This is a genomic window from Cytobacillus solani, from assembly GCF_006704205.1.
Classification (GTDB): domain Bacteria; phylum Bacillota; class Bacilli; order Bacillales; family Cytobacillaceae; genus Cytobacillus; species Cytobacillus solani.
Genome location: NZ_CP041305.1, coordinates 5074398 through 5189740 on the forward strand (window position 1 = coordinate 5074398; position 115343 = coordinate 5189740).

119 protein-coding genes, 1 tRNA gene, 1 pseudogene and 1 other annotated feature (1 of these 122 only partly in view) are annotated in these 115343 nt (G+C 36.0%); of the genes and pseudogenes, 44 read left to right on the plus strand and 77 right to left on the minus strand.

The genetic code is table 11. From position 1 onward, the window contains the following. The 5 genes from ctaF to cyoE all read right to left on the minus strand — a co-directional run. On the minus strand, positions 1-171 hold the 5' portion of the coding sequence (gene ctaF / locus FI644_RS25490; protein WP_053475468.1) for a cytochrome c oxidase subunit IVB. The gene continues 165 nt to the left of window position 1, outside the view; 171 of the gene's 336 nt are visible here — the first part of the coding sequence; the start codon lies at positions 169-171; the stop codon falls past the left edge of the window. 3 nt (positions 172-174) lie between these two features. Then, a complete protein-coding gene (locus tag FI644_RS25495; RefSeq protein ID WP_053475467.1) occupies positions 175-804 on the minus strand; it encodes a cytochrome (ubi)quinol oxidase subunit III in 630 nt (209 codons plus the stop codon). After that, a complete protein-coding gene (ctaD, locus tag FI644_RS25500) occupies positions 804-2678 on the minus strand; it encodes a cytochrome c oxidase subunit I (RefSeq protein WP_053475466.1) in 1875 nt (624 codons plus the stop codon). Before ctaD ends, FI644_RS25495 begins: the two co-directional genes overlap by 1 nt. A gap of 27 nt (positions 2679-2705) precedes the next feature. Next, positions 2706-3779, minus strand: a complete 1074-nt coding sequence (gene coxB, locus FI644_RS25505) for a cytochrome c oxidase subunit II (protein WP_053475465.1) — start codon at positions 3777-3779, stop codon at positions 2706-2708. A 255-nt stretch (positions 3780-4034) separates the two neighbouring features. Then, positions 4035-4973: a heme o synthase gene (cyoE, locus tag FI644_RS25510; protein WP_053475464.1), complete on the minus strand. Its 939-nt coding sequence runs from the start codon at positions 4971-4973 to the stop codon at positions 4035-4037. A gap of 638 nt (positions 4974-5611) precedes the next feature. Here cyoE and FI644_RS25515 point away from each other — a divergent pair. Continuing rightward, a complete protein-coding gene (locus FI644_RS25515; RefSeq protein ID WP_053475463.1) occupies positions 5612-6580 on the plus strand; it encodes a COX15/CtaA family protein in 969 nt (322 codons plus the stop codon). A gap of 36 nt (positions 6581-6616) precedes the next feature. Here the strand turns inward: FI644_RS25515 and pyc are convergent, their stop codons facing one another. From pyc to glsA, 4 genes are all read right to left on the minus strand, one after another. Further along, the gene (gene pyc, locus FI644_RS25520; RefSeq protein WP_053475462.1) at positions 6617-10057 is read right to left on the minus strand and encodes a pyruvate carboxylase; all 3441 of its coding nucleotides are present in this window, start codon (positions 10055-10057) and stop codon (positions 6617-6619) included. A 153-nt stretch (positions 10058-10210) separates the two neighbouring features. Then, on the minus strand, positions 10211-11413 hold the full coding sequence (locus tag FI644_RS25525) for an FtsW/RodA/SpoVE family cell cycle protein (RefSeq protein ID WP_053475461.1): 1203 nt from the start codon (positions 11411-11413) through the stop codon (positions 10211-10213). 233 nt (positions 11414-11646) lie between these two features. Further along, positions 11647-11928 (minus strand): Fpa/YlaN family protein, encoded by a 282-nt coding sequence (locus FI644_RS25530; RefSeq protein WP_053475460.1) that lies wholly within the window; start codon positions 11926-11928, stop codon positions 11647-11649. Between the two features lie 121 nt (positions 11929-12049). Then, entirely contained in the window at positions 12050-12979 is a 930-nt protein-coding gene (glsA, locus tag FI644_RS25535; protein ID WP_053475459.1) for a glutaminase A, read from the minus strand. 161 nt (positions 12980-13140) lie between these two features. On the opposite strand from glsA, the gene FI644_RS25540 reads away from it, so the two are divergent. Beyond that, positions 13141-13638: a hypothetical protein gene (locus tag FI644_RS25540; RefSeq protein WP_053475458.1), complete on the plus strand. Its 498-nt coding sequence runs from the start codon at positions 13141-13143 to the stop codon at positions 13636-13638. Between the two features lie 87 nt (positions 13639-13725). Here FI644_RS25540 and FI644_RS25545 read toward each other — a convergent pair whose 3' ends face one another. Continuing rightward, positions 13726-15051: a PhoH family protein gene (locus FI644_RS25545; protein WP_053475457.1), complete on the minus strand. Its 1326-nt coding sequence runs from the start codon at positions 15049-15051 to the stop codon at positions 13726-13728. A gap of 161 nt (positions 15052-15212) precedes the next feature. Here FI644_RS25545 and FI644_RS25550 point away from each other — a divergent pair, with 161 nt between their 5' ends. Then, on the plus strand, positions 15213-15803 hold the full coding sequence (locus FI644_RS25550; protein WP_053475456.1) for a YhcN/YlaJ family sporulation lipoprotein: 591 nt from the start codon (positions 15213-15215) through the stop codon (positions 15801-15803). A 110-nt stretch (positions 15804-15913) separates the two neighbouring features. On the opposite strand, the gene FI644_RS25555 is transcribed toward FI644_RS25550, so the two are convergent. Beyond that, the gene (locus FI644_RS25555) at positions 15914-16369 is read right to left on the minus strand and encodes a pyridoxamine 5'-phosphate oxidase family protein (protein ID WP_053475455.1); all 456 of its coding nucleotides are present in this window, start codon (positions 16367-16369) and stop codon (positions 15914-15916) included. 132 nt (positions 16370-16501) lie between these two features. Between FI644_RS25555 and FI644_RS25560 the strand changes: the two genes are divergently transcribed. Continuing rightward, entirely contained in the window at positions 16502-16702 is a 201-nt protein-coding gene (locus tag FI644_RS25560) for a YlaI family protein (protein WP_053477498.1), read from the plus strand. 162 nt (positions 16703-16864) lie between these two features. On the opposite strand, the gene FI644_RS25565 is transcribed toward FI644_RS25560, so the two are convergent. Genes FI644_RS25565 through typA form a run of 3 tightly spaced genes read right to left on the minus strand, consistent with a single transcriptional unit; the run spans position 16865 to position 19347 of the window. Next, the gene (locus FI644_RS25565) at positions 16865-17152 is read right to left on the minus strand and encodes a hypothetical protein (RefSeq protein ID WP_056683994.1); all 288 of its coding nucleotides are present in this window, start codon (positions 17150-17152) and stop codon (positions 16865-16867) included. A 15-nt stretch (positions 17153-17167) separates the two neighbouring features. Continuing rightward, positions 17168-17485: a YlaH-like family protein gene (locus FI644_RS25570; protein WP_056683993.1), complete on the minus strand. Its 318-nt coding sequence runs from the start codon at positions 17483-17485 to the stop codon at positions 17168-17170. A 23-nt stretch (positions 17486-17508) separates the two neighbouring features. Then, a complete protein-coding gene (typA, locus tag FI644_RS25575) occupies positions 17509-19347 on the minus strand; it encodes a translational GTPase TypA (protein WP_053475452.1) in 1839 nt (612 codons plus the stop codon). Positions 19348-19552: 205 nt separating this feature from the next. On the opposite strand from typA, the gene FI644_RS25580 reads away from it, so the two are divergent. Then, positions 19553-19738, plus strand: coding sequence for a YlaF family protein (locus FI644_RS25580; protein WP_053475451.1), 186 nt, complete (start codon positions 19553-19555; stop codon positions 19736-19738). A 180-nt stretch (positions 19739-19918) separates the two neighbouring features. Here FI644_RS25580 and FI644_RS25585 read toward each other — a convergent pair whose 3' ends face one another. Next, a complete protein-coding gene (locus FI644_RS25585; protein WP_053475450.1) occupies positions 19919-20719 on the minus strand; it encodes an inositol monophosphatase family protein in 801 nt (266 codons plus the stop codon). A gap of 248 nt (positions 20720-20967) precedes the next feature. After that, positions 20968-21162, minus strand: a complete 195-nt coding sequence (locus tag FI644_RS25590) for a YkzI domain-containing protein (protein WP_053475449.1) — start codon at positions 21160-21162, stop codon at positions 20968-20970. A gap of 202 nt (positions 21163-21364) precedes the next feature. Between FI644_RS25590 and FI644_RS25595 the strand changes: the two genes are divergently transcribed. Beyond that, positions 21365-21985, plus strand: a complete 621-nt coding sequence (locus FI644_RS25595) for a YktB family protein (protein WP_053475448.1) — start codon at positions 21365-21367, stop codon at positions 21983-21985. 55 nt (positions 21986-22040) lie between these two features. On the opposite strand, the gene FI644_RS25600 is transcribed toward FI644_RS25595, so the two are convergent. Together FI644_RS25600 and FI644_RS25605 are read right to left on the minus strand one after the other, a co-directional pair. Continuing rightward, positions 22041-22313 (minus strand): UPF0223 family protein, encoded by a 273-nt coding sequence (locus tag FI644_RS25600; protein ID WP_053475447.1) that lies wholly within the window; start codon positions 22311-22313, stop codon positions 22041-22043. A 50-nt stretch (positions 22314-22363) separates the two neighbouring features. Next, positions 22364-23323, minus strand: a complete 960-nt coding sequence (locus FI644_RS25605) for an NAD(P)H-dependent flavin oxidoreductase (RefSeq protein ID WP_056683990.1) — start codon at positions 23321-23323, stop codon at positions 22364-22366. Positions 23324-23517: 194 nt separating this feature from the next. On the opposite strand from FI644_RS25605, the gene FI644_RS25610 reads away from it, so the two are divergent. Further along, on the plus strand, positions 23518-24987 hold the full coding sequence (locus FI644_RS25610) for an aminotransferase class I/II-fold pyridoxal phosphate-dependent enzyme (protein WP_142108957.1): 1470 nt from the start codon (positions 23518-23520) through the stop codon (positions 24985-24987). 200 nt (positions 24988-25187) lie between these two features. Here the strand turns inward: FI644_RS25610 and FI644_RS25615 are convergent, their stop codons facing one another. Both FI644_RS25615 and FI644_RS25620 read right to left on the minus strand, forming a co-directional pair. Further along, on the minus strand, positions 25188-25307 hold the full coding sequence (locus FI644_RS25615) for a GapA-binding peptide SR1P (protein ID WP_075209127.1): 120 nt from the start codon (positions 25305-25307) through the stop codon (positions 25188-25190). Positions 25308-25520: 213 nt separating this feature from the next. Continuing rightward, positions 25521-25820, minus strand: coding sequence for a DUF3055 domain-containing protein (locus FI644_RS25620; RefSeq protein ID WP_053475444.1), 300 nt, complete (start codon positions 25818-25820; stop codon positions 25521-25523). A 143-nt stretch (positions 25821-25963) separates the two neighbouring features. On the opposite strand from FI644_RS25620, the gene FI644_RS25625 reads away from it, so the two are divergent. Further along, positions 25964-26413 (plus strand): DUF1885 family protein, encoded by a 450-nt coding sequence (locus FI644_RS25625; protein ID WP_246066980.1) that lies wholly within the window; start codon positions 25964-25966, stop codon positions 26411-26413. 76 nt (positions 26414-26489) lie between these two features. After that, complete coding sequence (locus FI644_RS25630; RefSeq protein ID WP_053475443.1) at positions 26490-26831, plus strand: hypothetical protein; 342 nt, start codon at positions 26490-26492, stop codon at positions 26829-26831. Positions 26832-26857: 26 nt separating this feature from the next. Here the strand turns inward: FI644_RS25630 and FI644_RS25635 are convergent, their stop codons facing one another. Continuing rightward, positions 26858-27100, minus strand: a complete 243-nt coding sequence (locus FI644_RS25635; protein WP_053475442.1) for a hypothetical protein — start codon at positions 27098-27100, stop codon at positions 26858-26860. 214 nt (positions 27101-27314) lie between these two features. On the opposite strand from FI644_RS25635, the gene FI644_RS25640 reads away from it, so the two are divergent. Further along, entirely contained in the window at positions 27315-27692 is a 378-nt protein-coding gene (locus FI644_RS25640) for a hypothetical protein (protein ID WP_053475441.1), read from the plus strand. 40 nt (positions 27693-27732) lie between these two features. Here the strand turns inward: FI644_RS25640 and lpdA are convergent, their stop codons facing one another. The 5 genes from lpdA to FI644_RS25665 all read right to left on the minus strand — a co-directional run bounded on the left by lpdA (position 27733) and on the right by FI644_RS25665 (position 33838). Continuing rightward, the gene (gene lpdA / locus FI644_RS25645) at positions 27733-29142 is read right to left on the minus strand and encodes a dihydrolipoyl dehydrogenase (RefSeq protein WP_142108958.1); all 1410 of its coding nucleotides are present in this window, start codon (positions 29140-29142) and stop codon (positions 27733-27735) included. A gap of 3 nt (positions 29143-29145) precedes the next feature. After that, the gene (locus tag FI644_RS25650) at positions 29146-30468 is read right to left on the minus strand and encodes a dihydrolipoamide acetyltransferase family protein (protein ID WP_053475439.1); all 1323 of its coding nucleotides are present in this window, start codon (positions 30466-30468) and stop codon (positions 29146-29148) included. Between the two features lie 81 nt (positions 30469-30549). Next, a complete protein-coding gene (locus tag FI644_RS25655) occupies positions 30550-31527 on the minus strand; it encodes an alpha-ketoacid dehydrogenase subunit beta (protein ID WP_053475438.1) in 978 nt (325 codons plus the stop codon). A 3-nt stretch (positions 31528-31530) separates the two neighbouring features. Next, positions 31531-32646, minus strand: a complete 1116-nt coding sequence (pdhA, locus tag FI644_RS25660; RefSeq protein ID WP_053475437.1) for a pyruvate dehydrogenase (acetyl-transferring) E1 component subunit alpha — start codon at positions 32644-32646, stop codon at positions 31531-31533. Positions 32647-33169: 523 nt separating this feature from the next. Beyond that, a complete protein-coding gene (locus tag FI644_RS25665; protein WP_231690048.1) occupies positions 33170-33838 on the minus strand; it encodes a YkyA family protein in 669 nt (222 codons plus the stop codon). Between the two features lie 444 nt (positions 33839-34282). On the opposite strand from FI644_RS25665, the gene FI644_RS25670 reads away from it, so the two are divergent. Next, complete coding sequence (locus FI644_RS25670; RefSeq protein WP_075209126.1) at positions 34283-34423, plus strand: YjcZ family sporulation protein; 141 nt, start codon at positions 34283-34285, stop codon at positions 34421-34423. Between the two features lie 424 nt (positions 34424-34847). Then, entirely contained in the window at positions 34848-35402 is a 555-nt protein-coding gene (gene def, locus FI644_RS25675) for a peptide deformylase (protein WP_053475435.1), read from the plus strand. Positions 35403-35447: 45 nt separating this feature from the next. Here def and FI644_RS25680 read toward each other — a convergent pair whose 3' ends face one another. Then, positions 35448-36218 carry a Cof-type HAD-IIB family hydrolase gene (locus FI644_RS25680; protein WP_056683981.1) on the minus strand — a complete coding sequence of 257 codons (771 nt, stop codon included), beginning with the start codon at positions 36216-36218 and terminating at the stop codon, positions 35448-35450. 602 nt (positions 36219-36820) lie between these two features. Here FI644_RS25680 and FI644_RS25685 point away from each other — a divergent pair. Both FI644_RS25685 and rnjA read left to right on the plus strand, forming a co-directional pair. Next, a complete protein-coding gene (locus FI644_RS25685; RefSeq protein WP_053475433.1) occupies positions 36821-37033 on the plus strand; it encodes a DNA-dependent RNA polymerase subunit epsilon in 213 nt (70 codons plus the stop codon). Positions 37034-37036: 3 nt separating this feature from the next. After that, positions 37037-38704 (plus strand): ribonuclease J1, encoded by a 1668-nt coding sequence (rnjA, locus tag FI644_RS25690; protein WP_053475432.1) that lies wholly within the window; start codon positions 37037-37039, stop codon positions 38702-38704. A 55-nt stretch (positions 38705-38759) separates the two neighbouring features. Here the strand turns inward: rnjA and FI644_RS25695 are convergent, their stop codons facing one another. From FI644_RS25695 to FI644_RS25730, 8 genes are all read right to left on the minus strand, one after another. Continuing rightward, entirely contained in the window at positions 38760-39419 is a 660-nt protein-coding gene (locus FI644_RS25695; RefSeq protein ID WP_053475431.1) for a potassium channel family protein, read from the minus strand. 104 nt (positions 39420-39523) lie between these two features. After that, on the minus strand, positions 39524-41344 hold the full coding sequence (locus FI644_RS25700; RefSeq protein ID WP_082620648.1) for an ABC transporter ATP-binding protein: 1821 nt from the start codon (positions 41342-41344) through the stop codon (positions 39524-39526). 8 nt (positions 41345-41352) lie between these two features. After that, entirely contained in the window at positions 41353-43107 is a 1755-nt protein-coding gene (locus tag FI644_RS25705) for an ABC transporter ATP-binding protein (protein ID WP_053475429.1), read from the minus strand. Between the two features lie 169 nt (positions 43108-43276). Further along, the gene (locus FI644_RS25710) at positions 43277-43732 is read right to left on the minus strand and encodes a TlpA family protein disulfide reductase (protein ID WP_053475428.1); all 456 of its coding nucleotides are present in this window, start codon (positions 43730-43732) and stop codon (positions 43277-43279) included. 94 nt (positions 43733-43826) lie between these two features. Next, a complete protein-coding gene (locus FI644_RS25715) occupies positions 43827-44369 on the minus strand; it encodes a peroxiredoxin (RefSeq protein WP_053475427.1) in 543 nt (180 codons plus the stop codon). A 280-nt stretch (positions 44370-44649) separates the two neighbouring features. Then, entirely contained in the window at positions 44650-45537 is an 888-nt protein-coding gene (gene ccpC, locus FI644_RS25720; RefSeq protein ID WP_053475426.1) for a transcriptional regulator CcpC, read from the minus strand. Between the two features lie 111 nt (positions 45538-45648). Next, on the minus strand, positions 45649-46095 hold the full coding sequence (gene cbpB / locus FI644_RS25725; protein ID WP_053475425.1) for a cyclic-di-AMP-binding protein CbpB: 447 nt from the start codon (positions 46093-46095) through the stop codon (positions 45649-45651). Positions 46096-46247: 152 nt separating this feature from the next. Beyond that, positions 46248-46484: a YkuJ family protein gene (locus FI644_RS25730; RefSeq protein WP_053475424.1), complete on the minus strand. Its 237-nt coding sequence runs from the start codon at positions 46482-46484 to the stop codon at positions 46248-46250. Positions 46485-46754: 270 nt separating this feature from the next. Here FI644_RS25730 and FI644_RS25735 point away from each other — a divergent pair, with 270 nt between their 5' ends. Then, on the plus strand, positions 46755-47012 hold the full coding sequence (locus tag FI644_RS25735) for a glutaredoxin family protein (protein ID WP_053475423.1): 258 nt from the start codon (positions 46755-46757) through the stop codon (positions 47010-47012). A 23-nt stretch (positions 47013-47035) separates the two neighbouring features. Here FI644_RS25735 and FI644_RS25740 read toward each other — a convergent pair whose 3' ends face one another. From FI644_RS25740 to fadH, 4 genes are all read right to left on the minus strand, one after another. Then, positions 47036-47680 carry a DUF3993 domain-containing protein gene (locus FI644_RS25740; RefSeq protein WP_142108959.1) on the minus strand — a complete coding sequence of 215 codons (645 nt, stop codon included), beginning with the start codon at positions 47678-47680 and terminating at the stop codon, positions 47036-47038. Between the two features lie 205 nt (positions 47681-47885). Then, entirely contained in the window at positions 47886-49109 is a 1224-nt protein-coding gene (locus FI644_RS25745; RefSeq protein ID WP_053475421.1) for an EAL domain-containing protein, read from the minus strand. Between the two features lie 149 nt (positions 49110-49258). Further along, positions 49259-50674, minus strand: coding sequence for an aspartate ammonia-lyase (aspA, locus tag FI644_RS25750; RefSeq protein ID WP_246066981.1), 1416 nt, complete (start codon positions 50672-50674; stop codon positions 49259-49261). A 161-nt stretch (positions 50675-50835) separates the two neighbouring features. Continuing rightward, a complete protein-coding gene (gene fadH / locus FI644_RS25755) occupies positions 50836-51558 on the minus strand; it encodes a 2,4-dienoyl-CoA reductase (RefSeq protein WP_231690119.1) in 723 nt (240 codons plus the stop codon). A gap of 227 nt (positions 51559-51785) precedes the next feature. Here fadH and FI644_RS25760 point away from each other — a divergent pair, with 227 nt between their 5' ends. Continuing rightward, the gene (locus FI644_RS25760) at positions 51786-52652 is read left to right on the plus strand and encodes a metallophosphoesterase (RefSeq protein WP_053475418.1); all 867 of its coding nucleotides are present in this window, start codon (positions 51786-51788) and stop codon (positions 52650-52652) included. A 165-nt stretch (positions 52653-52817) separates the two neighbouring features. Here the strand turns inward: FI644_RS25760 and FI644_RS25765 are convergent, their stop codons facing one another. Then, complete coding sequence (locus FI644_RS25765) at positions 52818-54926, minus strand: sensor domain-containing protein (protein WP_181758153.1); 2109 nt, start codon at positions 54924-54926, stop codon at positions 52818-52820. Positions 54927-55227: 301 nt separating this feature from the next. On the opposite strand from FI644_RS25765, the gene FI644_RS25770 reads away from it, so the two are divergent. From FI644_RS25770 to FI644_RS25780, 3 genes are all read left to right on the plus strand, one after another. After that, on the plus strand, positions 55228-55836 hold the full coding sequence (locus FI644_RS25770; RefSeq protein ID WP_053475417.1) for a PadR family transcriptional regulator: 609 nt from the start codon (positions 55228-55230) through the stop codon (positions 55834-55836). A 3-nt stretch (positions 55837-55839) separates the two neighbouring features. Continuing rightward, positions 55840-57117 (plus strand): MFS transporter, encoded by a 1278-nt coding sequence (locus tag FI644_RS25775; protein WP_053475416.1) that lies wholly within the window; start codon positions 55840-55842, stop codon positions 57115-57117. Between the two features lie 84 nt (positions 57118-57201). Continuing rightward, positions 57202-57669: a YkyB family protein gene (locus FI644_RS25780; RefSeq protein ID WP_053475415.1), complete on the plus strand. Its 468-nt coding sequence runs from the start codon at positions 57202-57204 to the stop codon at positions 57667-57669. Between the two features lie 63 nt (positions 57670-57732). Here the strand turns inward: FI644_RS25780 and FI644_RS25785 are convergent, their stop codons facing one another. The 11 genes from FI644_RS25785 to ykzS form a co-directional block, all read right to left on the minus strand. Then, the gene (locus tag FI644_RS25785) at positions 57733-58638 is read right to left on the minus strand and encodes a chemotaxis protein (protein WP_053475414.1); all 906 of its coding nucleotides are present in this window, start codon (positions 58636-58638) and stop codon (positions 57733-57735) included. A 186-nt stretch (positions 58639-58824) separates the two neighbouring features. Continuing rightward, complete coding sequence (locus tag FI644_RS25790) at positions 58825-59352, minus strand: RDD family protein (RefSeq protein WP_053475413.1); 528 nt, start codon at positions 59350-59352, stop codon at positions 58825-58827. Positions 59353-59580: 228 nt separating this feature from the next. Then, complete coding sequence (locus FI644_RS25795; protein WP_053475412.1) at positions 59581-59760, minus strand: hypothetical protein; 180 nt, start codon at positions 59758-59760, stop codon at positions 59581-59583. Between the two features lie 61 nt (positions 59761-59821). Continuing rightward, positions 59822-60772 carry an NAD(P)-dependent oxidoreductase gene (locus FI644_RS25800; RefSeq protein ID WP_142108961.1) on the minus strand — a complete coding sequence of 317 codons (951 nt, stop codon included), beginning with the start codon at positions 60770-60772 and terminating at the stop codon, positions 59822-59824. 115 nt (positions 60773-60887) lie between these two features. Next, positions 60888-61352 (minus strand): hypothetical protein, encoded by a 465-nt coding sequence (locus FI644_RS25805; RefSeq protein WP_053475410.1) that lies wholly within the window; start codon positions 61350-61352, stop codon positions 60888-60890. 194 nt (positions 61353-61546) lie between these two features. Beyond that, positions 61547-63253 carry a phosphoenolpyruvate--protein phosphotransferase gene (gene ptsP / locus FI644_RS25810; RefSeq protein WP_142108962.1) on the minus strand — a complete coding sequence of 569 codons (1707 nt, stop codon included), beginning with the start codon at positions 63251-63253 and terminating at the stop codon, positions 61547-61549. Next, the gene (locus FI644_RS25815) at positions 63253-63519 is read right to left on the minus strand and encodes a phosphocarrier protein HPr (protein WP_053475408.1); all 267 of its coding nucleotides are present in this window, start codon (positions 63517-63519) and stop codon (positions 63253-63255) included. The genes ptsP and FI644_RS25815 overlap by 1 nt, the downstream gene beginning before the upstream one ends. Positions 63520-63649: 130 nt before the next feature. Further along, positions 63650-64879 (minus strand): hypothetical protein, encoded by a 1230-nt coding sequence (locus tag FI644_RS26580; RefSeq protein ID WP_053475407.1) that lies wholly within the window; start codon positions 64877-64879, stop codon positions 63650-63652. Beyond that, a complete protein-coding gene (locus FI644_RS25825; protein ID WP_053475406.1) occupies positions 64876-66072 on the minus strand; it encodes a DUF58 domain-containing protein in 1197 nt (398 codons plus the stop codon). Before FI644_RS25825 ends, FI644_RS26580 begins: the two co-directional genes overlap by 4 nt. A 1-nt stretch (position 66073) precedes the next feature. Further along, the gene (locus FI644_RS25830) at positions 66074-67009 is read right to left on the minus strand and encodes an AAA family ATPase (RefSeq protein WP_056683958.1); all 936 of its coding nucleotides are present in this window, start codon (positions 67007-67009) and stop codon (positions 66074-66076) included. A gap of 311 nt (positions 67010-67320) precedes the next feature. Beyond that, positions 67321-67515: a protein YkzS gene (ykzS, locus tag FI644_RS25835; protein WP_053475404.1), complete on the minus strand. Its 195-nt coding sequence runs from the start codon at positions 67513-67515 to the stop codon at positions 67321-67323. A 220-nt stretch (positions 67516-67735) separates the two neighbouring features. On the opposite strand from ykzS, the gene FI644_RS25840 reads away from it, so the two are divergent. Next, positions 67736-67924, plus strand: a complete 189-nt coding sequence (locus FI644_RS25840) for a YkvS family protein (RefSeq protein ID WP_053475403.1) — start codon at positions 67736-67738, stop codon at positions 67922-67924. 80 nt (positions 67925-68004) lie between these two features. Here FI644_RS25840 and FI644_RS27055 read toward each other — a convergent pair whose 3' ends face one another. Further along, positions 68005-68115, minus strand: coding sequence for a DUF6254 family protein (locus FI644_RS27055; protein WP_231690046.1), 111 nt, complete (start codon positions 68113-68115; stop codon positions 68005-68007). Positions 68116-68298: 183 nt separating this feature from the next. Between FI644_RS27055 and FI644_RS25845 the strand changes: the two genes are divergently transcribed. Together FI644_RS25845 and FI644_RS25850 are read left to right on the plus strand one after the other, a co-directional pair. Then, positions 68299-68910: a CPBP family intramembrane glutamic endopeptidase gene (locus FI644_RS25845; RefSeq protein ID WP_053475402.1), complete on the plus strand. Its 612-nt coding sequence runs from the start codon at positions 68299-68301 to the stop codon at positions 68908-68910. Between the two features lie 143 nt (positions 68911-69053). Further along, a complete protein-coding gene (locus FI644_RS25850) occupies positions 69054-69749 on the plus strand; it encodes a DUF8580 domain-containing lipoprotein (protein ID WP_053475401.1) in 696 nt (231 codons plus the stop codon). 79 nt (positions 69750-69828) lie between these two features. On the opposite strand, the gene FI644_RS25855 is transcribed toward FI644_RS25850, so the two are convergent. Continuing rightward, entirely contained in the window at positions 69829-70881 is a 1053-nt protein-coding gene (locus FI644_RS25855; RefSeq protein WP_142108963.1) for a YkvI family membrane protein, read from the minus strand. 172 nt (positions 70882-71053) lie between these two features. On the opposite strand from FI644_RS25855, the gene FI644_RS25860 reads away from it, so the two are divergent. Next, positions 71054-73210 carry an ATP-dependent Clp protease ATP-binding subunit gene (locus FI644_RS25860; RefSeq protein WP_056683952.1) on the plus strand — a complete coding sequence of 719 codons (2157 nt, stop codon included), beginning with the start codon at positions 71054-71056 and terminating at the stop codon, positions 73208-73210. A 46-nt stretch (positions 73211-73256) separates the two neighbouring features. Here the strand turns inward: FI644_RS25860 and FI644_RS25865 are convergent, their stop codons facing one another. Together FI644_RS25865 and FI644_RS25870 are read right to left on the minus strand one after the other, a co-directional pair. Then, positions 73257-74951, minus strand: coding sequence for a M3 family oligoendopeptidase (locus FI644_RS25865; RefSeq protein ID WP_053475398.1), 1695 nt, complete (start codon positions 74949-74951; stop codon positions 73257-73259). A gap of 136 nt (positions 74952-75087) precedes the next feature. Next, positions 75088-75531: a MarR family winged helix-turn-helix transcriptional regulator gene (locus tag FI644_RS25870; RefSeq protein WP_053475397.1), complete on the minus strand. Its 444-nt coding sequence runs from the start codon at positions 75529-75531 to the stop codon at positions 75088-75090. A 205-nt stretch (positions 75532-75736) separates the two neighbouring features. Here FI644_RS25870 and FI644_RS25875 point away from each other — a divergent pair, with 205 nt between their 5' ends. The 4 genes from FI644_RS25875 to FI644_RS26585 all read left to right on the plus strand — a co-directional run bounded on the left by FI644_RS25875 (position 75737) and on the right by FI644_RS26585 (position 79456). Next, a complete protein-coding gene (locus tag FI644_RS25875) occupies positions 75737-77233 on the plus strand; it encodes an ATP-binding protein (RefSeq protein ID WP_053475396.1) in 1497 nt (498 codons plus the stop codon). Positions 77234-77410: 177 nt separating this feature from the next. After that, the gene (locus tag FI644_RS25880; RefSeq protein WP_053475395.1) at positions 77411-78646 is read left to right on the plus strand and encodes an MFS transporter; all 1236 of its coding nucleotides are present in this window, start codon (positions 77411-77413) and stop codon (positions 78644-78646) included. Positions 78647-78792: 146 nt separating this feature from the next. Further along, on the plus strand, positions 78793-79137 hold the full coding sequence (locus tag FI644_RS25885; RefSeq protein WP_053475394.1) for a hypothetical protein: 345 nt from the start codon (positions 78793-78795) through the stop codon (positions 79135-79137). 178 nt (positions 79138-79315) lie between these two features. Further along, complete coding sequence (locus FI644_RS26585; RefSeq protein ID WP_156319098.1) at positions 79316-79456, plus strand: hypothetical protein; 141 nt, start codon at positions 79316-79318, stop codon at positions 79454-79456. 55 nt (positions 79457-79511) lie between these two features. Here the strand turns inward: FI644_RS26585 and FI644_RS25890 are convergent, their stop codons facing one another. Genes FI644_RS25890 through FI644_RS25905 form a run of 4 tightly spaced genes read right to left on the minus strand, consistent with a single transcriptional unit; the run spans position 79512 to position 82964 of the window. Then, a complete protein-coding gene (locus FI644_RS25890; RefSeq protein ID WP_053475393.1) occupies positions 79512-79796 on the minus strand; it encodes a ferredoxin family protein in 285 nt (94 codons plus the stop codon). Then, positions 79796-81091 carry an FAD-dependent oxidoreductase gene (locus FI644_RS25895; RefSeq protein WP_053475392.1) on the minus strand — a complete coding sequence of 432 codons (1296 nt, stop codon included), beginning with the start codon at positions 81089-81091 and terminating at the stop codon, positions 79796-79798. Before FI644_RS25895 ends, FI644_RS25890 begins: the two co-directional genes overlap by 1 nt. After that, positions 81084-82112 carry an electron transfer flavoprotein subunit alpha/FixB family protein gene (locus FI644_RS25900; RefSeq protein WP_053475391.1) on the minus strand — a complete coding sequence of 343 codons (1029 nt, stop codon included), beginning with the start codon at positions 82110-82112 and terminating at the stop codon, positions 81084-81086. The genes FI644_RS25895 and FI644_RS25900 overlap by 8 nt, the downstream gene beginning before the upstream one ends. A gap of 30 nt (positions 82113-82142) precedes the next feature. Then, positions 82143-82964: an electron transfer flavoprotein subunit beta/FixA family protein gene (locus FI644_RS25905; protein WP_053475390.1), complete on the minus strand. Its 822-nt coding sequence runs from the start codon at positions 82962-82964 to the stop codon at positions 82143-82145. Positions 82965-83552: 588 nt separating this feature from the next. On the opposite strand from FI644_RS25905, the gene FI644_RS25910 reads away from it, so the two are divergent. After that, positions 83553-84284 (plus strand): ZIP family metal transporter, encoded by a 732-nt coding sequence (locus FI644_RS25910; protein ID WP_053475389.1) that lies wholly within the window; start codon positions 83553-83555, stop codon positions 84282-84284. Between the two features lie 95 nt (positions 84285-84379). On the opposite strand, the gene FI644_RS25915 is transcribed toward FI644_RS25910, so the two are convergent. The 5 genes from FI644_RS25915 to FI644_RS25935 form a co-directional block, all read right to left on the minus strand. Continuing rightward, positions 84380-84637, minus strand: a complete 258-nt coding sequence (locus FI644_RS25915) for an aspartyl-phosphate phosphatase Spo0E family protein (protein WP_053475388.1) — start codon at positions 84635-84637, stop codon at positions 84380-84382. 212 nt (positions 84638-84849) lie between these two features. Next, entirely contained in the window at positions 84850-86310 is a 1461-nt protein-coding gene (locus tag FI644_RS25920) for a PAS domain-containing sensor histidine kinase (protein ID WP_231690045.1), read from the minus strand. Between the two features lie 140 nt (positions 86311-86450). Next, a complete protein-coding gene (locus tag FI644_RS25925) occupies positions 86451-88238 on the minus strand; it encodes a methyl-accepting chemotaxis protein (RefSeq protein ID WP_181758154.1) in 1788 nt (595 codons plus the stop codon). A gap of 190 nt (positions 88239-88428) precedes the next feature. Further along, positions 88429-90723 carry a thiamine pyrophosphate-dependent enzyme gene (locus tag FI644_RS25930; RefSeq protein ID WP_142108965.1) on the minus strand — a complete coding sequence of 765 codons (2295 nt, stop codon included), beginning with the start codon at positions 90721-90723 and terminating at the stop codon, positions 88429-88431. Then, on the minus strand, positions 90723-91736 hold the full coding sequence (locus FI644_RS25935; protein ID WP_053475384.1) for a 2-oxoacid:acceptor oxidoreductase family protein: 1014 nt from the start codon (positions 91734-91736) through the stop codon (positions 90723-90725). The genes FI644_RS25930 and FI644_RS25935 overlap by 1 nt, the downstream gene beginning before the upstream one ends. A 448-nt stretch (positions 91737-92184) precedes the next feature. On the opposite strand from FI644_RS25935, the gene FI644_RS25940 reads away from it, so the two are divergent. From FI644_RS25940 to FI644_RS27525, 3 genes and pseudogenes are all read left to right on the plus strand, one after another. After that, positions 92185-93225 carry an acyltransferase family protein gene (locus FI644_RS25940; RefSeq protein ID WP_053475383.1) on the plus strand — a complete coding sequence of 347 codons (1041 nt, stop codon included), beginning with the start codon at positions 92185-92187 and terminating at the stop codon, positions 93223-93225. Positions 93226-93339: 114 nt separating this feature from the next. Continuing rightward, positions 93340-93413 (plus strand) — tRNA-Arg (locus FI644_RS25945). Between the two features lie 136 nt (positions 93414-93549). Beyond that, positions 93550-93815: pseudogene (locus FI644_RS27525) on the plus strand (DUF771 domain-containing protein). Positions 93816-94841: 1026 nt separating this feature from the next. Here the strand turns inward: FI644_RS27525 and FI644_RS25955 are convergent. After that, positions 94842-95468, minus strand: a complete 627-nt coding sequence (locus FI644_RS25955; RefSeq protein ID WP_181758155.1) for a hypothetical protein — start codon at positions 95466-95468, stop codon at positions 94842-94844. A 207-nt stretch (positions 95469-95675) separates the two neighbouring features. Here FI644_RS25955 and FI644_RS26595 point away from each other — a divergent pair, with 207 nt between their 5' ends. From FI644_RS26595 to FI644_RS27065, 5 genes are all read left to right on the plus strand, one after another. Further along, positions 95676-95813, plus strand: a complete 138-nt coding sequence (locus FI644_RS26595; RefSeq protein WP_181758156.1) for a hypothetical protein — start codon at positions 95676-95678, stop codon at positions 95811-95813. A 239-nt stretch (positions 95814-96052) separates the two neighbouring features. Further along, positions 96053-96349, plus strand: coding sequence for a hypothetical protein (locus FI644_RS25960; RefSeq protein ID WP_053475381.1), 297 nt, complete (start codon positions 96053-96055; stop codon positions 96347-96349). Between the two features lie 157 nt (positions 96350-96506). Beyond that, on the plus strand, positions 96507-96893 hold the full coding sequence (locus FI644_RS25965; protein WP_053475380.1) for a YvaD family protein: 387 nt from the start codon (positions 96507-96509) through the stop codon (positions 96891-96893). Positions 96894-97104: 211 nt separating this feature from the next. Beyond that, on the plus strand, positions 97105-97317 hold the full coding sequence (locus tag FI644_RS25970) for a hypothetical protein (protein ID WP_056683689.1): 213 nt from the start codon (positions 97105-97107) through the stop codon (positions 97315-97317). 749 nt (positions 97318-98066) lie between these two features. Next, positions 98067-98291, plus strand: a complete 225-nt coding sequence (locus FI644_RS27065; protein ID WP_142108967.1) for a hypothetical protein — start codon at positions 98067-98069, stop codon at positions 98289-98291. Here FI644_RS27065 and FI644_RS26600 read toward each other — a convergent pair. Further along, on the minus strand, positions 98248-98397 hold the full coding sequence (locus tag FI644_RS26600) for a hypothetical protein (protein ID WP_181758157.1): 150 nt from the start codon (positions 98395-98397) through the stop codon (positions 98248-98250). The two genes, FI644_RS27065 and FI644_RS26600, sit on opposite strands and share 44 nt — an antisense overlap. A gap of 1709 nt (positions 98398-100106) precedes the next feature. Here FI644_RS26600 and FI644_RS25980 point away from each other — a divergent pair. The 5 genes from FI644_RS25980 (at position 100107) to FI644_RS26000 (ending at position 103182) form a co-directional block, all read left to right on the plus strand. Beyond that, positions 100107-100634 (plus strand): CBO0543 family protein, encoded by a 528-nt coding sequence (locus FI644_RS25980; protein WP_056683680.1) that lies wholly within the window; start codon positions 100107-100109, stop codon positions 100632-100634. A gap of 158 nt (positions 100635-100792) precedes the next feature. After that, positions 100793-100972: a hypothetical protein gene (locus FI644_RS25985; RefSeq protein ID WP_142108968.1), complete on the plus strand. Its 180-nt coding sequence runs from the start codon at positions 100793-100795 to the stop codon at positions 100970-100972. 401 nt (positions 100973-101373) lie between these two features. After that, positions 101374-101718 carry a hypothetical protein gene (locus FI644_RS25990; protein ID WP_142108969.1) on the plus strand — a complete coding sequence of 115 codons (345 nt, stop codon included), beginning with the start codon at positions 101374-101376 and terminating at the stop codon, positions 101716-101718. A gap of 75 nt (positions 101719-101793) precedes the next feature. After that, a complete protein-coding gene (locus FI644_RS25995; protein ID WP_053475374.1) occupies positions 101794-102309 on the plus strand; it encodes a DUF3189 family protein in 516 nt (171 codons plus the stop codon). Positions 102310-102324: 15 nt separating this feature from the next. After that, entirely contained in the window at positions 102325-103182 is an 858-nt protein-coding gene (locus FI644_RS26000; RefSeq protein ID WP_053475373.1) for a manganese catalase family protein, read from the plus strand. A 46-nt stretch (positions 103183-103228) separates the two neighbouring features. Here the strand turns inward: FI644_RS26000 and FI644_RS26005 are convergent, their stop codons facing one another. The 5 genes from FI644_RS26005 to FI644_RS26605 form a co-directional block, all read right to left on the minus strand. Then, complete coding sequence (locus FI644_RS26005; protein WP_053475372.1) at positions 103229-104170, minus strand: alpha/beta hydrolase family protein; 942 nt, start codon at positions 104168-104170, stop codon at positions 103229-103231. Then, a complete protein-coding gene (locus FI644_RS26010) occupies positions 104163-104708 on the minus strand; it encodes a helix-turn-helix domain-containing protein (protein ID WP_053475371.1) in 546 nt (181 codons plus the stop codon). Before FI644_RS26010 ends, FI644_RS26005 begins: the two co-directional genes overlap by 8 nt. A 230-nt stretch (positions 104709-104938) precedes the next feature. Further along, positions 104939-105595 (minus strand): GAP family protein, encoded by a 657-nt coding sequence (locus FI644_RS26015; RefSeq protein WP_053475370.1) that lies wholly within the window; start codon positions 105593-105595, stop codon positions 104939-104941. A gap of 13 nt (positions 105596-105608) precedes the next feature. Then, positions 105609-106364 (minus strand): MerR family transcriptional regulator, encoded by a 756-nt coding sequence (locus FI644_RS26020; RefSeq protein ID WP_053475369.1) that lies wholly within the window; start codon positions 106362-106364, stop codon positions 105609-105611. 74 nt (positions 106365-106438) lie between these two features. Beyond that, complete coding sequence (locus FI644_RS26605; protein ID WP_053475368.1) at positions 106439-106582, minus strand: hypothetical protein; 144 nt, start codon at positions 106580-106582, stop codon at positions 106439-106441. Positions 106583-106775: 193 nt separating this feature from the next. On the opposite strand from FI644_RS26605, the gene FI644_RS26025 reads away from it, so the two are divergent. After that, entirely contained in the window at positions 106776-107444 is a 669-nt protein-coding gene (locus FI644_RS26025; protein ID WP_053475367.1) for a DUF4097 family beta strand repeat-containing protein, read from the plus strand. A 432-nt stretch (positions 107445-107876) separates the two neighbouring features. On the opposite strand, the gene FI644_RS26030 is transcribed toward FI644_RS26025, so the two are convergent. The 3 genes from FI644_RS26030 to FI644_RS26040 form a co-directional block, all read right to left on the minus strand. Continuing rightward, positions 107877-108359: a GyrI-like domain-containing protein gene (locus FI644_RS26030; protein WP_246066982.1), complete on the minus strand. Its 483-nt coding sequence runs from the start codon at positions 108357-108359 to the stop codon at positions 107877-107879. Positions 108360-108576: 217 nt separating this feature from the next. Then, on the minus strand, positions 108577-109101 hold the full coding sequence (locus FI644_RS26035; RefSeq protein WP_181758158.1) for a nucleotidyltransferase family protein: 525 nt from the start codon (positions 109099-109101) through the stop codon (positions 108577-108579). A 324-nt stretch (positions 109102-109425) separates the two neighbouring features. Beyond that, positions 109426-110985 carry a glycoside hydrolase family 10-like protein gene (locus tag FI644_RS26040; RefSeq protein ID WP_056683654.1) on the minus strand — a complete coding sequence of 520 codons (1560 nt, stop codon included), beginning with the start codon at positions 110983-110985 and terminating at the stop codon, positions 109426-109428. A gap of 411 nt (positions 110986-111396) precedes the next feature. Here FI644_RS26040 and FI644_RS26050 point away from each other — a divergent pair, with 411 nt between their 5' ends. After that, complete coding sequence (locus FI644_RS26050; RefSeq protein WP_053475364.1) at positions 111397-111585, plus strand: DUF4177 domain-containing protein; 189 nt, start codon at positions 111397-111399, stop codon at positions 111583-111585. A 29-nt stretch (positions 111586-111614) separates the two neighbouring features. On the opposite strand, the gene FI644_RS26055 is transcribed toward FI644_RS26050, so the two are convergent. Beyond that, complete coding sequence (locus tag FI644_RS26055; protein WP_231690043.1) at positions 111615-112175, minus strand: CBO0543 family protein; 561 nt, start codon at positions 112173-112175, stop codon at positions 111615-111617. Positions 112176-112341: 166 nt separating this feature from the next. Here FI644_RS26055 and FI644_RS26060 point away from each other — a divergent pair, with 166 nt between their 5' ends. Next, complete coding sequence (locus tag FI644_RS26060) at positions 112342-112875, plus strand: hypothetical protein (protein WP_053475363.1); 534 nt, start codon at positions 112342-112344, stop codon at positions 112873-112875. 142 nt (positions 112876-113017) lie between these two features. On the opposite strand, the gene tyrS is transcribed toward FI644_RS26060, so the two are convergent. Next, the gene (tyrS, locus tag FI644_RS26065) at positions 113018-114268 is read right to left on the minus strand and encodes a tyrosine--tRNA ligase (protein WP_053475362.1); all 1251 of its coding nucleotides are present in this window, start codon (positions 114266-114268) and stop codon (positions 113018-113020) included. 44 nt (positions 114269-114312) lie between these two features. After that, positions 114313-114531, minus strand: a binding site (T-box leader). Between the two features lie 14 nt (positions 114532-114545). After that, positions 114546-115058, minus strand: a complete 513-nt coding sequence (locus FI644_RS26070; protein WP_053477492.1) for a MarR family transcriptional regulator — start codon at positions 115056-115058, stop codon at positions 114546-114548. Between the last annotated feature and the right edge of the window lie 285 nt (positions 115059-115343).

A 115343-nucleotide genomic window follows, 5' to 3' on the forward strand; every position in this document is an offset into this window, starting at 1 on the left:
AATAAACCATCCAGTAAATCCTTCATATGCTACTGCAACGAAAGCAATAAGCGTCAAGAAAATCATCAAAGCGAACGTGATTACTTGATGCTTCATTTCTTCCGCATTCTTTTTACGGCGATATTCAATGTCCACACGAGGGTTGCCTGAGTTAATTTGTCCATTTGCCATCAGTTATCCCACCATTCCCATTAAATATACTACTGTAAAAATAAATACCCATACAACGTCGATAAAATGCCAATAAAGGCTTGCAACATAATACTTAGGTGCATTATACAGATTCAATCCACGTTTGCTATTACGGATGATTAAAGTAGTAATCCAGAGCAACCCAAAAGCAACGTGAGCACCATGAAAGCCTACAAGTGTATAGAAGGCAGAACCAAAAGCACTGCTAGTAAAAGTATGACCGAATTCATGTACATAATGATTGAATTCATAAATTTCAAGACCCAAGAAAGCTAAGCCGAGAACAACCGTGATGCCTAACCAAACCTGCATTTTCTTAAAGTTGAAATTTTTCATATGGTACATTGCATACACACTTGTCAAAGAACTTGTTAAAAGGATCATGGTCATTGCAAATACAAGTGGAATCTCAAAAAGATCTTTTGCTAATGGCATATCACTTCTAGGTACTGAATCTTTTAATGCAAGGTATGTTGCAAAGAGAGAGGCGAAAAGAACCGTCTCTCCCCCTAAGAATAACCAAAAACCTAAGAATTTATTTTTTGCCTCGAGGGTTTGTTTTTCAGGCGCAGCAGGCCAAGTTTCAACAGTCATTTTTTCTTCTACATGCATTATGCCTTAACCCCCTTATCATTGTCATCGATTAATTCCTCTTTAGGAATATGATAGCCATGATCATCCTTGATCGAGCGTACAAACATTGAACCTAATGTAAACAGAAGACCGAAAATCAGCACTGGAATTCCCCAAGTATTTCCTTCGTCTCCATGGTACATAGCACCGAACGCAGCGATGAAAAGACCTAAAGAAATTAAGAATGGAATAAAGGAATTATTCGGCATATGAATATCCCCAAGCGGTTCAGCTGGAGTCATTCCTTTTTTGCCTTCCATTTTTTCAATCCAGTATGCATCAAGACCACGAACAAGTGGAAGCTGTTTGAAATTATAGTATGGCGGTGGTGATGACAAAGCCCACTCAAGCGTACGTCCATCACCCCATGGATCATTACCAACCTTTTCATTTTTCACGCTAGTAATAATAACGTTGATTAATAGGACAATAACACCGGCTGCCATTAAGAAGGCACCAATCGAACTTACTACGTTTGATGTCTCAAATCCTTGCCCTGGAAGGTAAGTGAATACTCGACGCGGCATTCCCCACAATCCTAAGAAATGTTGAATAAAGAACGTCATATGGAATCCAACAAAGAATAGTACGAAAGTAATCTTACCTAACACTTCATTTAACATCGTACCAAACATTTTTGGCCAATATAAATGAGCTCCAGCGAATAAGGCAAACACTACTCCACCAACAATTACATAATGGAAGTGAGCCACAACGAAATACGTATCATGATACTGGTAATCCTGTGCAGCAGAACCTAGCATAACCCCTGTAACTCCACCCATTAAGAAAGATGGTATAAAGGCAACTGCCCATAGCATTGGAGTTGTGAATCGAATACTTCCGCCCCACATGGTAAATAACCAGTTAAAGATTTTAATTCCTGTTGGAACAGCAATTGCCATCGTTGCCACTGCAAAAATAGAATTGGCAATTGGTCCTAAACCTGTTGTGAACATATGGTGAGCCCAAACCATGAATCCTAAGAATCCAATTAACACTGTAGCAAATACCATTGATGAATATCCAAATAAGCGCTTTCTTGAGAAGATCGCAAAAATCTCTGAGAAAATACCGAAAGCAGGTAAAATTAAAATATAAACCTCTGGGTGACCGAAGATCCAGAAAAAATGCTCCCAAATAATCGTATTTCCACCCATAGCTGCATCAAAGAAGTTCGCACCAAACATACGGTCAAAAGTCATTAAGAATAAACCGACAGTTAATGGAGGAAATGCAAATAAAATTAGTGCAGATACTACAAATGTTGTCCATGTAAACATCGGCATACGCATATATGTCATACCAGGTGCGCGCATATTTATGATCGTAACAAGGAAGTTAATCCCACCAATTAAGGTTCCTAACCCTGCGATCTGTAAGCCGAGAGCATAGAAATCAATTCCATGTCCTGTCTGAGCTATCGAAAGTGATGCATAAGACGTCCATCCAGCGTTTGGTGCTGCGTCTAAAAACCATGAAAGATTTAGAAATAATCCGCCAAAAAGGAAAAGCCAAAATCCTAATGAATTTAGAAATGGAAAAGCAACGTCACGTGCACCAATTTGCAACGGCATAACCGCATTCATAAAAGCAAATACGAGCGGCATTGCAGCTAAGAAAATCATTGTTGTTCCGTGCATTGTTAGAAGTTCATTAAATAATCCTGCACTTACAAAATCATTATTAGGTTTTAAAAGCTGAATTCGGATAAATAACGCTTCAAGACCACCGATTAGGAAGAATAATCCGCCAGCTATAAGATATAGGTGTGCAATTTTTTTATGGTCTACTGTTGTTAAATAGTCCCATAACGTTGCCCCAAATCCTCTTTTCTGAGCATTGGTACTCACAATTTTACCTCCTTTATAAACATATCCCTATTCACCTTGAACCTTTAACCCCATTAAGTACGCAGTTAGCGCGTCAAGTTGTTCAGGTGTTAATTCACCATAAGTACCAGTCATTTTATTTCCTGGTTTATATGTTTCTGGATCAGATAACCAATTTTTTAAGTTTTCTTCATTATGCTCTAAATATCCTGCGATAATATTACGATCACCAAAGTTTGTTAAATTTGGTGCCATACGAGCATCGGCAGGTGTGCCATTTGATGGCGTTACAGCGTGACAGCCAATACAGCTTTGATTAAAGATTTCTTGACCTTGCTGTGCTAAATCAGTTGTTGCTTCCTGTGGTTCCTTAATATTTTGCATATTAGTAACCCACTGATCAAACTCTGCACGAGGAAGGGCTTTTACTTTAAAATCCATTAAAGCATGTGATGGTCCGCAAAGCTCTGCACATCGTCCTTGGAATAATTTATCAGGGTCAGCTTTTTCACTATCAAATTCTAACCAGAATTTATTTACATTTTCAGTGTTGTTATCCATTTTCCCACCAGCTGCTGGAATCCAAAATGAATGTTTTACATCTGAAGCAATTAAATTAAAATAAACCTTTTCATCAGTCGGAACAATTAGTTCTTGACCTGTTACTATTTTTTCATTTGGGTATTCAAATTCCCACCAATATAAATTTGCACGTACATTGACAACAAGTGCATCAGAGGAACCATCTTCATTCTTCTTCTCCATTGCATCAACATCAGCGAAATTGAAAACAGCAGATACTGTCGGAACAGCTAGGACAAGGACTAATAAGATCGGTATAACAGTCCAAATAATTTCCATTGCATGATTTCCTTCAACTTGATTAGGAATTTTGTCATCTTTCCGACGGAACTTCACTAATACAATAATGAAAATCACAGCTACTACCGCCATTACAGCAATCATCATAATTGTACTAAACACCATTAAATCATATTGTTTTTTTGCTACTTCACCAGCAGGTTGTAGCGCAGATAAATATGGTTGACCACTGCAAGCAGAAAGCACGAGCGTCAGAATTGCAAATAATGATACTAGACGCCATTTTGCAAGCCTCTTCATAAGCTAATCAATCCCCTCTTTCTTTAAAATTTCTGTTTGAATTTTTTAATTCAAAAAAATTATGAATAAATTCTTTCAATACTTAGGAAAAGAAAGAATTCCTAACAAAAGTTGTTTTTGACATTTTAGTATGTAACTCATTAGTAGAAATTATTATTAAATTGAAACAATTATTCGTTTCATAATAAAAAGAGAAGCGAAGACGTGCTAATAATTAAAAAACTATTAAAAAAACCCTTCGCTCCAAATTTTTTTTTATAAAAGTGTGATTATTACCATAGCTACAAACATGATTGTCAGATATTGTAGAGAGTATACAAACATTAAAGTTGCCCATTTAATATCGTCATTGAATTTTCTTGCATATATCCCAGTTGCGATCCATCCAATATTTAACAATGTCGCAAGAATTAAGAAAGGCAATCCTAACTCAGGAAGAAAAAACGGGAGCGGCAATAATGCTGCAATCCAAATATAAATATGACGCTTAGTAGTTTTAAATCCTTTTATAACAGGAAGCATTGGGACACCGGCTGACCGATATTCCTCTACTCGTCTCATAGCAAGTGCATAAAAATGAGGCGGCTGCCAGAAAAACATAATTAAAAATAAAACCCATGCGATAATATCAAGATTTGCGTCTACAGCAGCCCAGCCAATTAACGGCGGGACAGCACCAGAGAAACTGCCAATAACGGTATTAGATACATACCTTCTTTTTGACCAAATTGTATAAGGAACAATATAGCTAAACACTCCAATTAACCCAATGACTACAGCTGTCATTGTTGTCATCATTAAGAAAAGAGTTCCAGCTATAATTAATAGGAAGCTCATTGCTGCAACTTTTGTTGGATTCGCCTTGCCCGTAACAGTTGGTCTTTTCTTTGTTCTTTCCATTAAAGGGTCAATATCTCGATCTATGTAGTTATTAAGAGCACATGAACCAGCAATAATTAATCCTGATCCAATTAATGTATAGAACACAAGATCTAAATTACTAAAAAAGCCCTTAGATGAAAAATGCAAAGCAAGCCATAACCCTGTAAAAGTAGTAATTAAGTTTGAATTAACAATTCCAATCTTAATGAGAGAAAGAAAATCCTTCCACGCAGTAGATTTTGGCACTTTATTATCTAGGCGTTGATCATTGTTATCGATGCCTCCATCAATGACAGCCCTCGTATTAGACATGTTTTTATTTCCTCCTTTATCTCTTATCACAAATACACCATTATTCACTACAACTACTATAAAGCATTACAGTTTACATTACTATATTTGCAATAAAAAACGAAGGGTACATCCTTATACATTATGTGTACAATACTTTTCCACTATAGATAACGTAAAAACATTGTAAAATTTTTATGTAGAAAAACAGACCTTCCTCTGTATATTAAATCACACTTTCATGAACTTTTGTGAACATTTTTCGAATAAATTGTGAATTTTTTGTGTCAGCGCATTTTTGTTCTTAAAGAAATGTTGTTTTTCTGCCATAATATAAAAGAGTTTATTCATGTCCTACTTCGATCCACTTGGAGTTACCTAGAATAAGGTATCGTTCATTCAAACACCTATTTAGACCTCCATTCTATTTCTAGCAAACTCTGTAAAAACTTTCAACCCTAAATACTATAATTACAGTGAATAATAATAAAAATATTGAATATCTAAAATATTCCTAGTAGAATCTGAAAAAGCATCTGCTAGTTCTGTTCATTTCATATTAAATTCGATATGATGGGTACGATAAACTCATTCAATGACTTTTTTATTAATAGTTGTCTATTATAATGAACTTAATTTTTAGAAGAAGGTGAATAACTTTGCAACGATCATTGAAATGGCTCGCCGTTTTAACAACAATAGGGATGCTTCTCATATTGTTAGGGGGAGCACTTGTAACAAAAACAGATTCAGGAATGGGTTGCGGTAGATCATGGCCACTTTGCAATGGGGAACTAGTACCTACCGATATCACACCCGAATTAATTATTGAACTGGCTCATCGTGTGGTTTCGGGTGCAGTAGGCTTGATGGTATTACTTCTTTCCGTATGGACCTGGAAGGCAATAGGCCATATTAGAGAGACGAAATTTTTATCATTTACTTCATTCTTTTTTCTGGTACTGCAAGGGTTAATTGGTGCTGCGGCTGTTATTTGGGGACAATCAGACTTTGTTCTAGCCCTTCATTTCGGCATCTCCCTTATTTCATTTGCTACTGTATTATTACTTACCCTCTTAATATTTGAAGTAGACAAAAAATTCGAAGCAGAAAAGGTTATTCTCGATAAACGGATGAAAAGACATATCATTGGTGTTTCTATTTATAGCTATGTTGTCGTATATACAGGAGCCCTCGTCAGACATGTCAATGCGAGTTTAGTATGCCGTGATTGGCCATTATGCATAAACAGCTCATTTGCACTCCCTGGAAACATGCATGAATGGGTGCAAATGGGGCATCGTACTGCTGCTGGCATTATATTTATATGGATTGCCTATATCACTTTTCTAGCAGTAAAGCATTACAAGGACCAAAAGGTCATTTATTGGGGATGGATTATCTCTTTCATCCTTGTCACTCTTCAAGTAATAGCAGGTGCATTAGTTATATTTTCACGTTTAAATTTATATATTGCGCTTGCACACGCATTTTTTATATCTTGTCTTTTTGGGGTTTTGAGTTATTTCATCCTTTTAACTTCACGGAGCAAGAAAAATGCAATGGCACTTGAGGAAATAAAGAATAAGGAAGAAAAAGTTTCAATCCCGCCAGTCACAATCCATTAATGCAAAAAAGCGTTGCAGCAATAGCTGCAACGCTTTTTATTTTGTTAATTCAAGTAATAAATCTCCTGTTTGAATCGCTTCACCATTTGTTACAAAGATATCGCTAACCGTTCCCGAGAATGGTGCTTGTACGGTTGTCTCCATTTTCATCGCCTCAGTGATCATAAGATGATCACCCTTTTCTACTTTTTCCCCTTTTTCAGCCAAAACCTTTATAACTGTTCCTGGCATGGAAGCCCCTATATGACTTTCATTATGCGGATCAGCCTTTATTTTGGAAGCTACCGTTGACTTAATACTCTCATCTTTAATAACAACCTCACGAGGCTGTCCATTTAGTTCAAAGTATACAACTCTATTCCCATCTGCCTGAGGCTGACCAATCGAAACAAGCTTCACAATTAGTGTTTTACCTGTCTCAATTTCTACCTCTATTTCCTCTCCTAATCTCATCCCGAAAAGGAATGTAGGTGTATCAAGAACGGATATATCACCAAATTGTTCTACCGTTTTTATATAATCCATATACACCTTTGGATAAAGCGCATAAGCAAGCGTATCGAACATCGTAACTTGTCTGCCTAGATCATTGAAAAGCTTTTCTTTTATTGCATCAAAATCGACACCCTCTAGCAATTCCCCTGGACGAACCGTAATAGGCTGTTTATTTTTCAAGATTACTTTTTGCAATTCTTTAGGGAAACCCCCATACGGCTGTCCAAGGTAACCTTCGAAAAGCTCCACAACCGAATCAGGAAAATCTAATGTCAATCCTTTGTTAATAACATCTTCTTCAGTTAGTTGATTTTGCACCATATATAACGCCATGTCACCAACAACCTTTGAAGAAGGAGTTACTTTGACAATATCTCCAAACATTTGATTTACACGGGAATACATTTCTTTCACATCGTCCCATTTTTCCCCAAGTCCTACACCCTTCGCCTGCTGCTGCAGATTGCTGTATTGGCCACCAGGCATCTCGTGCTGATATACTTCCGAGTGTGGGGCGATCATCCCACTTTCAAATTCCTTGTAATATTTCCGAACATCTTCCCAATAATAAGCTAATTGTTCGAGTGCTTGAACATTAATATTCGGTTTTCGGTCTGTGCCCTCAAGAGCATAATAAAGTGAATTTGCACTTGGCTGGGATGTTAATCCTGCCATTGAACTAATAGCTACATCAACGATATCTACTCCTGCTTCAATTGCTTTTGCATAGGTAAAGATTCCATTGCCGCTCGTGTCGTGTGTGTGAAGGTGGATTGGAATATTCACAGTATCCTTCAGTTCAGAAATTAATTGATAGGCAGCCTGCGGCTTAAGAAGACCTGCCATATCCTTAATACCTAATATATGAGCACCTTGATTTTCAAGTTCCTTAGCTAAATTTTTATAGTAAGTTAAATTATATTTTGTTTTAGCTGGGTCAGAAATATCACCAGTATAACATATCGCAGCTTCTGCAATTTTTCCCGATTGGCGAACAGCATCAATCGCAACTTCCATTCCTTTCAGCCAGTTTAAACTATCAAAGATACGGAATACATCAATCCCTGCTTGAGCTGACTTTTCCACAAATTCACGGATTACATTATCTGGATAATTCTTGTAACCTACTGCATTCGAACCCCTTAAGAGCATTTGAAAAAGAACATTTGGCATTTTCTCTCTTAAAGTAAGCAGTCTTTCCCATGGATCCTCTTTCAGGAAACGATAAGCAACATCAAAAGTTGCTCCTCCCCACATTTCAAACGAAAACATTTCCGGTAAAAGCTTTGCTGTCGGTTCAGCTATATGTTTAATATCGTTTGTCCTAACTCGGGTTGCTAATAATGATTGATGGGCATCACGAAAGGTTGTATCTGTTAATAATACCTCTTTCTGCTCCTTCACCCAATTTACTAATCCTTCTGGACCATACTTATCCAAAATTTGCTTTGTTCCTTCTTGATAATTATTTGTATAATTTAATTTTGGCACTCTCGGTGTTTCAAAAACCGGTCTTTTCTTTTTTTCGATTCCAGGAAAACCATTTACCGTCACATTTCCAATGTATGTTAACATTTTCGTTCCACGGTCTTTTCGTTTTGGGAACAAAAATAATTCTGGTGTTTGATCAATAAAGGAAGTATTATACTCACCTGTAAGAAATTTCTTATGTTTCACCACGTTTTCAAGAAATGGAATATTTGTCTTTATCCCACGAATTCGAAATTCCTGAAGGTTACGGACCATTTTTGAAGCCGCTTGCTCAAAAGTCATTGCTTGAGTAGATAGCTTTACAAGTAATGAATCATAAAAAGGTGTGATAACTGCCCCTTGGAATCCATTTCCGGCATCAAGACGTACACCAAATCCTCCACCTGAACGATAGGCCATAATCTTTCCAGTATCAGGCATGAAGTTGTTCAATGGGTCTTCTGTTGTTACACGAGATTGAATGGCATAGCCATTAACATGGATATTCTCCTGCGTAGGAATTCCGATTTTATCACCGTGTAAAGGATACCCAGCAGAAACTAAAATTTGTGTATGAACGATATCTATTCCTGTTACCATCTCTGTAATAGTATGCTCTACCTGTACACGCGGATTTACCTCGATGAAATAAAATTCTTCACCTGATACTAAAAATTCCACGGTACCAGCATTAATATAATCCACATTTTTCATTAGCCTTACTGCAGCCTCGCAAATTTCATCTCTTAAATTTGGAGATAATGAAACACATGGTGCAACTTCAACTACTTTTTGATGGCGGCGTTGAACCGAACAATCCCTTTCATATAAATGAACAATGTTTCCATGTTTATCACCGATAATTTGCACTTCAATATGCTTTGGCTTTTCAATAAACTTCTCTACATATACTTCATCATTGCCAAATGCCGCTTTTGCTTCAGATTTTGCCCGCTCATATGCTTCTCTTACTTCGTTAATATGCTTGACGATCCGCATTCCTCTTCCGCCACCGCCAAGTGAAGCTTTAATGATAATTGGGAACCCATGGCTCTCCCCAAAGTGCATTACATCCTCAATACAGTTAACTGGTCCATCACTGCCTGGGATGACGGGGATTTCAGCAAGCTGTGCTTGTGTCCTTGCCTTTACTTTGTCACCGAACATATCTAAATGTTTGGATTCCGGTCCAATAAAAATAATTCCCTCTTCCTCACATCGTCGTGCAAACTGGATATTCTCTGATAAAAATCCATATCCAGGGTGAATAGCATCCACATCACTGCTCTTAGCAATATTTATAATGCCCTCAATATCTAAATAGGCATCAATCGGTTTTTTCCCTTCACCAACTAGATAAGCTTCATCCGCCTTATATCTGTGATAAGAACCCGTATCCTCTTTAGAATAAATAGCAACGGTTCGAATGTGTAGTTCAGTACATGCACGGAATACGCGGATCGCAATCTCGCCTCTGTTTGCTACTAACACTTTGTTGATTGATCGGTTCAAGGAAAACACCCCTAGTTTTATTTTTTGATTTTTCTGGTAATTATTTGTATTGAACGGTCTAGGATCAAACCGTTCTCAAAACCACTTAGATTCTAATTATCTATTTATCTTGCTCTTTTCTAATTCACTTTAATAACAAACATTAAGCACATTTCATTTACGATAACTATACAGATTGCCTGACGTTTTTTGTGAATTTACAGACTGATTGCTATCCTTGTTATTTTTATATTTTTCTTCATAGTTTACAAACATTGACACGTTAACAAGAATCCCCATTGCGAGAGACAGTTGTAAAAGCGATGAACCTCCATAGCTTACGAAAGGCAATGGAACTCCTGTAAGAGGAATTACACCAGAAATACCTGCAAGGTTAATAAATGATTGAATTCCTATCATGCTTGAGACACCAATCGCCAATAAACTTCCAAAAGGATCTTTACACTTTAACCCAATAAAAATTCCTTTTAAAACTATGTAACCTAGAATAAAAAGGACAAAACATACACCAAACAATCCAAGCTCTTCAGCAATTACAGCCATAATGAAATCAGTATGAGCTTCAGGTAAATAGCCTAGTTTTTGAACGCTATTTCCCAAACCCACCCCCTTCAATCCTCCAGCTCCTAGTGCTAAATAAGAGTTAACAAGTTGATAGCCAAAATCAGTGGAAAATGGATCTTGGAAGGCTTCAATTCGGCCCATTCGTACTTTTGTAAAAATCTTATCCTTCATAATCAATACTAATGGAACTACCATGATAAATCCGATTAAACCAAGTTTAAATATATTTTTATAATTCATTCCTGATGCAAATATTATAGTTGCTGCGATAGCAAATATAATGGCAGCAGTACCAAAGTCTGGTTCCATAGCTACTAGAACACACGCAAGAAATAAATAAGCAAGCGGCGGGACAACCCCTCGATTAAACTCATTTATATATGATTGTTTCTTTGCATATACAGCGGATAAATAAATGATAACCGTTAATTTAATAAATTCGGATGGCTGCAAACTGCGCTTCCCTAACTCAAACCAGCTTTGGGCATTGTTCGTAGCTTGTCCAAATACAAATAGTGCAAATAGTCCCCCTAAAGAAAGAAATACCATCGGAATAAGAATTTTATTGCTCAGCATTGCTTTATAAGGAAAAATTGCCATAAAAGTGAATGCAACTGCAGAAATGATTAAGTGAGTCTTTTGTTTATTGAAAAAATAATCGCTGTCAACCTTATTAATTTGTACCGCGGTAACCATACTTGCACTATAGATCATGATCAGCCCAAACACTGATAACATGAGTACAGCAATAACCAATGTGTAATCATATGATTTTAATATTTTTTTTACCATCTAGCCCTCTTCCCTTACTTCTTACATTGATATATTTATTCAACTAAAGCATTAAATTATCCTGCATGAAAGAGAAGATAAATTAAATGTATCATACTAATCATCAAAAATCCACAATAATGTTATACTATTTATAAATGACATAACATTAATTAGGACTTATTTCTCTCCCATTTATACAATGATAAAAAAACTCAAACAATTCGAGTGGAATGTTTGAGTTTTCTTTACCTTTATTTTCTTACGGATGCTTCATGCAGAATAGATAACTCTTTTTCTAATTCAGCTAAAATAGCTTTTCCCTCAGACTCTTCAATTAAGCCAAGCCGGACAGCAAATTCGATTTCTCGAGATAACCCAAACATTTGCGTATCAAGCACTTCCTCATAAAGAGGACATTGAGGCATGGTGAGATTGTCCATCTGCACTTTAATTAATTTTAATATTTTATCTGCATCTGCCTTTAATAGGGCATCTGCTTTTTTCTTATGATCTAATATGGTTTCAGAAGTCAACTTTCAATCCCCCCGTTTCCCGAGCGATTATCCTATCTATAAATTTTATACGTTAAAAGAGAAAAAAGCAAGGATAATACGGTGTACATAGGGAATAGAATGATCATTTTGCAAACAAAAACTAGAAAATACTAAAGTTGTATCTCTCCGCAAGAATTTCAAGTAATTTAATCCCCGCCATACTATTGCCTTTTTCATCTAAGGCTGGACCAAAGATGCCAATGCCATATTTTTCAGGAACCACCCCTAGAATCCCTCCCGAAACGCCGCTTTTAGCAGGGATTCCCACCTTTATTGCAAATTCACCAGAGGCATTGTACATCCCGCATGTAACCATAAATGTTTTACAAATCCGTGCGATATGTACCGGAATCAGCCTTTCTCCTGTTTCTGGATCCAGCCCATTTAAGGCAAAAACCGCACCAATTCTCGCCAATTCAAAGCAATTCATTTCAATGGCGCATTGTTTCGTATAGGTCATCATTAACTCCTCTATATCCCCTTCAACTACTTTGTGCTGCTTCATAAAATAACATAGTGCCCGATTTAGCCATGCTGTTTCAAGTTCGGAATTTGCTACTTCTAAATCATAAGAAACATTCGGTTTGTTCGCTAGGCAGCTTACAAACTGAAGGATACGTTCCCATCTCTCATTCTCACTTTCTCCTTTGATCATATTTGTAACAGCAAGGGCACCAGCATTTATCATCGGATTGAGCGGTTTAGAAGGGATAGATGTTTCTAGCTTTGAAATCGAATTAAACGGATCTCCGGTCGGCTCCATCCCAACTCGATCAAAGACATAGTCTACACCCCTATCTTGAAGAGCAAGCGCAAGAACTAGCACCTTCGAAATGCTTTGCAGCGTAAATTTCCTCATGTAATCTCCTGCATAAATACACGAATGATTCCTCTCATAAATAGCAACTGACAAATCAGACTTATTTACTTTTGCCAGCGCTGGGATATAATCTGCAACTGTTCCTTTTTCTGAAATGGAACGAACTTCATCTACAATTGCCTGCAAATCAGCATTTGATTTACATGTCATTCAGTCTTCCTCCAAACATTTTTACTCATCGTATATTATTTTTCATGTTTCTATCGATTTCATTCTCTCATTAAGTCATGAGTATGACAAATTCCAAAAAAATCTGTATACTTACGGTTGTAATCAATGTTTGTTCTTGTCCCTATTAGGAGGAATTAGTAATGGAAAAAATTATCTTATTTAGCGGGAAAGTAAAATATCCAATCACTCTAGATCCAGGGGTATGGATTTTTGATGATCGACGTGTTGATTTAACTACTTATTTTAATAAAGAAGAAGAAAAAAAAGATGAATTAGAAGAATACACAAAGGAAATTTCCAAGCACTGGGATAGGGAAATTATGGAGGGAGCTATCTTTCCTCCTACTCTGAAAACGGAAAAAAAGTTTGAGAAAGAAAAGGTGCTAACAGGTACATTCGGAATCCCATTTAAACCTTTTTTAAAAAATGCAGAACCGGAGAGTCATGCAAGTACGGTAATAATTGTTTGTGAAGAGGAAGAAATCAGTATTCCAATTGAACAAGCAGAAGAACTAGTTTTAGGTTTTTCTGAAAATGGGAAACCATTGATAGAAGATGGACCTGCATATATTTATTATGGAGATGGTTCCAATAAAGGGAATCCAATAAAGAACGTGAAGGCATTTAGAGTGGAATAAATGGAAAAAGGGCGATGAAAATATCATCGCCCTTTTCTATCTTTACCTAATTGTACATGTAAAAAATGATAGCATCAAAACTCATTTCTACAAAAGGTCCGCAGCTAACTGTGCAAGTCTGGATCGTTCCCCTTTGATGAGCTTAATATGCCCAGAAATCTTTTGATCTTTAAATTTTTCTACTACATATGTTAGTCCATTGTTGAAAGCGTCTAAATAAGGGTGATCGATTTGTTCCGGGTCACCCATTAAGACAATTTTACTGCCCTCGCCAACACGGGTAAGGATTGTTTTCACTTCATGCTTGGTTAAATTTTGTGCCTCATCAATAATAATAAACTGGTCAGGAATACTTCTTCCCCTTATATAAGTTAATGCTTCCACCTCTATTGATCCCATCCCTGCTAAGATGGCATCTAATTCCCCTGGCTTCTTTGCATTAAATAAATACTCTAAATTATCATATATCGGCTGCATCCAAGGTCTAAGCTTTTCTTCTTTTTCACCTGGAAGAAAGCCAAGATCTTTTCCGACAGGTACAATCGGCCTGGCCACAAGCAGTTTCTTATAATATCCGAAATCTTCCGTTTGCATTAACCCAGATGCTAGCGCAATAAGGGTTTTTCCTGTGCCTGCTTTTCCTGTTAGGGTGATTAACGGCAATTCTTTCCTTAATAAAAGCTCCATCGCTATCGTTTGTTGAACATTTCTCGGTTTAACTCCCCATATATGCTCGTGATCAAAAATAAGCCGTTTAACCTTATTTTCCTTTTTATCAACGATTCCAAGTGCAGAAGAGGAAGACCCCAGTAAGTCCTTCATCAAAAGGAACTGATTTGGATATACTGGCGAATGGATTAGAGAAAGTGATAGTTCTCCTTTTTCATAAAAAAGATCCAATTTTTCCTTCGAAATAAAAACTTCCATATATCCCGTGTACAAATGATCGTTTTCAATGACTCTGTCACTTAAGAAGTCTTCAGAATGTAATCCAATTGCATCAGCCTTCACTCTGACAAGCGCATCTTTACTGACCAAAATAACGGTTCGTCCATCTACTTTTTCCCCTTCTTCGAGAGAAAGGTTTTTCGCCACTGCTAATATTCGATTATCATTTGTTTTTTCAACAAAGATTTCTTGTAATTGCTGAAAGGACCGGTGGTTTAATTCAATTCTCAAGCTCCCTCCATTTTCTAATGGAATCTTCTCGTGGAGCTTGCCAGATTCTCTTAAACCATCAATAAGTCTGGATACTTGCCTTGCATTCCTGCCAATCTCGTCCATATATCTTTTCTTGGAATCAACCTCTTCTAATACAACGGCGGGAATTACCACTTCATTTTCTTCGAAAGAGAAGATAGCATTCGGATCTTGTAACAAGACATTTGTATCTAACACATATATTTTCCTCAATTCGATGCCTCCTGCCCCTATTAGATCATCTTAACAGTGGAACGAATAGAACTTTGATTAAATATATGATTTTTCGAATAAAGATAGAAGAAATTTTGCACAATAATACATAAGAAAAGCGAAATGCTAGTTGTGAAGCTTTACCTTTGGAGGCGGATAACATGAAAAAATGGCTAGTTATTTTCACTGCTGTATTATTAAGCGGATGTGGGGTTAATAATGATTCAGTTCAAGAAGGGCAAAAACAAAATATAGTAAATGTCAAAAACAGCACAATTCAAGAGGTGGATCGAACAACCGGACAGGATATTTCAAAACACCTAGTAAATCTCGCCTCAAGCATTCCTAATGTAAATGATGCAACAGCAGTCGTAATAGGAAACTATGCGATTGTGGGAATTGATGTTAATAAAAACCTGGAACGCTCAGAGGTAGGAACGATAAAATATTCTGTAGCCGAGAGTCTAAAAAATGACCCGCATGGAGCAAGAGCAATTATTATTGCAGACCCTGATATAAATGCACGTCTTAAAGAGGTGTCAGACGATATTCAGGCCGGAAAGCCTATACAAGGGATTATGAACGAGCTTGCGGATATTTCCGGGAGATTAATGCCTGAAATACCTGCTGACATCATTGATTCAAACCCCAAGAAAGCAACTGAAGACCCTAAAAAGAAGCTAAACAATAAAGAGGAAAATAATCTTGATGAAAAACAAGAGAAGCATTCAAATTTCCATAAAAATAATTAGAAAAACTTGGCATTCGCAAAGCCTTTCAGCGAATGCTTAGTTTTTCTTATGCGTTCAGAATTTATGGAGATAAATTCTGATTAGCTGAATGAAAAAAGCTTAGTGACTCACTAAGCTTTTTTCATTGCGTCCATCACTTGCTTGTCAAGGCGTGCTGCTGCAACCTTATCATATGTTTTATCGTACTGCGGAACTGTCGTTATCTTTGATCCATAAAACATTACATCCCTTACTTCTTCGATCGTTAATTCGATTAATGCAAGCTTTAAAGGAACACCTTCTAATTTTTCTTCTTTAATCGTTGCCACACCGCTAATCGAATATGTAGACTCATTCGCAATTACATTTATAACTGCCTTGTTATTTTTAATAATATTTTGGATGATTCTAGAACGATTATCAACTGCAAAATAGATCGTCTCTTCATTCTTTGCAAGCGTCCATGAAATTGCACTGACATTGGGACCACCGGACTCATGATCAACAGTTGCCACTGTTACAAATCGTTCCTGCTGCAATTCATCAAACAACGGTTTAATTAGTTTTGGTTCAACTTGATTTGCCATTTCATCACTCCTTCTTCCCCATCATAGTATGCCCCTCCTTAACTTTCAAGACTACAAAAGAAATTCGATATGATGGTCTACATATTATATAATAAAATTAGAGAAGAAAATAAGGATTTCCAGAGGTGCAAAATGAAAGTAAAATGTGTTTTATGCGATAAAATAGAAACGATAGAAAATGAATCTCTTCAAGCAAAGAAACTAAGAAATCGTCCCATACATACGTATATGTGCATGGAGTGCAATGAAAGAATAGCCTACAAAACGCAAAAAAGAATCGAAACAGGTAACTTTAAGCTTTATCAAAGCAAGACTACTGATGATGAATGGTAAATAGAAAAGCGTAAGCTCCTTGATCCCCCTCGGGCATGGTTTGTGATCTCGAGGTCGACACACGACGTCCTGTATGTCAGCGTGGCGCTGGAGCCAGACAATTCCTAAACTCACAAGTTATCCCGAAAAAAACCGCCTGTTCTATAAGAACAGACGGTTTTTTTATTCGGGATAATTCTCATACTTTTCAGGACTTGCATTAATCTGGTTTAGCATAATTTCAATGAGTTCTCTTGGAAAGCGTGCTTTTTTTCTATCTCCAGCATGATCATAGTGGACATAGTACATGACTGCGTCCGTTTCAATTTCAATATTCGATAGTTGATGATCATCTGAAAGCATGCCCCAGAACATTTTTTCTGTATCAGCAGCCGCCGTATCTTCAGGCCTTTCATCACATACAACTTTAATTGTCAGCCAATTGTATAAAGCATCCTGTAATGAGTTCATATGCTCCACTCCATCCTAATATTCTTTTCCTTCAAGTTTTTTTGTCTGATGAAGGCGGATTTTGTAGATAATTAAAATTAAGGCAGCAACGACAAGACCTTCGGCAATTGGTAAGAAGACTGCAAAAAAGGTTAAAATTGTACAACCCAAAATGAGAAAAAGATAAATAATTATTGATTTTGCAATTGGCAGTTTTTTAGCAAATCCCAATTTAAAAACAATAATGCATAAAACAACAATTGTTAAATAAAGAAGCCACATTCCCACTTCAGAATTTTCTTGGACTTTGAATAAAGCAGCGAAAAAAGACAGACTCTCATTTACATCTCCCACTTTTTCTCCTCCCCCTTCATCCCTTAGCTCATTTCAGCATATTTTTTCTTCTTCGTCATTCTCTCACGTTCGTTTTTCTCAAGGATCTTTTTGCGCAGACGGATGGATTCTGGAGTTACTTCACAATACTCATCTTCATTTAAATATTCCAGCGCCTCTTCAAGCGTCATGATACGTGGCTTCTTCATTGTTGCTGTTTGATCCTTATTCGCTGAACGGACATTGGTAGCGTGCTTTACTTTCGTAATATTTACAGTGATGTCATTTTCACGAGTATGTTCGCCTACAATCATCCCTTCATAGATCTCAGTTCCAGCTTCTACAAAGATGATTCCGCGATCCTCTACTTGCATGATACCATAAGTTGAGGCTTTTCCGCTCTCCATAGATACAAGCACACCTTGACGACGTCCTCCAACCTGACCTTGAGCCATTGGCTGATAACTGTCAAATGTATGATTAATGATTCCAAACCCGCGTGTTAACGTTAAGAATTCTGTCGTATAACCAATTAATCCACGTGCAGGTACATTAAACACTAAGCGAACCTGACCGTTTCCATTATTGATCATATCTAGCATTTCACCTTTACGAGCCCCAATTGATTCCATGATCGATCCTGTATGTTCCTCAGGCACCTCGATTTGTACCCGCTCAACAGGTTCACAACGCACTCCATCAATAACCTTAACGATAACTTCCGGCTTAGACACTTGCAGCTCATAGCCTTCACGACGCATGTTTTCAATTAGAATGGATAAATGCAATTCTCCACGTCCAGAAACAACCCATGCATCTGGAGAGTCTGTGTTGTCTACACGAAGACTTACATCTGTCTGTAATTGCGCACGTAGTCTCTCTTCAATTTTACGAGATGTTAAATATTTTCCTTCTCTTCCGGCAAATGGACTGTTATTAACAAGGAAAGTCATTTGTAATGTAGGTTCATCAATTCTTAAAATCGGCAATGCATCTTGATGTTCAACAGGGCAAACAGTTTCCCCTACATTAATATCTTCCATTCCTGAAACGGCAATTAAGTCACCAGCATACGCTTCTTGAATTTCTTGACGCTTTAAACCAAAGAAACCGAAAATTTTCGTCACACGGAAATTTTTAACTGTGCCATCTAATTTCATTAAAGCAACTTGCTGTCCAACTTTCATCGTTCCGCGGAAAACACGGCCAATTCCGATTCTTCCTACATAATCGTTATAATCAAGCAAGGCAACTTGGAACTGAAGCGGTTCTTCTTTGTTATCAACTGGCGCAGGGATATTTTCAACAATCATATCATATAGAGACTGCATGTTTTCATCTTGCTTACTTGGGTCTGTACTTGCTGTACCGTTAATCGCAGAAGCATAAACAACTGGGAAATCAAGCTGATCTTCATTTGCTTCAAGCTCAATAAATAAATCAAGCACTTCGTCAATAACTTCTTCTGGACGAGCAAAGTCACGGTCAATCTTATTAACAACAACAATTGGAGTTAGGTTTTGTTCTAATGCTTTCTTTAAAACAAAGCGTGTTTGCGGCATACATCCTTCATAGGCATCAACAACTAATAATACCCCATCAACCATCTTCATGATTCTTTCTACTTCTCCGCCAAAGTCAGCGTGTCCTGGGGTATCAAGAATGTTAATTCGTGTATCTTTATATTGAATCGCAGTATTTTTAGCCAAAATAGTAATCCCGCGTTCTCTTTCAATATCATTAGAATCCATCGCCCGTTCCTCTACATGTTCATTCGAACGAAAAGTTCCGGACTGCTTTAAAAGCTGATCTACTAAAGTCGTTTTACCATGATCGACGTGAGCAATAATGGCAATATTACGAATATCTTCTCTTAATTTCAAGGAAGTTCCTCCTACCTGTATTTAACAATTTAGAGCATTTCTGCTTTCTTACGTACAACTGAAACATTATACCATATTTAAAGTGGAAACTTAAAAGTTTTTTGTGTAAAATATAAAGCAAGATAAATAAAACGCTTTATTTTCTATGTTATCCACCGTAAAATCATTTTTATTACATACTGCTTCATTTGAGGGGGTCCAAAATTTGAAGAAAATTAAATGGCCATTATTAGCTTTAGCGATTCTCGCAACACTATGCATAATGGGAATTGGGATAGCGGTGGCAGAAGAAAGCATCATTGGGATCTTTGCAGCAATTATTGGTTTAATTGTAGCAATGGGATTTGGTTTCAAAACTAAGAAGAAAATGAGAGAAAATGGAATACTATAAGAATCGAAAAACGGAGGCGATTATACAGCCCCGACAAGCATAAGGCAAGCTGGATGGAAGGTCGTTCTTAAAACTTCTAGTCGGCTTTTCTAGACCCAAGAGGGGCTAGGAGCCGGAGATAGACAAAAGATGACCAGCGAAACAAAGACTGGTCATCTTTTTTTATTAGTTTATGAACTTTTACCAATTTCCCTCATTTAGATATTTGTTCATTACCTCTTGATGAAGTCCCGGTTTAGAAATAAATAATGAATTGTTCTCCAAGAAATTGATCGGCTCTCCTTTTAGAGTTGTTGCTATACCACCAAGCTCTTCAACTAATATGATTCCCGCTGCAATATCCCAAGGGGCTAGCCTTAACGAAATGTATGCATCCATTCTTCCTGAAGCGATATATGCCATTTCTATAGCTGCTGAGCCGTAGGAACGCGTACCGCGCGCGTGCTTTACAAGAGGTGCTAAAAGGAGCGGATTAATTCGTTTATTTTCAGTCACCCATGTTGCATTTATTCCAATAATTGCTTCATTCACTTGGACTTCTTGTAAAGATGGAAGCAGAAGATCGTTAAGGTATACTCCATTTCCCCTGATGGTATGATATAACTCGTCATGGACAACATCATAAATTAAACCGACATGACCAATCCCATCTTCATAAATTCCAATTGAAATCGCAAAATTTCTTTGCTGATGGATAAAATTCATCGTCCCATCTATTGGGTCGATAATCCAAACAATCCCTTTTAAATCACTGATTTGATCTCCAAACCCTTCCTCCCCAAGGATTTTATGATCTGGATAGTGTTCCTTTATTTTTTTTATAAAAAATTGTTCCGTATTTTTGTCAATATCCGTTACTAAATCATTTGCATTTGATTTTGTTTCAATGGTTAGTGTTTTACTAAACGATTGCTTAATCCTTTGTCCAGCTTCCAATATCCAAGACTTAGCGTTACGATCTATCTCTTTCCACTTAGTCATCCGATTCCCTCCGAACTATTTTCACCAAGATTGTTTCATTGTGTCAGATACTTATTTTGAGTGAATTCATTTATGAAATAACAATAGCTTAAATGATAAAGAAAATTGCTTCAAGCATTATCCTCTCCTGCTGGGCAAAATAATAAACGAACCCCTAATTCCTTCTAGGAGTTCGTTTTTATTGGTTAAGTCGTATTTCATTATACATGTTTCTCAATCTTTCTCCTTTAACATGATTAGACCATTTTCTAAAGAGCTTTCAGTCTTAACAATTCCTGTCTGATTCTTTCCAGCCTTTGCTTACTTTTTGTTTTCATTTCTTCATTTTCAGTATTCATCGCCTCAAATAAAGTAGCAAGCTCGTAATCCATCTCCAACCGTAAAACTGCAGTTCTTTCTTTTTCTCCTGGACTGTTCTTAACCGAGTTCATAAGTTGTTTCATTGACAATACACCCCTTCCAAATAATCTTAAATTTTATTTCTTCTGATTATTTTTACTATTATATTATGAGGAATCTTGTTTACTTGCAACAAATTTGTGCGATTACCTATTTTTACATAAGATTTTGTAGAAAAGCATGATGATTACTGTTTTTTTGCAAGTATGCTACAATATTTGACAGAGCTTGAAGGAGGTTTTTTACATGGCATTTACTGGCTTTACAAATACTGACTTTCTCACTTTTACAATCGAAGGTTTAGAAGAACGTATGGATGCACTAAAAACGCATATTAGGCCAAAGCTTGAGGAATTAGGTCAATATTTTACACCAATGCTTACAGTCGAGACAGGGGATGAAATGTATACACATGTTGCCAAACATGCTAGAAGAACAAAAAATCCGCCAAATGATACTTGGGTAGCTTTCGCTAATAATCCTAGAGGCTATAAAATGCTTCCTCATTTTCAAATTGGTTTATGGGAAACTCACGTATTTATTTGGTTCGCCCTCATTTACGAGGCACCGCATAAACAAGATTTCGGAAAAACGTTAAAAGCAAACCTAACTAGGGTTTATGAACAAACGCCTGCACACTTTGTTTGGTCCATTGATCACACAAAACCATCTGTCATTCGTCATGGTGATTTAACGAAGAAAGAGTTACAGGAAATGTTTGTTCGTCTACAAAAGATTAAAAAGGCCGAAATCCTTTGTGGAATAAACCTTCCAAAAGATGAAGCGATTAAAATGGCTCCTGAGGATTTTCTTGCAACAGCTGAATCTGTATTTAAAGAATTAATACCTCTTTATAAAATGGTGTAAACCACCTAATTTTTTTCTAATAAAACCTCCTGACTTGGAGGTTTTATTATTATCGTTATTTCATTTTTATTTTTCCTCCTGATTCAGCAGCTTTGACAGCATTGACCGTTCGGTATGAAGAAAATCCGCTCACCTCTTCAAATTCGTCACAGATCCTTCGTTCCTGTGCTTTCCCAGGGACAATTTCCTTAAAGCGGCGATAGGCATCTAGAAAAAGATCCCGATCCACTCCTCTACTATACGCTTCTTCGACTTTTTGGAAGTATTGGATGACATCAATTACTTCATCTGTCGACCAGTCTGTTTCAATTGGATATTGAAATTCCATTTTACCCCCCCCTTATGTAAATTCATGCTGATAATTTTTTATTCCGCTAGTTATAAAGCCCACTTTTTACGAATTTTTTCACCTTCAGAAATCATTCGATCAAAAAGTTCTTGTACAGTTGGTACATCTTTAATTAATCCCATTACTTGCCCTGCCCAAGCGTAGCCTTCATTTTCCTTTCCCTCATAAATATACTTTTTGTTAGCATTCCCGCTAATATAGTCTTTTAATTGCTCATAGCTTCCATCTGCCCTTTCAATTTCCAGGATTTTACTTGCCCATTCATTAGCAATCACTCTTGCTGGAGCACCGATTGATCGCTTAATCACAGCAGTATCACTTTCATTTCCCTCAACAAGTCTAGTTTTATATAATTCTGATGCGTGGACACATTCCTTGGTGGCTACAAATCTTGTTCCCATCTCAATACCCTCTGCCCCCAAGCTTAAAGCAGCAAGCATTCCTCTCCCATCACCAATTCCACCAGAAGCAATAACAGGAATAGACACAGCATCAGCCACTTGTGGAATTAATACGATCGAACCGATATCATCTCTCCCTAAATGGCCTCCCCCCTCTTGTCCAACGACCATTACTGCATCAGCTCCAAGCTCCTCTGCTTTCACAGCCTGCCTCTTTGCTGCAACTAGAACAAGTTTCTTCACATTTACTCCCTTTAATTGTTCAAAGAAAGGTGTTGGGTTTCCCCCTGTCATTGAAATAACAGGCACTTCTTCCTCAATAGCTATATCAAGATAATGTGAAAAGGGTCTACCATGCTGCCCAATTGCAAAATTCACACCGAATGGCTTGTCCGTCATTTGTTTTACTTTTTGAATCTCTTCTCTTAAGGCTTCGGGACTTTCCAACGACATTGCTGTGACCTGGCCTAACCCCCCGGCATTGGATACAGCCGCAGCTAAATCAGAATAGGCTAGATGAGCTAAACCTCCCTGGATAATGGGATATTTAATTTTTAATAATTCCGTTACACGTGTGTTCCAATTCAATATGTGACCCTCCTTATCCACCAACCTATATTATTAATTCTATTTTAATGTTATATTTTCCTGTTTTCATCCCAAAACTATAATAATTTAAGAAGAAGTTTTTGTGACAATATTTCTTTCTATGCAAAGAAAATGAATAATGCTATAATTCATTTGTTTTATTACTTTTCCACTTAAAGAGGTGTTAGATTAAATTGTCTCAATTAGAAACACCGTTATTCAGCGGTCTATTAGCACATGCACAAAAAAATCCAGTTCAATTTCACATTCCTGGTCATAAGAAAGGAAATGGAATGGATCCGGAATTCAGAGCATATATCGGCGATAATGCACTAGCCATTGACCTTATTAATATTGGTCCACTTGATGATTTACATCAGCCAAAGGGCATCATTAAATCGGCACAGGATTTGGCAGCTGAGGCTTTCGGTGCAGATCGAACCTTTTTCTCCGTTCAAGGAACCAGCGGGGCAATCATGACAATGGTCATGGCTGTATGCGGCCCAGGTGAAAAAATAATCGTTCCGCGTAATGTCCATAAATCTGTTATGTCTGCAATTGTTTTTTCAGGTGCAACTCCAATTTTTATTCATCCGGAAATTGATAAGGACCTTGGTATTTCACATGGAATCACAACAGATTCAGTCGCTAAAGCACTTGAACAGCATCCTGACGCAAAGGGCGTTCTAGTGATCAATCCAACATATTTTGGTATTTCTGCTGATTTGAAAAAAATAGTTGAGATCGCCCATTCGTATCAAGTGCCTGTGCTCGTTGATGAAGCACACGGAGTTCATATTCATTTTCATGATGATTTGCCATTATCCGCTATGCAGGCAGGCGCGGATTTAGCAGCAACAAGTGTCCATAAGCTAGGAGGGTCAATGACCCAGAGCTCCATTTTAAATATGAAAGGAAACCTTGTGTCTGCTAAAAGAGTACAATCCATTCTTAGCATGCTAACCACGACTTCTACATCCTATTTATTACTTGCTTCTTTGGATGTAGCTAGAAAACAATTAGCTATTAACGGGAAGGCACTAATCGATCAGACGATATCACTTGCTCAATCCATTCGTCAACAAGTGAATGAAATCGAACATTTATACTGTGTCGGAGAAGAAATTCTGGAGTCTAAAGCTGCTTTTGACTATGACCCGACAAAATTAATCATTTCGGTAAAAGAGCTTGGGTTAAGCGGTTTTGACGTCGAAGTTTGGCTTCGTGAAAAATACAATATAGAAGTAGAAATGTCAGACCTGTACAATATTCTTTGTATTATTACACCAGGTGATACCAAGAAAGAGGCAGACATACTCATTCAAGCATTGAAGGAATTATCAACTGAGCGACATAGTAAACCAAACAAGATTGAAGCTCAAGTATTGCTTCCTGATATTCCTGTATTGGCACTCTCACCAAGAGATGCATTTTATGCTGAAACAGAACTAGTTCCATTTGATGAATCGGAAGGCAGAATTATCGCTGAATTTATTATGGTTTATCCGCCGGGGATTCCGATTTTTATTCCAGGAGAAATTATAACGAAGGATAACCTATTATATATTAAAACCAATATGGAAGTAGGGCTTCCAGTTCAAGGTCCAGAGGATTATGACTTTAAATACCTGCGGGTAATTAAAGAACATCGTGCCATAAAATAAAAAAAGAAATGCGGAAGTATCTTGATAACCCCATACAAGCACAAAGCGTGCCTCTCGAGAAAGTGATTTTACCTTTCTTGGAGGCTTGACTTATCTCCTCAAGGAGGTAAGACGCTTGCGCTAGACAAAAATGAGCCTTCCTATTTTGCTGGAAGGCTCTATTTATGGGTATACAGAGTATGATTTATTTTTCAAAAAAATTATTTAGTCTTTTTTTTATCATCATTACAGCAATTACACTTTGAATACAAAACTGTTACTTTTTCATCCTCGAAGTGATCAATTGTTGAATTACAAGTTTGGCATACAAGTGTGCCCATCTTCCATTCCCCTTTTCAATGAGTTATCGCATAAATGATTGTAAGCGTTTTAATAACCTTAAGTTAATAATAATATAGCATTATTATTTTTTCAAGCCTAAATTGTATAACTCATTAAAAGAAAATAATGGAAAACTTTTCATCTTAGCACAAAAATTACGGTCGAATAGTATAACACATATTTTATTAGAAGTAATAACAGGCTATTTCAGCTTATTCATATTGAGTCTCAAAGGAAGGGCTTGGGAGAGCAATTTTAAAAAATTCGCTTAAATCTTCTGCTTGATGGTGAGTATCCATTTTAAAGACTTTTTGTAAATAAGCCTTATCTTCGAGGTCCTTAGGGTCGAGGAGAGTGGAGCGGCCAGTTTGCATACAAACAACTAGAGGTTTTCCAAAGAAAAGATTTGTAAACACAATCCCAAAATCATATCTGGCTTGTTCGGTTGTAAAGCCGACAAAACGAACTTTAGCATTTTCATTCTCATCATATAGCTTCTCAAATAGGTTCATATTTTTCCTCCTTTTTATTTTAATATTTAGAATATTATTATAATTATTTTTTTGAATAATTACAAGTATTTTTTATTATTCATCATATTAAGTTGTCAGAAGTTTTTAATCAATGCTAGAATGAAAAGGAGAGTAAACAAGATATGGGGGGATGGATGGTGGAAAGTCATGCATATATTAAGCTCGTGCCTTCATCAGCAAAAGAAACAGTAACAACTGAAGACATAAAAGACTTATTTCTATATTTCAAAGAAATAACAGCAAAAACTGGCAGTCAGGTTGACTGGAATTATAATGAGGCTGCCTTTCCATATGAAATGAAAGAAATGCCTGATGGAAAAGGTAAATGGTTTTACCTGAAATCGGAAAATGATCGGTATAACATTATTTTACTTGGCGTAGATAAAGAAACTGCCATAAATGAGGATGAATCAGAGCAAGAACAATCATACATACAGATTACCCTTCCAGAATCCTCAACATTTGGAGACAAGGGCAAAGCCAATGAGTTTTGCAGATTTTTAGCAAAAAAACTGCAAGGTGAATTACATTTATTTAATGGACGTGTAATGTATTTTTATCCTAGAAAGTAGAAATAAAATAGAAGGACGGCTGATCGCTGTTCTTCTATTTTACTCTATTTGAGCAATACAGCAATGAGGTGAATTCATGATAAAACACAGAATAATCATAGTAGGGATATTTAGCCTTGTGATAACGCTCATATCTCCTTTCGTTTTTTACTCATACTTTGAAACGCAGCCAAAAATATTAAATCAGCAATTATCCTTTGGAGGACCCTTTCCATATGCTGAACAAACAATTACTCTTCCAGCCGGTGAAGAGCTTTACCCGCTGGAAATAAAGTTTGAATCCCCTTTTGAGAGGGAAACAAAATTTAATATTATTCCGTTTATCCTTTCCTTCGTATGCTTTTTCCTATTTTTCTTTGCGATTTATAGTATTATCGCAAGATTTTTCAAAGGAAAGCCAGTTAAAGAGCCCCAATGAGGCTCTTTTTTATATTTAAAAAGATCTTATCCATTTACAACGGCCATTGTAAAATGGAAGGATGCGTATAAAGTTAAACTTAAAGAAGTTACAAATAATGTCTTTTTTACAGATTTCATAATTGTATTTCCTATAATAATGGCAATATAAAAAAACACAAAAAACATTAATACTTTATATAAAAGCTGATCATATCTAGATAACCACTCAATAAAGGTGTAACCACTCCAAATAATAAGCTGCAAAAGCAGCGCAGTATAAGTCTTCATGCTCTCACCACCACAAATGTCTATATCTCTTTCACTAAAAAGTGCTTGTATTTGTAATATATGTAGAAAAGGAAAATCTTATTTTTCATTTCTGTAACATTTAGGTGACAAGGGCTATTTGATTATTTTCATATGGTAAAATAATCATAATTTGTTCAAAAAAATGTGAAAATATTCATTTTATTTATATAATAAGCAAGGTGGGGAATAGAATATGAAAGGGTTGCCACTATTATTCATCGCTTCTCTTCTTTTTATAACCTCCTCATGTAACCATGTTGATTCTAAAAAAGACTTAAATATCGATCAAAACATAAAACAACTCATATTTTTCACGGATGACCAAGCATACGAACAGGAAGTTTCTTATTATGATGCGATAATTGAGCTAAAAAAAGATTTTCCTATCGACATAAAAAACATGAAGATCATTACAGCGAAGAATGCAAGAAAATACTATGATCAATTTGATATTGATCGCTGCCCTGCAATCCTACTTGTTTATAATGATCAAATTCTTGTAAAGGTAAAAGGAGAGGCAACCAAAGAGCAAATTGTAGCGCCAATCAATTCAGCGTTAGAAAAAAAATAAAAGCTCCAGAGACTAAAGATTCGGTCTCTGGAGCTTTTATTTATTTAACGATATGAATTGGAGTTCCTAGTGCAACCTCTGCTGCTTCCATTGATATTTCACCTAGTGTTGGGTGAGCATGAATGGTCATAGCTAAGTCCTCTGCAGTCATGCCTGACTCAATCGCCAAACCTAATTCTGCAATCATATCTGAAGCATTGGCACCTGCAATTTGAGCACCAATTATTAACCCATCTTCTTTTCTAGTAATAAGTTTTACAAAGCCATCTGTTGCATCTAAAGCAAGTGCACGGCCATTTGCAGCAAATGGAAACTTCGCAGCCGTTGCCTCAATGCCTTCCTCTTTTGCTTGGCTTTCTGTATAACCAACAGAAGCCAATTCAGGATCTGAAAAGACAACTGCCGGAATACCTAAGTAGTCAATTTCTGAATGATGACCAGAGATAACCTCTGCTGCAATTTTACCTTCATATGAAGCTTTATGCGCTAATTGAGGTCCTTGAACAATATCACCGATCGCGAAAATATTGTTAACACTTGTACGGCACTGTTTATCAATCTCAATGACACCACGGTCAGTCATTTTAATGCCAACCTGTTCTAATCCTAATTCATCCGTATTTGGACGGCGCCCTACCATAACAAATACATAGTCAGCTTCAAGTGATTTTTCTTCACCTTTAACTTCGTATTTGACAGTAACGCCGTTTTCATTTTCTTCAACACCTTTAGCAAGTGCTTTTGTAACAATTTCAGCGCCCTTTTTCTTCAGCTTACGTTTAACGAGTGTAGTCATTTGCTTTTCAAAGCCGACAAGAATATCATCAGCTCCCTCGAGTATCGTTACCTCTGAGCCGAAGCTAGCATACGCACCACCTAACTCGATACCGATAACACCCCCGCCAATAACGACGATTTTTTTAGGTATTTCTTGAAGTGCAAGTGCGCCAGTTGAATCAAGAATACGTTTTCCATATTTAAATGCTGGTAATTCAATAGGTCTTGAGCCTGTTGCAATAATTGCATGTTTAAATGTATAGGTTTGTGCTGAATTTTCATCCATCACACGCAGTGTATTTCCATCAACAAAGTAAGCCTCTCCACTTACAATGTCAACCTTGTTCCCTTTTAAAAGACCTTCAACACCGCCGGTAAGCTTTTTTACTACTCCAGCTTTAAACTCTTGTACTTTTGTGAAATCCACCGTAACATTCTCAGCAATGATCCCCATTGAATCAGAATGCTTAGCATTTTCATAACGGTGTCCCGCAGAAATTAATGCCTTAGAAGGAATACACCCAACATTTAAACAAACTCCACCTAAGGTTGCTTTCTCAATTATTGTCACTTTTTGACCAAGCTGTGCTGCACGAATAGCTGCTACATACCCGCCAGGGCCAGAACCGATGACAATCGTATCTGTATCGATTGGAAAATCTCCTACTACCATTTTTTACGCCTCCATTAACAATAGTTCCGGATCGTTTAGTAAACGTTTAATATGATTCAAAGCATTTTGAGCTGTTGCCCCATCAATTATACGATGATCAAAGCTTAAAGATAAAGCAAGAACTGGTGCTGCAACGATTTCTCCATCTTTTACTACTGGTTTCTCTGCGATGCGGCCAATTCCTAATATAGCTACTTCAGGATGATTGATTACCGGTGTAAACCATTGTCCGCCGGCAGAACCAATATTTGTTATCGTGCATGATGCACCCTTCATCTCATCTGGAGCAAGTTTTCCTTCACGTGCTTTAGTAGCAAGTTCATTTATCTCATTCGAAATAGCAAATGTAGATTTACGATCTGCGTCTTTAATTACAGGCACTAATAGTCCTTTATCAGTATCTGCTGCAATTCCAATATTGTAATAGTGCTTTTGAATAATTTCACTAGCTTCATCATCAATCGATGTATTCAATGTTGGGAATTCACGCAATGCACTTGTTAATGCTTTTACAACATAAGGAAGGAATGTAAGCTTAATTCCTTTGCTTGCTGCAACTTCTTTGAACTTCTTGCGGTGAGCTACTAGCTTTGTAACATCAACTTCATCCATTAATGTGACGTGCGGAGCTGTATGCTTTGAGTTTACCATCGCTTTCGCAATTGCTTTACGGATGCCACTCATTTTTTCGCGTGTTTCAGGATACTGCCCTTGTGGAATTGCATTTACAGCTGAAGCTGCTTTTGCTTCCTGTGGTGCAGGAGCTGCTTGTTCGGTAGCTTCCTGTGCTTGAACAGCAGCACCGCCATTAATGAACGAATCAATATCCGATTTTACAACACGGCCATTTTTACCGCTGCCTGCAACCTTCTGTATATCAACACTGTTATCGCGAGCATACTTTCGAACGGAAGGCATAGCGATAATACGTCGATTAGAATCCGATTCAACAGGGGCTGTTGTTGCATTAACTGTCTCCTGATTCTTCGGCCCTTCCGGTTGTGGTGTCTCCTGAGTGTTTATTTCCGGAGCTGTCTCTTTGCCTGCCGGTTCTTCTTCATCACCTTTAAATTTCAAATTTTCATATCCAGGTGCATCAAAAGTGATAAGCACTTGTCCTACTGTTGCAACCGTTCCTTCTTCGACCTTAATTTCTTCTACGGTTCCTGCAACTGGAGAAGGAATTTCAACGACAGCTTTATCATTTTGCACTTCACATAGTACGTCATCTTCTTGAACTTTATCGCCAGATTTGACAAACCATTTAACGATTTCACCTTCATGAATACCTTCACCAATGTCAGGTAATTTAAATTCAAATGACACTTGGAATCAACCTCCTACACTGCTTAATTGATCACTCTAAGGAAACAGGGGTAATGATTTCGCCCCTGTAAAATATGCTGTCTAGAAATTTAGAACCTTTTTGCCTGTTTCGATAATATCCTTGTAATTTGGGAGCCAAACCGTTTCAGCTTGCGGGAAAGCAAATACAGTATCGGGAGCTGCCACTCGCAATACTGGTGCCTCAAGGCTAAGAATTGCACGATCATTGATTTCAGCTACTACATTTGCAGCAATTCCTGCTTGCTTTTGTGCTTCCTGTACAACAATCGCACGTCCTGTTTTTTCTACAGAAGCAATAATTGTTTCGATGTCTATTGGAGAAACAGTACGTAAATCAATTACTTCAGCAGAGAACCCTTCCTTCTCAAGCTCTTCAGCTGCTTTCAGTGATTCATGCACCATTGCACCGTAAGTAATAATTGACAAATCCTTTCCTTCACGCTTGATGTCTGCTTTTCCTAAAGGAATAGTATATTCCTCCTCCGGTACCTCCTGACGGAAAGAACGGTATAACTTCATATGCTCCAAGTAAATAACCGGATCGTTATCACGAATAGCTGATATCAATAGCCCTTTCGCATCATATGGTGTGGAGGGAATAACTACTTTAAGACCTGGCTGTTGAGCCATTAAACCCTCTAAGCTATCAGCATGCATTTCTGGGGTATGTACGCCTCCCCCAAATGGCGAACGAATAGTCACTGGAGAATGATAGCGTCCGCCCGAACGATAACGCATACGTGCAAGTTGACCAGAAATAGAGTCCATCACTTCGTAAACGAATCCAAAGAATTGGATTTCTGGAACAGGACGGTAGCCTTGTAAACCAAGCCCAACTGCTAAGCCGCCGATTCCTGATTCAGCTAACGGCGTATCAAATACACGCTCTTCGCCAAATTCATTTTGAAGACCTTCTGTCGCACGGAATACACCACCGTTTACGCCTACGTCTTCACCGAATACTAATACATTCGGATCGTTTCGCAATTCTGTGCGTAAGGCATCAGTAATTGCTTGAATCATAGTCATTTGCGCCATGGCTTACTTCGACTCCTTTGCTTTATAAATTTCGTATTGTTCTTTTAAATTATAAGGCATCTCTTCGTGCATAATAGATATTAAATCCGTCACTTTTTGTTTTGGTGTATCATCAGCCTGTTTAATAGCTACTTTAATATCTTCTTTGGCTTTTTCGATAACTTCATTTTCCTTCTCTTCGTTCCAAAGCCCTTTCCCTTCAAGGAATTTTCGGAATCGGACAAGAGGATCCTTTTTCTCCCATTCGTTATCAAGATCAGTTGTTCGATAGCGAGTCGGGTCATCTCCGGCCATTGTATGTGGACCATAACGGTAAGTAAGAGTTTCAATTAATGTTGGGCCTTCCCCGTTTACTGCACGCTCACGAGCTTCACGGACTGCGACATAAACAGCAAGAGGATCCATGCCATCCACTTGAATACCAGGAATACCTGCTGCAACAGCTTTTTGTGCAAGTGTTTTAGCCGCAGACTGTTTGCTGACAGGAGTTGAAATGGCAAAGCGGTTATTCTGAACAATAAAGATAGCAGGTGCACTAAATGCGCCAGCAAAGTTAATTCCTTCATAGAAATCCCCTTGGGAAGTTCCGCCATCGCCTGTATACGTAACAGCTACAGATTGTTTTCCGCGTTTCTTCATCCCTAGCGCTACACCAGCAGTCTGAATGTATTGAGCACCTATAATGATCTGTGGAGCAATTACATTCACTCCCTCAGGAATATTTCCACCTTCGAAATGACCGCGTGACCATAGGAAGGCTTGTGATAAAGGCAATCCATGCCAAATCATTTGAGGTACATCACGATATCCCGGTAAAATGAAGTCTTCTTTCTCTAAAGCAAATTGGGAGGCTAATTGGGACGCTTCTTGTCCAGCAGTTGGTGCATAGAAACCTAGTCTTCCCTGTCTATTTAATGAAATTGAGCGTTGATCAAGAATGCGAGTATAAACCATACGACGCATTAATTCTTGTAGTTGCTCATCATTTAATTCCGGCATTGCTGATTCATTTACTACCTTGCCTTCTTCATTAAGGATTTGTAGTGTCTGAAATTGTTCTTCTACTTTTTCGAGCTGCTTTTTCGCGTCGAATTGTAAATTCTTTGTTTTAGAAGCCATTTGAATCACCCTTTCCTTTCTTTCAAAAGACGTTATAATTTGGAGTTTTCATACACAGATTCTAGGATGCCCAAAATGAAGTTAAATTAGAAAACGCTTAAAGAAAAAACCTTATATCCCTATTCTCTTCGCAAGGCTGCTTTAACAGTTTTCATTCTTCCATATTAACGCCTATATTTATATATCCACTATCATCATATTCTGTATTAATATTTTTTGCAACTAAATTGATACACATTTTCTTAATGATTCTTATTATTCGCACAAAAAAAGTTACCACCATCCCTTTATGTTATCGTTTTTCAATATTATCATACTTTTAATATGAACATAGTTTTGTAAAACTGTATTAATGTATATGAAATTCTGTTCTATAAAAAATACTAAAAAGACCCTTATGTGTTATAACACATTTATAGAAAAATAATAATCATCATTATTTTCAAAAAATGGATTTTTGCGATTGACAAAGACCTAAAAAAATAAAAAAGTCAGCATCAATTAAGAGCTGACAGGTGCAAGTTTATTCTTTTGTTTCAATCTTTAAGCCTGACTCTTTATAGAAGGATAGTTTCGCATCATTATATTCTTTCGTTTTTTTATTGAATTCTTCATTCTCTTCCAAAATTTTCGCATAGATTTCATTAATTTTAGTAATCTGAGTATCCAGCTGCTCCAACTGAAGGTCTTCCTTTTTAAACATAAGATACAGTTCTTTATCTAGTTTTACCCCTTCTAGATAGTGCTGATATAATTCATCGTGAATTTTATATCTTTCAGTCATGGTGTCATATAATTTTTCTGCCTTTTCTTTCAATGCAGATTCCTCTATTTCATTAATAAGGGGCAGTATTTTATTAAATTCCTTTTGTGAAGCAGCAATGCTCTGCTGTTCCTTATTCATATGGTCCCTGCGTTTATCAACAATGGCTGTCGCCTGATCTGAAAGTCGATTTATTTCATTTACTTCTTTCATTCCTAGTGAGATAATTTTATCGTAAATTTCCTTTTCCTGTTGCTCTAATTCGACAAGCGGTTCCTGCTGCTCTTTAAACACATTTTCAGTGGATACAACTTTTTCAAGAACATTATAAATTTTTTCAACTGGTGTTAATTTATTAAAGCAACCTGATAATAAAAGGATCCCCATGGCAACTACGAAAAAAAAGCAGCCTTTGCGCAAAATTGACACGTTTTAACCTCCTTATACTAAAAGCGGAAGCACCTTCGGAACAATCAATAGGCAAATTGTTCCTGCGTGGATTATTCAAAGGAGCTTTCCTTAGTGTTCAGCCCCGACAAGCATAAGGCAAGCCTCTCTGAAAGGTGTTCTTTACCTTTTGCGGGAGGATTGCCTTATGACCTCGAGGTGCTAGGCGCTTGAGCTGGATATCACTAATAACAACCATTACTATATAGGTTGTTTCTACAATTAGCAATAGTCTCTTAATTCTAGTAACACGCAGTGGTTGATAGACTTGTCCTATTTTCATATTTTATTCTTCATACTTTTCATTTATGACATAGGCATCGGCCTACACATAAAAAAACATGATACATAGGCTATATTAATCGTTCGATTAAAATTAAGACACATATGGACGATAATTTAAAAAACTTTGGGAGGTTATCCTTCATGTATGGATATGGCGGATATGGTTATGGCTGTTGCTATCCGAGTTATGGTGGTGGCGGCGGCGTAGGATTTGGAGGATTTGCGCTAATTGTCGTCTTGTTCATTTTACTCATCATAGTTGGCTGTTCTTGCTGGTGTTAAGAAATGTGGAAGCACCTTGCTTAGCGCCGTATGGACTAGGATGCCAAATACGAGATAAAGGAAAATACAAAGAGCGATAACGCATTCGACCTTAACTTATCGTAGGAGCGGGAGAAAAGTCCAATAGAGCTAGGCTGCTTGCGCAAATATTTTATTGGTGAAGGTGCTACCTGTGCCTTCTCTTTTTATTAACATTTCACTTACACTTTGGTAGACTATTATCAAGTGAAACTCCAATTAGCGGAGGCTTCATCCCCACTGATTGTTAGTTGAACTAATTGTGCTTTTACGGGCTGCTGATTCCCCACTTAGAATTTTGTGTTCCCTCAACATTTTTTTGAAGAGGAGTCTTACAGTCCGATAATATGCGGTAAAAAGCTGCAATGAAATATTTGAAAACATATTTTTCACAGGAGTGATTTTTATGATTACGATGGAGGATATTATTCGCGACGGTCACCCTACGCTTAGAGAAATAGCAAAGGAAGTTCCTACTCCCCCTTTAGAAGAAGACAAACAAATACTAGCAAGCATGATGGAATATATCAAAAATAGCCAAGACCCTGAAATAGCAAAGAAATATGGATTACGTTCTGGAATCGGTTTAGCGGCACCGCAAATTAACGTTGCAAAACGGATGATCGCCATTCATGTTCACGATGAAAAAGGCGTTTTACATAGCTATGCACTTTTTAACCCTAAAATTGTTAGCCATTCAGTAGAAAAATCTTACCTTACCTCTGGCGAAGGTTGCCTTTCTGTTGATGAAGCCATTCCCGGCTATGTTCCTCGTTATGCACGAATCACCGTCAAAGGAATCACCCTAGATGGGAACGAGGTAAAATTAAGAGCAAAAGGACTCTTAGCTATTGTGTTCCAGCATGAGATTGACCATCTTAATGGGGTAATGTTCTACGATCATATTGATCAGCAAAATCCATTGAAGCCGATTGAAAATGGACTGCCCATTGAAAGGTAATAAAAGCATGAACCATATTCGGTTCATGCTTTTTCTTTACTTATTTTAGATTAGTTTTAACTTCTTTAATCCATTCCATATTCCAGCGTCATCTACTGAAGTCGTTGTGACATCAGCGGCCATTTTTACTTGTTCGGTGGCATTTCCCATAGCTACTCCAGTACCAACCGTTTGCAGCATTTCAATATCATTCAAACCATCCCCAAATGCATACACATCTTTCATATTAAATCCAAGACGTTCCACCATGAGTTTAATTCCCTCTGCTTTCGATCCTCCCGCAGGTAGAACATCCGTAGAAAATCGATGCCAGCGCACAAATCGGGAATTTGGAAAATTCTTTTCATACAGCTCATCATCTTGTTCTTCACAAAAAATTAATGATTGATATACTTCTTTATTTTTATAATATTTTTCATCTACACTTGGATATGGGAATTTCAAGCTTTTGATGCACAAATCGATATACTGATCATTCGCAACTGAAGCCTTCATTACCTTTTCATCCATGAACACCATTGGATGATTCCTCTCCAATGAATAGGAAAACAAATTTTCTATTTCTTGTGTATCTAGAGGATTTTTATAGATCACTTTGTTCTCAAATACTACAAATTGACCGTTAAAACTAACGTAAGAATCAATATCCAGCTCTTCTCTTAACTTTTCAAACATAAAGGGTGCACGGCCGGTTGCAATTGCAACAAACACACCATTTTCTTTTAATTTTGCTAAAGCTTTTTTTGTTAAATCTGGCAATTGTTTATTTCTATCCAATAACGTACCATCTATATCAAAAAATGCAATTTTTTTCATAGTTCATTCATTCCTTTCAAGGCATTGCTTTTCTTTTCTATCCTTCAATTTTAAATTCTTTCATTTCCCGTAATACACTAACCTCTTGCGAAAAAAATGTCAATCAAACGAAAACTTCTATTATTTAACCCTTTTTACTCATGAATTTTTCCTCTTAAAACAAAATAGAATATAAACTTTGTTTCAAAATAATCCATAATTACCCATGAGAGATACTTTAGTATCAGCATATAATAATAAAAAAAAGGGATTTTCAGTGCTTTTCGCATGTAATATTCTTGATTCACTTTACATTGGACAAGGATCGTATAAAATAGTATGTAAGGAGATGATCCACAATGTTAAAGAAGCTCAGAAAAAAGCTCTTAAAACAGTGGAGAGATATGCTTCGAAAAAAAACAATTGCCTAAATCATTTTTGAGCCCTTCAAATATGTGAAGGGCTCCTTGTTTATTGAATGAAGCTAGACAGTATAAGATTTTTCATTCATACTTACAAAGTTACTATTTTGGTTAATTTATCTTAAATAAGAAAAAACATGAAAACCATGTTAATTTTTTATATAATAGAAAAAGTTATATCGGATTAAGGAGAGATAGTAGATGATTTTCAAAGTTTATTTTCAAGAGTCCATTAAACAAGTACCCGTTCGCGAAAAAACAATGACGATTTATGTTGAAGGGGAATCTGAAAGAGATGTTCGGCTTAAATTAAAAAACGAACCATATAATATCGAGTTCGTTACCGCTCTTGAAGGAGCATTCTTAGAGTATGAAAAGCAAAATGAAGACTTTATAGTATTGGAGATAGGATAAATTATGAAATTTGTAAAAAATGACCAAACAGCCGTTTTCGCTCTTGGTGGACTTGGGGAAATCGGTAAGAATACGTATGCCGTTCAATTCCAGGATGAAATCATTCTCATCGATGCGGGAATAAAATTTCCCGAAGATGAACTTCTCGGAATTGATTACGTTATACCGGACTACACTTATTTAGTAAAAAACGAAGAAAAAATTAAGGGACTGTTCATTACTCATGGACACGAGGATCACATTGGCGGAATTCCTTACTTACTTAGAGAAGTAAATATTCCTGTTTATGGCGGTAAGCTTGCACTTGGTTTGCTAAAAAACAAATTGGAAGAGCATGGATTGCTTAGACAAACGAAGATGCATGAAATTATAGAAGATGATGTCATTAAGTTTAGAAAAACTTCTGTTACCTTCTTCCGAACAACACATAGTATCCCTGATTCTTACGGGATTGTTGTTAAGACTCCTCCTGGACAAGTTGTTCATACTGGAGACTTTAAATTTGATTTCACACCTGTTGGGGAGCCTGCAAATTTAACAAAAATGGCAGATATTGGGAAAGAAGGCGTTTTGTGTCTATTGTCAGATAGCACAAACAGCGAAATACCTGAATTCACAATGTCAGAACGCCGAGTAGGCGAAAGCATTCATGATATTTTCCGCAAAGTAGAAGGAAGGGTTATTTTTGCTACCTTTGCTTCTAATATTCACAGACTTCAGCAAGTAACTGAAGCAGCTGTATTAAACGGAAGAAAAATTGCTGTCTTCGGAAGAAGCATGGAGGCTGCGATTAATATCGGACAAGAACTAGGCTATATAAATGCACCTAAGGATACCTTTATTGATGCTCAGCAAATCAATCGTTTGCCAGCAAATCGTGTAACAATTCTATGTACTGGGAGCCAAGGTGAACCTATGGCAGCCCTTTCTCGCATAGCAAATGGTACCCACCGCCAAATTCAAATTATCCCGGGGGATACGGTTGTCTTTTCATCCTCCCCAATCCCTGGCAACACAATTAGCGTGAGCAGAACAATTGATAGTCTTTCACGTGCTGGTGCAGAAGTCATTTATGGCAAATTAAGTGATATCCACACTTCAGGACACGGTGGCCAGGAAGAGCAGAAGCTTATGCTTCGTTTGATAAAACCAAAATTCTTCATGCCTATACACGGAGAGTATCGTATGCAAAAAATGCATGCAAAATTAGCTGTTGATTGTGGTGTACAAGAAGAAAACTGCTTCATCATGGATAATGGTGAAGTGCTTGCATTAAGTGAAGATACAGCTCAAATTGCCGGAAAGATTCCATCTGGCTCCGTATATATTGATGGAAGTGGAATTGGCGATATCGGGAATATTGTATTAAGAGACCGCCGCATTCTTTCTGAAGAAGGTTTGGTCGTGGTCGTCGTAAGCATTAATATGAAGGATTTCAAAATTGCTGCAGGTCCAGACTTAATTTCACGTGGCTTTGTCTACATGAGAGAATCTGGAGATTTAATTAATGATGCGCAATCACTTATTAATAAGCATCTAAACAAAGTAATGGACCGCAAGACAACTCAATGGTCAGAAATTAAAAATGAGATTACTGATACACTAGCTCCATTCCTTTACGAAAAAACAAAACGCCGTCCTATGATTTTACCGATCATTATGGAAGTTTAATAAGACAAAATAAAAAACGCTGAAATTCACTTGTGTGAATTTCAGCGTTTTTATCTTATACCATCACTTTCTTTTCAAATCTGTTAATATCTACATCCGCACCAATAACGATAAGAATATCATTCACTTGAATTCTTTCGTGCGCCTTAGGGGATACAATTATTTCATTTTTTCTTTTAATAGCAACAATGTTGATCCCATATTTTGCACGAATATCTAAATCAATCAATGAGTATCCGGCTAACTTTTCATTTGCTACGATTTCGACAATGCTATGTTCATCAGATAATTCCAAATAATCAAGAACATTATTTGAAACAATACTATGCGCAATTCTTTTCCCCATGTCACGTTCAGGATGGACTACATGATCAGCTCCAATTTTCCGTAACACTTTTTCATGATAATCATTTTGAGCTTTTACCGTTATTTTATTTACGCCTAATTCCTTTAATATTAAAGTAGTTAATATACTTGCTTGAATATTATCACCAATTGCTACAATCACATGATCAAAATTCCGTATACCTAAGCTTTTGACAACAGATTCATCAGTCGTATCACCGACAACTGCGTGAGTAGCTATCATGGAGAATTCATTGACCCTGTCCTCATTCCTGTCAATTGCCATAACTTCTAATCCTTCTTCAGCCAAGGCACGGCAAATACTTCCACCAAATCGTCCAAGACCAATTACCGCAAATTCTTTTCTCACACTTATTCCTCCAGCAAATTAGCATTCATTCTATTAGCTTATTGTAGCACAATCATCAAATTAGAAAAGCCTTTATTTGAAATGGAGGGCACAGAAACGAATCATTAAACGGCATTCAACATATTAAATTGAGCTTTTACTAGTGAGTAATACTCCCCTTCTAAATCCATTAACTGATGATGATTTCCTTGCTCCATAATATTTCCATGATCAAGAACAAATATATGATCTGCTTCGCGAATCGTTGATAAACGATGGGCAATGATAATTGCCGTTCTGCCATTCAAAAGGGTTTTTAATGCCTTCTGGATTTTCATTTCTGTTTCTGTATCAATGCTGGCAGTTGCTTCATCAAGAATTAAAATCCGTGGATCAGCTAGCAATGCCCTGGCAAAAGACAAAAGCTGTCTTTCACCTACTGATAAGATACTTCCCCGCTCTTCTACTTCAGTTTCATATCCATTCGGCAAATTTCTAATAAATGTATCGGCTCCAACTGCTTTAGCAGCCTCCCTCACCTCATCATCCGTTGCATCTGGCCGGCCAAATCGAATGTTTTCTTTAATCGTTCCAGAGAAAATAAACGTATCCTGAAGTACAATGCTTATTTGCTTACGTAAGCTCAATAAGGTAACATCTCTTAAATCATGACCATCTATCTTTACTATCCCTTCGGTAGGATCATAAAAGCGGCTAATTAAATTTGCAATTGTTGTTTTCCCAGAACCCGTATGACCAACTAGTGCAACAGTTTGACCAGCTCTCATCTCTAGATTAATCCCTTTTAATGCTGGGCGCCTATCGTCATATGCAAATTTTACACTCTCAAATTCGATATGGCCACGTATTCCTTTTAATAGGACTGCATTTTTATTTTCCGCAACATTCGGCTTTTCATCTAAAAATTCAAAAATTCTCTCAGAAGAGGCCATTCCCATTAATAACTGATTATACACCATCCCTAATCGTGAAATCGGTTCCCAAAACATTCCTAAATAAAAGGCAAAAGATACAAATACACCAATCGATATTTCGTTCCCTTGGATTAAATATGCGCCAAACCATATTAATACAGCTGAACCTAACGCATTTGTTAATTCGACTAACGGTCTAAACAACGCATTTTTTTGTGAAGCTATTCTCCAACTCTCGAAGTTTTCTGTATTTACACCATCAAAATAGATCATATTTTCTTTTTCCTGTGTAAATGCTTGTGTAATACGAATCCCTTGGATACTTTCATTCAAATGTGAATTTAATTTGGACTGTTTTAAACGAACAACTTGCCAAGATCTTCTAATTTTACGCCGAAGTGAAGTTGAAATAAAGAACATAATCGGCAAGATAACCATAATAGCTAATGTTAATGAAGGACTTAAAGTAAATAATATAATAAAAATACCCACTAAAAGGATCATGTCCATTAATAAATTTATAACCCCATTCGTGAACAACTCTTGCAATGAGTTAATATCATTCATGATCCGTACAAGTATCGAGCCAGCAGAGCGCTGATCAAAAAATCGATGCGACAATGTTTGCACATGTGTAAATAAATGTTTACGCAAGTCATATATCACGCTTTGACCAAGTACATTCATCCATTTAATTCGAAAGTAATTCGCTCCGTAGGAAAGAATATAAAGCACGGCTATAACGGAAACTAATACGGCGAGTAATTGACCATCTTTATTTTCTAAAGCTTTATCTAGCGTATATACACCAATTAATATTGGTATTATTAATTTAACACTCGTAGTAAGCAGGACCATCAGAATCGATAGTGGCAGCAAATCCTTTCGATAAGGCTTCATATAACTAAAAAGCCTTAACATTTGCTTCCAGTTGAATGGCTTTTCAATTACCTCATCTGCCGAGTATTTGAATCTTGATAACACTTTCTCATCTTTGTACTTTTCCATCATTCCACCCCCTAGCCAATATGACTCTTGCTTATCTTCTCCAAGTCTTGATATTGAATATCATAGATTCTTTGATATGGACCATTTTGGCTTAATAATCGATCGTGAATTCCCCTTTCAACAATATGGCCATTTTCTAATACAAGAATTTCATCTGCATGCTTTAAAGAAGAAATACGATGGGCGATAATAAAAGTTGTTCTTCCCTTCATAACCTCTTTTAAAGCTTTCTGAATCTGAAACTCCGTCTCCATATCAACTGCGCTCGTCGCATCATCTAGTATAAGTATACTGGGATTAACGCAAATAGCTCTGGCAATTGCAATACGCTGTTTCTGACCTCCCGAAAGACCCATTCCTCTTTCTCCGAGCATAGTTTCATATCCATCAGGCAATTCCATAATAAAGTCATGTGCCTGTGCCCTTTTGGCAGCATCCATTATTTCCTCCATCGATGCATCAGGCTTACCATAAGAAATATTTGCTTTAATGGATGATGAGAACAAAAAGGATTCTTGCAGGACAAAGCCAATATTGCTTCTTAAGGAGGAAAGGGCGTATTCTTTCGTATGAATGCCATCAATAAGAACTTCTCCTGTCTCAGGCTCATAGAATCTCGTTATAAGTTGTGTGATGCTTGTTTTTCCAGATCCCGTAGAACCAATTAAACCAATTACCTTTCCTTCATAGGCAGTAAATGAAATATTGTAAAGTGCTTCTTTATCACCTTCTGCATACCGGAGGGTAACATCACGAAACTCAACCTTCCCATTCAAACGTTCTTTAATAATTGCATCATGTCCATTTACAATCTCATTTTCAGCATCTAGGATTTCTAATAATCGTTCACCGGAAGCCTTTGCTTGAGAAAACAGATTGACCACAAATCCAAGGTTCATAATCGGCCACATGATATACCATAGTAAACTATAAAATGCGACAAGTTCCCCTGGCTTTAAATTCCCGCTTATAACGAGATAGCCACCATAAGATAATAAGAAAACAACACTTACATTTCCTAAAAACTCCATCAAGGGAAAATATTTTGCCCAAATATACGATGTTTGCAAATATTTATCTTTGTAATCCCCGTTTGTATCATTGAATTTATTAATTTCAAAATCTTCCCTAGATAATGACTTAACTGTATTAATTCCGCTAATATTTTCCTGAACTTTCGTATTCAGGCGTCCAAAGGATTTTCGGATATTTCTAAATGCAGGATGAACTGCCTTATCAAATTTAAACGTTACAACGGCAAGAAAAGGCAATGTAATTAACGTAATAATGGTCAATGACATCGAGTAATAAAACATAACGGCAAAGCTAATTCCAATTAACAGAACAAATCGAATGAGCTCTGAAAACCCAACAGAAAGAAAAAAGCGAAATCCTTCAACATCTGCTGTGAGTCGTGACATTAAATCTCCTGTTTTTGCATTGTCATAATAACGAAAAGGCAAGAATTGCAGCTTTTCGTATAATGCATTCCGGAGCTTATATACAGATTTGATTCCAAATAAATCACCTGTATATTGATAAATGAACGAAGCAATTCCCTTAATGACCATTATGCCGACAAATCCTAGCGCTAGAGGTGGAATCCAATTATATTGGCCATTTACAACCACCTCATCAATTGTTATCTGAAGAATCATAGGATAAACAACTGTTATCGCTGTAACAATGATAAGAAAGCCAATTGACCACATAAAATAATTTTTATATGGCCAATAATACATTTTTAGTTTTTTAAATGTTTCCAAGGATTTTCCCCCTTCTAAAGAAAAATAAAAGAAAGTAATATTAAATATAACGGGTTTCGAAATGTATTTCTACCCTATTTGTTATAATTTTCAATTTTTTAAGAAAATTTTTAAGTATAAAAAAAGAATCAAGCTATTTATGCTGGATTCTTTAAATATTTTCTATTAATTAATCTTCTTTATTCATTTCGTCTAATACGCGATTCACACGCTTTTCAAGCATTTTCATGCCGCCTCCGCCTGCTTGGAAATGACGAAGATTACCATCTTTATCAAAAACATAATAAGCTGGTACATATTGATTTTCGAAGGAATCTGTTAGCTTATGCTCACTATCCACGAATATTGGCTGTGAAATTTCATGCTCTGCTGCTACCTTTTTAATTAACTCAAGATCCAGATCATCCTCAGATCGAGGCATATGCACTGCAATTACATTTAATTCATCTTTATAATCATCTCTGAACTTATTCACGTTTGGCATTGCTTCTTTACATAGATGACAGCTAACTGACCAAAAATGGATAAGTGTCGGTTTTTCACCGATAAGCTGTTCTTTCGTTAATTCTCCATTTAACCATTCTGTTGCGCCTGCAAGCTCAGGCATTGGTGCACGTAATTTCATTGCAAACCCTCCCATATCGCTCTTTTTCAATTATATATTCACTGAAAGAAAGACCTAACGAGCGTTAGGTCTTTCTTTCGTTTTAATCACTTTATTATAAAGTTTTTTGACCTGGTTTCCAGTTCGCTGGACAAAGGCCACCTGTTTGAAGGGCTTGAAGAACGCGAAGTGTTTCATCTACGTCGCGGCCAATGTTGTTATGATTTACAACAGAGTACATTAACTCGCCTTCAGGGCTAATAATATATAATCCACGAAGAGCAATTCCTTCCTCTTCAATAAGAACTCCATAATCCCGAGCTACTACATGGTTTGTATCAGCAGCAAGCGGATATTTCAAATCACCAAGACCATTATCTTTACGATCTGTTTTAATCCATGCCAAATGTGTATGGATTGTATCAGTTGAAACGCCGATTACTTCTGCATCTAAATCTTCGAACTCATCATAACGATCTGATAAAGCAGTAATTTCTGTTGGACATACAAAAGTGAAATCCATTGGATAAAAGAAAAGCACAGTCCATTTGTCATTTTTCATGTTCGCTTCAAGACTTACTTTACCAAATTCTTTGTTTGGCATTACTGCATCCATTTCAAAACGTGGTGCTTGTTTACCTACCATACGTTCTGGCATATGTAATCCCTCCATTATCTTTTTAAATGAGAAAACGCATTTAATATTCTCATTTAAATAATGATCAACATAATAAATTATAGGATATTTAACATTTTATGTCAATATTAAATAATAATAAATTTAATTAAATACCTACTATAATTTAATTCAAGATGGTCTCCACTACTTGTTTTGCCCAATTTACAAGTAAAATAATCAACCGTCCTATCCGTGCTTTAAGCAAATTAACTCTAAGAATAAGTGTACTAAATTTCGACATAAGAATAAAATATTATGCTCATGGCTTGTTTTCTTCACTTATATGTTCCTTAATCAACTCGACAAATGCTTGTACTTGTTTAAGCTGGAAGGCTGATTCATAGCCAAGCAGCCATGTATCTCTTTTTAACGGCAAGTTATTTTCATCTAATAATGGAATTTTAAAAATATCCTTTTCTGCTCCATTTAACGTAATTGCTGGCAAAATTGCATAGCCAATCCCATTGAAGGTCATTTGCTTGCATGTTTCGATTTGGTCAACAACAATCGTTCGTCTCGGTGCTGTTTTAAAATGTTTAAGCCACCAATCTTGGATTTCCTGATAATAGTTTGAATCACTTTTAAATTGGATAAATGGACGATCTGTTTCAAGAACCTGTTCCGGACTTGTAATTTCCGTATCGACAAGATAAAGACAGTCTTGAAACAAATGAGTTTTTACCCCTTTCCAATCTGGCGTTCCGCGAATAATGCCAATATGTACTTGATCCTCATAAAGAGACTTCAATATTTCACTGCTCCAGCCTGTTACTAGCGATATTTTCGCTTGTGGGTAGCGGTTAACAAATTTCTTCAGAACTTGTGGAAGCCAGTTTTGTCCTACAATCGATGCTACAGCAATCTTCAAGGTTCCATATACTTCAGCATTTAATGCATGAATCGATTCACGTACTTTTTCTTCTTTTACGATTACTTCATTAATAAACTTTATGACTAATTCACCAGCAGGAGTCAGCGACAAGCCTTTTTGCGAACGGATAAAAAGCCTTTCTCCCCACTCCTTTTCGATTGTTTGCAGCCTCTGTGATAGTGCTGGCTGGGAGACAAATAACCGTTCGGCCGCCTTTCTCATATTCATTTCCTGAGCCAGTACAGCAAGAAAGTGAAATTCGGATAGTGATGACATTAGAACATTCCCCCTTATGCTAAGAAAAGCGCTATACAGTTCTCATATTTGAAAAACGTATACTTTCTTATTCTGCAAAAATCAAGCTCCCATCTCTGGGAGCCCATTGTATTATTTCTTATTTAATCTACGGGCAAGCTTGTTTAGCTCATTAAGGATGGTCCTTCGTGTAAATATTCCTTCAAAGTAACCCTTCTCATTTTCAACGCATAGAAAAGGATGATCAATTAATAAAGCAATTGAATCCTGTACGGATGAATCAACATGCAATCTTGGAATTTCCTTATTCATTACTTCTTCTACACGCTTTTCTTCTAATTTTTCAAACTCAATTCTTTCAAGGCCTAGAATAGAATCCATAATAATTGGGGTGCTTATTAAGCCATGCAGTTTATAATACGGATCTAGTACAGGTATGGCTGTGTAGCCGCTTTTCGTTAATACCAATAGTGCATGTTCTAGATTATTGCCGACTTGCACATGGGCAACTCGTTCTGAAGGTATCATAAATTGTCGGATATTACTTTCTAAATATTCCCCACTGTGAAGACTTATCATCGCCGAAAACTCCTCAGTTAAATGTTTTCTATCTGCTTATATAGTGTATCACAATTTCCCTTTCCTTGCTCTTATAATGTTAAAAACAGCACCCTTGTACGATGGGTGATGAATAAAAAAAGAAACCTGAACAGGTTCCTTTAAAATTTTTATTATTGAATTAAATCAAATATCTCAATTGTAATCATATCGATATTGTCAAATTGATATCTTTTTGGTTTTTCTTTATCTTGATAAACTTCCAACTCAAACATTTCACTTTTCGGCTGATATGTTACTTGGCATTTCCTTTCTCCATTCACCTCAAAAAAACGCTGCATCGGTTCACCGCTAGCTGATTGTTCCTGAAGATTTTTTAATCGTGTTAATATACCTTGAAGCTGTGACATGCTCCCTCTCCTTTCAACAAAAACAAAAACATCATACGTTTATGTTTCTCTTTTGGCATGTTTCTATCCTAAAAGATTCGATTCAGAATATTCGACATTTCTCTTATTTCATACCAATAATAACAGCATAAATTAATGGCAGTCATTTATACAAGTAAAAACTAACTAAATGATCATATTTTTTTCAATCAATACTTATAAAATTGAAAGATATTCATTGAAATCCATTTGTTTTTTCACTATTATAATTCATGAAAGGACTGACCTGCTTTGAAAAAAATTACTGTCTATACTCAACCTGATTGTCCTCCTTGTGAAATTACAAAAAGGTTTTTAACGGAATATGGATTCTCGTATGAAGTAAAAAATATTAAAACAGATCAAAAAGCTAGGATGGAATTAATTGAAACCTATCAATCCTACTCCACTCCTACAATTGTTATAGGAGAACAAGTGATTACTGGTTTCGACTTAGAAAAGCTGAAAATAGAATTAAATATTAAAGATGAAAAAGAGCAGACACAATGAAAGTCTGCTTCTCCTTTTGTTCGCTATTTATTTAAATGCGCTACAATAAATGAATTTCCATATTTATAGAATGACGCAATTGGATTTAATGCCAGCCCTAATTGTAATGTAGCCTTCACCAGACTTTTTTGAACCAGATCCATTTTAACTGGAGTCGTATCTTCCTTTGACTGGTCTATGATTTCAGTTAGAACATCATGATTTAAAAATTCTGCTACCTTCCACACTTCGTCTGCTTTATCAAGTTTAACCCCTTCATAATGACTTTCGTAACCCACTGGACCTTCATCCGTTTCAGGGAAGAACTCAAATATATACATATGATCTTGTGACCTAATAACCTTTGTCTCGGCTGTATAGCTGAAAAATGGAATATAATAAAGAGGGAAATCTGTACCGTACGTGATATATTTTCCATTTTCGGCAACAAGATTTTCGTCTAAAAACTCCCTAGTATAATCCTCTGTAAAATAAGGAAAAAGAGTATTATGTATTTCTTCCATGCTTTGAAACTTTTCACTTAATGACACTTGGGCCTGAAACGCTTCCTGTAAAAATTGCAAAACTGATTTGTCATCCGAAAAACGCGAGTCTGCATGTGACAAAGAAGGAAAAATAAAACTAAATAAGAGGATACATGTTATAGATGCTAGAAAAATTTTTTTCATTTCACTCTCCCTTTCTTTTCCGCTGCTTATTCCTTCATTCTACCAACAATCTCACGAATAATAGAGTAGAATCGTTCGCTTTAATCCTGCAGATTATGACAGATTATCCTTCTATCTATCCTATACCCCTTCGATACGACAAAAACGCCCTTTTTCCAAAAAAAATAAGGCCCCTTCAGAGGGACCTTGCCTAATCTTAAATGAACTACAATAATCCTTCCCGTTCATAAAGAAATTCATAAGATAAATCAACAAATAAATAATCACTGGATTGCAGCGGATATGAAAAAGTCCGAATCGTTTCTCCTGTTTCAATATCACTGTATAAGTCAGAAAGAATGCCTTTTTTATCATTTCTCATCTTCATAATATTTTCCAAGAAGTAAGGGCGCCAGCTCCAATTTTTATGTAAATATTGTTTTTGGACAATCCAATTATTATCCTTTTTAAAAATATTTGCAGATTTTTGAAATCCATTTTCATCACAAATGTAAAGCCTAAAAGATACATCATTGAGATATTGTGAAAGAACTTTGATTAACTCCTCGTACTCTAATAATTTACGATTTTTCACTTGAAGAAATTGAGTAAGTTTTTCATTAAATTTCTCAGACACTTCATGTAAAGCCTCAAGTTTTTTCTTCTCATATGTAATATATTGTTGACATTTCCCCCTAAGCTTTTCTTTCATAATATCTCGATCAACAAATTCCTCACCGGGATTGTGCAGATAATACCCTTGGTAGTACCTGCCTCCATTCCTCCATGCAAATTGCAGCTGATAATCCATTTCGATATTTTTAAAAAGCAGGGTAGCACCAATTTTCCTTGCCATTAATGACAATGTGTATAAAATATCATGAAGTACATGAGCAGATGCAGTTGACCGAAGCTCATTCAAATCAACTTTAATAATATTCGGAGCAAGCTGACCGATTCGGTCTAAATGGCTTCTTTCATTCCCCATATTATCAATGGCTATTTTAATTCCATATGTACGTAAGTAATTCATTAAATGATCCAAATGCTCCATATTCCCCTTATAGGCACGTTCTGTGGACTCTAAAACAATTCGATCTAGCGTAATTCCTTTTTCTTGATACTCTAAAATTAGCGATAAAAATGATTCAGCATTATCATACATAAGTAAATCCGCATCTTTGTTTACAAATAAAAGCACATCTTCCTCTGAAGAAATGGAAATAAATTTTTCCAGTGCTTTTTTCAAAACCACATGATCAACCTCAAGGCGGTACTCTTCCGGAATGCCTTCATCCAAGAAAAATGGTCCCAGGCTAACCACTCCGTTTTCTCCTTGATATCTCCCGAATACTTCATAGCCTATGACACGATGTTCATCCGCACTGAATATCGGTTGAAAATATGGGAAAACATTATCTAAGTCTGTAAGGATTTCCAGTGCATCCATGCTCATAAACCTCCATAAATAAAGATGAATAATAAGAATAATGTATAATTATAACATATTTCTTGGGATGTAACTGTCCATAGATATTTTCCTTGCATGAAAAATAAAAAATACCGATAATTTGTATCGGTATTTTTTATTAAGCATTTTTATTTATCAAGTAAAGAAGAACCTGCAATTCCTGGCTTTGTCATTTCATAAGGATCTAATATTAAATCCAATTCCTCTTCAGTTAGTACATCATACAATAAACATAGTTCACGGATGGATTTTCCATTAACAATAGACTCTCTGGCAATTTCTGAAGCTATATTATAGCCAATATGAGGATTTACTGCTGTCAGTAAGCCTACACTTTTCTCTACGTATTCCTTCAAACGGTCTGTATTAGCAGTGATACCTGAAATACAGAAATTAGAAAACACACGGAAGCCGTTATTCATAATTGAAATCGATTGCAATAAATTAAATAATAAGACCGGTTCCATTACGTTTAATTCGAATTGACCTGCTTCAGATGCTAACGAGATCGTATGGTCATTCCCGATTACTTGGAATGCAATTTGGTTAATTACTTCTGGCATGACAGGATTTACTTTTCCTGGCATGATGGAGGAACCCGGCTGGCGGGCTGGTAAATTGATTTCATACAAACCTGCCCTTGGCCCAGAAGCCATTAAACGGAGATCATTTGCAATCTTCGACATATTGACCATACATATCTTTAATGATGCAGATACTTCTACATATGCATCAGTATTTTGAGTCGCATCGACTAAGTTTTCTGCTGGAACAACAGGGATTCCTGAAATGTCGGCTAAATATTGAACAACTTTTTCAATATAATTAGGATCCGCATTTAATCCTGTCCCTACAGCTGTGGCACCCATATTTACTTCTAATAAATTGTCCTTTGATCTTTCGATTCTTTTGATATCACGTTCAATTACGTTCGTATATGCCCTAAATTCTTGACCTAGTCGAATGGGCACCGCATCCTGCAAATGTGTTCTGCCCATTTTAATAACTGAATCAAATTCATCTGCTTTGACACTGAATGTTGCCTTCATTTCCTTCATGGTCGTTAGCAACGATTCAAGCGCACGATAGACAGCAATATGGATGGCTGTTGGGAATGCATCATTTGTTGATTGAGCCATATTCACATCAATATTCGGATTAAGATGGAAATACTCACCTTTTTCTTTGCCAAGAAGCTCTAATCCTCTATTCGCTATAACCTCATTCGTATTCATATTAATCGAAGTTCCTGCGCCGCCTTGGATCGGATCAACAAGAAAATGATCATGCCATTTACCTGTAATAATTTCATCTGCCGCTTGGCAGATCACATCTGCTTTTCCTTTATATAATCTGCCAACATCAGCGTTTGCCAGTGCTGCGGCTTTTTTTACAATTGCCATTGCAATAATTAAATCCTTGTCTAATTTATAGCCAGTAATTGGGAAGTTTTCAACTGCTCTTAATGTCTGTATCCCATAGTATGCTTCGATTGGTACATGTTTTTCACCAAGGAAGTCCTTTTCAATTCTATATGTACTCACTTCAACATCCTCCAAATAGTTAATGAAAAAGCCGTGATAGAATGATTTCCATCACGGCTTAAGTATACTACTATTTTATGAATTTTTCTGTTTATTTTTCATGCTTTCGTTATTTCGAAATAGTAGGAAAAGTCGGAAATAAAATTCGCTATTTGTTCCTACTAAAACGGGTATTGATTTAGCCATTGGCCTCCGTCCATTGTAATGCATTCCCCATTTATATATGCAGCATGTTCCGATAATAAGAAGAAAGCTAATTCTGCAATTTCCTCTGGTTTTCCAAGCCTACCCAGCGGTACACTTGAAAGAGTTCTCTTCGCTGCCTCTTCAGATTCCCATAATTTATCTGCTCCACCTGTTCGTTCAATCGGGCCGGGTGCAATCGCATTCACTCTTATTCCATACTTTCTGCCCCACTCAACAGCTAATGTTCTCGTCATCGACAGAACACCTGCTTTCGCTGCTGCAGAATGAATGACCCCTGGCCCAGCATCCCAAGCATAAGTAGCAACCATATTAATTATGCTGCCTTCCATTCCATTCTCAATCCAGTATTTCCCGACCTCACTTGAGCAGTAAAATGTCCCATTAAGAACTATATTGATAACCGAACTCCAGCCATTAGCACTTAACTTCTCCGCAGGACAGATAAAATTACCGGCAGCATTGTTGATTAAATGGTCAATTCTACCAAAGGTATTTAACGTTTCTGTTACCATATGCTTAACATGTTCTACTTCTCTTACATCCATTTGAACAACCAAAATTTGTCCTGATTGTATTTCAATTTCCTTTTTCGTTTCTTCCAGGCGCTCAAGATTCCTTCCTGTAATAACAACAGATGCTCCAGCCTCAGCAAATCGCTTAGCCATATACTTCCCCATCCCACTTGACCCACCTGTAACAATAACGACCTTCCCTTTCAAAATGCATGCCCCCTTAAAAATGAATGATTATTCATTCTTATTTTACCATTAAGTAATGAATTTTCGAACTATTTTTTCATTATTATTCTTTCATCTATTTACGATTGTTAAATTTCTCCCTTCTTTTTGATAACGTAGTTTGATAGTATAAAAGAGATGAATTTTTTAGATAGGTTGGTAATAACATGCCGAAAAAAATCTCAAGAAGGTCCTTTTTGAAAAGAACCATTGGCTCGCTTTTTTCCATATTTGGACTTGGTGCTGGGGGCTATTATTATTCGAGGGAAATTGAACCTAAATTACTAGATGTCAATCAGCATAAAATAATTAATCCTGACATTCCATCTAGTTTCAACAATTTCAAAATTGTTCAATTTAGTGATACCCACTTAGGCTTTCAATATGATGCACATCAATTAAAAAAACTTGTAAAGAAAATAAATGCACTGAAACCTGATATTATCTTTTTCACGGGTGATTTAATGGATACACCTAATCAGTATCACGAAGCAAACATCATAATTCCGCTATTACAGGAGTTAGAAGCACCTTTTGGAAAATTTGCCATCTATGGCAATCATGATCACGGTGGCTATGGGACAGATATATATAAGTCTATTATTGAAGAATCCGGCTTTAAACTACTTCTAAACAACCACCAACAAATTAAATTAATTGATGGGAGCAGCATTTATGTCATTGGGATAGATGATGCAATGCTTGGTAAACCTGACATTCAAACGGCAATCGAAGGAGTTCCTGATCAATCGTATAAAATTCTATTATCACATGCACCAGATTTGGCTGATGAGGCGAAAAACTATAACATACAGCTTCAACTTAGTGGGCATAGCCATGGGGGGCAAGTAAAAATCCCTTTTGCGGGAGCACTTGTCATCCCTCCATATGCTGAGAACTATAACGAAGGATTTTATAAGATTGGCAGCACACCTCTAACACTCTATGTAAATAGGGGGCTTGGGACAACCCGATTGCCATTTCGCTTTCTATGTAGACCTGAACTAACCGTTTTTTCACTATTTCAGAAATAAGAAAAGCGCAAGCGCCTTGATTATCGCCGTACAAGCTGGAGGAGATCTGAAGTTTGATGGGCGATAGGCCGCTAGCGCTAAACAGTTACCAAATTTTAAAATGTTATATTTTCTATTTCTCAAAAAAGGAAAAGAAGCTCTAAGCTCCTTTTCCTTTTTTCATTATTATTCGTTTATATTCATGAAATTTTTTTCAATTTCATCTGCAGGAAGCGGCTTTGAATATAAGAATCCTTGAGCTTTATGGCAATTCGCATTTAATAAAAATTGTGCCTGCTCATCATTCTCAACACCTTCGGCAATTACCTCCATCCCTAGACTTCTTCCCAAATGGATGATCGTTGTAGTAATGGCTGCATCCTTTTCATTTACATGCACATCTTTAACAAAGGATTTATCAATTTTCAATACATCAATTGGGAATTTTTTCAAATAACTTAAAGATGAATAACCTGTTCCAAAGTCATCAACTGAAATCGATACCCCTAGATCCTTTAAGCCAGATAATATCGGAGACGTATCTCTCGTATCCTGCATAGCCCCTTCCGTAATTTCAATTTCTAAACATTTTGGATGGATTCGATGTTTTTCTATAGCTTTCTGGATGATCGTTAATAAACTATGCTGCTGAAATTGTTTAGGGGAAATATTGATTGCTACTTTAAAATCTTTCTCACCTTTATCTGACCAATCCTTTATTTGTTTACATGCGGTCTCAATTACCCACGCTCCAATCGGAATAATTAAGCCAGTATCCTCAGCCAACGGAATGAAATCAGCAGGAGAAATAAATCCGAGTTCATGATTATTCCAACGTAAAAGAGCTTCGTAGCTTGTTATTTTCATTGTTTTTAAATCAATTTGCGGCTGATAGTATAATGTTAGCTCATTTTTATCTATCGCTTTACGTAAAAATGTCTCCAATTCAACAACATTATTAATAATTGAATTCATTTCCGAACGATAAAATTGAAAATGGGCTTTTCCTTTTTCTTTTACACGAAATAAAGCCTCATCTGCATTCTTTATTAACGCTTCCGCATTATTCCCATCGTTAGGATACATACTCACTCCAATACTCGGGGTAATATAATATTCCTTCGAATGCAAGTAAAAGGAGCTAGTAAATCTTGCTAAAATACTTTGTGCAAATCGTCTTGCTTTTCCTCTATCTGCATGCGGGAGAAGAATGATAAATTCATCCCCGCCTTGCCTGTAAACAGAATAATTCTTATGCCTAAACTCACACAATCTTTCCGCTACTTTTTTTAAAATTTCATCCCCAAAAATATGTCCTAAAGTATCATTTAAATATTTAAATCGATCCAAATCAATGGAAAGAAGTGCAAATTCATTTCCAACTTTTTTGGCATCTAAAATATACTTATCTAAATCTGCTAGCAATGCTCTTCTATTTAATAGACCTGTTAATTGGTCATGAAATGCCATATACCTAATCGTTTCAGCATTCTCTGCTTGCTCTGAAATATCCTTGATAATGACATAGATTCCCTCTATTTCTGAATTTATAACAATTGGTACTGTCTTTAAATGAATGGATAAATAATGACCTTTTCTATGAACAAAATGAATGTCCAACGACTCAGATGGATACCCATTCTTTGTTATATCAAATAAGTTTTGAAAATCAGGTATATCCTGATCCCTTATTAAATTGAAAATGGAGCGTTTTGTTAACTGCTTTTCCGTATAGCCTGTTAGCTGATTGCCTGCAGGATTTACTTCGAGAATCGCTCCTTTCAAATCAACTGAAATGATGCCATCTAAATTGTGGTCAACTATGGAGCGATATTTCTGTTCGCTCTTTATTAATCGTTTCTTCTCCAATAATGCAGTTGTTATATCTCGCGTAACAGAAACAACATAAAGAACTTCATCCTTTTCATCAAGAATAGGTGTTAAGAAAGACTCACCAATCATTGTACTCCCATCAGGCATTTTAACTTCATCAGAGAATATCATTGTTTCTTTTCTATCAAGTATTTTTTCATATTCTGATTGCAAAGAGGAAGCAACCTCTTCTGAGAGAACTTCATTAAGAGTCTTGCCAATAAAACCGCTTGATAATGTAGCATGTCTAATCCCTGGTTCATTAACAAACAAATAACGGAATGAAGGTCCTTTTTCAACTTTCATAATAAAAATCAAATCTTTAATATGTTTTAGAATAATATCATAAATAATTCTTTCAATTTTATTGCTAATTTTTTCATTATTTAACTCTCTAGATAATATTTCTTTCATATTTTCCATCAAATCATCCTTATTGACTTCATTCCAATTTATTGGAATGCATCTATGTACGTCTTGGTTGAAAACTTATATTGAGCATTCAGACAAATAATTCACTATTATTACAAAATTCAAGTACATTTCCCTTATTATAATATAAAACGACAAAAAACACATCGACAGTTTCTAAAATTGCTACTATTTAATGCCAAATTTTTTTCTTATAGACTCCTCTTTTGGTTGATTTTTCCTGTCGTTCAATATATCATAATGATATATCACGCTGTTATATCATTATGATATATAAGGAGGAAATTTTATCTTGTCTGTTGAACACACGCTGCTGGCAGTTTTAAGTTATTGGCCGAGCACAGGATATGATATTAAATCAGAATTCGAACATAAAGCAGCTAGCCTTTATTGGGGAATGAGCTACGGCAGCATTTATCCAAAATTAAGAAAGCTCGAAGAAGAAGGGTTCATCTTTACCCTTGACCAAGAGGAGGATGGGAGAAGAAAGAAATTATATGAGCTCACTCCAAAAGGATGGGAGGAATTAGAAAATTGGCTGCTTATTTCTCCAGCATATCCTGTAGTTAAAGATGAGCTGTTTATGAAAATGTCAACCTGGCATGACGATTTGGATTCCACCATCTTAATTGGACATTTACGAAAAAGAAGAGGAGAGACGGAGGATATTCTAGGATTTGTTAAAGAGTGGCCAAGTAACGGCATTTCCTTTGTAAGTAAATTCAGCGCTTTAGCCATTCGTTTTGCAGAAATACGCTTAGAAGCAGAAATTAAATGGATTGATGAAGCCATTCACGCACTCCAGACGAATGATTTACCAGAGGGACAGGATCTTAATGGAAATGTTGATAAGATTTTAACAAGAAGAAGAAAGGCAATTAAAGAAAATAAGGAGAAGTGATGTATGAAAGCTGGGATGTTTAAGCCACTTAAAATTCGTTCATTTCGTTCATTGTTCGGGGCACAAGTATTTTCAGATCTAGGAAACTGGCTTGATTTCGTTGCCATACAGGTAATCGTTGCTTACAACTGGGGACTTGATGCATCTGCGATTGCTTCAGTAATCATAGTAATCGGACTTCCATGGGTGATCGTTGGTCCTTTTGCCAGTGTCTTTGTTGATCGTATGCCAAAGAAGCCGATTATGATTGTCTGCTTGCTATTAAGAATTCTTTTTGTAGGCGGTCTCTTTTTCTCTCCAAATCTTTACATTCTCTTAGTATTTGTATTCTTAAAAGGAACGGTCGCAGCTCTTTATGATCCAGCAAGGCAAAGCAGCATTCGAATGACGGTGCCAGATGACGAGCTTCCTGAAGCGGTTACTCTTAGTCAATTATCCGTTAATACAATGAAAATTATTGGCCCGGCACTTGGCGGAGGGATAATCGCATTATTCGGCGTGAAAAGCCCTTTCATATTTGAAGCAATCGGCTTTTTTATTGCCATCCTCTTCTTATTAACTATGCCGAAACTAGATGAAACCACAGAGCAATTACCAAATGTAGAAACAAATAAGGGAAGCTACTGGAGAGATTTGACTGAAGGAATTAGACATATTGCGCAAACACGTTTGCTGAAAGTATCTATTATTCTTTCTTCTGCTGCATTTTTCATCATCTTTCTTTATGATGGTCTATTTGTTTTTATCGCAAAAGACTTAGGATTTTCGGAAGGAACTTTCGGTTTGCTCATTAGCGGAGTTGGACTTGGAAGTGTCGTTGGATCTGTACTATTAGGATACTGGACCAATTGGAAGGAAAAGCCCATCCATCTAATGTCTGGCACCTCTGTCTTTAGCGGGACCTTAATTATTGCTATTGGCTTCGGAAGCATGGGTATATTAGATTTGCCATTATTCATGTGGGTAGGTGGCGCATTTTTACTAGGACTGCTTGGTTCTGGGGAAGCCGTTCCTTATGGCTATGTACTACAATCGGAAACTCCAAAACAAATGATGGGAAGAGTTTCTGCTGCAGCCATGTCTATTCAAACTTTCTCGATGCTAATTGCACCAGCAGTAGGAGCATTACTTGCAAAATTGGCAAGTGTAGCAGCTGTAATGATCGGTGCAGGTATTTCCACTTGTTTGTTAGGAAGTTTTGTACTCCTATTCTTACTAAAAAAAATAAGGAGTACTTCAATTGAAAAACCTTCTGTATCTGTAAAGAAAATATCTGGTTAAACTTACTTTTACTATTTTCTTTACTAGGTAAATAGGGGTATAATATGTTATACCCCTGTAATTTTCGGAAAGGAGCTTTTCATATTGAAAGCCGATAACAATGAACACCCCCATCTGCGCCCAACGGTAGAAAACCTCTCTCAAGCAATCTTCACCGTTAACCGCCATGCAAAAACGGCACCTAATCCAAAATTTTTGTACAAACTTAAGCAAGAGGCATTATTGAAGTTAATTAGAGAAGGAAAAGCCAAAAAGATTGGCCTTCATTTTTCTAGTAACCCAAAATATAGCCAGCAGCAATCAGATGTCCTTGTTGAATGTGGGAATTATTCATTTCATTTACCCCCTACAAAAATGGACTTTGAGCAATTGCCGCATTTAGGAAAGTTAAATGAATATGTAAGAAATCCGAGGTCTTCCCTATCACTAACCCAAGGGAAAAAATTATTGATGACCTACACTGGTCTAAAAGAAAATAGTGATTTCCATAAAAATAATAAACGTCCATATGAAAAACCTGTTTTCAAAAAGCTAGGTGAGAGCTACTTTTAATTAATTGATTGAACAATATAAAAAACGCTAGGAAGCTTTAACAACTTCCTAGCGTTTATATATTTAAAGTGCGATTTGATCAATTAATAATACAAGCTCCGCAATTTCTGGTTTGCTGACTTGTGCGTCAGCTCCAACCATTTGCCCTTTATGACGAAGATCATCTGTAATTAAGGAAGAAAAAATAATGACAGGGACCTTAGATAATGAAGAATTATCCTTGATTCGTTTTGTTAGATGGTGACCATCCATTTGTGGCATCTCAATATCTGTAATAATTAACTGTACTTCATCAGTAATATTCTTCCCGGATTGTACTAAATTTTCTAAATAATGCAGTGCATCCTGTCCATTCTCAAAAAACTCAATGTATTGAAAACCAGCTTCTCTTAATGTATCGTGTAATAATTTTCTCAGCAATGGAGAATCCTCTGCGACAATAAGTCGTTTATTCGATCTTTCACGCTTTCCAAGCTTTTGTACTTGCTGAACATTAATACCTGTTTCCGGATTAATTTCCACAACAATCTTTTCGAAGTCAAGCAGAAGGATCATTTCACCGTTTAGCTTAATGACACCGATAATTTGACTATCTGGGCCTTGGTACATTTCCGACGGCTTTTCGATTTGCCCCCATGAAATACGATGGATTTGGGTTACACTGTGTACATGAAAAACTATTTTCTGCTTATTGAACTCAGCAACAATAAATTTATCCTGCTCAGGACTTTCTGATGAAGGGAACCCTAACGCATTTGCCACATTGACTACTGGAAGTACCTCCCCACGCAGTTCAATAATTCCCTCAACATTTTTGTGTGCATGAGGCACTTGAATGATAGAAACAGGATTTATAATTTCTTTTACCTTTATTACATTTATACCAAACTTATTTTTCCCAATTCCAAACTCTACTATTTCTAATTCATTTGTACCGCTTTCTAATAAAATTCCTTTTTTAGGATCCACTTCTATTTCGCCCTTCCTATGTATGTAATGGTCAGTTATACCTACTACTATATCACGAAAAATTATTTTTGATAAAAAATTTTTATATGATTAAGATTGTTTTCTTTCACTTTTACTAGAAAAATGAAAATGCTGCACTGTAATAATCAGCGCAGCATTTCCAAATGGATTAATTTAACAAATGAATTATCCTTTTATTACGATCGTACTTGCAATTAAATCGTGAAGAGACTGTTTCTTTTCTGTGAAAGCAGCAATAATAAATCCGATACAAAAGATCCCAGATAAAAAGGAAAGGGCTAGATATCGACCTAAGGATCTCCAGAAAGATATTCGATTTCCATGCAGGTCTGTTACTTTTAAACCAAGAAGCTTTTTTCCGATTGTCGCCTGCCACTTAGATGCATGTAATCCAGCAAAATATGCAATAGCTACAATCCAACAAAGCAAGATCGTAACGACAGTTGCGCCAAGATAAGACCCTAAAAATAATAATGCCTGTTCATCCGATATGTCTTGATTGTAATATGCTGGATCTGCATACAATTCCAATGCACCTGTTGGAAGAATAAATAGCATATAAATAATGACTGAAATAATTCCAAGAGGAATCCCAACAATGATTGCATCAATTAAATAAGCTGCAAACCGAATCCAGAACCCACCGTACTCCTTTCTTTCTTCATATGGCTGTTTTTCTAAGATTGTTTCCACTGCATAACCTCCAAAAACAAATATAAAATAAGCTGATAAAGAATGGAAAAGGACTGAACCATATTAACTATCTTTATAGCTCCCTTTATTATACTCAACATTTCTAATTTATTAACACTACTATTATACCATTTTATTGGAAGTGTTAAGTTTTACTATATATACTTTTTCCTATATTCACAATGAGAAATCAAATAATAAAAATGGTGAGCCATTCGCTCACCATTTTTATTGTCCTTCATATTTGCCATTATTTTTTGAAGCTTTTTCTTTCTTTGCTTTCTCTTTATGCATTTTATTTGCTGCTGCACTTCCGAATTCATGTGAGAATTCTGTATCCAGTACAGCTGAGTCAAAGCCTTTTTTATTTTTTTGCTTAGGATCATCTTTTTTTGACTTTTTTGCCATCATAAATCCCCCTTTTGTAATAATCATTTATATTATTGTTGAATAGGGGGATGATTATTCCTTATCGATCCCAATATTTATACAATGCTTGTGTTCCGCTATTTTCCTCCCCTATTTCAGCAAGCTCTGAGTACATTTTTTTCGCCAGAGCGAGTCCAGGAGTTTCCAAGCCCATTGCATCAGCTTCTTGCAGGGCGATATTCATATCTTTAATAAAATGTTTAATATAAAAACCTGGGTCAAAATTCCCGTTTATCATTCTCGGTGCTAAATTCGATAAAGACCAGCTCCCAGCAGCACCTGTTGAAATACTCTTAAGAACGGTGTCAGGATTCAGGCCTGCTTTTTCCGCATATACAACAGCTTCACAAACACCGATCATATTAGAAGCAATCGCAATTTGGTTACACATTTTTGTATGCTGTCCGGAACCTGCCTTGCCTTGATAAACAATATTTGTACCTAAGTGTTTAAATACTGGCTCCATTGCAAGAAAGACCTCTTTATCTCCGCCGACCATAATAGAGAGCTTTCCTTCTTTTGCACCAATATCCCCGCCCGAAACTGGTGCATCTAATGCGAATATTCCTTTCTTTTTCGCTTCAGTATATATTTTACTCGCAAGTGTAGGAGTGGAGGTCGTCATATCAATTACATAAGTATTTTCCTTTCCATTAGGGATAATGCCATTTTCCCCTAAATACACTTCTTCCACATCAGCAGGATATCCAACAATTGTAATAATAATATTCGCCTTTTCAGCTACCTCTTTTGGAGATGCTGCCCACGTAGCCCCTTTAGCAAGCAATTCCTCTGCCTTGTCTTTCGTCCGGGAATAAACAACTAATGGAAATCCCGCATTTAGCAGGTGACCTGCCATACTCTTTCCCATTACCCCAGTGCCAACGAAACCAATAATTGTATTTTCAATTTGTAGTATAAAGATTCCCCTTTTCAAACGGTAAACTGATTTTCTTTGTAAATATCTGAACTTTCTCTTTAATTCTAGCATTGTTTCACATTTAAATCGAATGACTGTTGCATCAAAAAAAGACTAGGCAAGCAGCCTAGTCCTTCTCCATATTTCATGCGCTTTTTTAGTATTTCCTTATGTATTGAATTAAACACTACAACTGTGAAGAAAAATTTGTTAAAAAAGCCTTTGCGAAAACTTCCTCATCATTATATACCTCCACTGACACCGCATCTTTACTGATTATCATCTCTTCAATTTCATAAACATGCAAATCCTTTATTAAAGGAATAGGGGTCATAAAGATAAAATTATTTTTATTATCGACTTCGATGTACTCACCCTTTAAGTTAGCACTTGCACCATACACGATTTCGCTCATGCCTAATGCTGATGCAAGTCGGTCATTATGAATCGAAACCTTTACTTTGTAAACTTCTTTGCCATTTAAAATTTTTTCATTAATCTTAAACCGAAATTGCAGTTCATTATTTTTAGTCAAAAAAGCTTCTGCATGACTATTTACAATCGAATCCTGACTGCTAATTGAACAGCCCGTAATCGCAAGCGAAAATGAGATGAAGATCAATTGAAGATAGCGAACCGCTTTTCTGCTCATGTATTCTCCTCCTTTTTCCTACCTTTTCCTTTTCAGATGATAGATAAACCTGAAAATCACAAAAAAATAAACTGACTTTTATGAGTCAGTTTAAAAAGGGGGAAATTGTTAGAGCAGCTTACATGTTCAATATAAGTGCTTATTTAATCAATACCCGGTTTTTTAAATCATTAAACCTAAAAATAAACTAATTATTAAATTTTTTTCACAGCACGTAAAACCTCATCAGCTGTTTTCATTTTTAAAGCATCTGCAGCAAGCTTTTCCATCTCTTTTTTATTTAGATTCCGAATTTGCGAACGTGCCTTTAATATGGAAGTAGCGCTCATTGAAAACTCATCTAGTCCGAGTCCTAATAACAACGGGATAGCCATTTCATCACCAGCCATCTCCCCACACATACCAGCCCATTTTCCTTCCTGATGAGCAGCATCAATAACCATTTTAATTAAACGCAATATTGACGGATTGTATGGCTGATATAAATAGGAGACCCTTTCATTCATCCGATCAGCAGCCATTGTATATTGAATTAAATCATTCGTTCCAATGCTAAAGAAGTCAACTTCCTTTGCAAATTGGTCGGCTAATACAGCAGTTGAGGGAATTTCAACCATAATGCCAACCTCAATATGATCACTGACCTTCTCCCCTTCACTTACTAACTTCTGCTTCTCTTCTTCTAAAATGGATTTTCCTTCACGAAATTCTTCAAGGGTTGCAATCATCGGAAACATAATTTTTAAATTGCCATATGAACTTGCTCGTAGCAATGCTCGCAATTGGGTACGGAACATGTCCTGCTGCTCCAAGCATAAACGAATAGCACGAAAACCTAAGAAAGGATTCAGTTCTTCAGGAAGGTTTAAGTAAGGCAGTTTTTTGTCTCCGCCAATATCAAGTGTTCGAACAACTACAGGTTTTCCGGACATCCCTTCTAATACTGACTTATACGACTCAAACTGTTCTTCTTCCGTCGGCAGCTGACTTCTCCCCATATATAAAAATTCAGTTCGATAAAGTCCGATACCCTCCCCGCCATTATTAATTACACCTTCAAGATCATTAGGCGTTCCAATATTGGCGGCAAGTTCAACAAAGGATTGATCAGCCGTGAACGATTTTTCATGAATAAGTTTCGCCCACTCTGTTTTCTGAATCTCATGATTTCTTAATTCTTTCTCATATTCAACAACTGCCTCAGGTGTCGGATTAATATGAACAAGCCCTTTTAATCCATCTACTATAAGTAAGTCCCCATTTTGAATGACTTTTGTAGATTCCTTCGTACCTACTACAGCAGGGATTTCTAAAGAACGTGCCATAATAGCTGAGTGAGATGTTCTTCCTCCTATATCGGTAGCAAATCCTTTGACAAATTGTCTATTTAACTGAGCTGTATCAGATGGCGTTAGATCTTCAGCAATGATGATAACCTCCTCTGCGATCAAACTTGGATTAACTATTTGAACACCAAGTAAATGAGAAAGCACCCTCTTTGTTACATCACGAATATCTGCCGCCCGTTCCTTCATGTATTCATTTTCCATTTGTTCAAACATCATCACAAACATATCTGCCGTTTCTTTTAACGCATACTCAGCATTTACTTGCTCATTTTTTATTTTATCTTCAATTGGATGTATAAGCTCTGGGTCACTCAATACGAGTAAATGTGCGTCAAAAATTGCAGCTTTATCTGCACCTAGTTTTTTAAGTGCATTATCACGGATAACTTCCAGTTCACTTTTAGAAGCTGATAGAGCTGATTGAAAGCGTGCAATTTCCTCTGTAGAATCTTTAATGTTTTTTTTCTCAAAAGACAGATCCGGTTCGACTAATCGATAGGCTTTTGCAATGGCAATTCCACTTGAAGCAGCTATTCCATTTAAGAAGCTCATTATTCTGCCAATCCTTCTTTTTTCAATGTTTCTTCTATGCCGGCAATCGCCTCCTGCTCATCACTGCCATCAGCAGAAATCTTGATTTCTCCACCTTGACCGATACCGAGAGACATAACACCCATTATTGATTTTAAATTAACAGTTTTCCCTTTATATTCTAAATGTATATCAGCATTAAACTTACTTGCTGTCTGTACTAATAATGTTGCTGGACGAGCATGAATACCAGTATCTGCTGTTACAGTAAATTGTTTTTCAACCATTTTCGATCAAACTCCTTTTCTTCTTTATGGATACGTGTATGTACACATATATCCATACTTCACGTATTATTTTTTCCAATGATTGTTATTTCATGTATAAAAAATCTCACACGTAATACACTTCCTATGTTTATATAGGTTTCTTAGAGGTTTTTCTAATTTCTTTTAACTCGCGTTTCTTCTCTTCGATTCTCTTGAGAAAGTGTGTTTCTTCCTGCTTTGTATAATGAAAACCACCATACCTCACTTTTTCATAAACAGAAATGATGTCACTCGTATCAAGCATTCCGACTCGATTCATCCATTCCGATAGTGATTCATATGATTGCCTTCCTAAATTCAGCTTTTTAGCAAAACGTTCAAGAGCAAATATTTCTTTACGAATCGAATCTGTCGGCGGGATTCTCTTCCTATTTTGAAAAATACCTGTCCTGTCTTTCATAAAAGAACTCTCAGTAAAAAAACCAGCAACTGGACCCATGTCACCCTCGTTTATTTTCTTCCTATTCCTTTTATAAATATAGAAAAAGAAGAATAGAAGGATAGCAATAAAAAGAATGGTTGCAATAACTGTAGGATCTAGAAAAGCATTCTGCCCTAGTTCATCCAGCTCAATAGGTGTTTCTTCTGATGCTTCTTGTTCTTCGCTGTCTATCAGCTCGGCAATCTTTTTCGACCAGTCCTGTGATTCCGCCCAGTTAAAAAAAGGCTTTGCAATGAACGTAATGATATAAACTCCTAGATTTAGCACTGAAAAAAATAGTGCTTTAAATACATTTCTCCCAACGGTAATAAGTAATCCGGCTGTCCCTATAAATAAGATAATCGATAAGAAGGGGAGAAAAAATTGCTTTTTGTTTTTAATTTTCGTATCTACATCAAGCCAGCGCCTTAGAAATCCACCGATGATAATAAATAATACTTGAGTGATCATCAAACCACCAATGGCTGCTATGTTTGCAGGAGAAGACGCTCCCCCCATAAAAAGGATAAATACCCCAAGGAGAATTGAAAATAATAACCATTTTCCCTGATTTTGTTTATCTTGTTCATTCACATGGGATATTGTCCGCCAAAACACTAAGAAACTAATGAGAAGGCTAAAAAAGATGGGAACCCCCAGGGAATGCCACACGATTAACATAGCAGGTAACAAAAGAACAAAAAATAGCAGCTTTCCCCTCTCTTTAAACATTTCCAGCAAAAAGAGAAAAACAAGGCAACTGGTGATCATGATAATAAAATAGAAAAGAAGCGACACTTTATTTCCATCTAAAGCATTTAACGCAAAAAAGACAAGTGCACCAAAAATAATTTCGATAATAAGTAAGTACATTACATTCCAAATGCTCTTTATCATCTCGCCACCCCCTCATACACTAGGGATTGCTTTAACTTAAGCACCGCATCCTTGTCATTCGGATAAAGCTCTAACAGGGTTGCTCCTCTTTTTTGGATTAAGCTGAATAATTCCTCCGAACGGGGTGAACTTTCCCCCCCGTGAATATGATAAGGCTGGGGGGCCAAGTGATGATAATAAAAAGACAGCATTTTTTCATAAGGATAAATAGATGGTTGTTGATCAACTATTGCCAGCGCCTCAAGAACTTTTTGCAGCTGCTCTTTGCCTGAGCCAGCAGGAATATAGTAAAAAGGGATTGTCCCTGCGAATCGCATATTAATACAAAGAGAATACGGGATATTTTGCTTCGTAAAAAAATAAGCCAATTCTGCCACACTGCTTAATAATTGTTCGAGCTTATTCGTAATCGCGTGTTTATCTGCTAAGTTAAGCGACAAATGCCAGCCCACCTCTGCAACACTATCAAAAACTTTTGTCTGCAATGTTTGCATTTTCGCACTTGCCTTCCAATTGATTCTTTTGAAGCTATCAGAATATACATACTCTCTCGTACCAGCAGGTGATAAGTAATCCTCATATAAAGAATGTGAAACAAATGATTCCCCAGGACGAGCGGAAAGGAATGAACGCATATTTATGACCGGGATTGGCAATGGATAAATGAGAGCCTCTTGCATGACTAAGCTCTTATATTCCAAAACCGTTTCTCCAAGACCGAAAAAATGCGGGATATGCCATTCGATTCTTCTAATCTTCGCAACTCCTCTTTTTCTCGTTGTAAAAGGAATCTTAAGCGTACTAATCTGATTATAATTCAGTGAAAAAGGGATATTTAACTCAAATTGTCCGGACCTCTTCTGCCCAAATCCATCTATTGGTTCGACATTATCATCAAAATAAATACGTACATTCCCTTTCATAATTGGATATCCTTTATTTGCAAACGTTAACACCCACTCCCCTTTTTCTTCCGGGAAAAATTTATTTCTCTGTAACGTATTTTCAAAATAAAGATGTTTACCTATATGTTTTAAATAAAATGAATTAGCAAAGATGAAAATCAATATCATTACCGCGGTTAAGAAAACAAGCCAGGATTGAAAATAGAAACTAGCAAAAAATAAAATTGTGGCCAATACCCCTGTAATCGATAAAGAATTATCTTCTACTGAATATTTTTCCCATTCCATATTAAGCTCCTGCTTCAACTGGAACTGGGACTGATTCAATCACTTCTTCAAGAACTTTTTCAGGCGTTTTTGTCAGTGACCCTTCAGTCGTTAAGAAAATCCTATGGCTTAAAACATATGGAATCATCTCTTTAATGTCATTGGGTATCACATATGTCCTTCCTTCTAAAAATGCTTTTCCCTGAGCTGCCTTCATTAAGGCTAATGCTCCTCTCGGACTGACACCTAATTCAATCGAAGGATGTTCTCTCGTCTTTCTTACAATCTGAAGTAAATAGGATTCAACCTCATCATTTACGCTAATTTCTTTTACTTGGTTTCTCATTTTTTCAATGTCGACACTTGTTACTATTGCCGACACCTCTTTAGCTTGATTCCCCCTCCTAGAGATTTGGAGCATTTCCCGCTCTTCCTCAAAGGTTGGATATCTCATCGATAGCTTCATAAAGAAACGGTCCAATTGGGCGACCGGCAGTGGAAATGTCCCTTGCTGTGATTCAACGGGGTTTTGTGTTGCTATAACCATAAATGGATCAGAAACAGGGATCGTATGTCCATCAATAGTCACTTGCTTTTCCTCCATCACCTCAAGCAAACTCGATTGTGTTCTTGGAGTAGCCCGGTTGATTTCATCCGCAAGGACAACATTAGCAATAATCGGACCGGGTTTAAATTCAAATTCCTGTTTCTTTGGATTAAAAAATTGGATTCCAGTTACATCACTTGGCAATACATCTGGTGTAAATTGAATTCTTGAAAATGCCCCATTCATTGTGTTCGCAAATGTTTTAGCCAGCATTGTTTTTCCGGTTCCAGGTACACTTTCCATTAAAATATGACCGTTAAATAATAATGAAATAACAAAAAGTTCAACCTCTTTTTCTTTTCCTATCATTACCTTTCTAATTTCCGCTTGAAGATTTTCTAAGTCTTTCATAGTCCCTCCTAGTAGGATTATTTTTCCACTAACATTAATATATAGTATTTTCTCCTTTTTTGAAAATTAAAAATACAATTATTTACGATAGGAAAAAAAAGGAGAACACCTAGATAAAAATCCTAGGTGCTCTCTCCTTTTTATACTTTCCAATTCTTCATATATTTCAAACAAACGCCAATATACCTAATCTAGTTAATGTTGCACCAATTGCAGTAACAACAGCCAATGCTTCATTTCCTATAATGATCATGACGGCTAAAGATAGCATCATAATCTGCTGGCAGTGTCTTTTCCATTAGAACAACTTATTAACTCCGCGGTGTTTCCATATATCTATAGAGGACAGCTCCACCCCTTTTAGCGATTCCCCTGAAATTTTTAAAATCTGCCCGTTTAACAAGCACATTTCGAACAGGAAGAAAATCCTCCTTAGAAACATAGTATTCCGTCAGCTCACCGTTCTTTAATTTATCCAATACTTCTTGTATGTGTTCTTCTTTCATTTCTATACACCTTTACATATATATTTACACTTCATTTTATCGCAATTTCATTAACGTGTAACCCCTCTTTCTTGAAATTAATATCTTCCGTATGAGCAAAATTTTGTCAGGATTTTGAAAAATAATACAAAAAAACACATTATTCTTTACGAATGAATAAAATTAGTGCAAACTGTTAGTAATCATTTTATTGAACTAATGATGAAAAGGAGAGAGGCATTTGAAGAGAGCAGAGGTTGGCAACATCATTGAATTTCGTGAAGGTTTACAAGGGATTGTCGAGAAGGTAAACGAAAATTCTGTTATTGTCGATTTATCCTATATGGATAATTACCGCGATCTTGAACTGGAACAACGAACGGTCGTTAATCATAAAAACTATAAAGTAATTAAAGAGGCTTCTTTGTAAAATGGTTTGAAAACGCATACAAAATTCTAATAAAAAGCAGCATTACGCTGCTTTTTATTTTTTATAGCAAGCTTTGCAATCTACTCCTTATCACGAGAAAGCTCTTTTAAAGATTTTACCTTCCCATGAGGGTTTTGTTCTTGCTTTCTTACTGTCCAAGCACGTTCTTTTTCACGTTTATTTCTCGTCACGTTCTCACCCCTTTCAATTCATTAATAGGATGAACATTTTTTGACCATTTTAATGTTGGAAATTTCACGAATGACCTTTTCCCTTCCATTTCAAGTTTTCTTTTTGTTAAAATAGGAATGTTAACACAGAAAAATAGAGGTTCTAACTTGCACAGGAGGAGTATTAGAAAGGGGTTTGTACGGTTGAAGAAACTTACAACCGATTTTCGACTTATAATCGGGTTACTATTAGCACATGTATTAATGTATTTTACTTTTCAAGACAAAGCTGTATTTTGGTATATTTTCACAGCGTCACTTTTGTTTTTAATAAGTTATTCCATTTTAAATGAAGAAGTAGAGGATCAATTGTCATTTTTTTCCTATATTTTATATGGAGCCCTATCAGGAATTCTTCTATACGGTATATTTTGGGTTGGGAACAGCTTATTTGAGCTGCTGAATCTCCCTTTTACAAAAGAAATTTCTAAATTATATGGACGATATTCACCTACTTTGCTTTGGCATTACATTGTTCTCATATTAATTGCTGTACCCGGAGAGGAAATTTTTTGGCGAGGTTTTGTCCAAAAAAGACTTTTGAAATTTACATCGATTCCTGCTGGTATTTTCCTGTCATCCATACTTTATGCGTCTGTTCATTTATACTCCACACACTGGATACTCGCATTCGCAGCTTTCATTGCAGGGATTTATTGGGGCTTTCTATATTCATGGAAGAAGAGCATGCCGCTCGTTATTGTTTCCCACTTACTATTTGATTTACTATTATTTCTCATTTTTCCGTTCTATTAGTACTTATTTATGAAAATAGGTTGTTGAATAAATGCAGGAATGTTAATGTATGAATCATAGGGGGACAAGCATTGTAACTCTTTTGTTACATTTTAAGTCTACTCTTTTGAAAGATTGAATTGTCACAACGGGAGGTAAACAAGATGAAAATAATTGCAAAATGGTTTCTTTTAACAGGTATACTTGGGGTCATTCTTACTGGATGCGGGACAAGTGAGGACAATAACAACGGATCAAATGGAGCTACCTCAACCGAAGACGTTGAACAGGTTGAGCAAAATGAAAATCAAGCAACAAATAATAATGAATCAGACGAAAACCAAAATGCTGAATCAGGCTTAGATGAAAATAATGAAGATGTAAGTTCCAGAAGCTCCGAACAAAAGCTTCAATACCAGGAGAATGGTGAAAAGAAAGAAGAAACTGCTATTCTAAAGGAAAGCGATAATCAGAATTATTCATTATATGTGCTTCCTGGATATGAACTAACTGCAGAGGAGCCTAATAAAGATAGCCTATATTTATCTGAAGATGGGCAAGTATTTATGAGAATAGAAATGCTCCCAACTGATATGCAATGGGACACAATTGTTGAAAACACAAAAGCACAGCTTGCTGCAGTCAACGAAGAAGTAGAAACCATTGAAGTGCCAAGTGAAGATTTCTTTAAGGATTCGATCGCAATGGAAACTTCAACGGATGAGGATATCGTTACAGCATATATGATTAAAAACGTAGAGAAGCCTTTTAAATTTACGATTTTCACGAAAAAAGATTCAGATTACAAAGATGCTTTCCTGCAAATGGGTAAAACAATTGCCGCAGGTAAAGCTGAATAAAGAAATGTGCAAGCACCTCGATCACACCTACGTCGGGGGTAGGCTGCTCACGCTAGACACTTTAGGATAAAGACCCGAACTATTTCGGGTCTTTATTTTCTTCAAAAGGCTTCATCCATAATAAAACAATAAAAATAATGCTTATATAACCGAAAAGAGGATACAAGTAAGATAGTAATGTCCCATAATTAATAAAACTGATGAAATAGCAAATGACAAATATAATCATAACTGTGACAATACTCGGAATTGATATATACTTTCTCACCTGCCGTTCAACCCCAAACACATTCCCAATAACCGATGTAAATATTTCCCCATATATAATTAATACATAAATCCAGAAAAATGAAGAAGCAGCCGTCCTCATTATGACTCCCATCGGAATATCGTAGCTTTCAAGATTCGGGAGCATCACTAATGTCATATGAGTTGAAATAAGAATGATCGTTAAAGCTCCCCCTCCAAGAATTCCTCCCCACTTAATGGTCCGATCATCCTTTATTTCTGCTGCTACCGGCACTAAAACAGCTTGGGCTAATGTTAAATTAAGGGCAGCATATGAAAAAGGAGCAACAACTGCTTTCCAGCCATCTTCAGCAAAGGGGATAAATAATAGCTGTTCCATAAAGTTAGGAAGCTTCATTGAGAGAATCATAAGAAAAAAACTAAACGCTATCATCATTGGAACAACAAACGTATTGACTGCAAACAAGCCTTTAATCCCAACGACCATAACAATAATGGATAATCCAATCGTTAAAAATATTCCTAGACTCTTCGTAAGTCCCAATTGCTCCTCAAATACCGCACCTGCTCCGGCTAGCATCACAGCACATACACCTAACAGCATCAACAGCATGAGTACATTTATGATTGAACCAAAGAACCTTCCAAATAAATATTCATATAATTCCTGATAGGATGTTGCCTGAATACGAGCTGCTATTCTCATTCCCTTCGAACCGAGAAAAATAAATATATAACCACTCATTAAAATTGATATGAAACCGATAAATCCAAACCGAGAAAAAAATTCAACAATTTCCCGACCAGTTGCAAACCCGGCACCGACTACCGTCCCTACATAGACGGCAGCAATTTGACAGGCTGCACCCCAGTTTGTTTTCACTAAAATCTCCTCCTTCCCAACCAATATATGAACATAAGATCAAACTAAGACGAGCTTTTTCATTTTGAAATCATTTCCAAAACAAAATACTTGAAAGTCAAAAAAGGTCAAAGTATAATGAGTTCATAAAGTCAAATATAGTCAAAGTCAAATATTATAGGAGGGTTTTCAAATGCTTTGTCAAAAATGTCAGCAAAACGAAGCCAATATTAAATTTAGAGTAAACATGAACGGAATAGAGAATAATCTACTTCTTTGCCAAAGCTGCTATCAAGAAGAAAAAACTAAGATTGGCACCTCCTTTGGTTCTAATTTGAGCGGCTTTTCAAACTTCAATCAAATGCCATTTGAACATTTCTTTCAACAAATGATGCCTTCTCAAGGTTCAATAGAAAATCAGCGTTCAACGGAAAATAAAAAGAACAATAAGCGCTCTGGAGGTTTTATTGATCAATTTGGACGGAACTTAACTCAGCTAGCAGGTTCAGGCTTAATTGATCCTGTCATCGGGCGGAACGAGGAAGTCAGCCGTGTAATTGAAATATTAAATAGAAGAAATAAAAATAATCCTGTATTAATCGGAGAACCTGGTGTTGGGAAAACAGCAATTGCTGAAGGACTTGCTCTGCTTATTTCAGAAGGAAAAGTACCGAAAAAACTATTGAACAAGGAAGTCTATTTGCTTGATGTGGCTTCTCTAGTTGCAAATACAGGTATTCGCGGTCAATTTGAAGAAAGAATGAAACAATTAATTAGTGAATTACAAGAAAGAAAGAATATTATTCTCTTTATTGATGAAATTCATTTACTAGTAGGCGCGGGCTCTGCCGAAGGATCAATGGATGCCGGAAATATTCTTAAACCTGCCTTAGCAAGAGGAGAACTTCAAGTTGTTGGGGCAACTACCTTAAAAGAATACCGCCAAATTGAGAAAGATCCTGCGCTTGAGCGCCGATTCCAGCCAGTCTATGTACAGGAGCCAACTGAAAAGGAAGCCATAAACATTCTTAAAGGTCTTCAATCAAAATACGAAGATTATCATGAAGTAGCCTTTACAGATGAGGCCATTCGTGCCTGTGTCCAATTGTCCAGCCGCTATATTCAGGATCGGTTCCTTCCTGATAAGGCGATTGATCTAATGGATGAAGCAGGCTCTAAGCTTAATCTAATTTCTGACACTACACCATCCGAACAAATTGAAGAACGATTAAATGAAATTAGTAAGCAAAAAGAGATTGTTTTAAAAGAAGAAAAATACGAGGAAGCAGCTAAACTTCGTGAAGAAGAAATAAAGCTTGAGAAAGCCTTAAACAAAAAGGATCATTCCTCACGTCCAGTTGTTGAAGTCAAACATATTCAGGAAATCATTGAAAAGAAAACTGGAATTCCTGTTGGCAAGCTAATGGATGATGAGCAAGCGAAAATGCAAAATCTTGAGGCAAATCTGTCACAAAAGGTAATTGGACAACAAGAAGCGGTTCAAAAAGTAACAAAGGCAATCCGCAGAAGCCGTGCCGGGTTAAAAGCAAAAAATCGTCCGATTGGATCCTTCCTATTTGTTGGTCCAACAGGTGTCGGGAAAACTGAGCTGACAAAAACACTTGCAGAAGAACTATTTGGTTCAAAAGACACTATGATTCGCCTCGATATGAGTGAGTATATGGAAAAGCATAGTGTTTCAAAAATAATTGGTTCACCGCCAGGATATGTTGGACATGAAGAAGCTGGCCAATTGACAGAAAAGGTTCGCCGTAATCCTTATAGCATTATTCTTCTAGATGAAATTGAAAAGGCGCATCCAGATGTTCAGCATATGTTCCTGCAAATTCTTGAGGATGGAAGATTAACTGATAGCCAAGGCCGAACAGTCAGCTTTAAAGATACTGTCATTATCATGACAAGCAATGCAGGTGTTCAGCACAAGGAAATTCATGTCGGATTTGCGATGAACAGCGAAGTAATGAAAGAAGCTAGTATTTTAGACTCCTTAGGAAATTTCTTTAAACCAGAGTTCTTAAACCGATTTGACAGCATTATCGAGTTTAAATCGCTTGAAAAGGAACATTTACTGGAGATTGTCGAGCTGATGCTAAAAGAACTTCAAGGAACATTGGACGAACAAAACATCCAGCTTTTGGTTACAGAAGATGTGAAGGAAACGCTAGCTGAGCTTGGATATCACCCTGCCTTTGGGGCTCGCCCATTAAGAAGAGTGATTCAAGATCAATTAGAGGATAAATTAGCTGATTTTATTATCGATCATCATGGTGAACAACCGCTTCATGCCGTTCTTCAGGATGGGGAAATAAAGATTCAGTTACTTCCATAAGCATATTAAATAAGGAAAAGGTCTGGGAACACTCCCAGACCTTTTTTTATAATTCTTTATCATTCACCGAGTTTAACCAGCTTTCAATAACCCCAACAACCGACTCTACACAGCCCTCATCAAATGGAGAAATTAAGTTTGCTTCTTTTACAAGGCCTGTAAATGCTTTGCTGCCTCCTAAACTGCAAAGGTGGACATAATCTTTCCACGCCTCTTCCTGATTATCTCTTGAACGCTTCCAAAATTGGAAGGCACAAATTTGGGCCAGCGTATAATCAATATAATAGAATGGTGAATTATAAATATGTGCTTGGCGCTGCCAGAAACCGCCATTTTCCAAATATTCATTGCCATCATAATCTTTATGCGGCATATATTTCTTCTCAATTTCACGCCAAGCAGACTTTCTTTCAGATGGTGTAGCCGTATGATTTTCATACACCCAATGCTGGAATTCATCAACCGCTACCCCATATGGAAGAAATAGTAATGCACTGCTTAAATGGGAAAATTTATACTTCTCTGTGTCCTCTTTAAAGAACTTTTCCATCCAAGGCCATGTAAAGAATTCCATACTCATTGAATGAATTTCACATGCCTCATACGTTGGCCAATTGTATTCCGGGATTTCAAAATGGCGGCTGGAATATACCTGGAAGGCATGCCCTGCCTCGTGAGTAAGAACATCGATGTCTCCAGAAGTCCCATTAAAGTTCGAGAAAATAAATGGTGCTTTGTAATTTTCAATAAATGTACAATAGCCCCCGCCAGCCTTGCCCTTTTTCGCAACAAGGTCCATTAATTCCTCTTCTCTCATATAGGAGAAAAATTCTCCAGTTTCTTTAGAAAGCTCATCGTACATGGTTTGTCCATTTTCAACAATCCACTCGGGGCTTCCTTTTGGTACAGCATTCCCTGTCTTAAAGTTAAAGGCTTCATCATAATATTTCAGCTTATCTAAACCGATACGCTCTCTTTGACGTTCTTTTAGCGCTGTCGCCATTGGCACAATAAATTCTTTCACTTGATCGCGGAATTTCGCCACCATGGAAGCATCATAATCTGTGCGCATCATACGCAAATAGGCAAGCTCAACGAAATTATCATACCCTAGTTTTTGAGCAATTTCCGTACGGACTTTTACTAGCTCATCATAGATTCGGTCAAGCTCATTCTCATTTTCGGCTAAAAATCCGAAGCGTGCCTCATTTGCTCGCTTTCTTACATCACGGTCAGTAGATTCTGCAAATGGTTCCATTTGGGCAAGCGTACGTTCTTCCCCTTCAAAATCAATTTTTGCTGAGGCAATTAATTTTGTATAATCAGATGAAAGTTTATTTTCCTTTTGCAGTAAAGGCACAATTTCTGGTGAGAAAGCCTTCAATTGTGCTTCAGCCAAAGCAAATAATTGACTTCCCCACTTCTCCTCTAACTCCGAGCGAAAAGCAGATTTAACTAGTTCTTCAGCATATCTTGTTACAAACCCTTCAATAACAGGCTGAATTTCATCCATATAATCCTGTTCTGCTTTATAAAACTCATCATTGGTATCAATTGAATGGCGAATATAACAGAGGTTGAACATCGTACCTACGTCATTTCGAATATCATTGATTTCTTTCATTACTTGATTTTGCGCATCTGCTGAAGACGCTTCACTAAACTTCTTAATCGCTGCTTCAAATTGTCTGCTGATCTCATCCATATTAGGACGAGTATATGTATAATTAGTAAAACTCATTCGATTGCCCCCTTATTACTCTAATTAAAAACCTACTTAAAGCATTTCGACAGCCGCAAATAATTTCCTGCAATAGGCTGCAAAATTATAAAAATTAAAAACACAGCCATTCGATGACCGTGTTTTACTCTGGTTATTATTCAAAGTTTGACTGTGATAATCCCAGCTTTTTCAGAATCGTAATCACTGATTCCTTTTCATCCTCCGAAAGTTCAGACATAAGCATATTAATTTGCTTAGCATGATCCGGAAATACATCCTCAATAAAGGACTTGCCCTTCTCCGTAATTTGAGCATACGTAACCCGTCTATCTTTTGGACAGGCCACTCTTTTTAACAGTCCCTTTTGTTCAAGCTTATCAACTACATACGTAATACTTCCGCTTGCTAACAAAATTTTACCGCCAATTTGCTGCAGCGGCTGATCTCCCTTATGGTAAAGAAGCTCCATAACCGCAAATTCAGTTGGATTAAGTCCATATGTTTGAATAAGCTTGTTCACATTTTCATTTACTGCACGATAGGCCCGTGACAGTACAATAAATAACTTTAATGATTGGTTGACTTGTTCAGAACTCATCTTTATCCAAATCCTTTTTTTTATAATGATGAATTAAATTATCTTGAATTCTAAATAAATTATAAAAAAACAAAGCGCACATGTCAATTTATAATGCTTTTTTTGAAAAGTTATTGTTTTTTTCAATATATTGATAAAATAAAACGAAAAATTCTTATTAATGATATACTATACTGGTATTAAAATTACAATATGGGGTTATTAAATGAAAAGACATAATTATAATTTCTTTTTATACATTATCATTGTTATTATTCCAACACTTATCAGTCTTTTATATTATTTTAATGAAGCAATTGGTCTAGATAATCAAGAGAGGAAAGAGCAAGCACGTTGGGTTGCATCCATTCATCAAAAAAGCTGGGATCAATTTATTGCTGAAACCGTAACTTCATTGGATATACTCGCGATAACTGCAGAAACTGTAGCAAAAACACCAGAAAAACTCGAGCCGCTTCTGCTCAAAACCCATTGGAAGGACCCACGATATGGCGGGATCTATTTACTTAATCCGAATGGAACAGTTATTACTGGCTCTAACTCCTTTTTACAGGATACAAATTTATCTAATAATGAATACATAAAGGAAATTAACCGCACAAAGGATCTTATTATTTCTGATCATCAGGAAACGCTGACAAACGGTCAGAAAGTCATTGGAATTGGGAAGCCTGTTTTAGACAGAAGTGGTCAAGTAGTTTCCATTCTTATCGCACATTTGCGAGTAGATTATGTTCAAAATATTATGAGAGTACTAACTCCTGACACTAAGCTTTCTGTCACCAATCCAAATGGGGCTATGATCATGGATATTAATATGGATGGTAGCGGTGAACTATCCAAAGATCGCTCAATTTCAATCCCAATAGATCGGGTCGCTTGGAATATTAAAGTCGAAGTACCGGAAAGAAACTTGAATGAACTAATAAAAAATGCAATTATGGTCATTATACAAATCATTTTTGGATTTCATATTCTATTTCTTTTCATTAAGTATTTAATGCTTAAAAGGCAAGCAGCAAAAGAGAAAAAGGAAAATGAGCTTCAAAAGCTTGAACTTGTTGGAACCTTAGCGGCAAGTACAGCACATGAAATTCGAAATCCGCTAACAGGGATTAAAGGGCTTGTTCAACTTTTAAGTGAAAAATATACAAATGAGCAAGATCAATACTACTTCTCAGTTATTAATGATGAAATTAACCGAATTAATGAGATTGTAAGCGAATTCCTTATTTTAGGGAAGCCTACCGCTCAAAAAACAGAAATCATGGATTTGCGAAAAATCATCATTGATATAGAACCATTAATCATTTCTGAAGCAAATTTAAACAATATTAAATATCAGTCAATGATTCCAGATATGCCGCTTCATATTGATTGCACGAAAGATCAATTAAAGCAAGTTTTGCTTAACTTAACAAAAAATGCTTTTGAATCAATGCATGCTGGAGGCTTGTTAACAATTAAGCTGATCGAGCTTCCGAACAAGTGCCATATTAAAATAACCGACACTGGAATAGGGATACCTGATGAAGCTCTCGGAAAAATATTCCAGCCATTCTACACTTCCAAGGAGTTTGGAACAGGACTTGGTCTTGTCGTATGCAAAAGGATCATCCAGTCATTTGGCGGAGAAATTCACCTGACAAGTAAAGTGAATATAGGAACACAAGTTGATATTTTTTTACCCCTCAAAAAATAGGAATAATCATAGAAGAAGAGCCAATTCTTTTGGCTCTTCTTCTTATTTAACGATCGACTTTTATTTTATATTTATTATTTAATATTCAAAATAATATTGAAAAAGATAGTTATCCTGTATTATATATATTTAGAGACCCAAAATTTATTTAAATCTTGTTTAAAGGAGTCCTGAATAATGAGCAACACTGCAGCCATTGCCCGTACAATGGCACAAAATCGTGAAACATCCTACAAAATATTATTTATCATTGGTGTTTGTCATCTTTTAAATGATTCCATTCAAGCAATTATTCCTGCTATGTTTCCAATATTGGAAAAATCTATGGGACTTTCATTTACGCAGCTTGGATTGATCGCTTTTGCGTTAAATATGGTTTCTTCAATACTACAGCCAGTGATAGGGATGGTGACAGATAAGAAACCAATGCCCTTTGCATTACCAATTGGTTTAACATTTACATTATGCGGAGTACTTGGCCTTGCACTTGCACCAGGTTTTGAATGGATTGTCATCTCCGTTCTTTTTATTGGTCTTGGTTCTGCTATTTTCCACCCTGAGGGTTCTAGAGTTGCCTATTTAGCAGCTGGTTCACGCCGCGGACTGGCTCAATCCATATACCAAGTAGGCGGAAATAGCGGGCAAGCAATGGCTCCACTGATTACTGCATTAATTCTCGTCCCTTTAGGGCAAATTGGTGCAGCCTGGTTTACTGCTGTTGCTGCTGTCGCTGTAGGTCTGCTCCTATATATTGCTTTCTGGTATGCAAAAACTTTAGAAACACCAAATGTATTGCAAAAAAAAGCAAACAAAAAAGAACGTGCAAATCAAAAAGGGCTTTCAAAGGCAGTATGGTTTTCATTAGTATTAATCCTCTTCTTAATCTTTGCACGTTCTTGGTATATATCTGGAATGACAAACTATTATGCCTTTTATACGATTGAGACATATTCCTTCTCAATCAAACAATCTCAAATTTTTCTTTTCACATTTTTAGTTGCAGGTGCACTTGGAACATTCTTCGGTGGTCCATTGGCAGACCGGTTTGGTAAAAAGCTAATCATATTCCTGTCTATGATCATTTCTGCACCATTAACGATTCTTATCCCATTTGTTCCGCCATATGCTGCTTTTTTTCTACTCTTACTTACAGGCTTTATTTTAATGTCGAGCTTCTCTGTCACGGTAGTATACGCCCAGGAGCTAGTCCCAGGAAAAATCGGCACGATGGCAGGCTTAACTGTAGGGCTCGCGTTCGGCATGGGAGCAATAGGCTCAATAATCATTGGTTATTTAGCAGATATGATTGGTATTTCAAACACAATGATTTTAACTGGTTTCTTGCCATTATTAGGCCTACTTACATTACTTCTTCCGTCAGATCAGAAGGTAAATGAGTGGAATTCTCAATAATAATGAGGGGATCCAAAAGGGTCTCCTCTTTTTCAATCTTAAGATAAAATTTTCGAAAAATTTTAACATTTCATCCGAAATATTGACGCTTATTAACATATAATAAAGTAAGTTATAACTATTTTTAATAAAAAGGAGGGAAAATAATGAATGGGGCTAATTATAGAGATTTTTATCAAAAGGCATTAATACCAATCGGATTAAATGACCTTTACCATTATAAAGAAACCTCAGGACAAAAGCATACAATCCCTACTCATTGGCTTATCGCACTTGAAGGGCGATTAAAAGATATAGAAAATGAATTTTACACCTGGATTGTTACCATCTATCCATCTGATTCCAATGGAAGTTTTTCGTGGAATACCTCTTGCTATACATCCTCCATTTATCATTGTATTCACCAAGCATACGAACATGCAAATGAATTAGTACACTCTGGAAAGAACGGCCAATTATTCACCAAAAATAAAAATGAAGATGTTAGTTAAAAATCTTTCCCTATCCATTTAAGATTTCCTCTTTTTAGCTATCTTTGTGAAAAAACATACATATAGGACTTACTCTACCGATTTTATTCCCCCATAAAAAACATCAATGACAAAATGAAAATGAATGGAACTTTTACAATCTTCTATTCGTACAAATAAACATGGAGGTGATTTATTTATGGAGTTTAGAAAACCAAGAAAGTCAGTTAAGAAGAAAATGAAAAAATTCGATTTCATTGACATTGGCATGGATTTAGTAGAACTTATTTATTTTTTGACAAGATTTATCGTAAGATCGATAGTAAAGCTGATAGATTAAAAGGAGCATCCACACAAAAGTGAATGCTCCTTTCGTTTATCTAATCTATTTGCTTCTATGCCAACCTAAAAACAATTCCATGTCCGCCTTTTGGATATTCCCATTTTATATTTTGATATGGGCATCCAATCCGGCAGCTCCCGCATTCATGACAGCCTTCATATCCAACCTGCATCCTTAAACCTTCCCACTTGTACACCTCTGCTGGACAGAAAATTGTGCATATCTTATCTGGACATTGCGTCATGCACACGTCATGATCTAATACTGTTAAATGCGATTTCTTATCTGCCTTAAAACGAATTAAATACTGTTTTTCCTCAATCGTTTTTGTTGACATTATTTCACCGCCTTCCATGCACGATACATATCTTGTAGTACCTTTAAAGTGCCTCTTTCGCCTGTTATGCTGCGCATGATTTGTTTCTGTTTCTCCCTCTTAGGCGTTCCATCTACGGTAAAAAATTTACTTGCTGCACGGTTCATCATCGGAACATAGTCCTTAAAGTATTGTGGATGATTTTCAAACGTATGTGCGGCGTCTTTATATTTTTCAAGATCCTTTATAATAAAGCTGTCATATAGTTTTTCCCTATAAAGATTTAAACTAGATTCACTAAAATCATTTCTGCTTTTCGCTTCAACAATGGTTTCAGCTGCCATTTTTCCAGATGCCATAGCCATATTAGAACCTTCTCTATGGATTGCATTTACCAGCTGTGCTGCATCCCCCACTAATAAAACACCATTCCCTGCTACTTTAGGAACAGAATGAAATCCTCCTTCTGGTATAAGATGGGCTAAATATTCAGCAGATTCTCCACCTTCAAGAAATGGTTTAATCATGGAATGCGTCTTTAAATAATCTAATAAATCATAGGGCTTTAATTTTGCTTTAATCATACTTGATAATGTTGTTCCTACACCGATATTAATACTTTCTTTATTTGTATAAATAAAGGCTGTACCAAGGTTCCCCTTCGTAGAATCCCCAAACAGCTCGATTGTACAACCTTGGTTATCCTCTAAATTAAAACGGTCATTGATCTTTTCCTTCGGCAGATTAATCACTTCCATAACCGTTAAGGCTACTTCATCTGGGCGGAACTCATTATGGTAGCCAAGCTGCTTGCCAAGAAGTGAATTAACCCCATCAGCAAGGACCACAACATCTGCATATACTTCTCCATCTGGACGATCTGTTCTTACACCAATTACTTTCCCATTTTCCACTATACATTCAAGAACAACTGTTTCAGTAATTAACAATACCCCTTGCTCGATTCCTTTCTTTGCAAACCACTGATCAAATGGTGCTCGAAGGACTGTGAAGTTATTATATGGCTCCACACCCCATTCAAGACCTTTATAGCCAAAAGTAACAACCGATTCTTTATCCATCATCCAAAATCTTTGCTCAACAACGGGTCTTTCAAGTGGTGCTTCTTTCCAAAACTCTGGGATAATCTCTTCCATCTGCTGTCTATATAATACGCCTCCCATCACATTCTTACTGCCAGGATACTCGCCTCTCTCTATCTGCAGCACTTTTAATCCATTTTTTGCACAAGTATAAGCACAGGAAGTTCCAGCCGGGCCAGCACCTACAACGATGACATCAAATTTTTCAGACATAACTAACTTCACCGCCCTTTTCTTTACGCAATACTTTAAATTGTTCAATCAACTTAGGAACGATTTCCATTGCATCACCTACGATCCCATAAGTAGCCACATCAAATATCGGGGCATTAGGATCTTTATTAATGGCAATGATAAATTCTGAGTTCTTCATACCGACAACATGCTGAATGGCCCCCGAAATGCCGATGGCAAAGTAGATTTTTGGAGTAATCGTTTCACCAGTTTGCCCAACCTGAAGCTCATGAGGTAGCCATCCTGCCTCCACTACATCCCTTGTTCCCCCCACACTTGCTCCAATTGTATCTGCTAGTTCATGAATAAGCTGAAACCCCTGCAGGTCACCCATTCCCTTTCCACCAGCAACAACCACATGTGCATCAGCTAAGCTAGCCTTCTTTGTGATATCCTTCACAATTTTAAGCACTTTTGTGCGCATATCTTCCTCTTTTAAATCTATTTCTTCTTCAATTATTTTCCCTGTTCTATTCATATCACGTTCTAGTGCCTTCATTACCTTTGGTCTTACAGTAGCCATTTGTGGACGGTGCTTTTTACATAAAATCGTCGCCATAATATTTCCGCCAAATGCCGGTCGGCTCGCTTCAAGCAATCTCTTTTCTAAATCGACATCGAGCATCGTTGTATCTGCTGTTAATCCCGTACTTAAATCAGTCGCAACTGCACTTGCAAGGTCCTTTCCATTCGGAGTGGCACCATAGAGAAAAATCTCAGGTTTATACTTTTCTGCAAGAAGCATAATTCCTTTCATATAGGATTCTGTGCGGTAATCCTTCATAACAGGATGATCTACTACATATACCTCATCTGCCCCATATGCAATAACTTCGGGACAAAGAGACTTCACATTATCACCTAGTAATACGCCAGCCAAAGCAACTTCGAGCTTATCAGCAAGCTTCCTTCCTGCTCCTAATAGTTCTAAGGAGACCCCTTCAATTTCTCCATCATTTTGCTCTATGAATACCCAAACCCCACGGTATTCCTCTATCATGCAGACCCCTCCTTTATATAAATGATTCTATTATCGTGCTGTAAAGAATAGTTCCTTTTTATCCTGTAACAGTTCTATTAACTGACTAACTTGTTCATCAGAATTTCCTTCTAGTCTCTTTCCGCCTTCAGGTTTCGGAGGAGTGAACATTTTTCCGACAATTGTTGGTGAGCCTTTTAGTCCTAATTGTGGCCGATTGACATTTTCAAGATCATTAACCGACCAAATGATTGGCTCATACCTTGCTGCTTTAATCATATTTGGCATCGGAGAGTATTCAATCTCATTAATTTCCTTTCCAACCGTCATTAAGCACGGATAGTCAGCCTGTATTAATTGATAGCCATTTGCTAGTTTTCTCTTTAATAGAATCGTTTTTTCTTTTTCATTTAGTTCCGTGACCTCGATAACATTTGTTACCGGAGGAATATCCATTCTCCTAGCTATTCCTGGACCAACCTGCCCAGTATCCCCATCAATTGCATGAAGCCCGCATATAACTAGATCAACAGGTTCCTCTTTTGCTATTCTTTCAAGTGCTTTGGATAAAGCGTAGCTTGTAGCTAATGTATCTGCTCCCGCAAATGCGCGATCAGAAATTAAATAGCCTTTATCAGCGCCAATTTCAATGCTTTTTTTGATGACAGCTGTAGCTTGAGGCGGTCCCATGGATAGAACAGAAATGGTGCATTCGCCAACCATTTTTTTAATTTTTACGGCCTCTTGTACTGCATGTGCATCATACGGATTCAATATTGCTGGTGCACTTCTTCGATCAAGGGTGTTTGTCTTTGGATTTATTTTAATAATCTTTGTATCTGGCACTTGCTTTACACAGACGACAATATGCATTAATATATTCCCTCCCGATATGCAATTTGAAAAACGCCTTTAACATGCTGGTGATTGAATAGGTGTCACCTTTAATTAAAACTAAATATGTCCAAGCTAACACCACCCTTTTGAAAACGCTTTCTTCTATGTAAAATTGCTGTGTATTACGATATATGTTTCGCAACACACGCATAGTACTAACATTTAATAAAATGGCTTATCCCATATTTTCATTTAATAATTTAAAATGGTTTCAAGTTTTTCAACAGTAAACATAAATATAGATAGACTAACAGACATGAGTTTTTGTCTTGGTGTTTGAGAATACTAAAAAGGAAATGTGAAGATTTTATATGAACCCATTATTAGATTCTGTATAAAATAAATTATGTTTGTGGAAAAAACAATAAATTGTTGGAGTTAAACAAAGATGGTTTTCTTTTGGTAAAGCCTACATTTATTGTTATATTCTATTAGGAAAATTTAGAAGTCACTATGATAAAAATCACATAATACCATTCTTTTTGTTCTAAAAATGAATTTATTAATTGTCTCTCAAGGTTTTCACTCTTATAATTATCTTACAAATAGAAATGAGGGAAAAAAATGAGTGATGTAATTATCGGCAGCGTTCTCTCAGCACTTTCAACAGGTCTTGGCGCTTTAATAATTCTTTTTATGTCTGATTCCGTTACTCACCGGTGGCGGGATATATTATTAGCCTTTACTGCTGGGATCATGATGGCTGCCTCAACAATGGGACTTATACCTGAAGCCTTGAATAATGGAGGTTTCCTTCAGCTTACAATCGGCATTTTTCTTGGAGTATTAACCCTAACGCTGCTAGAAAAGAATATTCCTCATATCGATCTTCAGCATTCTAAAAAAGGGATAGAGTTTGACGAAAAAGCGATGCTTATCATTTCTGCGATTACTCTTCACAATATTCCCGAAGGTCTTTCTGTAGGGGTTAGCTATGCTTCAAGTGTAGAGGATACAGGCAATTTAATTGCATTTGCCATCGGGCTCCAGAATGCGCCAGAAGGCTTTCTCGTTGCTTTATTTTTAGTTAACCAAAAGATTAATAAATTTAAAGCATTTATTATTGCAACCTTAACAGGCGCCATTGAGATTGTGACTGGATTATTAGGCTTTTATTTAACAGCTTATGTAGACTTCCTAGTTCCATACGGATTATCCTTTGCAGCAGGTGCCATGCTCTTTATTGTTTATAAAGAATTGATTCCGGAAAGCCATGGAGATGGGAATGAACGGACCGCTACTTATTCATTCATAATTGGACTGCTATTTATGGTATTGCTTATCGATATCTTCTGAGTAAATACAATAATTTAAGACAAAAAAATCCCTAAGCCGTATTTCTTACAGCTTAGGGATTTTTTTGGGAAAACAGATGGAGATCACAAATCAATTTATGAATGAGCTTGATACCTTGCTTCTATTAATTTTTCTCGACAAGTTGTTATCATCAGCTTTAAAGAAAACTTAATCTTTTTCTTTTGTTTCTTATCATTTTGTTTTTGCTGCTGATATTCATAAATTAATTGATCAAGTTCCTCACTGCAGCGAATGGTGTATTCGCTTGTATAGCCATACTTTTTTGCTGAATCTATCATTCTTTCTCTCTTTTCCTGAATTTGGGTTAATATTTTTTGCCCGTTCTCCCCCATCTTCTTCCCCCATCCAATCCTGTTCTCTATTTCTACAAAATTATTCTACTTGAAGCATTATTACAAGAATTTGAATAAATGTAAATAGATTCGCAAAATTAGACAATCTTCTTCTGGAAATAATTTTTTCGACAAATTTCCGCTTGAAAACAACAGGTTACTCGACAAAGAACGACACTTTTCCAGGGGTTTCTCTCACTGAATTTTCTGTTTTAAAATGGTAAGTAGATATGGAATATACTCCCTACCCCCATTTCACTTTCTACTATAATTGAGCCCTTATGTTCTTCAATTATTTTGTAAGTAACCATTAACCCTAAACCAGTTCCTTTTTCCTTTGTTGTAAAAAAGGGCTGACCAAGCTTTTTAATTTTATCCTTAGAAATTCCTGCCCCTTCATCCCTTATAGAGATATGAAGAGTTTGATCTGTTGTCGATTCCATTATTACTGTGATCATTCCCCCCTTTGGCATAACCTCGATCGCATTTTTAATTAAATTGATAAATACCTTTTTCATTTGGTTCGGCTCACAAAAGATAAAAGGCAGTTCTTTATCAAAGAACGTCTGAATTTGGACATTATGTAGCATGGCTTGAGCATTTAAAAAATCAACTGTCTCCTTCATTATTTCGGTTATGTCTTTTCTAATAAATTTAACTGCTTGAGGTTTTGCCAGGATCAAAAATTCATTAATAATTGAATCGATTCTTTCTAGTTCAGAAGAAATTATATTAAAATACATTGAATGATTCTCTTGGATACTATCCTCTAACAATTGGATAAAACCTTTGAGAGCCGTCATCGGATTACGAATTTCATGTGCAATCCCAGCAGCAAGTTCCCCAACTACACTTAATGTATCTGACTTTTTGAGTTTCTCTTCCATTTCAAGCTTTTCGGTAATATCCTTAAATGAGATTAAGCTTAATTTCGAAAAAACATTATGTTTAGCTGAGAATTCAATGTTAATTTTCCGATCAGAGCTTAAATTGATTTGGAGAACACCAGTCGCATGGCCATTGTTCCTTACATTTTTAAAATGATGATACAATTCTTCCTTATTCACATTAAAATCTTCAATGATTTGAACGATGGATTGACCAATTAAAGATTTCCCCCCTGGAAGATGAAGCATACTCATACCCACTTGATTAATATCAACCACTTCATATTTCTCGTTCCAGAGGATCATTCCTTCCAAAGCTTCCTCAAATACTTTCCGAAACTTCAGTTCACTCTCACGTAGCTCTTTTTCCATCTGATGTCTATCAGTAACATTTCGAAAAATAGTCATATGATACCCATCAACTGAGTTTAGCTTGGCTGTAAATTCAAGAGATTTTATTTGCCCATTTGGCATTAAAAAATCAAGCTCATCCCTTATCGATCCCATTTCAAAAAGTTGATTCACTATCTTTAAAAACTTGGAACTCTTCGAGTAGACAAACTCCTTAAGATTCTTCGTTACTAGCTCATCTTTGCTGCATTCAAATATCCTGCATGCTGCTTCATTCACTTTAACAATTTTTCCATTTCCAGACCAAAATACAATGCCTTCTAGTGCCTCAATAAATAAATCCTTATATAAATCTTTGCTTATTTTCTCATTTATACTATTTTTTTTAATCGTTTGATTATAGCCTTTCAAACTTTTTCTTTTATTCAGAGTCATGATTTTTTCCCCTCCTACTGGGATCTGCATCATTGACTACTTCTACAAATTCAGATAAAACCCTGCCAATAAAATGCAATTATCTATGAATTTATGGTTTAAAATAGGGGTCCCCAGCAAATCGCCGGCACCCCTATAGATTAAAGTTTAAATTTAGAAATCATGGAATTCAATTGATCGGCAAGCTCTGATAAGGAATTCGCATTGTCAGATATCTCTTCCATTGCATGATTGGTTTGTGTGATTGCAGCACTTGTTTGTTCAATTCCTGCAGCAGATTCCTCTGATACAGCAGCGATATTCTCAATTGATTGATTCATCAATGATGAGCTTGTCGATACTTGATCAAGACTTTCAGAAATGTCATTAATATATTCGGACATCATATTAACTGCTTGATATATTTTTTTGAATGTTTCTCCAGTTAATTGGATCTTTTCTGTTCCTTTTTCAACTTGTGTATATCCTGTCTGCAATGAAGATACCACATTATTGGATTCTGTTTGAATTCCTTTAACAATCGTTGTAATGTCCTTAACTGACAATGATACTTGCTCTGCTAATTTACGAACTTCATCTGCTACTACTGCAAAACCCTTTCCATGTTCTCCCGCTCGTGCTGCTTCAATCGCAGCATTTAATGCAAGTAAATTAGTTTGATTAGCAATATCATGGATAACCTGTACAAGCTTGGAAATTTTTTGCGTTTGTTCATCTAGTCCATTTACTCGATTAACAGAGGTTTTCATGATTTCATTAATAACAGTCATCTGTTCTTGCGATTCTCTCATAAGTGTATCTCCAGATTTCGTCATTGTAAGAACCTCAGTTGAAGCAGATTTAATCTTATACCCGCTTTTTGTTGCTTCATCTACCTTCCCTAGGTAGTCATCCATCATTCTTGCTAATTCAGTAGCTGCACTTGCTTGATCCTCAGCTCCGCTTGAGAGCTCCTGCATAGTAGATGCCCCTTGCTGACTAGCAGCCCCGACTTCATTCGCAGCAATATTTAATTCGCTGCTTTTTTCAGTAACATAACTTGAAACAGCTGAGATTTCTTGTATCATCGATTGAAGTCTTTCCTTCATAGAGTTCGTTGCCTTGCTCAATTCAGCAATTTCATCGTTCCCATCATATTCTATAGCATCAATATGTAAATTGCCTGCTGCGATTTCATTAGAAAAATGTACAATATGACCTAATTTATTTGATATGATTTTCCCAATAAATAGGATGCTAGCAATCCCTAGTCCAGCAGAAACTAAAATAGATACCCCTAATACAATTAATGTTAAAACGAGTCTTCCCTTAGCAGAGCTAATCGCTTTTTCCTGATCAGACTTTAACGAGTCACTTAAAGAGTCCAATTTTACAACTGTTTCAGTTATCTTATCATCTGCTTGAAGTTTACCTAGACGATATTCCCTTACATGGTGAAGCTTTACTTGAGGTTCTATGACCTCATAGAACAGTCGGTTTATTTCATCATCATTTTTACTAATTTCATTTAACATCTGTTTTGTTTTGTTAGATGTCAATGCTGGTGTTATTTCTTTTTTTAATTCATTAAACTTTTTCGTTAGTTCATCAAAATTCTTTAGGTGCTTAGGATTCGAATCAATTATGAAGTTACCTATTGTACTCCCTTTATAATGGAAGATTGCGGTTGCTTCGGTAATTTTAATTGCTTTCTCACCCGTCTCTTCCACAGAATCCATTTGTGAATTAGCAATACTTAATAGCACGAATGTAATAATGGTAGAAATAGAGAAAAGTCCAATTGTTATAAATAAAGCCACTCCATATTTCTGTCCGAGTTTCAGTTTTTTCCAAATATTTAACTGTGTAATTGTCCAAATTGGACTTTTACTTGTTGTCCCTTTCGTCCTTTTTGACCTCTTTATATTCTTCTTTTTTACCCCTTTCACCCGTTTGCCCTCCTTAATCACTGTTGAAGTTATAGTTCGATAGAGCTAAAATATGTAAAGATATGAAACATTTATACTATTTTATTATCTTATTATAATTCAAACAATTATACTTTTGAAGGGATTTATTGTTTTTATATTCCAATAGAAAAAAAGCAAAGTACTAGTACCCTGCTTTTTTACCTAGGAATTATAAAAATGGACTATTATTTTTTGCTAAAAGACGCTGCCATCTATTTTCGATTTCTTCTTCTAATTCATTTAGCAGCTCACTATTTTCCTCTTTTAATAAATGCTTGGTTTTCCCCATATATTTCAGCCATTCAGATAGCGGAACCCTCTTCTTCTTCTCATCTGGGTTATACGTAATCGTTGTGATTCCTTCTTCCACCTCATATAGCGGGAAGAAGCACGCGTTAACGGCTGCTTCAAGGGTCTTCTCTCCATAGCGATCCTCTGATTTCCAGTTCAACGGACATGTGATCAGAATTTTCCCATAGACCGTACCGACATTTTGTGCATACCATTGTGCTTTTGCTGCCTTTTTAATTAAGTCCTGAGGAAATGCTTCCGCTCCAGTAAAAACATAAGGAATATTTGTTGCAGCCATAATTTGTGCCGTGTCTTTATGGTGGAAGCTTTTCCCTTTTTGTGACTTTCCAACATTGCTTGTGCTCGTCATATGTCCTTTTGGTGTGGAATATGACATTTGCGAGCCTGTGTTCATATAGCCTTCGTTGTCATATTCCAGCATGATTAATTTATGGTTTCTTAATGCGGTGCCAATCGCAGATCCCATGCCGATATCCATCCCGCCATCTCCTGTCACCATGACAAAGGTAGCATCATCAGACACTTCGATTTCTCCACGCTCTTTTAATTCTAAGAATGCTTCAACCGTTCCAGATAATGTTGCTGCTCCATTTTGGAAAAGGTTGTGAATCATTGTTTGCTTATGTGACGTATATGGATAAGCAGTCGTTGTCACATAAGCACAGCCTGTTTGATACAAGACAACGACATCTCCTTCGATTCCTTTAAAGAAAAGCTCTAAACCAGTAAAAATTCCACAGCCTGGACATGCACCATGTCCTGAAGCAATTCTCTTTGGTTTTGAAGTAAGTGATCGTATCGGTGGTATCTTTACCTTTAAGTTATTCGTTTCAGGATCCTTTTCTACATGGATCAATCCTGATTTATATATATCCCCATGCTGAGGTGTGATAACAGGCTTTAAAATCTTCTCCTCATTGCCAGGTATATGACCGAAATAATCAAACGGAATTTTAGCATAGCCTATTTCCATTGACTCAATGGCGTCTTTAAAGAAAAGCTCTGCATCGTCTGCATAAAAATCTTTTCCACCCAGACCAAAAACTCGGCTTAATACAATCGTTTTATTATTTTTATCATCCTGTAAGGCTGATTTTACTTCATGTGTTAAATTCGGGCCGTTTCCACCATAGGAATCCGCTCTTTCTCCGATCAGCAAGGCTTTTACATTCTTTAATGCCTCACGAATCTCCTTAGCTGGAAATGGACGAATAATATTCGGGCTAATCACTCCAGCTTTAATCCCTTTTTCTCTTAGCTGATCAACAACATCCTTTGCTGTTTCAGCAGCAGAATTTAATAAGAACAAAGCGACTTCTGCATCTTCCATCCCATATAAATCTAAAAAAGGGTATTCACGTCCTGAAATCTTGGCATAATCCGCTGCGACTTCTTTAAAGACATCCCCCGAAGCATACATCGCTTCAGACTGTTGGAAATGGTTATTCATTAAGTCTTCCCCATTCATATGGGCACCAATCGTAACGGGTACCTTCGGATCACGGGCAAAATTATAATCGGTTGGACACTCCCCAACGAACTGCTGAACAACCTCTCTTTCTTTGAAATAATATACTTTCCTTTTTTGGTGAGAGGTAAAGAAGCCATCATAAGCAACCATAACTGGAAGGCGAACCTTTGCATGCTCAGCAATTTTTAATGCCATAATGTTCATATCATAGACGGCTTGAGGTGTTCTCGCCGTTAGAATGACCCAGCCCGTATTTAAAGCATAATACAAATCTGAATGGTCACCGCGGATATCTAAAGGACCGCTGACAGCGCGTGTGACCAAGTTCATCACCATCGGGAAGCGCGTTCCAGCCTGAACAGGAAGCTGTTCAAGCATATACATAAACCCATTCGCACTTGTTGCATTAAAAACCCTTGCTCCAGTAGCTGCAGCTCCATAGCAAATACCTGCTGATCCATGCTCACCATCTGCAGGAATTAATTTAATATTATGTTCGCCACGAGCCTTCATTTGGTCTAAATATTGTGCGACCTCTGTAGAAGGAGTAATCGGAAAATACCCCATGATGTGATAATTAATTTGTGCAGCAGCCATTGCAGCCATTTCATTTCCGCTTTCAAAGGTGGTCAGCTGTTCAGCTCGATTGATTACTTTCAACTCTTTTTCTGCCATTGCCATTACGATACCCCTCCTGCTACGTAAGGAAAGTTATGTTTTACACGATGGGATTCTGCATAGCCAATTGTTTCCCTTAAATCACTTAATGCAGTCGTTGGACATGCCTCCACACACTTTAAACAACCCTTACAATATTGATAATCAATTCCCTTTAGGAACATTTGCTTCCTGCCCCTTTTGTCCTCCCCTTCTTCCCAGACAAAGCATAGATCCGGACAAACAGTATCACACGCAGCACAGTTTATGCATTGCTCTATTTCAAACTTTGGCAGAAAACCTTGTCTAGAACCGCTAAGATCCTTCAATACGCTATTTGCCTGCGCCGTAATGACTCCTCCAATTTCCTGCGTTTCATATCCGAGAATGGGCATTGGCCGTGAAAAAGATTTCCCTTGAGCATCCACGGGTGTTTCATATGTTTTAAACTGAACTTCATTATATCCACGTTCAAAGGTCCGGATATTGGGTTCGACTAAATGTGGATATTTTTTCTCAAATGTCTTGCGTATAACATTCTTCATTGATTCCGGATCAAGAAATTCACAAATACGGAATAAAGCACCAAGCATCGCTGTATTCACTTTTGTTTTCTCTTCTACTGCAATTTGCAAAGCATCTATGATCGCTAATGTGCCATATTCTAATTTTAAATCTCTCTTTATTTCATCGAAATTACGTGTTGAGTTCACTAGTAATATTCCATCTGGAGCTAAACCGCTCACAACATCAATTGTTTTATACAAGGCTTCATGAAATACACCAACCACATGCGGTTGTTCAATTGGACTATGTGCACGAATCTCTACAGCAGGATCACAAAAGCGGATAAAACTTTTAACTGGAGATCCCTTCTTTTCAGATCCATATGAAGAAAAATTCGAACCATTTAATCCGAGTCCAAGAACGCCTGCTTCTGCAAGCATCTTCCCTGCTAAATTCGCTCCAAGCCCGCCTATTGATTCCAATCTAATTTCAAAAAAACCAAGTTCGTTTTTTTTAGGTAAGATTGCCATATTCTCCCTCCCATTTTTCCCTTTGGTATTTTTTAGCTAAACAGAATTTAAATCCATACATTCTGAACGCATAAGAAAAACTAAGACATTCACGAAAAAGGATTGGCGAATGCTAAGTTTTTCCAATACTGGTTGACAAATAATCCCCAATTTTCATTTTAGGAGAAGGGTTCATATTAGGCTGTGACAAATGTCAACAATTTCACAGAAAATTTGAAACAGATTTAATTTAAGATTAAGATTCACTGTATTAAAAGCATTTGAAAACGCATTCTTAATTATATAACAGCATATACAATGTACTATAACAGATTGTAGTTTCGCATAATTGGAACGTTATGGTTTAATTTCCACTTATTAAATGGTCAAATTTTGTTTCATACGTGATAATGTGGGTAAGTAAAATAAAAGGGAATCTTTTATAGGGGGCTATAAAAGAGGTGGATTTATGAAGCAACGTGATTATTACTTCGATAATGCTAAATTTATTTTGATTTTCTTTGTGGTTTTCGGACATTTTTTGCGTTCCTATATTGGGGAAAGCGAAACGATTTATACTTTATATAAGGTGATTTATACCTTTCACATGCCTGCTTTTATTCTCGTTTCGGGTTATTTTGCAAAAGGCTTTCACAAAAAAGGCTATTTGCCAAAGATTGCAAAGAAGCTTATTTTGCCATATATCATCTTTCAATTAATCTATTCAATTTTTTACTACTTTTTGTATGATAAATCAGATTTTCAAGTGGACCCGCTTACACCGCATTGGTCTCTTTGGTTTTTAATCAGCTTGTTTTTCTGGAATCTTCTTCTTCCGCTCTTTGCAAAATATAAGGCGGTTTATTCCTTATCAGCTGCATTATTAATAGGACTAGCAGTAGGATATTTTGATTCCATTGCCAATTATTTAAGCCTATCAAGAACCTTTGTATTTTTCCCGTTATTCTTACTAGGCTATTTTATGAAAAAAGATCATTTTTACTCCTTATTAAAACCCAAAATTAAAGTGGCTGCAGGCTTTATATTAGCAGTAGTTTTTGTAGGCTTTTATCTATTTCCAGAAATTAATTATGAATGGCTGCTTGGTTCAAAGCCATATTCAGAATTAGAAGTAACATCCATAAGTGCTGTTTTTACTAGATTCGGATTTTATCTATTAAGCTTGATCATGGTGTTTACCTTCTTCACGCTTGTTCCCAGAAAACAATATTTTTTCACTAATCTTGGAAAAAACACCCTGTACGTTTATTTATTGCACGGTTTTTTCATAAGAGTGTTCAGAGAAAGCGAAGTACAAGATTACTTTACAAAGCCAGAAAACTTCCTATTGCTAGCGTGTGCATCGCTGTTACTCTCTTTGCTCTTATCAAGCAAATATATTACATCATTTGCTCAGCCGGTTATTGAATTAGAAATATCAAAATTGAAAAACCTAAGAATTAAAATCCAATCACTTTTACGCTTTTATCGCAAAAAAATGTTAAATTAAAGATTAAAGGACGCATCACGCTTGCGTCCTTTTTTCCTTCAATCGAAATCATTGACTATATTGGAATAGTGGGTTTATAATAAATTTTGTTGTCTTATTATTACGATAATACTTGTCCCAGTAGCTCAGTAGGATAGAGCGACAGCCTCCTAAGCTGTAGGTCGTAGGTTCGATTCCTATCTGGGACGCTTGATACTAAAGGATTTATGGCAGTACATTTTATTTTTAAAAATTGGTTCGCCGAAAATCTGCCGAAAACGAAGAGACCTCATGGGTCTCTTTTTTCTCTACTTAACTTGAGGAGATAAATATGCAAAAACACTCATTGAAAAAGTTGAATATGAACAATTAAAACAACTGGAACCTCACTGGCGTTTATTGGACCAAGAAAGATCTTGAAGTACGAATTAAAAAGAAGAGTGAATGGATTAAAGAAAATATCCTTTATCCTTCAAGATTTAGAAAAGTGTACTAGATAGTGAAAATGGCGGATTTTTATACTATCAAAAATTGAGTGGACAATTATAGGCTTTCCAAGCGAGTAAGATGGCTATTTTCTTTGATAAAATTTTGCTGATATTTTTAATTGAACCTTCTCTGATCCGTTTTCTTTAATCACCGTTGCTTCATCTCGACAAATATTTTTTGTCTAGCTGCACATTTTATTTCACTAAACTAATGAATCTTGTAACTTTCTCCACTTCCACCAAATCATCTGTAACAATCCGACTTAGCAGCTGTTCTTGAAGTTTTTTGACATTTACCGCCATCATATCCCCCCTTACATGAAAAAAGCTTATAAATCTGGAATTTCGAGGCCCCTGCGGTCTAAATAGAATTTGAAAAAAATCAGTTTTTTTGACCAAGGAAGTATTACCATTTTTCATCGTTCCATTTTGGTTTTTCTGAAACTCTACCGTGTATTTCGTTATGATGCTGCAAGCAAAATGTAATTGGATTATCCAGCTTCAAAGCTAACTCTGGATAGTCTTGGATTTATCTTTATTCTTGAATTTATACATATGATGTAATTCTGTGCCAAAAGTAATCTAGGGAAAACTTTTTTAACAGATGAACAAAGGATAAAAATAAGATACTATAATACAATTCTTTTTTCTCTTTTAATGGGATTTGGAATTACATACTTTCATATGCCATAAAAGTAAAACTTGATAATTTCGACTTTACTACCCAAAATATTATTTTTGGTTTAGTACTTTTCTTTATTTACTTCTTAATATTCCTTATCATTGCCACTCCAGTAGTAAAATAGATTGATAACTTCTTCATGAAATATCACTTTAAAATTAAAATAAAACTATCGGAACAATCTGATGTGTTATACATAATTGGTATGCTGCATTTGCTCTGAAAATCCTAACTCCCCCTTTAATCAAAACAATGATGAATACGTATTAATTCCTATGGAAGAAATAATGAAAAAGAAACTTATACTAGAGACAATCCCCAACCTCACCGAAGTGTATGGAACAAGTTATTTGATTTGTAAAATCTATACTATAAAAAGCCCTTGAATTTCTAAGGGCTTTTATTTAACTTTTTCTATCTTTTGCTTCCTAATTTAATTAATGCACCTGCTGAAGAAGTAGTTTTTATTATAAAGGAGAAGGAAACCTTGCTGCAGCAAAGAAATTTACTCTAGCTAAATTTGATATAATTCCAGAGTCCCCGAAATAGTTAGCAAAGACCTCTACCTCATCCCCAGCATCTAACCGTTCAATCGTGCTAGCAGTAGTCCCCGTAAAGTTAACAGCTGGCATAGCTGCCCGATAGTTATCAACTCTCTCTATAGTAGATCCATTAACGGATATAACAAGTGTAAATCTTTGACTTATATCAGAATTATTAGGATCTGCGACTACACCTGCTACAATAGAGTAAACCCCTGATTGCTTTGGAATAAATGTAGAGGTCCCTGCATTATATTCAGCATTTAAATCAAATACCGGTTCAGGAAACAGAAGTTTTGTATTACCTTCTACTGGTTGACCAGTAGTATTCTCAGCTCTAAATGCAGATTGCGGCACTGGTCCTGGTATACCCTGTGGACCCGGTATTCCCTGTGGACCCGGTATTCCCTGTGGTCCCGGTATTCCCTGTGGTCCCGGTATTCCCTGTGGACCTTGGGGACCTGGAGGACCGATTAATCTTGGTAGCTTTGGCGGTTTTGAACCCGGACTAAGTGGACAGCATCCCTGAAAAGGTTGGTTATTATTATCCATTGAAAATCACCTCATAAACTTTTCATCTTATAAAATATGTTTGTGAGTATGATAAGGATTGGACGCCTATTACATTTATAAAGAACCTACATTTGATTAACTAATAGTAATAAATTACTATTTTCTGATAATAACTAAAATTCCATTTATCGAGCTTCCTTTTTCTGTTAATATATTTTAGATTCATGTAAAGTGAGGTGATAAAACATGAAAAAAATGCTTATAAGGCTTGGGTTGATAAGTGCCCTAATTTTAACCGTTTCAACCTCTGCATCAGCTGCAACAATTGAGCCACAAGGATGCTCTTTAATGGGTCCACCAAGATGGTGTGAAGGCGCTCAATAACACCTACCTTTGGCTGACTTCTTCTTTCCTCATACACTTCCAAGCAAAGTCAGCCTTTTCAAAATGAATTAACACTCCTATCATTAAGTTCACTTAAATTTCGTACTGTGAACAACTCGTAAGTTCTTATCACATTTTCATTACCCTCATACTTTTATTCGATATTTTTAGTGATATTTACCCAAGTTTTTTTATGTTATAATACAAATGTCCTAATGTTTAAAGGCAAGGAGTTTGTTATGAAAAAACTAGTTGATCCAATTGAGCATTTTGAAAAAATGTTACAAAAATATCCAGATGAAAAAAAGAATACATATGAATTTTATTCCTTTTTTAAAGATTTACCTTTAGCTAATCAAAGTTTTGACTATGTTCCAATCATTGAGTTAGGTACAATCTTCAAGTATAAAAAGCCTAAAATCTTCTTCGAAATGCGGAAATTTTCTAGCAAAAGTTATGTTATTGATCTTATAACTTCTTCTGAAACGGATCTACAGAGAGCGATAGACATAATTAACAAAATGAAAAATCAATAATTTTCTTTTATGTCACATTTTTTATCGTAAATACATTACTAAAATTGCATTTAATTCTTAAGTCAGGGATAGACATTTAGTGCTTACTGTGTTTCCATTGAAACTTTCACTGTTTTTATTCGTATATTTCATTGAAAATAATTCTAGGGAGATTACGATGAAAACTTTAAAAATACTATTTTTAATAACTGATATTGGCTTTATTATCTATTGGTTAGTTACATTTCTTGAATTAATTCCAAACGAGTATTTATTTAACGACTACAATAATCCTATTCTAGTCGCCTGGAATTGGTCATTTTTCCCTTTAGATATACTAGTATCAATTACTGGTCTAACAAGCTTATATTTATATAAAAAAGGGAATAATAATTGGAGCAAAATGGCACTAATATCACTAGTCCTTACATTCTGTGCTGGACTTCAAGCAATTTCTTTTTGGGCTTTCAGTAGTGATTTTGATATTACTTGGTGGATCCCTAATTTGTTCTTACTGATCTATCCATTATTTTTTATTCCAAATCTTTTAAGAAAAGTTATATAATCTTATTTTTAGCTCATCAGCCTTGGATGAGCTTTTTTAATTAGCGCAATGTACCAGTAATTAAACTAAGCTACCCTACTGTTTCCTTATCAACTATTGATACCTGTTAACTTAAAAAGTAAAATATTCATGTAATCAACTATCAAGCAATTCTGATAGACGAATTACTGAATTTAAAAATCATTAATTAATAAAAGGCTGGGATGTCCACATGGAATTTAATGTATCTCAATTAATTGAAGCAAAACGTCAAATTGATTCAACTTTACACAAACTAAGAGAAACAGTAAAAACCTTTGAAGCTAAAGAAAATCCAAATAAATATAAATCTCAAATTACCTTAGCTACAAGACGCATCGAAGCATTCGAAATTTCAGTATCTCTAATTGAAAGAGAATTAAATAACCTTGAAATAAAAAGCTAAAGATACTTGGTATTAACGAAAAGGAAATTTTTTTAAAAGGAACCTTAGTAGGTTCTTTTTCTAATTTTATCTTTCTCTAATCCCTAAAAGTTTTTTTTTTGCAGTTTTAGAAATATAGTCGTCATTACTTTTGCGCATGCCTCCCTTGCTCTATTGAATTACAGATTTCAAAAATACACCGAGAAGCCAACTGAAAACATGCAAAGATCATTTTTACCTTCTCCATTATTTGTGAAAAGATAAAAAATATATATGCGAGTTTCAAACTACTTCAATTCACCAAAGGAGCAAATAATTTTAATGTAAATCCGATAAATATTTCAGGTGAAATTAAAAGATTCAGAAAAAAATGATTACCTTCAGAATTCAAAGGAGATTAACACATCCAGGAACGATAACTTAAAAAATATTAATTCTAGCTTTTTATTTTTTTGTACCAGTCCACACCAAATATATATTTCTATATTTAAATGGAAGGGTAGTTAATACCAAGCAAGTCCAATCCTCAAGAAACCACAGCTAACAAGATTAGGTCCTTGCTCGCAACACATTGCTTTTCGTGTTTCATTCTTCATACAAACAAACCAACGACTCTTGCTCCTGCGATTTCCAAATAACGGACGGTAGATTTAATTCCTTCATGTCATCACCTTCCTATGAAACTCAATAATCCTTTCTCGGCATTTCTAAAACTCAGTCATGCACCGAATCCTTCTCTGTTCATAATATGATTTGAAGGAGTGATAACTATGCCTTGTCAAAATAAAATTAGATATTTACTTGGCCAGCCTATTGGAATTTCGTTGTCTAATGGTCAAGGAACTTCTGGAGTACTCTGTGGTACTTCACAAGGAAAACTACTCGTAATCGAATATTTGTATCAGTCTCAATTCGCTTTAAAACAATACGATTTTCATATGATTCAAGATATTAATGGATTTCCTCCTTGCCAAAACCAACAGCCACTATACTAGTAATAACTACACTTTCATTCTCTTTATTTAATACTTCACCAAAAAACCATTCATCCCATATATTCATCAAATAATCACGAGTACCAAAACGCATAATGACAGACATTTAGAAATACAAGCTATAAATAGAAACATAGAAAACAACCTTTTATCGAGTTCGTTCTTATTTTTTTGGTATTATGTATAAATTGAATTTGATTACGATATTCTAATATCATGAAAAAATACTTACTACTCATACTTGGTTTTATATTTTGGTGGTTACTAATTGGTCTAGATCTTTATTATGACGGTGTCCTTAAATATCTTGATTGAGTAGGATAAGCGCCCAGCGCCTTGTCATATTACTATGATAGGTTTCCAAACGCTCTCCTCCGAACCGTACGTACACCTCTCAATGTATACGGCTCTCCACTTGTCAATCAATTTGAAGTGTTTAATACTTATTAAAGATTTTTATAATGCCTCACGCATTAACCTTTGTTGTATTAAACTAGACAAGCTGTTTCCCTTTGCCATGTAATAGGCTTTCCCTATCTCGGACTACTACGGAAACTCCGTTACCCTATTGGATATTCAGATACAACTATCATAGCCTCAAAAGGCTTTCCAACTTAGGTAATCCCCATTTAGACAGATAAAAACATAGCTTTTGTAATGTCGGAAGCGACTTTCGTCTGTTTCTGCTTATGGCAGTTGAGTGGATAAAATTCACTTGGCTCCATACCGAGTTTCATTATTTCGCCTTTACCCATATAGCGTTTCAGTATCCTTTCGCTACACGCAAGCATCATCGCTCTTAGACTATCGTTCAAGCAGTTTAGCTTTCTTCCTTGTTTACAATTTTCATCTAGCCATTCAGTCGTGACTTAGACACTAGTCAACTTACGGCTTTCCACACCATGCTACACTCCCCGTCCAGTTTCCTTTTCGGATAAGGTGGGTGATGATAGGTTTTAAACTGTGAATTTTAACCTACACTGTTGCCAAACAGTGAATTTTTAGCTGCCCTTATGGGCGCACAACTCGCTGCTTAATGTAGTTATTGAACAAGCACATTTTTTATTCACCTTGTACCGATCTAAAAAATTTGAATACTTTGTATCACACCCCTAGCTCCAGTTTGATACTTATTCTTAACTCCCTCTTTGCAGGCAATAGATGTAGTAGTGCCTGCAAAATTTATTAAATTGCAATTATTCCTTTTCCCAGTCATTATTCAAAATGCTACATACAATAAACTTGTACAAACAATTCTTTTGCCATACAGTTTGCTTCTGAGCCATAATGGCTCCTTTTTTATACATAATTACTTTTTTGTTTCATATAAAAAAGTAATTATTTGCTATCGCATTAGGAATATTGACTTCTTCTACTGCTTTTGCTTCTGATGCATCTGCTGCATGTGGAAGTACTTGGGGCAATAATAATCAGGTTTGTGAACCTTGATACTTAGGAGCGCTAACTTTCTTAGCGCTTCTTATTTATTCGAAAATTCAATAAACCAAATACAAATTATGACTACTAGCTAATTATTGACAAAATATTTTGGATCCCCTATTTTTCCTTCTGTTAGCCTATATTTTACGAGTATTTCGTATACTTCATGCAAATTTGCTCTTTATCGTGCAGGCACCTATTGAATATCCTCATTTTTTAATACTGCAAGTTTAATTTTATTCCCTATGTATTTGCCATCCTTTTCCCTCCTAATTACTTAATACTAAATTTGTTGTTTATTTTTTTACAATATTTAACATTATTCCTTGTATACTTGTGCAAGATAACACTATGACTAAATGAAGGATGGTTAAAATGCATTCTATTATTGGAATATTTTTTTTAATTGCATCCCTTTTTTGGGGAGACTGGAAAAATTGGAGAAAATATTATTCGACTATCCTTTTTTTCATTATTGGTGACCTTTTATATAACTTCTTACTTAACCATTATTTATTATGGGAATACGTTCCTTCCTTTGATAAACGCTGGCTGCCTAACCATACATTTATTAATTTGTTTGCTATGTTAATTCTTTATCCAAGCACTGTGGTCATGTACCTAGGTAACTTTCCCGAAGGTAAATCACTCCTCAAGAAAATTTTATATATTTCTTTATGGGTTTTTATATATTTTTCAAAGGAAGTGGTAAACCTTCTGATTTTTGGCCATTTTTCACATAGTTATGACTGGAATTTACTCTGGTCATTATGTTTTGATGTAATAATCTTTTTAATATTATTGATTCATTATAGGTACCCTAGAATTGCAATCGTTCTTTCTGTAATTATCATTATTAGTTTTTGGAAATTGTTTGATGTGCCTATTTCAGGAATGAATTAAATACCATGAGGAAAGGACCTCTGGACTGGGTAACATCAAGACAATAACCCAATTCGGGTTCTTTTTAATGAAAATACATAATTCTTTTGTAAAATTATATTTTTTGTTGAAACTCACGTAGCGTCGTATTCTATACTCCTTATTAGGAGGCGATAGTAATGAAAAAATATTTTCAATGGAAAAATATTATTATTGGTATAATTGACAAAAATCATCCTCAATCAAAAGAAATATACAAAGCAGTAGATGAAATCAACAAAGTAGTTGATGAAACTTTTACTTCTGTTGGCGAAATGATAAATGAGATAAAACCATATACTGACTACAAACGTAATTAACCATATTTATTTGCGGGCACTTACTGGTGCCTTTTTTTTAAAGGAAACATACTATAAAGTCTATTTCCTACTCTCCTCCTTTCACCTATCCTCTTGCTATCCGTTCCTGAACGAAAATTCAATTTAGAAAAGAGAACAACTTATTAACACATCTTTCTCTAATCTCACTGTTACTGCCTTAACTGGTTTGCCATCACTATCTAACGGATCTAAATTTAGCACCTGTAAACATTCTTATATATTATCGTTCCCTCATCCTTATTTCACATGGAAAATGCATATACCTCAAGTAAAGTGGGCATTGTATCAATACCGAGCAAGACCAATCCTCCACATAATTGACTACACACAAGATTCAGGTCTTTGCTCGGAAACTAGAATTTAGTATGGTTGGGGTGTCTATGAAAACTTCTGAAATACATATAGATATTCTAAAAATATATTCAAACTATAATCACGCTCATCATTCATTTATAGAGAAATGGCAGCAAATGATACTTTTCACACCAAGATGGTGGTTAGCATTTATTTTAAGCACGCTGCCTTGGATTTTATGGTGGAAATTACACAACCCCAAATATACTGGTGATCTAATTCGTGCAGGTTTTTTTATGGCGATCATTACTTTAACATTTGATTCTGTTGGATTACAATTTGGTCTGTGGATTTATCCGTATATCATGTTTCCTTTCATTACGGGATATTCCATGGGATCTTACTTTATTACCAGTTATGATCCAACATAAGAAACACATTATAGTCATGTTTCACTTTAAAATTGGTCATGCTATTAACAAAGTAACTTTAGAAAGGCTGATAGCATGATATTTATTTATAATGATTACGGTGGTACTCATACTACTTCTTTAGCCGCTGCACTTCATTTGAAAATTATTAGTCCATCATCCTTCCCCTTAACTAAAGAAGAAATCCTGGCTGTCCCTTATTTCAATAAATTGACAAAGAAAGATTTTGGAAAATTAATATTTCATGGCAAAGATCAAGACGGACATCTTGTATATACGATAGGCAGAAAATCTCAAAAACTTGTGGTCCCTTCGCTTGAAAGCCTAGGACTCATGTTTTTTGAACATTTTAATATCGAAGAGCGATTGGTTTTTTCAAACACCTCGCCAACAGTGCCTACTATCATGTCTTTTGGTGGTTTTTTCTCCCGAGGATTAGGAATGGATGCCATTGGCGTACCCTTATTAGTTCAAGGGGCAAAAAAATGCTTAAATAATATTTATGAATTGGTCGAAACTACTAAGCAAGCAGCACTTATTTCAACAGAAGACCAGATTGTAGTGTTGGACAATAAACAATTTCAAAAGTAATTGGAGGAAGTTACTATGTATTTTTATAGAGAAGATCTAATCAATATGATCGTTCCAGATAAACCAGATCCACATGCAGCTAAAGTTCTTCAGGAAGCTCTCGGAGGGCAATTTGGTGAGATGCGAACATTGATGCAGTTCTCTTTCCAAAGTGCCAATTTTAGAGGGAAAGAAAAGAAATATCGCGACCTTATTAGAGGGGTATTCATAGAAGAACTAAGTCATGTAGAACTTGTCCAGACAACAATTAATCAACTCTTAAATGAGTCTGGCGGGGAGGTGCCAGGTAATCAAGCTGCTGACGGTGCCCCTTTAAATGGTGTGATAGAAAATGGTGCAAATCCTCATCATTACATCATGGGTGCTAAAGCATCCCTTCCGGTTGACGCTGGCGGGAATCCTTGGAATGGCTCTTGGGTCTATGACCATGGCAATTTAGCAGCTAATTTACTTAATAATGTCGTCTTAGAATCAACTGGTGTACTCCAAAAATCTAGAATATATGAAATGAGCAGCAACAAAACCCTGCGAGAAACAATAGCATTTTTAATAGTGAGAGACAATGCTCACCAAAATGCATTCGCAAAGGCTCTTGAAACGTTAGGGGTAGATTGGGGGAAACTTTTTCCAATCCCTAACTATGATTTGAATAAATACCCTGAATGTCGAAAGTATGTCGAAATGGGCTTCCACAATGCTCAATTCAATTTTAGATTGGACAATACTTTAATCGGAGAAATTTTCTCAGGTAATACACCAAGCAGGAATGGCGGAGAGCTTATGGTCACTGAACCGCCAAAAGGATATCCTGTACCAGAAATGCCGGATATGCCAAATGAACATGCACCTGGACTTTATGACCTAAACAATTAAGAGCCTGTATAGGCTCCTTTTTATTGCTTTAAAAGTGTCACTTCATTTAATTGGTATTTCTTTGCAGCCATGTGCCCAACACATCTAATAATTCTTTATCCATTGGCTGATTTAGCTGTGATTTATATTCTTTCAATAACCCAAGCATCGTGTGCTGCCCTTCATACTTGCGGAAAATATGATTCATATCAGGTATGATATGCCACTCAGCTTCACCTTTAACCATTTCAGCCATCAATTTAGCATGTTCTGGAGGTACTTGAATATCTTTTTCACCAGTTATTGCCAAAACTGGACACGTCACTTCTTTTAAATAATCACAGACATTATAAGCATAAATCTCCCGTAACCATTTTGCATTCAGTTTAACACCCTGCAGTCTCATTACTGCCTTATCAGAATGTATAATTTTCGTAAGGATTTTGCTGTTTTGCTTTCTTGCTTTTTCTGTTACTTTTAATGTTCGAATAAGCCAGCCTTTTATCCCGTTTTTCCGATTTAATTCAGCGTATGCCAGTTCATTTTGCCTAGGAAGCAAATCTTTGGACGGTTCAGCTGCACCAGCAAGTAAAACAAGGCCGGAAACAGGGATTTTATTAAAGACAGCAGGCGCAATGAGTGCTCCCTCACTATGGCCTAAGATAAGGATTCTATTATTATCTACTTTCGGGTGAGATTGTAAGAATTTAATACACTCTACAGCGTCGTCAATTAAATCTGCTAGCCCTGTTTCAAGAAAGTTCCCTCCACTTTGAGAAGTTCCTCTTTTATCATAACGCAAAGTCACAAATCCTCTTAATGTTAAAAAATCAGCTAGATCTTTGTAGATATTCATCTTCATTTTCTTTAGATTCCCATTTCGATCTCCCTTACCTGAACCAGTAATGATTAAAATGGCTGGGAATGTAGAGTTGGATTCGTCAGGAATTGTTAATGTCCCACTTAGCGGATAAGTCGCTTGGATAATTACTTCATTGCTCTTATTCATGTTTTGCCTTCCCTTCCTTTTTAGGCATAGTAATCGTTGAAATAATCCTCTTTGTTCTTTCTGATGAAGGAGTATTTTGCATATATTTTTCATACACCTTTCTTAAATCTTTTGCATAATCAAGGAACTCTGTATCTGAGAGATGTAAGGCAACTTGTCTATAGCCAACCCCATCTCGAAGAAAATCAATATCGCCAATATCAAGGTATGTCTCAAAATCAGAAGTTATTTGTGCAGTAAAGAATAGAAAATACTGCAAATGTTCTTCTTTAGTCAGTTCTTTTACATCATCATTTGTCATGTTTACTGAAGGCACATTTAATGAATAAACCTTTTCAACTGCACCGCGAATTTGATTTTCTTCCGTTATGATTAAAACCCCTGCTTTAACTAGTGCATCCAATTGCCTATATAAAGAAGCTTGAGGAACATCCTTCAATTCTGTTGCGACCTTTTTTGCTGTTTTACTCAATCCATCAAGGAACACTTGGATAATTTTGAAACGTACTGGATGCATGATGATTTCTACCTTATTCATAAACGCTCGTCTCCTTTATTATCACTTTATATAATATTATCAATATTAATAATAAATAACAATCATTTTTTCGTATTTCTTTTTGCTTGGCTGCCAGGTAATAAAAAAGCGATTGCTCTTTAATCAGCAATCGCACCATCAAGTGGAACTATTTTTTTTATTTGTATGCTATATCCATCAACTATGTAAAGGGGTTGATAATCCAATATATCTATTACACTTCGTGCAGCCTACAAATAATCCAGGCTATTGAAAATTAAGATGATCCCGACGATACAAACGATCCATGAAAGCGCCGATCCAGAGTGCTCCGCAATTTTCAGCCTTATCTTCTCGAGAGGCTTTTGCATTTTCTTACCTATCATAAGATAGAGAATAAACAATATTAATGGGGGCAAAACCATGATGAAATTGTATCCGACTAAAATGGCAGACCATTCCACCCATGAAAGACTTGAAGTAGTCATGATTCCGATAGCTGCAAAATAAGGAAATGCAGTTCCTACTTCTATTATTGAAGTAGTGATGCCTAATGCAACCATTGATAGAATGCTTCTAGACTTAGGTGCAGGCAGTTCTGAATTTTTCTTCGCTGGTATATAAAAACTGACAATGAATAATATCGCTCCAATAATGAAGACCGTCCAGCTCACGATACGATTTTGAATGATGCCAGAAAATGTATCAAACAAATAGTCCAAGCCTAGCATAAGAAGGACACCAACAGTAAAATAAAATCCCGCTACCGTTAATAAATAAATGAATAAACGCTGTTTCAACTTCCATTTATCCGTTAAAAGCAAATATACAGTTACCCCCAATGTTGATGGACTTAACGTATCTAATAGAGCTAATCCCCCAATGAGAACAAGCAGTTCTGCATTCACCTATTTATCCTCCTTATTCCCTCTGAGCTTTACCTCTCTTTAAATAAATGGCATATGCCTGATTCATAAACTCAAGAACATCTTCACCGATCGGGTATAATCCCAGTTTCTCTGATTGCTCTGAAGACATCCTTACCTTCCAAAGCTTATCTAAAAATTCATCCTCTCCATCAAATTCCTCTAAACGCTTTTCATCCATTCTTCTAATGATGTTTTGAACATTAGATGCTTCCGGACCATTCTTCATGTTGCGTTTTAACTGTCCTAATAGCGCAATCCATTCTAATACTTCAGAGCTTTCACTAGTCATACTAGGAACCTTATCCAATAATTCCTTGTCTTTTCCTTTAAATATAGATTCGCGAAAAGATTTCTGATTTTCCTTATCATTATTAGAAAGTCGCATGATTTTATGAATGGCTATCCATTCATCGTCCCCTTCTATTGCAATTCCATGGATCATTTCTCTTAATGCACGTTCTGTTTTCTTTAAATTTTCCTGTTCATTTATAACATAAGACAATTGTCTCTTTAAGCTTTTCGACCAATCCCAATCGGGGGAAGCAAGCATATTCTTAATTTCATCTAATGTAAATCCAACTTTTTTTAAAAATTGAACCTGCTGCAGTTTTTTTACTTCTTCATTTGTATATAAACGATGACCGCCTTCTGTTTTGGATGCTGGTTTTAATAAACCAATTTCATCGTAGTAACGGAGTGTTCTCACTGTAACACCTGTCAGATCTCTAACTTTATTAATGTGAATCAACGAGTATCCCCCTCTACTTTGTTTTAAAAATGTTCAACGGATTAATACTTTATACAATTTAATCATTCTATATCTTATTTTTCTTTAGAAAAAAAACTTTGAAGCAGATAGCCTGCGCCTAGTCCTACTAATACAGCTGGAAAGGGATGATCAATAATCAGCCCAATTCCTGCACCTATGATTACACAGCCATAAATAATTATATCTTTCTTCTTCATCAAAAAACCTCCACATCTTTTTAAATCTCCATTCACGAAAGAATGCAGCTTAGTCGTTACTAAAAACAGTATATAAAATGACGTCGCGTAACTTTCAAGTCTTATTTAATTATTTATTAATTTTCTACATATGCCTTGTAATTGACGTCGCGTAACGCTTTATCATGATATCCAATAAAAGGAGTGATGTGTAATGAGGAAAACCTGTTTGATCATACTTGTTATTCCTGCAGTCATTTTCTTAAGTGCCTGTATGGGAGAAAATGAAAGAGAAGACCTTCAAATAGCTTCTCTTAAGGATATTGATACCATACTAATTGATTATGGGAGTACAAATGTCAACATAGTTTCAGCAGATATAGATCATTTGGAGGTTTCTATGTTATTACATGATAATGGTCCGAGTATAGCAATAGATAAGGAAAAACATAAAGTAACCATTCAACAGAAAAAGGATCTAATCCGATTATTTAAGATCGGTAAAAAACCTCAATTGGAAGTTCGTATTCCTATTGAATTTACAGGAGAAATCATACTTGATGGCTCTTCAGGTGACGTATTGGGGGAAAATTTGCAAGCTCATAACATTCGAGTAAATGGAAGCAGCGGCAAGGTAGAACTTGATTTTCTTCAATTTAAAAGTAATATCAATGTTAAAACAACAAGTGGGAATATAAATGTTTTTTTAAATGAGGATGAACCCGATGCCACACTACACCTTAAATCCAGCAGCGGAAGACATTCTGTCGGTTATGCATTGGAAAATGTTCAACAAAGCAGGAAAGAAACACGCGGAACAATTGGGAACGCAAATTATGAGATAAAGCTAGAAACCTCTTCAGGTAATATCTCATTAAATTAGAGCAGTAGACAAACATTATGCGATTGAATATCATTTGATTATCTTTTTTAGTCATATTTCATAACACACAAAAAGAAACTATTTTGAACAGATTGATCGAAATAGTTTCTTTCTCTTGTATTTTGAATATAGATATATAAAATTTGATCATATTTAGTAGCCCATCTTCACAAACTCTATTCCAGGAATACCCAAAACCAACTTAAATTGATGATAACTGAGAATATTGTTTAATTAAATTTTTTATAAGGGGATTAAGTTCCTCTGGTAATTCATTAACCTTAAAAAATCCTACTTCAGTTGTTCCTCTATATATCCCATAATTACCTCCGGAAAATGAATGATTTACTAAATTAGCCAATTCTATATTTTATTCCATTCAACTTCCACTAAACTATAAAAAAAGAGATTGCTGATTCGTACCTTGGGATTTCACTCGATCGTGTCAAACAGTTCTACATTTACTTTTTCGGTATTCTTCCAATCATAAAACTTTTCAATATTCCATTTATTTTTCAATCTTGTATATTTGTTCTGTTCAATCCAATTATGTAAAAGATCATATGTTTCCATTATTTTGTAATTAGGACCACTATGCCTAGCAACAGCATATCTTTGAGGTGGGACTGTTATTGTTACCATATCAGTAGGTATATCCTCAAACTCTTTTACTTCAACACCAACCCAATACCCATCTTCATCAGGCGTTTTATTTTCTACAAAAAATGCACCAAATTGCTGTAATGGATTGATAATATGTTTGACCTCATTAATCCGCTTGCTTAAATGAAATGATGCTTTAGGAATTTCAACTATATATTGGTCACCAGAACACAAAACTCGAAACCCTACTAGCTTTAATTCATCAAGTTCTTCAATAGTCATATCCTGCTTTGTTATTTCCGACACTTTCATTCCCCCTTCATTACCGATATTTTACAGTTTCTACATATGAAACTTGATTACCTTCTTTTTTTACAAATCTGCTTCACTTGCGAAATAAAAAAAGGTGACCTGGTCACCTTACTCTAAAAATCTTGTACTCTTTCTCTAAAATACGTTGCTTCGCAATTCACATGTATTTCTTGACCTTTTAAACATTCACTAAGATACTCCACCTATTCATAGAATTTCACCATGGAATAACGGTCAATTCCGGCCACTTTTTATGCCATTTAATCGCTTTATTTTCATAGATTTCACGTGTGATCATACGCTTATTAGGTCTGACTATCATGGAAAACAAATCATCCAGATTGAATGGTGCATAAATATTAAATAAATCACTCTGCTCTTTCCTAATCCCTAATGAAGTAGCTGTTGTTGGCCAACTATGTATCGCGTCTTCAAGTGATACATAGGGTTGAATTGAAAAGCCAAACTTTTTCTCATACCACAGATGAACTCGGGCTTGATTTTTAACATCTAATCGAAAGGGAAAATCTCCAATTTTATCAACCAGGTAATCAGTAAATTTTTGTTCACTTGTTAAGCTTAAATCTTTATTATCAAAATACACTACATCTACATCAGATATTCCGTAAGTTAGCGGATAACCAGATAAATGGTTCCAAATAGTGTTTGTAATACAACCAGCACCGATGTAATAATTAAAAGGGATATTTGATTCTTTTAGTATCTCGAATAACCTCTTCAATTGGTAACTGTTACTTATAATTTCTACTAGTTTCTCCTCATTTTTTTCACAGAATCTCTCCTTAATCATCATTCACTGAAAATTTCTAAATCATCTTGCAAAATAAAGTCTACAATAAAACTTTTCACTCTTGTGTTTCGATAGTTCCAAACTCTTGTACTTAATATGTTCTAGCAAACTATTTGAATTAACACATCTTTAATGGACCATGCTTTTTACACATTTTAAGATGCTCTATTTTCTTTGTTTAGTTTCAGGTGCAGTTTTCGGTTTTCAAAAAAACCTTCTTAACCCATTATGATCAAGAAGGTTTTGATTATATTTTTATTGCACAATTACTGCACTACTTGCATCACTTTCATTATGAAGTCGGTCTAGGGATGTAATTACATACGTATATTTTTTTCCGATTTCTGCCGTTTTATCTAGGAACTTTTGCTGTGTTGCTGTTTTTCGAATCGTCTTTACTAAATAAGCCGAGTCATCAATGCTTTCTATACTATCCCCATCTATTCGATAAATGGCATAGTATGTTGAATCTTGATTTAAAGGATGATCCTCAATCGTAAGCTCAATGCCGTTCATTGTACGTGCAGCACTTTGAAGAATTGGCTGCTGCGGTGAAATATTATCGAGCCAAGGCATTGTTGGAATTAACGCTGGCTGCTTATAAAGATCATTTGTTAAGCGATCTTTTATCCCAAGTGGATTTCGATTTAAATCCTTCAAACTGAAATGCATGCTGCCCATGAATGTATCATATTGACGATTTAAGTAAATTTGTTTAGGATACTCCTCAGCATTTTTCCATGCTGGACTAGAATCATTTTTGATCTTATAAGCTGCTTGTCCAATATAAAGGTGAATGGGTTTACCGCTCGTCTCTTTAACCCACCAGTCTAGTAGAATATCGTAAGCCGCTGGCTTAAAGCCAATATTCCAATAGATTTGCGGAGTAATATAATCTATATAACCTTTGCGTATCCACTCTCTTGTATCGGCATATAAATCATCATAATTGCTTAGACCTGCTGTTGTTTTTGAACCTGTCGAATCTTTGGCAATGTTTCTCCATACTCCGAATGGGCTAATCCCGAATTTCACATAAGGCTTTTCCTTTTTAATTGCCTTATTCAAATCCCGGACTAGCTGGTTTACATTATCTCTACGCCAATCCGCTATTGTTTTAAACTTCCCTTTACCATATTTTTTAAATTCTGCCGTATCAGGAAAATCTTTTCCTTTTACTTTATAAGGATAAAAGTAGTCGTCCATATGAACACCATCAATATCATAGTTCTTTACAACCTCTAAAATTCCATCAATGATAAATTTCTTTACCTCAGGTAGTCCAGGGTTATAGTAGAGCTTGCCTCCATATGATTCAACCCAATTTTGATGTTTTCTAGCAGGGTGATCTGCCGATAAACGTTTAATATTCGTGTGATTCATAGAAATTCTGTATGGGTTGAACCAAGCATGAAACTCAAGATTACGTTTATGAGCCTCATCAATCATAAAGGCAAGTGGATCATAGCCTGGATTTTTTCCTTGAGTACCCGTTAAATATTCAGACCACGGACCATACTTGCTAGGGTAAAACGCATCAGCTGTTGGTTTCACTTGGACAATAACAGCATTCATTCCCATTTTCTCTGCTTCATCTAATAGCTTCGTAAACTCTTGTTTTTGTTTTTCTATTGATAATCCTTTTTTCGAAGGCCAATCAATATTCGTTACTGAAGCGATCCAAACAGCTCGCAGCTCTCTTTTTTTGTATGTAGTTATAGTTTCTGCTTGTCCATGTTTAGGAAATTGTATAAATGACGTCCCCATTAAGACAAGAATAAGCGAAATGATTGCCGCTTTTTTTGCTACCTTCATTCTTCGTCCTCCTCATATAGTAGTACTCTATGACCCTCTCATTTTCACAATTATTGGAAGGATAGTCAATTATTATATGAATGAAATTATTTTTCAGAGTATTATATAATTAAGTAGGACTAAAAATTCGGGGTGTTACTATGACTAATCAGGTTCAAACTTGCAAAGCCTGTGGTAGTACAAAATTTACTAAAGGCCGTTTAGATGGTTACGCAAAAGTCAGACCAATCAACAAGACTTTTTCTCTAGGCTCTAACTTAATACTTACATTTTGCAAAAAATGTGGTGAAGTATCTTCTATGAAGGTAGAAAAGCCAAACAAATTCTAAGATGGTTTAACAATATTTCATGAAACTATTTAGCCCAATCTACCGTAGTATTGGAAACAAGAAAAACTAAGGAGTGATGTTTATGTATGAATACAAGTTTGTCGATGTTGCTGTAGGTTCTTTTAGTAATTATCCTAAAGAAGATTACCATGAGATTATTCATGAGCACGCTCGCAAAGGATGGAGGCTCCACCAAATTCTAACTCCCCCTTTTGCCGCAGGCGGCCAAGCAATCACTATGGAATTAATATTCGAAAGGAAACTTGGATAAGCAAGGCGGGCCGCGAGCCTGCCAATATTTTATTTGCCGCCAATCATTTCAAAGCTTCTCCTTCTGCTAAACAAGTGAGCAACTAAATATAAAGAAGTTAGAATTAAAAAAGAATAGGTATAGGCCCAGTCTACTTTTTTATATAGGTCTAGCATAGACATAATTGGCATACCTACAAAAGCACCGAAAGCTCCAAACAAAAGTGCCTTAATAAATGGATTCACATGGGACTTATATTGAAGTAAAAACATAATCGTTACCGGTATTACTGAATTTCTAAAGGAATAGCTTATTGTAGGCAACGGGATTACTTTAACAGGATACGTCCATTTGCCAAAGTCGACTCCTACTCCATCTAAGTTTGTCGATAAAATCATTATAATAAATCCAACAAATAGTAGTCGTGCCGAGCTTTCCCTTTTTCGGAATATTGCCCATAGAATCCATGGTACAATTAACATTGCTAACGATACCCACCAGCTCCAGGTGAATAGGAATGCATTAATCGTTGCATCAACAATTAATTCGTTTGCATGGACAATTATTTTATTTGCTTTTTCAACTTGCTTTAATCCCTCTTGAAACGTCATTCTCCACACACCCTTTTTATTCCTTAATACTTACCTCTTAATATTAGACTTGATGTTTTTTTATTCTTGTTCTTGAGTGTTAAATGAACAAACCATTCTTTAATCCCTTACTTATTCATTTTCCATTTCCAAATGTTGTATAATATAGGGAGGAGAGTGATTATATTTGCAAATAGCGATGAAAAAACAAGACATTGATTTTACGGGTGCTAATCTAGGCGAAAAATGCTTTGAACCACTTATTAAGCTTTATAAAAAGAAAGTTGCGGAACAAACCGATTTCAATCGGATTAAAGAACAATTTTATGAGGAACTATCAGAAGGTCAAAGAGCATTATTTATGTTTTATGTTTTTTACAAACATGTAAGTAAGTCACATATCGAATTTTTTTGGTGGAGTGCTTATTTAATGGCTCAACCTAAAAGTTGGTCAGCCATCAAAGCTGGTATAAAGTATTTTAAAGACGAATCCATGCATTCACTTCTTGAGAAAATAGAATTAGAACTTAAACGACATCACTATCCCGAAACATTAGAAACCTTTTCCATTAAACGTGAAGATTTAGATCAAAACAAAGTACTTCTTGCATCCATCAAATCTCTGTATAGCTTATTTGAACATACATCCCCTCTTACTATTAAAAAAATTAATAACTGCATTGCTAAAAACTTACAAGAATATGTTGAAATAGAAGCCTAGTTTTTTAACAATGCAGCTTACTACAGCATCTTGTATTAAGATGCTGTTTTACCATTTGAATTAGATAGTTTCTCTATTAGTAACCTGCTATTTCATATGATTTTTTTGTATGAATTTCTATAAAGTATAACTTTTAATTACACTATGATTGGATTATCATTTTCACAAATTTCCGCTTACCAACCTGTATAATTAATCCATCAGTAATGGAAATTTGCTGTTGAACATCCCGTACCTTTTCACCATTAATCTTTATACCTCTATTTTCAATCATTCTACGGGCTTCACTTTTGGATTGGAACAACTTTACATTCACAAGTAAGTCGATTACAGAAATTTCTTCATTTCCTCTCCATTCAATCACTGGAATCTCGTCGGGAATACTACCTTGTTGGAAGACTTGAATAAAATGCTGTTCTGCTTGTTCTGCTGCATCTAACCCGTGATACATTCTTACAATCGTCTTTCCGAGTAGCATTTTTGCATCTCTTGGGTGCAGTATTCCTGATTTAATTTCTTCTTTGATTTTCTGAATTTGTACAGGCGTTAGATCTGTGACCAGCTCAAAATACTTATCCATTAACTCATCAGGTATAGACATCGCTTTTCCGTACATTTCTTGTGGACTTTCATCAATACCAATGTAGTTTTTCTTTGATTTAGACATCTTTTCTACACCATCAAGCCCCTCTATTAACGGCATTAATAATGCAACCTGCTTATCTTTTCCAAACTTTTCTTGAAAATGTCTTCCCATCAAAATGTTGAAATGCTGGTCTGTTCCACCAAGTTCAATATCACATTCTAATATGACTGAATCATATCCCTGCATTAAAGGATAGAAGAATTCATGTAGAGAAATTGGTTTCCCAAAAGCTATCCGTTCTTCAAAGTCATCTCTTTCCAGTAATCTAGCAACTGTTATTTTCCCTGCTAATTGAATGACTTCCTCAAAATTCAATTTAGACAACCACTGGGAGTTGAAATGCAGCTCTACTTTCGACATATCCATGATCTTTCCAAATTGTTCAAAGTACGTTTTTGCATTATGCTTAACGTCTTCATCTGTAAGTTGCTTTCTAGCTATTGATTTACCTGTTGGATCGCCAATCTTCCCAGTAAAGTCACCAATAATTAGTTGGATGGTATGCCCATTTTCTTGAAACTGCCTAAGTTTATTTAAAACGACCGTATGACCAAGATGTACATCTGGAGCAGATGGGTCTAATCCAAGTTTTACTTTTAAAGGACGATTCTCAATTATTGATTTGGCTATTTTAATTTCTAATTCTTCCGTTGGAATAATTTCTTGCACACCTTGGCTGTAAATTGCCATCTGTCGCTTTACTTCTGTTCGTTGTTTCTCAGTCAATCGTTCCATTAAATGACTCATCTTCATTCCTCCTAAAAAATAATATAAAAAAACCACATCCCCTAAAAAGGGACGTGGCTTAACTTTTACACGCGGTACCACCCTTATTGAAGGATATGATCCTTCCACTCAACGTTTAACGGTTTTTCCGTTCTTTGCTGCTTTTTTCGCAAAGAAAGCTCAAGGAATGTAATTCGCGTTATCTTTGTGTCAATTCACACCAGCCATTGACTCTCTGATTACAGGGAGATAACTGCTACTAGATTTCCTCTCATTGCTTTTCGCATATTCATTTATATCAAAAATTGTTCTCTCTAATAACTCTTCGAAGTAATTTTGAAATGCCTTTTTGTTCACTCACACTCAAACTCAAGACAATATCAACTTCATTTTCATGAAATTGAGGATATAATTCTTCCATTACCCGTTTCCCTTTTTCCGTTATGGTTACAAAGGTAATTCTTCGGTCCCTGTTATCAACTTTTCGAAAACATAATTCTTTTCGCTCTAGTGTATTAGTTATATTGCTTACTGTTGCTTTTGTGATACCAGCTGATAAAGCCAATTTTTTTGTTTCTAATGAATTCCATATCCACAAATCATAAAGAATGGAAAATGAGGTCCACGATAACCCATATGCGGATAACACTTCACGTTCCATCTTTGTTCTTAATCCTTGTGCAATTCGATAAATATTTGTTACCACAGCAATTGCATCTAAGTTTAACGATTCAATTGGGATTTTAGTTAAGAGATTGATTGTATCTACCTCTTCGGGAAGCAATTCTCCATTTTCATTAAATGAATGTATAATCACTCACCTCGTTAATTTTCAAAATCATTAGCTATGAAACGATAATACCAAAAGAATTTTATGAATGCAATAACATTTTATTAAATTTATAAATTCAATAGTTTCTCTGCCAGATATACTTTAGCCATATAATAAGCATTTACTGTAAAAAGTTATGTTTTTATTTGATTATTTCGTATTAGTACTCGCTCCAAATAACTAAGTTAGTGTTATGAATAATTTTAACAGTATTCAACTTTTTCCTTCTTTTTTATGGATATAATCTTTTGATTGTCATAGTTG

Bases quoted from the DNA above. Each gene is read 5' to 3' on its own strand.
- FI644_RS25655 (WP_053475438.1), bottom strand. From the start codon at position 31,527: ATGGCGCAAATGACTATGATTCAAGCAATTACTGATGCCTTACGCACA.
- FI644_RS26055 (WP_231690043.1), bottom strand. From the start codon at position 112,175: ATGACGTTTCAAGAGGGATTAAAGCAAGTTGAAAAAGCAAATAAAATA.
- FI644_RS25980 (WP_056683680.1), top strand. From the start codon at position 100,107: ATGCATTCTATTATTGGAATATTTTTTTTAATTGCATCCCTTTTTTGG.
- FI644_RS25550 (WP_053475456.1), top strand. From the start codon at position 15,213: ATGAAAAAATGGCTAGTTATTTTCACTGCTGTATTATTAAGCGGATGT.
- FI644_RS25880 (WP_053475395.1), top strand. From the start codon at position 77,411: ATGAGCAACACTGCAGCCATTGCCCGTACAATGGCACAAAATCGTGAA.
- FI644_RS25870 (WP_053475397.1), bottom strand. From the start codon at position 75,531: ATGAGTTCTGAACAAGTCAACCAATCATTAAAGTTATTTATTGTACTG.
- FI644_RS25670 (WP_075209126.1), top strand. From the start codon at position 34,283: ATGTATGGATATGGCGGATATGGTTATGGCTGTTGCTATCCGAGTTAT.
- FI644_RS25935 (WP_053475384.1), bottom strand. From the start codon at position 91,736: ATGGCAATCTTACCTAAAAAAAACGAACTTGGTTTTTTTGAAATTAGA.
- FI644_RS25900 (WP_053475391.1), bottom strand. From the start codon at position 82,112: ATGATAGAGGAATACCGTGGGGTTTGGGTATTCATAGAGCAAAATGAT.
- FI644_RS27065 (WP_142108967.1), top strand. From the start codon at position 98,067: ATGCCTTGTCAAAATAAAATTAGATATTTACTTGGCCAGCCTATTGGA.
- FI644_RS25615 (WP_075209127.1), bottom strand. From the start codon at position 25,307: ATGGGCACACTTGTATGCCAAACTTGTAATTCAACAATTGATCACTTC.
- FI644_RS25830 (WP_056683958.1), bottom strand. From the start codon at position 67,009: ATGAAAGACTTAGAAAATCTTCAAGCGGAAATTAGAAAGGTAATGATA.
- FI644_RS25795 (WP_053475412.1), bottom strand. From the start codon at position 59,760: ATGGCAAAAAAGTCAAAAAAAGATGATCCTAAGCAAAAAAATAAAAAA.
- FI644_RS25495 (WP_053475467.1), bottom strand. From the start codon at position 804: ATGCATGTAGAAGAAAAAATGACTGTTGAAACTTGGCCTGCTGCGCCT.
- ptsP (WP_142108962.1), bottom strand. From the start codon at position 63,253: ATGAGCTTCTTAAATGGAATAGCTGCTTCAAGTGGAATTGCCATTGCA.
- FI644_RS25960 (WP_053475381.1), top strand. From the start codon at position 96,053: ATGAAAAAACTAGTTGATCCAATTGAGCATTTTGAAAAAATGTTACAA.
- FI644_RS25860 (WP_056683952.1), top strand. From the start codon at position 71,054: ATGCTTTGTCAAAAATGTCAGCAAAACGAAGCCAATATTAAATTTAGA.
- FI644_RS25635 (WP_053475442.1), bottom strand. From the start codon at position 27,100: ATGAAGACTTATACTGCGCTGCTTTTGCAGCTTATTATTTGGAGTGGT.
- FI644_RS25595 (WP_053475448.1), top strand. From the start codon at position 21,365: ATGGCATTTACTGGCTTTACAAATACTGACTTTCTCACTTTTACAATC.
- FI644_RS26050 (WP_053475364.1), top strand. From the start codon at position 111,397: ATGTATGAATACAAGTTTGTCGATGTTGCTGTAGGTTCTTTTAGTAAT.
- lpdA (WP_142108958.1), bottom strand. From the start codon at position 29,142: ATGGTAGTAGGAGATTTTCCAATCGATACAGATACGATTGTCATCGGT.
- FI644_RS25765 (WP_181758153.1), bottom strand. From the start codon at position 54,926: ATGGAAAATATGAAAGAAATATTATCTAGAGAGTTAAATAATGAAAAA.
- FI644_RS25985 (WP_142108968.1), top strand. From the start codon at position 100,793: ATGAAAAAATATTTTCAATGGAAAAATATTATTATTGGTATAATTGAC.
- FI644_RS25930 (WP_142108965.1), bottom strand. From the start codon at position 90,723: ATGGCAATGGCAGAAAAAGAGTTGAAAGTAATCAATCGAGCTGAACAG.
- FI644_RS25625 (WP_246066980.1), top strand. From the start codon at position 25,964: ATGGGGGGATGGATGGTGGAAAGTCATGCATATATTAAGCTCGTGCCT.
- FI644_RS26595 (WP_181758156.1), top strand. From the start codon at position 95,676: ATGAAAAAAATGCTTATAAGGCTTGGGTTGATAAGTGCCCTAATTTTA.
- FI644_RS25760 (WP_053475418.1), top strand. From the start codon at position 51,786: ATGCCGAAAAAAATCTCAAGAAGGTCCTTTTTGAAAAGAACCATTGGC.
- FI644_RS25590 (WP_053475449.1), bottom strand. From the start codon at position 21,162: ATGAAACAACTTATGAACTCGGTTAAGAACAGTCCAGGAGAAAAAGAA.
- FI644_RS26010 (WP_053475371.1), bottom strand. From the start codon at position 104,708: ATGAATAAGGTAGAAATCATCATGCATCCAGTACGTTTCAAAATTATC.
- FI644_RS25685 (WP_053475433.1), top strand. From the start codon at position 36,821: ATGATTTTCAAAGTTTATTTTCAAGAGTCCATTAAACAAGTACCCGTT.
- FI644_RS25875 (WP_053475396.1), top strand. From the start codon at position 75,737: ATGAAAAGACATAATTATAATTTCTTTTTATACATTATCATTGTTATT.
- FI644_RS25895 (WP_053475392.1), bottom strand. From the start codon at position 81,091: ATGTCTGAAAAATTTGATGTCATCGTTGTAGGTGCTGGCCCGGCTGGA.
- FI644_RS25715 (WP_053475427.1), bottom strand. From the start codon at position 44,369: ATGCCAGAACGTATGGTAGGTAAACAAGCACCACGTTTTGAAATGGAT.
- ccpC (WP_053475426.1), bottom strand. From the start codon at position 45,537: ATGTCATCACTATCCGAATTTCACTTTCTTGCTGTACTGGCTCAGGAA.
- def (WP_053475435.1), top strand. From the start codon at position 34,848: ATGATTACGATGGAGGATATTATTCGCGACGGTCACCCTACGCTTAGA.
- FI644_RS25775 (WP_053475416.1), top strand. From the start codon at position 55,840: ATGAAAGCTGGGATGTTTAAGCCACTTAAAATTCGTTCATTTCGTTCA.
- FI644_RS25970 (WP_056683689.1), top strand. From the start codon at position 97,105: ATGGAATTTAATGTATCTCAATTAATTGAAGCAAAACGTCAAATTGAT.
- FI644_RS25850 (WP_053475401.1), top strand. From the start codon at position 69,054: ATGAAAATAATTGCAAAATGGTTTCTTTTAACAGGTATACTTGGGGTC.
- FI644_RS25585 (WP_053475450.1), bottom strand. From the start codon at position 20,719: ATGACTAAGTGGAAAGAGATAGATCGTAACGCTAAGTCTTGGATATTG.
- FI644_RS25800 (WP_142108961.1), bottom strand. From the start codon at position 60,772: ATGCTAGAATTAAAGAGAAAGTTCAGATATTTACAAAGAAAATCAGTT.
- FI644_RS25525 (WP_053475461.1), bottom strand. From the start codon at position 11,413: ATGGTAAAAAAAATATTAAAATCATATGATTACACATTGGTTATTGCT.
- pdhA (WP_053475437.1), bottom strand. From the start codon at position 32,646: ATGGCTTCTAAAACAAAGAATTTACAATTCGACGCGAAAAAGCAGCTC.
- FI644_RS25890 (WP_053475393.1), bottom strand. From the start codon at position 79,796: ATGTCAACAAAAACGATTGAGGAAAAACAGTATTTAATTCGTTTTAAG.
- FI644_RS25640 (WP_053475441.1), top strand. From the start codon at position 27,315: ATGAAAGGGTTGCCACTATTATTCATCGCTTCTCTTCTTTTTATAACC.
- FI644_RS26605 (WP_053475368.1), bottom strand. From the start codon at position 106,582: ATGAAGAAGAAAGATATAATTATTTATGGCTGTGTAATCATAGGTGCA.
- FI644_RS25965 (WP_053475380.1), top strand. From the start codon at position 96,507: ATGAAAACTTTAAAAATACTATTTTTAATAACTGATATTGGCTTTATT.
- FI644_RS26600 (WP_181758157.1), bottom strand. From the start codon at position 98,397: ATGTCTGTCATTATGCGTTTTGGTACTCGTGATTATTTGATGAATATA.
- FI644_RS25905 (WP_053475390.1), bottom strand. From the start codon at position 82,964: ATGCATATTGTCGTCTGTGTAAAGCAAGTGCCAGATACAAAGATTATT.
- FI644_RS25700 (WP_082620648.1), bottom strand. From the start codon at position 41,344: ATGATGGAAAAGTACAAAGATGAGAAAGTGTTATCAAGATTCAAATAC.
- FI644_RS25555 (WP_053475455.1), bottom strand. From the start codon at position 16,369: ATGGCAAATCAAGTTGAACCAAAACTAATTAAACCGTTGTTTGATGAA.
- fadH (WP_231690119.1), bottom strand. From the start codon at position 51,558: ATGGGGAAGTATATGGCTAAGCGATTTGCTGAGGCTGGAGCATCTGTT.
- cbpB (WP_053475425.1), bottom strand. From the start codon at position 46,095: ATGATAAGTCTTCACAGTGGGGAATATTTAGAAAGTAATATCCGACAA.
- FI644_RS25920 (WP_231690045.1), bottom strand. From the start codon at position 86,310: ATGACTCTGAATAAAAGAAAAAGTTTGAAAGGCTATAATCAAACGATT.
- FI644_RS25745 (WP_053475421.1), bottom strand. From the start codon at position 49,109: ATGGATGCACTGGAAATCCTTACAGACTTAGATAATGTTTTCCCATAT.
- FI644_RS25560 (WP_053477498.1), top strand. From the start codon at position 16,502: ATGAAAGTAAAATGTGTTTTATGCGATAAAATAGAAACGATAGAAAAT.
- FI644_RS25710 (WP_053475428.1), bottom strand. From the start codon at position 43,732: ATGAAATTACGTGCACCAATGCCTGAGCTTGCAGGCGCAACAGAATGG.
- FI644_RS25825 (WP_053475406.1), bottom strand. From the start codon at position 66,072: ATGGAATGGGAAAAATATTCAGTAGAAGATAATTCTTTATCGATTACA.
- FI644_RS26580 (WP_053475407.1), bottom strand. From the start codon at position 64,879: ATGATAAAGAGCATTTGGAATGTAATGTACTTACTTATTATCGAAATT.
- FI644_RS25620 (WP_053475444.1), bottom strand. From the start codon at position 25,820: ATGAACCTATTTGAGAAGCTATATGATGAGAATGAAAATGCTAAAGTT.
- FI644_RS25995 (WP_053475374.1), top strand. From the start codon at position 101,794: ATGATATTTATTTATAATGATTACGGTGGTACTCATACTACTTCTTTA.
- FI644_RS26040 (WP_056683654.1), bottom strand. From the start codon at position 110,985: ATGAAGGTAGCAAAAAAAGCGGCAATCATTTCGCTTATTCTTGTCTTA.
- ykzS (WP_053475404.1), bottom strand. From the start codon at position 67,515: ATGAAAGAAGAACACATACAAGAAGTATTGGATAAATTAAAGAACGGT.
- FI644_RS25885 (WP_053475394.1), top strand. From the start codon at position 78,793: ATGAATGGGGCTAATTATAGAGATTTTTATCAAAAGGCATTAATACCA.
- FI644_RS25740 (WP_142108959.1), bottom strand. From the start codon at position 47,680: ATGAAAAAAATTTTTCTAGCATCTATAACATGTATCCTCTTATTTAGT.
- FI644_RS25630 (WP_053475443.1), top strand. From the start codon at position 26,490: ATGATAAAACACAGAATAATCATAGTAGGGATATTTAGCCTTGTGATA.
- FI644_RS26585 (WP_156319098.1), top strand. From the start codon at position 79,316: ATGGAGTTTAGAAAACCAAGAAAGTCAGTTAAGAAGAAAATGAAAAAA.
- FI644_RS25540 (WP_053475458.1), top strand. From the start codon at position 13,141: ATGGAAAAAATTATCTTATTTAGCGGGAAAGTAAAATATCCAATCACT.
- FI644_RS25910 (WP_053475389.1), top strand. From the start codon at position 83,553: ATGAGTGATGTAATTATCGGCAGCGTTCTCTCAGCACTTTCAACAGGT.
- FI644_RS25600 (WP_053475447.1), bottom strand. From the start codon at position 22,313: ATGGAATTTCAATATCCAATTGAAACAGACTGGTCGACAGATGAAGTA.
- FI644_RS25955 (WP_181758155.1), bottom strand. From the start codon at position 95,468: ATGGATAATAATAACCAACCTTTTCAGGGATGCTGTCCACTTAGTCCG.
- FI644_RS26005 (WP_053475372.1), bottom strand. From the start codon at position 104,170: ATGAATAAGAGCAATGAAGTAATTATCCAAGCGACTTATCCGCTAAGT.
- FI644_RS25990 (WP_142108969.1), top strand. From the start codon at position 101,374: ATGAAAACTTCTGAAATACATATAGATATTCTAAAAATATATTCAAAC.
- FI644_RS26025 (WP_053475367.1), top strand. From the start codon at position 106,776: ATGAGGAAAACCTGTTTGATCATACTTGTTATTCCTGCAGTCATTTTC.
- FI644_RS25940 (WP_053475383.1), top strand. From the start codon at position 92,185: ATGAAGCAACGTGATTATTACTTCGATAATGCTAAATTTATTTTGATT.
- FI644_RS25865 (WP_053475398.1), bottom strand. From the start codon at position 74,951: ATGAGTTTTACTAATTATACATATACTCGTCCTAATATGGATGAGATC.
- FI644_RS26000 (WP_053475373.1), top strand. From the start codon at position 102,325: ATGTATTTTTATAGAGAAGATCTAATCAATATGATCGTTCCAGATAAA.
- FI644_RS25730 (WP_053475424.1), bottom strand. From the start codon at position 46,484: ATGTCACAGCTTCAAGGTATATTAACACGATTAAAAAATCTTCAGGAA.
- FI644_RS25565 (WP_056683994.1), bottom strand. From the start codon at position 17,152: ATGAACTCATTACAGGATGCTTTATACAATTGGCTGACAATTAAAGTT.
- cyoE (WP_053475464.1), bottom strand. From the start codon at position 4,973: ATGTCTAATACGAGGGCTGTCATTGATGGAGGCATCGATAACAATGAT.
- FI644_RS26030 (WP_246066982.1), bottom strand. From the start codon at position 108,359: ATGAAAGTGTCGGAAATAACAAAGCAGGATATGACTATTGAAGAACTT.
- glsA (WP_053475459.1), bottom strand. From the start codon at position 12,979: ATGACATGTAAATCAAATGCTGATTTGCAGGCAATTGTAGATGAAGTT.
- tyrS (WP_053475362.1), bottom strand. From the start codon at position 114,268: ATGAGTCATTTAATGGAACGATTGACTGAGAAACAACGAACAGAAGTA.
- rnjA (WP_053475432.1), top strand. From the start codon at position 37,037: ATGAAATTTGTAAAAAATGACCAAACAGCCGTTTTCGCTCTTGGTGGA.
- FI644_RS25680 (WP_056683981.1), bottom strand. From the start codon at position 36,218: ATGAAAAAAATTGCATTTTTTGATATAGATGGTACGTTATTGGATAGA.
- FI644_RS25815 (WP_053475408.1), bottom strand. From the start codon at position 63,519: ATGGTTGAAAAACAATTTACTGTAACAGCAGATACTGGTATTCATGCT.
- FI644_RS25915 (WP_053475388.1), bottom strand. From the start codon at position 84,637: ATGGGGGAGAACGGGCAAAAAATATTAACCCAAATTCAGGAAAAGAGA.
- coxB (WP_053475465.1), bottom strand. From the start codon at position 3,779: ATGAAGAGGCTTGCAAAATGGCGTCTAGTATCATTATTTGCAATTCTG.
- FI644_RS25805 (WP_053475410.1), bottom strand. From the start codon at position 61,352: ATGAGCAGAAAAGCGGTTCGCTATCTTCAATTGATCTTCATCTCATTT.